Origin of the sequence: Streptomyces sp. NPDC056987 (assembly GCF_042673865.1) — a bacterium.
Lineage (GTDB): Bacteria > Actinomycetota > Actinomycetes > Streptomycetales > Streptomycetaceae > Streptomyces.
Genome location: NZ_JBHURV010000009.1, coordinates 97,673 through 210,702 on the forward strand (window position 1 = coordinate 97,673; position 113,030 = coordinate 210,702).

At 71.2% G+C, this 113,030-nt stretch carries 103 protein-coding genes and 1 tRNA gene (1 of these 104 cut by a window edge); 58 read left to right on the forward strand and 46 right to left on the reverse strand.

All coding sequences use genetic code 11. The features are described from left to right. Positions 1-223: 223 nt before the first annotated feature. The 4 genes from ACFTZC_RS13155 to ACFTZC_RS13170 form a co-directional block, all read right to left on the reverse strand. Positions 224-991, reverse strand: coding sequence for a TetR/AcrR family transcriptional regulator (locus ACFTZC_RS13155; RefSeq protein WP_382888930.1), 768 nt, complete (start codon positions 989-991; stop codon positions 224-226). Positions 992-1,132: 141 nt separating this feature from the next. Continuing rightward, the gene (locus tag ACFTZC_RS13160) at positions 1,133-1,786 is read right to left on the reverse strand and encodes a TetR/AcrR family transcriptional regulator (protein ID WP_382888932.1); all 654 of its coding nucleotides are present in this window, start codon (positions 1,784-1,786) and stop codon (positions 1,133-1,135) included. 138 nt (positions 1,787-1,924) lie between these two features. Next, positions 1,925-3,142, reverse strand: a complete 1,218-nt coding sequence (locus ACFTZC_RS13165) for a peptide synthetase (RefSeq protein ID WP_382888934.1) — start codon at positions 3,140-3,142, stop codon at positions 1,925-1,927. Between the two features lie 148 nt (positions 3,143-3,290). Continuing rightward, entirely contained in the window at positions 3,291-3,968 is a 678-nt protein-coding gene (locus tag ACFTZC_RS13170; protein ID WP_382888936.1) for a DUF3159 domain-containing protein, read from the reverse strand. A gap of 340 nt (positions 3,969-4,308) precedes the next feature. Between ACFTZC_RS13170 and ACFTZC_RS13175 the strand changes: the two genes are divergently transcribed. Then, a complete protein-coding gene (locus ACFTZC_RS13175; RefSeq protein WP_382888939.1) occupies positions 4,309-5,811 on the forward strand; it encodes a phosphoesterase in 1,503 nt (500 codons plus the stop codon). A gap of 199 nt (positions 5,812-6,010) precedes the next feature. On the opposite strand, the gene ACFTZC_RS13180 is transcribed toward ACFTZC_RS13175, so the two are convergent. Then, the gene (locus ACFTZC_RS13180) at positions 6,011-6,577 is read right to left on the reverse strand and encodes a TetR/AcrR family transcriptional regulator (RefSeq protein WP_382888942.1); all 567 of its coding nucleotides are present in this window, start codon (positions 6,575-6,577) and stop codon (positions 6,011-6,013) included. Positions 6,578-6,672: 95 nt separating this feature from the next. Here ACFTZC_RS13180 and ACFTZC_RS13185 point away from each other — a divergent pair, with 95 nt between their 5' ends. The 3 genes from ACFTZC_RS13185 (at position 6,673) to ACFTZC_RS13195 (ending at position 8,426) form a co-directional block, all read left to right on the forward strand. Next, complete coding sequence (locus ACFTZC_RS13185; RefSeq protein WP_382888944.1) at positions 6,673-7,632, forward strand: NADP-dependent oxidoreductase; 960 nt, start codon at positions 6,673-6,675, stop codon at positions 7,630-7,632. A gap of 90 nt (positions 7,633-7,722) precedes the next feature. After that, entirely contained in the window at positions 7,723-8,043 is a 321-nt protein-coding gene (locus tag ACFTZC_RS13190) for a hypothetical protein (protein ID WP_382888946.1), read from the forward strand. Positions 8,044-8,132: 89 nt separating this feature from the next. Continuing rightward, complete coding sequence (locus tag ACFTZC_RS13195; RefSeq protein ID WP_382888948.1) at positions 8,133-8,426, forward strand: hypothetical protein; 294 nt, start codon at positions 8,133-8,135, stop codon at positions 8,424-8,426. Between the two features lie 67 nt (positions 8,427-8,493). Here the strand turns inward: ACFTZC_RS13195 and ACFTZC_RS13200 are convergent, their stop codons facing one another. The 4 genes from ACFTZC_RS13200 to ACFTZC_RS13215 form a co-directional block, all read right to left on the reverse strand. Beyond that, positions 8,494-9,372: a class I SAM-dependent methyltransferase gene (locus ACFTZC_RS13200; RefSeq protein WP_382888950.1), complete on the reverse strand. Its 879-nt coding sequence runs from the start codon at positions 9,370-9,372 to the stop codon at positions 8,494-8,496. Between the two features lie 127 nt (positions 9,373-9,499). Beyond that, positions 9,500-10,093, reverse strand: coding sequence for a helix-turn-helix domain-containing protein (locus tag ACFTZC_RS13205; RefSeq protein WP_382888952.1), 594 nt, complete (start codon positions 10,091-10,093; stop codon positions 9,500-9,502). 59 nt (positions 10,094-10,152) lie between these two features. After that, positions 10,153-12,264 carry an acyltransferase family protein gene (locus tag ACFTZC_RS13210; RefSeq protein WP_382888954.1) on the reverse strand — a complete coding sequence of 704 codons (2,112 nt, stop codon included), beginning with the start codon at positions 12,262-12,264 and terminating at the stop codon, positions 10,153-10,155. Between the two features lie 342 nt (positions 12,265-12,606). Next, positions 12,607-12,984, reverse strand: coding sequence for a DUF4267 domain-containing protein (locus ACFTZC_RS13215; protein WP_382888956.1), 378 nt, complete (start codon positions 12,982-12,984; stop codon positions 12,607-12,609). Positions 12,985-13,093: 109 nt separating this feature from the next. On the opposite strand from ACFTZC_RS13215, the gene ACFTZC_RS13220 reads away from it, so the two are divergent. Continuing rightward, complete coding sequence (locus tag ACFTZC_RS13220) at positions 13,094-13,675, forward strand: TetR/AcrR family transcriptional regulator (protein ID WP_382888958.1); 582 nt, start codon at positions 13,094-13,096, stop codon at positions 13,673-13,675. Positions 13,676-13,789: 114 nt separating this feature from the next. Here ACFTZC_RS13220 and ACFTZC_RS13225 read toward each other — a convergent pair whose 3' ends face one another. Further along, positions 13,790-15,496 (reverse strand): bifunctional metallophosphatase/5'-nucleotidase, encoded by a 1,707-nt coding sequence (locus ACFTZC_RS13225; protein WP_382888960.1) that lies wholly within the window; start codon positions 15,494-15,496, stop codon positions 13,790-13,792. 297 nt (positions 15,497-15,793) lie between these two features. Between ACFTZC_RS13225 and ACFTZC_RS13230 the strand changes: the two genes are divergently transcribed. The 4 genes from ACFTZC_RS13230 to ACFTZC_RS13245 all read left to right on the forward strand — a co-directional run bounded on the left by ACFTZC_RS13230 (position 15,794) and on the right by ACFTZC_RS13245 (position 22,640). Next, a complete protein-coding gene (locus tag ACFTZC_RS13230; RefSeq protein ID WP_382888962.1) occupies positions 15,794-16,135 on the forward strand; it encodes an SCO4225 family membrane protein in 342 nt (113 codons plus the stop codon). A gap of 281 nt (positions 16,136-16,416) precedes the next feature. Continuing rightward, positions 16,417-19,614 carry a S8 family peptidase gene (locus ACFTZC_RS13235; RefSeq protein WP_382888964.1) on the forward strand — a complete coding sequence of 1,066 codons (3,198 nt, stop codon included), beginning with the start codon at positions 16,417-16,419 and terminating at the stop codon, positions 19,612-19,614. Positions 19,615-19,757: 143 nt separating this feature from the next. Then, positions 19,758-21,689, forward strand: a complete 1,932-nt coding sequence (locus ACFTZC_RS13240) for a right-handed parallel beta-helix repeat-containing protein (RefSeq protein ID WP_382888965.1) — start codon at positions 19,758-19,760, stop codon at positions 21,687-21,689. A gap of 135 nt (positions 21,690-21,824) precedes the next feature. Then, positions 21,825-22,640: an SAM-dependent methyltransferase gene (locus tag ACFTZC_RS13245; protein ID WP_382888967.1), complete on the forward strand. Its 816-nt coding sequence runs from the start codon at positions 21,825-21,827 to the stop codon at positions 22,638-22,640. A 23-nt stretch (positions 22,641-22,663) separates the two neighbouring features. Here the strand turns inward: ACFTZC_RS13245 and ACFTZC_RS13250 are convergent, their stop codons facing one another. The 3 genes from ACFTZC_RS13250 to ACFTZC_RS13260 form a co-directional block, all read right to left on the reverse strand. After that, the gene (locus tag ACFTZC_RS13250) at positions 22,664-24,214 is read right to left on the reverse strand and encodes a GAF domain-containing protein (protein WP_382889166.1); all 1,551 of its coding nucleotides are present in this window, start codon (positions 24,212-24,214) and stop codon (positions 22,664-22,666) included. Further along, a complete protein-coding gene (locus ACFTZC_RS13255; RefSeq protein WP_365812727.1) occupies positions 24,211-25,254 on the reverse strand; it encodes a rod shape-determining protein in 1,044 nt (347 codons plus the stop codon). Before ACFTZC_RS13255 ends, ACFTZC_RS13250 begins: the two co-directional genes overlap by 4 nt. A 241-nt stretch (positions 25,255-25,495) precedes the next feature. After that, positions 25,496-26,056: a hypothetical protein gene (locus ACFTZC_RS13260; protein WP_382888969.1), complete on the reverse strand. Its 561-nt coding sequence runs from the start codon at positions 26,054-26,056 to the stop codon at positions 25,496-25,498. Between the two features lie 101 nt (positions 26,057-26,157). Here ACFTZC_RS13260 and ACFTZC_RS13265 point away from each other — a divergent pair, with 101 nt between their 5' ends. Then, positions 26,158-27,069 carry a hypothetical protein gene (locus ACFTZC_RS13265; protein WP_382888971.1) on the forward strand — a complete coding sequence of 304 codons (912 nt, stop codon included), beginning with the start codon at positions 26,158-26,160 and terminating at the stop codon, positions 27,067-27,069. 76 nt (positions 27,070-27,145) lie between these two features. Here ACFTZC_RS13265 and ACFTZC_RS13270 read toward each other — a convergent pair whose 3' ends face one another. Then, positions 27,146-27,583, reverse strand: a complete 438-nt coding sequence (locus ACFTZC_RS13270) for a MarR family winged helix-turn-helix transcriptional regulator (protein WP_382888973.1) — start codon at positions 27,581-27,583, stop codon at positions 27,146-27,148. A 142-nt stretch (positions 27,584-27,725) separates the two neighbouring features. Here ACFTZC_RS13270 and ACFTZC_RS13275 point away from each other — a divergent pair, with 142 nt between their 5' ends. From ACFTZC_RS13275 to ACFTZC_RS13305, 7 genes are all read left to right on the forward strand, one after another. Continuing rightward, positions 27,726-28,745 (forward strand): NADP-dependent oxidoreductase, encoded by a 1,020-nt coding sequence (locus ACFTZC_RS13275; protein ID WP_382888975.1) that lies wholly within the window; start codon positions 27,726-27,728, stop codon positions 28,743-28,745. A 200-nt stretch (positions 28,746-28,945) separates the two neighbouring features. Next, the gene (locus ACFTZC_RS13280; protein WP_382888977.1) at positions 28,946-30,304 is read left to right on the forward strand and encodes an extracellular solute-binding protein; all 1,359 of its coding nucleotides are present in this window, start codon (positions 28,946-28,948) and stop codon (positions 30,302-30,304) included. Next, positions 30,301-31,242: a carbohydrate ABC transporter permease gene (locus ACFTZC_RS13285; RefSeq protein ID WP_382888978.1), complete on the forward strand. Its 942-nt coding sequence runs from the start codon at positions 30,301-30,303 to the stop codon at positions 31,240-31,242. The genes ACFTZC_RS13280 and ACFTZC_RS13285 overlap by 4 nt, the downstream gene beginning before the upstream one ends. Next, entirely contained in the window at positions 31,239-32,105 is an 867-nt protein-coding gene (locus ACFTZC_RS13290) for a carbohydrate ABC transporter permease (RefSeq protein ID WP_382888980.1), read from the forward strand. Before ACFTZC_RS13285 ends, ACFTZC_RS13290 begins: the two co-directional genes overlap by 4 nt. 183 nt (positions 32,106-32,288) lie before the next feature. Next, on the forward strand, positions 32,289-33,794 hold the full coding sequence (locus tag ACFTZC_RS13295; protein WP_382888982.1) for an alpha-N-arabinofuranosidase: 1,506 nt from the start codon (positions 32,289-32,291) through the stop codon (positions 33,792-33,794). 313 nt (positions 33,795-34,107) lie between these two features. Further along, the gene (locus ACFTZC_RS13300) at positions 34,108-35,100 is read left to right on the forward strand and encodes an arabinan endo-1,5-alpha-L-arabinosidase (RefSeq protein ID WP_382889168.1); all 993 of its coding nucleotides are present in this window, start codon (positions 34,108-34,110) and stop codon (positions 35,098-35,100) included. A 14-nt stretch (positions 35,101-35,114) separates the two neighbouring features. Next, positions 35,115-36,602, forward strand: coding sequence for a family 43 glycosylhydrolase (locus ACFTZC_RS13305; RefSeq protein ID WP_382888984.1), 1,488 nt, complete (start codon positions 35,115-35,117; stop codon positions 36,600-36,602). Between the two features lie 115 nt (positions 36,603-36,717). Here the strand turns inward: ACFTZC_RS13305 and ACFTZC_RS13310 are convergent, their stop codons facing one another. Next, positions 36,718-37,212: a hypothetical protein gene (locus ACFTZC_RS13310; protein WP_382888986.1), complete on the reverse strand. Its 495-nt coding sequence runs from the start codon at positions 37,210-37,212 to the stop codon at positions 36,718-36,720. 153 nt (positions 37,213-37,365) lie between these two features. On the opposite strand from ACFTZC_RS13310, the gene ACFTZC_RS13315 reads away from it, so the two are divergent. After that, the gene (locus ACFTZC_RS13315; protein ID WP_382888988.1) at positions 37,366-39,018 is read left to right on the forward strand and encodes an IS200/IS605 family accessory protein TnpB-related protein; all 1,653 of its coding nucleotides are present in this window, start codon (positions 37,366-37,368) and stop codon (positions 39,016-39,018) included. Between the two features lie 9 nt (positions 39,019-39,027). Beyond that, positions 39,028-39,867, forward strand: coding sequence for an EI24 domain-containing protein (locus tag ACFTZC_RS13320; RefSeq protein WP_382888989.1), 840 nt, complete (start codon positions 39,028-39,030; stop codon positions 39,865-39,867). Positions 39,868-39,894: 27 nt separating this feature from the next. On the opposite strand, the gene ACFTZC_RS13325 is transcribed toward ACFTZC_RS13320, so the two are convergent. Next, complete coding sequence (locus ACFTZC_RS13325; RefSeq protein ID WP_382888991.1) at positions 39,895-41,178, reverse strand: pyroglutamyl peptidase; 1,284 nt, start codon at positions 41,176-41,178, stop codon at positions 39,895-39,897. Positions 41,179-41,370: 192 nt separating this feature from the next. Continuing rightward, a complete protein-coding gene (locus ACFTZC_RS13330) occupies positions 41,371-41,958 on the reverse strand; it encodes a TetR/AcrR family transcriptional regulator (RefSeq protein ID WP_382888992.1) in 588 nt (195 codons plus the stop codon). Between the two features lie 119 nt (positions 41,959-42,077). Between ACFTZC_RS13330 and ACFTZC_RS13335 the strand changes: the two genes are divergently transcribed. Next, complete coding sequence (locus tag ACFTZC_RS13335; RefSeq protein ID WP_382888994.1) at positions 42,078-44,558, forward strand: glycoside hydrolase family 3 protein; 2,481 nt, start codon at positions 42,078-42,080, stop codon at positions 44,556-44,558. Positions 44,559-44,655: 97 nt separating this feature from the next. On the opposite strand, the gene ACFTZC_RS13340 is transcribed toward ACFTZC_RS13335, so the two are convergent. Together ACFTZC_RS13340 and ACFTZC_RS13345 are read right to left on the reverse strand one after the other, a co-directional pair. Then, the gene (locus ACFTZC_RS13340; protein WP_382889170.1) at positions 44,656-45,657 is read right to left on the reverse strand and encodes an aldose epimerase family protein; all 1,002 of its coding nucleotides are present in this window, start codon (positions 45,655-45,657) and stop codon (positions 44,656-44,658) included. A 19-nt stretch (positions 45,658-45,676) separates the two neighbouring features. Continuing rightward, a complete protein-coding gene (locus ACFTZC_RS13345; protein WP_382888996.1) occupies positions 45,677-46,642 on the reverse strand; it encodes an SGNH/GDSL hydrolase family protein in 966 nt (321 codons plus the stop codon). 257 nt (positions 46,643-46,899) lie between these two features. Here ACFTZC_RS13345 and ACFTZC_RS13350 point away from each other — a divergent pair, with 257 nt between their 5' ends. Beyond that, positions 46,900-47,394: a DUF3145 domain-containing protein gene (locus ACFTZC_RS13350; protein WP_365812752.1), complete on the forward strand. Its 495-nt coding sequence runs from the start codon at positions 46,900-46,902 to the stop codon at positions 47,392-47,394. A gap of 45 nt (positions 47,395-47,439) precedes the next feature. Further along, the gene (locus tag ACFTZC_RS13355) at positions 47,440-48,324 is read left to right on the forward strand and encodes an NAD(P)-dependent oxidoreductase (RefSeq protein ID WP_382888998.1); all 885 of its coding nucleotides are present in this window, start codon (positions 47,440-47,442) and stop codon (positions 48,322-48,324) included. 87 nt (positions 48,325-48,411) lie between these two features. Here the strand turns inward: ACFTZC_RS13355 and fabF are convergent, their stop codons facing one another. The 5 genes from fabF to ACFTZC_RS13380 all read right to left on the reverse strand — a co-directional run bounded on the left by fabF (position 48,412) and on the right by ACFTZC_RS13380 (position 53,404). Continuing rightward, positions 48,412-49,674, reverse strand: coding sequence for a beta-ketoacyl-ACP synthase II (gene fabF / locus ACFTZC_RS13360; protein WP_382889000.1), 1,263 nt, complete (start codon positions 49,672-49,674; stop codon positions 48,412-48,414). A 119-nt stretch (positions 49,675-49,793) separates the two neighbouring features. Then, the gene (locus ACFTZC_RS13365; RefSeq protein ID WP_365812758.1) at positions 49,794-50,045 is read right to left on the reverse strand and encodes an acyl carrier protein; all 252 of its coding nucleotides are present in this window, start codon (positions 50,043-50,045) and stop codon (positions 49,794-49,796) included. A gap of 87 nt (positions 50,046-50,132) precedes the next feature. Beyond that, entirely contained in the window at positions 50,133-51,164 is a 1,032-nt protein-coding gene (locus ACFTZC_RS13370) for a ketoacyl-ACP synthase III (RefSeq protein WP_382889002.1), read from the reverse strand. Between the two features lie 12 nt (positions 51,165-51,176). After that, positions 51,177-52,133 carry an ACP S-malonyltransferase gene (locus tag ACFTZC_RS13375; RefSeq protein WP_382889172.1) on the reverse strand — a complete coding sequence of 319 codons (957 nt, stop codon included), beginning with the start codon at positions 52,131-52,133 and terminating at the stop codon, positions 51,177-51,179. An 89-nt stretch (positions 52,134-52,222) separates the two neighbouring features. After that, complete coding sequence (locus ACFTZC_RS13380; protein ID WP_365812762.1) at positions 52,223-53,404, reverse strand: helix-turn-helix domain-containing protein; 1,182 nt, start codon at positions 53,402-53,404, stop codon at positions 52,223-52,225. 57 nt (positions 53,405-53,461) lie between these two features. On the opposite strand from ACFTZC_RS13380, the gene ACFTZC_RS13385 reads away from it, so the two are divergent. Next, positions 53,462-54,169, forward strand: a complete 708-nt coding sequence (locus tag ACFTZC_RS13385) for a pirin family protein (protein WP_382889005.1) — start codon at positions 53,462-53,464, stop codon at positions 54,167-54,169. A 69-nt stretch (positions 54,170-54,238) separates the two neighbouring features. Here ACFTZC_RS13385 and ACFTZC_RS13390 read toward each other — a convergent pair whose 3' ends face one another. Together ACFTZC_RS13390 and ACFTZC_RS13395 are read right to left on the reverse strand one after the other, a co-directional pair. After that, on the reverse strand, positions 54,239-55,057 hold the full coding sequence (locus tag ACFTZC_RS13390) for a serine hydrolase domain-containing protein (RefSeq protein WP_382889007.1): 819 nt from the start codon (positions 55,055-55,057) through the stop codon (positions 54,239-54,241). A 10-nt stretch (positions 55,058-55,067) separates the two neighbouring features. Next, positions 55,068-55,664, reverse strand: coding sequence for a GNAT family N-acetyltransferase (locus ACFTZC_RS13395; protein WP_382889009.1), 597 nt, complete (start codon positions 55,662-55,664; stop codon positions 55,068-55,070). A gap of 86 nt (positions 55,665-55,750) precedes the next feature. On the opposite strand from ACFTZC_RS13395, the gene ACFTZC_RS13400 reads away from it, so the two are divergent. Both ACFTZC_RS13400 and ACFTZC_RS13405 read left to right on the forward strand, forming a co-directional pair. After that, positions 55,751-56,224, forward strand: coding sequence for a MerR family transcriptional regulator (locus ACFTZC_RS13400; RefSeq protein ID WP_365812770.1), 474 nt, complete (start codon positions 55,751-55,753; stop codon positions 56,222-56,224). Continuing rightward, on the forward strand, positions 56,221-57,261 hold the full coding sequence (locus tag ACFTZC_RS13405) for an aldo/keto reductase (protein ID WP_382889011.1): 1,041 nt from the start codon (positions 56,221-56,223) through the stop codon (positions 57,259-57,261). The genes ACFTZC_RS13400 and ACFTZC_RS13405 overlap by 4 nt, the downstream gene beginning before the upstream one ends. A gap of 24 nt (positions 57,262-57,285) precedes the next feature. Here ACFTZC_RS13405 and ACFTZC_RS13410 read toward each other — a convergent pair whose 3' ends face one another. From ACFTZC_RS13410 to ACFTZC_RS13440, 7 genes are all read right to left on the reverse strand, one after another. Next, positions 57,286-58,491 carry an acyltransferase gene (locus ACFTZC_RS13410; protein WP_382889013.1) on the reverse strand — a complete coding sequence of 402 codons (1,206 nt, stop codon included), beginning with the start codon at positions 58,489-58,491 and terminating at the stop codon, positions 57,286-57,288. Beyond that, positions 58,488-59,558 carry an alpha/beta hydrolase gene (locus ACFTZC_RS13415; protein WP_382889015.1) on the reverse strand — a complete coding sequence of 357 codons (1,071 nt, stop codon included), beginning with the start codon at positions 59,556-59,558 and terminating at the stop codon, positions 58,488-58,490. The genes ACFTZC_RS13410 and ACFTZC_RS13415 overlap by 4 nt, the downstream gene beginning before the upstream one ends. Before the next feature lie 215 nt (positions 59,559-59,773). After that, a complete protein-coding gene (locus ACFTZC_RS13420; RefSeq protein ID WP_382889017.1) occupies positions 59,774-60,457 on the reverse strand; it encodes a response regulator in 684 nt (227 codons plus the stop codon). Further along, complete coding sequence (locus tag ACFTZC_RS13425; RefSeq protein ID WP_382889019.1) at positions 60,454-61,920, reverse strand: sensor histidine kinase; 1,467 nt, start codon at positions 61,918-61,920, stop codon at positions 60,454-60,456. The genes ACFTZC_RS13420 and ACFTZC_RS13425 overlap by 4 nt, the downstream gene beginning before the upstream one ends. A 134-nt stretch (positions 61,921-62,054) precedes the next feature. Beyond that, positions 62,055-62,966 (reverse strand): DUF4429 domain-containing protein, encoded by a 912-nt coding sequence (locus tag ACFTZC_RS13430; protein WP_382889022.1) that lies wholly within the window; start codon positions 62,964-62,966, stop codon positions 62,055-62,057. Positions 62,967-63,084: 118 nt separating this feature from the next. Further along, positions 63,085-64,305, reverse strand: coding sequence for an alpha/beta hydrolase (locus tag ACFTZC_RS13435; protein ID WP_382889024.1), 1,221 nt, complete (start codon positions 64,303-64,305; stop codon positions 63,085-63,087). Between the two features lie 354 nt (positions 64,306-64,659). Beyond that, positions 64,660-65,283 carry a TetR/AcrR family transcriptional regulator gene (locus ACFTZC_RS13440; RefSeq protein WP_382889026.1) on the reverse strand — a complete coding sequence of 208 codons (624 nt, stop codon included), beginning with the start codon at positions 65,281-65,283 and terminating at the stop codon, positions 64,660-64,662. Positions 65,284-65,404: 121 nt separating this feature from the next. Between ACFTZC_RS13440 and ACFTZC_RS13445 the strand changes: the two genes are divergently transcribed. Together ACFTZC_RS13445 and ACFTZC_RS13450 are read left to right on the forward strand one after the other, a co-directional pair. Beyond that, on the forward strand, positions 65,405-67,012 hold the full coding sequence (locus ACFTZC_RS13445) for an MFS transporter (protein WP_382889028.1): 1,608 nt from the start codon (positions 65,405-65,407) through the stop codon (positions 67,010-67,012). 206 nt (positions 67,013-67,218) lie between these two features. Next, positions 67,219-67,689, forward strand: coding sequence for a peptidase inhibitor family I36 protein (locus ACFTZC_RS13450; protein WP_382889030.1), 471 nt, complete (start codon positions 67,219-67,221; stop codon positions 67,687-67,689). A 122-nt stretch (positions 67,690-67,811) separates the two neighbouring features. On the opposite strand, the gene aceE is transcribed toward ACFTZC_RS13450, so the two are convergent. Continuing rightward, entirely contained in the window at positions 67,812-70,544 is a 2,733-nt protein-coding gene (gene aceE, locus ACFTZC_RS13455) for a pyruvate dehydrogenase (acetyl-transferring), homodimeric type (protein WP_382889032.1), read from the reverse strand. Positions 70,545-71,043: 499 nt separating this feature from the next. On the opposite strand from aceE, the gene ACFTZC_RS13460 reads away from it, so the two are divergent. The 6 genes from ACFTZC_RS13460 to ACFTZC_RS13485 all read left to right on the forward strand — a co-directional run bounded on the left by ACFTZC_RS13460 (position 71,044) and on the right by ACFTZC_RS13485 (position 75,770). After that, positions 71,044-71,481, forward strand: a complete 438-nt coding sequence (locus ACFTZC_RS13460; RefSeq protein WP_382889034.1) for a DUF3052 domain-containing protein — start codon at positions 71,044-71,046, stop codon at positions 71,479-71,481. Between the two features lie 211 nt (positions 71,482-71,692). Beyond that, positions 71,693-72,169, forward strand: a complete 477-nt coding sequence (locus tag ACFTZC_RS13465) for a peroxiredoxin (RefSeq protein WP_382889036.1) — start codon at positions 71,693-71,695, stop codon at positions 72,167-72,169. 104 nt (positions 72,170-72,273) lie between these two features. Next, positions 72,274-72,849: a TerD family protein gene (locus tag ACFTZC_RS13470; protein ID WP_365812794.1), complete on the forward strand. Its 576-nt coding sequence runs from the start codon at positions 72,274-72,276 to the stop codon at positions 72,847-72,849. Positions 72,850-73,080: 231 nt separating this feature from the next. After that, the gene (locus tag ACFTZC_RS13475) at positions 73,081-73,656 is read left to right on the forward strand and encodes a TerD family protein (RefSeq protein WP_365812795.1); all 576 of its coding nucleotides are present in this window, start codon (positions 73,081-73,083) and stop codon (positions 73,654-73,656) included. Between the two features lie 51 nt (positions 73,657-73,707). Further along, positions 73,708-74,847 carry a DUF475 domain-containing protein gene (locus tag ACFTZC_RS13480; protein ID WP_382889038.1) on the forward strand — a complete coding sequence of 380 codons (1,140 nt, stop codon included), beginning with the start codon at positions 73,708-73,710 and terminating at the stop codon, positions 74,845-74,847. Between the two features lie 185 nt (positions 74,848-75,032). Continuing rightward, positions 75,033-75,770, forward strand: coding sequence for a Tellurium resistance (locus tag ACFTZC_RS13485; RefSeq protein ID WP_365812799.1), 738 nt, complete (start codon positions 75,033-75,035; stop codon positions 75,768-75,770). A 69-nt stretch (positions 75,771-75,839) separates the two neighbouring features. Here ACFTZC_RS13485 and ACFTZC_RS13490 read toward each other — a convergent pair whose 3' ends face one another. Beyond that, entirely contained in the window at positions 75,840-76,739 is a 900-nt protein-coding gene (locus tag ACFTZC_RS13490) for a TerD family protein (protein WP_382889041.1), read from the reverse strand. Between the two features lie 218 nt (positions 76,740-76,957). Here ACFTZC_RS13490 and ACFTZC_RS13495 point away from each other — a divergent pair, with 218 nt between their 5' ends. From ACFTZC_RS13495 to ACFTZC_RS13505, 3 genes are all read left to right on the forward strand, one after another. After that, entirely contained in the window at positions 76,958-78,121 is a 1,164-nt protein-coding gene (locus ACFTZC_RS13495; protein WP_382889042.1) for an HpcH/HpaI aldolase/citrate lyase family protein, read from the forward strand. 119 nt (positions 78,122-78,240) lie between these two features. Then, on the forward strand, positions 78,241-80,757 hold the full coding sequence (locus ACFTZC_RS13500) for a phosphoribosyltransferase (RefSeq protein WP_382889174.1): 2,517 nt from the start codon (positions 78,241-78,243) through the stop codon (positions 80,755-80,757). After that, complete coding sequence (locus ACFTZC_RS13505; protein ID WP_382889044.1) at positions 80,754-81,608, forward strand: HAD family hydrolase; 855 nt, start codon at positions 80,754-80,756, stop codon at positions 81,606-81,608. Before ACFTZC_RS13500 ends, ACFTZC_RS13505 begins: the two co-directional genes overlap by 4 nt. 158 nt (positions 81,609-81,766) lie before the next feature. Here ACFTZC_RS13505 and ACFTZC_RS13510 read toward each other — a convergent pair whose 3' ends face one another. The 4 genes from ACFTZC_RS13510 to ACFTZC_RS13525 form a co-directional block, all read right to left on the reverse strand. Continuing rightward, a complete protein-coding gene (locus ACFTZC_RS13510) occupies positions 81,767-81,991 on the reverse strand; it encodes a zinc ribbon domain-containing protein (RefSeq protein ID WP_382889046.1) in 225 nt (74 codons plus the stop codon). Positions 81,992-82,001: 10 nt separating this feature from the next. Beyond that, entirely contained in the window at positions 82,002-82,655 is a 654-nt protein-coding gene (locus ACFTZC_RS13515; protein ID WP_382889048.1) for a DUF4383 domain-containing protein, read from the reverse strand. A gap of 146 nt (positions 82,656-82,801) precedes the next feature. Then, positions 82,802-84,208 carry a hypothetical protein gene (locus ACFTZC_RS13520; RefSeq protein ID WP_382889049.1) on the reverse strand — a complete coding sequence of 469 codons (1,407 nt, stop codon included), beginning with the start codon at positions 84,206-84,208 and terminating at the stop codon, positions 82,802-82,804. A 73-nt stretch (positions 84,209-84,281) separates the two neighbouring features. Continuing rightward, a complete protein-coding gene (locus ACFTZC_RS13525) occupies positions 84,282-85,052 on the reverse strand; it encodes a DUF4097 family beta strand repeat-containing protein (protein WP_382889176.1) in 771 nt (256 codons plus the stop codon). A 250-nt stretch (positions 85,053-85,302) separates the two neighbouring features. Between ACFTZC_RS13525 and ACFTZC_RS13530 the strand changes: the two genes are divergently transcribed. The 3 genes from ACFTZC_RS13530 (at position 85,303) to ACFTZC_RS13540 (ending at position 86,665) form a co-directional block, all read left to right on the forward strand. Then, a tRNA-Val gene (locus ACFTZC_RS13530) sits at positions 85,303-85,374 on the forward strand. A 112-nt stretch (positions 85,375-85,486) separates the two neighbouring features. Next, positions 85,487-85,921 carry a VOC family protein gene (locus tag ACFTZC_RS13535; RefSeq protein WP_382889051.1) on the forward strand — a complete coding sequence of 145 codons (435 nt, stop codon included), beginning with the start codon at positions 85,487-85,489 and terminating at the stop codon, positions 85,919-85,921. Positions 85,922-85,975: 54 nt separating this feature from the next. Continuing rightward, complete coding sequence (locus tag ACFTZC_RS13540; RefSeq protein ID WP_382889053.1) at positions 85,976-86,665, forward strand: hypothetical protein; 690 nt, start codon at positions 85,976-85,978, stop codon at positions 86,663-86,665. 56 nt (positions 86,666-86,721) lie between these two features. On the opposite strand, the gene ACFTZC_RS13545 is transcribed toward ACFTZC_RS13540, so the two are convergent. Beyond that, the gene (locus ACFTZC_RS13545; RefSeq protein ID WP_382889055.1) at positions 86,722-87,918 is read right to left on the reverse strand and encodes an XdhC family protein; all 1,197 of its coding nucleotides are present in this window, start codon (positions 87,916-87,918) and stop codon (positions 86,722-86,724) included. A 264-nt stretch (positions 87,919-88,182) separates the two neighbouring features. On the opposite strand from ACFTZC_RS13545, the gene ACFTZC_RS13550 reads away from it, so the two are divergent. From ACFTZC_RS13550 to ACFTZC_RS13580, 7 genes are all read left to right on the forward strand, one after another. After that, entirely contained in the window at positions 88,183-89,121 is a 939-nt protein-coding gene (locus tag ACFTZC_RS13550; RefSeq protein ID WP_382889057.1) for an FAD binding domain-containing protein, read from the forward strand. A gap of 2 nt (positions 89,122-89,123) precedes the next feature. Beyond that, positions 89,124-89,621 (forward strand): (2Fe-2S)-binding protein, encoded by a 498-nt coding sequence (locus ACFTZC_RS13555; protein ID WP_365812813.1) that lies wholly within the window; start codon positions 89,124-89,126, stop codon positions 89,619-89,621. After that, positions 89,618-92,032: an aerobic carbon-monoxide dehydrogenase large subunit gene (locus tag ACFTZC_RS13560; protein WP_382889059.1), complete on the forward strand. Its 2,415-nt coding sequence runs from the start codon at positions 89,618-89,620 to the stop codon at positions 92,030-92,032. Before ACFTZC_RS13555 ends, ACFTZC_RS13560 begins: the two co-directional genes overlap by 4 nt. A gap of 164 nt (positions 92,033-92,196) precedes the next feature. Then, positions 92,197-93,126, forward strand: coding sequence for an XdhC family protein (locus ACFTZC_RS13565; RefSeq protein ID WP_382889178.1), 930 nt, complete (start codon positions 92,197-92,199; stop codon positions 93,124-93,126). 6 nt (positions 93,127-93,132) lie between these two features. After that, complete coding sequence (locus ACFTZC_RS13570; protein ID WP_382889061.1) at positions 93,133-94,062, forward strand: AAA family ATPase; 930 nt, start codon at positions 93,133-93,135, stop codon at positions 94,060-94,062. Between the two features lie 15 nt (positions 94,063-94,077). Next, positions 94,078-94,845 (forward strand): SRPBCC family protein, encoded by a 768-nt coding sequence (locus ACFTZC_RS13575; protein WP_382889063.1) that lies wholly within the window; start codon positions 94,078-94,080, stop codon positions 94,843-94,845. Continuing rightward, positions 94,835-96,133, forward strand: a complete 1,299-nt coding sequence (locus tag ACFTZC_RS13580; protein WP_382889065.1) for a VWA domain-containing protein — start codon at positions 94,835-94,837, stop codon at positions 96,131-96,133. Before ACFTZC_RS13575 ends, ACFTZC_RS13580 begins: the two co-directional genes overlap by 11 nt. Before the next feature lie 191 nt (positions 96,134-96,324). Here ACFTZC_RS13580 and ACFTZC_RS13585 read toward each other — a convergent pair whose 3' ends face one another. The 4 genes from ACFTZC_RS13585 to ACFTZC_RS13600 form a co-directional block, all read right to left on the reverse strand. After that, complete coding sequence (locus ACFTZC_RS13585) at positions 96,325-96,546, reverse strand: helix-turn-helix transcriptional regulator (RefSeq protein ID WP_133024831.1); 222 nt, start codon at positions 96,544-96,546, stop codon at positions 96,325-96,327. After that, entirely contained in the window at positions 96,546-97,037 is a 492-nt protein-coding gene (locus ACFTZC_RS13590) for a DUF2975 domain-containing protein (RefSeq protein WP_382889067.1), read from the reverse strand. The genes ACFTZC_RS13585 and ACFTZC_RS13590 overlap by 1 nt, the downstream gene beginning before the upstream one ends. A 187-nt stretch (positions 97,038-97,224) precedes the next feature. Next, entirely contained in the window at positions 97,225-97,641 is a 417-nt protein-coding gene (locus ACFTZC_RS13595) for a hypothetical protein (protein WP_382889069.1), read from the reverse strand. 687 nt (positions 97,642-98,328) lie between these two features. Further along, positions 98,329-98,769: an ATP-binding protein gene (locus tag ACFTZC_RS13600; RefSeq protein WP_382889071.1), complete on the reverse strand. Its 441-nt coding sequence runs from the start codon at positions 98,767-98,769 to the stop codon at positions 98,329-98,331. A gap of 240 nt (positions 98,770-99,009) precedes the next feature. Here ACFTZC_RS13600 and ACFTZC_RS13605 point away from each other — a divergent pair, with 240 nt between their 5' ends. The 5 genes from ACFTZC_RS13605 to ACFTZC_RS13625 all read left to right on the forward strand — a co-directional run bounded on the left by ACFTZC_RS13605 (position 99,010) and on the right by ACFTZC_RS13625 (position 102,344). Beyond that, positions 99,010-99,867, forward strand: coding sequence for a helix-turn-helix domain-containing protein (locus ACFTZC_RS13605; protein ID WP_382889073.1), 858 nt, complete (start codon positions 99,010-99,012; stop codon positions 99,865-99,867). Beyond that, positions 99,864-100,079 (forward strand): DUF397 domain-containing protein, encoded by a 216-nt coding sequence (locus ACFTZC_RS13610; protein WP_382889075.1) that lies wholly within the window; start codon positions 99,864-99,866, stop codon positions 100,077-100,079. The genes ACFTZC_RS13605 and ACFTZC_RS13610 overlap by 4 nt, the downstream gene beginning before the upstream one ends. Before the next feature lie 127 nt (positions 100,080-100,206). Next, on the forward strand, positions 100,207-100,797 hold the full coding sequence (locus tag ACFTZC_RS13615; RefSeq protein ID WP_382889077.1) for a GNAT family N-acetyltransferase: 591 nt from the start codon (positions 100,207-100,209) through the stop codon (positions 100,795-100,797). After that, on the forward strand, positions 100,794-101,444 hold the full coding sequence (locus ACFTZC_RS13620) for a YdcF family protein (protein WP_382889079.1): 651 nt from the start codon (positions 100,794-100,796) through the stop codon (positions 101,442-101,444). Before ACFTZC_RS13615 ends, ACFTZC_RS13620 begins: the two co-directional genes overlap by 4 nt. 189 nt (positions 101,445-101,633) lie before the next feature. Beyond that, positions 101,634-102,344, forward strand: coding sequence for a hypothetical protein (locus tag ACFTZC_RS13625; RefSeq protein WP_382889080.1), 711 nt, complete (start codon positions 101,634-101,636; stop codon positions 102,342-102,344). A gap of 226 nt (positions 102,345-102,570) precedes the next feature. Here the strand turns inward: ACFTZC_RS13625 and ACFTZC_RS13630 are convergent, their stop codons facing one another. Then, complete coding sequence (locus ACFTZC_RS13630; RefSeq protein WP_382889082.1) at positions 102,571-103,302, reverse strand: TetR/AcrR family transcriptional regulator; 732 nt, start codon at positions 103,300-103,302, stop codon at positions 102,571-102,573. A gap of 227 nt (positions 103,303-103,529) precedes the next feature. Between ACFTZC_RS13630 and ACFTZC_RS13635 the strand changes: the two genes are divergently transcribed. Next, entirely contained in the window at positions 103,530-104,492 is a 963-nt protein-coding gene (locus ACFTZC_RS13635) for a helix-turn-helix domain-containing protein (RefSeq protein WP_382889084.1), read from the forward strand. Positions 104,493-104,575: 83 nt separating this feature from the next. Here the strand turns inward: ACFTZC_RS13635 and ACFTZC_RS13640 are convergent, their stop codons facing one another. Further along, complete coding sequence (locus ACFTZC_RS13640) at positions 104,576-105,175, reverse strand: hypothetical protein (RefSeq protein WP_382889086.1); 600 nt, start codon at positions 105,173-105,175, stop codon at positions 104,576-104,578. A gap of 261 nt (positions 105,176-105,436) precedes the next feature. On the opposite strand from ACFTZC_RS13640, the gene ACFTZC_RS13645 reads away from it, so the two are divergent. The 6 genes from ACFTZC_RS13645 to ACFTZC_RS13670 form a co-directional block, all read left to right on the forward strand. Further along, on the forward strand, positions 105,437-107,155 hold the full coding sequence (locus ACFTZC_RS13645) for a sensor histidine kinase (RefSeq protein WP_382889088.1): 1,719 nt from the start codon (positions 105,437-105,439) through the stop codon (positions 107,153-107,155). A 205-nt stretch (positions 107,156-107,360) separates the two neighbouring features. After that, complete coding sequence (locus ACFTZC_RS13650; RefSeq protein ID WP_382889090.1) at positions 107,361-108,023, forward strand: response regulator; 663 nt, start codon at positions 107,361-107,363, stop codon at positions 108,021-108,023. Positions 108,024-109,045: 1,022 nt separating this feature from the next. Next, positions 109,046-110,863, forward strand: coding sequence for an asparagine synthase (glutamine-hydrolyzing) (asnB, locus tag ACFTZC_RS13655; RefSeq protein WP_382889092.1), 1,818 nt, complete (start codon positions 109,046-109,048; stop codon positions 110,861-110,863). Positions 110,864-110,961: 98 nt separating this feature from the next. After that, positions 110,962-111,423, forward strand: coding sequence for a PPC domain-containing DNA-binding protein (locus ACFTZC_RS13660; protein ID WP_365812853.1), 462 nt, complete (start codon positions 110,962-110,964; stop codon positions 111,421-111,423). Between the two features lie 5 nt (positions 111,424-111,428). Next, positions 111,429-112,622, forward strand: coding sequence for a cytochrome P450 (locus tag ACFTZC_RS13665; RefSeq protein ID WP_382889094.1), 1,194 nt, complete (start codon positions 111,429-111,431; stop codon positions 112,620-112,622). A gap of 18 nt (positions 112,623-112,640) precedes the next feature. After that, positions 112,641-113,030 carry the 5' portion of a DUF6875 domain-containing protein gene (locus ACFTZC_RS13670; protein WP_382889096.1) on the forward strand. Its footprint extends 312 nt past the window's final position, so 390 of the gene's 702 nt are visible here — the first part of the coding sequence; it begins with the start codon at positions 112,641-112,643; its stop codon lies beyond the right edge, outside the window.

Genomic DNA, 113,030 nt, shown 5'->3' on the forward strand with positions numbered 1-113,030 from the left:
CGGCTCACGCCCCTCGCGCTGATGCGGGGCTGACCGCGGGCATCGCGGTGACCGCCGGCTTCGAGCCCGATGCCGCGGACCGGATCCGGGCGGATGTCCGGGAAGCCGGGATCAAGAACTACTGCGCTCCTGACAAGGGCGGCGTCCCCGCGGACCTGCCGGCTGGCGCTCCGTCAGCCTGACGACCCGGCCCGGCCCACCGGCTCGCTCCGCCCGGGGTGAGCTAACCGGCCCCCACATCGTTCAGGGTGCCGGGGAAGTTGGTGCCGACAGGGGCAATGCTGTTCACCGGGACCTGCTGCGTACGGAGTGCTGCGTCGGCAGGGGCGATCGCATCACCGATCGCATCACCGATCGCGCCGCCGGTGGCATCGCGTACGGCACGCGCCAGGCGTCGGATCACGTCGTCCTCGAAGCCTTCGGGAACCACACCGCGCAGCGCGGCGGCGCCGAGTTCCTCGTTGACGACCCGGAAGGCGGCCGAGGCCGCTGCCCCGTACAGCCGCACCGCGAAGTCGTCGGCCGGGAGGCCCAGGCGTTTCGCGATGACCGTGGTCATTTCGGACTCCACGTGGTCGCAGGCCATGAGCCACGCCGTCCGGATCAACGGCTCGTGGTCCGCCAGCCGGATCATCTTGATCGCAAGCAAGGTGTCGGCGTGCTCAAGGTCGTCGGCGGCGCTCTCGTACCTGACGGCCTCCGCGGCGAGGTGATCATCGAGGGACAGGTGGCGCGGCCAGCTCCGCAACGCGCTCGTCCCCCATGCCACGCCTTTGATCACGATGGGTTCGGCGCAGCTTTCCTTGCTGCGGAAGTGGCGCCAGATGGTGCGGGTGGACAGGCCCACCGCCTCGGCGATCCGGTCGCCGCTGGTCGCGGCCACGCCGTGTTCCCAGAACAGGCGGGACGCTTCCCGGGAGATCTCCAGGCGCAGCCGGTGGCGCCGCCGCTCACTCATTCCTCCGGCGGCAGGATTCGTGAGCAGTTCCATCTGGGATCACCCCCGTCGAGGACACATACTTAATGTCGTCAAGTGTCACGATGACATTAAGTGGCGAAGCTGGCAAGTGTGTGCTTCGTCATGGCGCAGGCCGGCTCCGGGTCGCGGGGACGGACCTTCGGGGTGGGCGGCTCAGGTGCCGACCGGGTCCCCCACCGCCCCTCCCGTGGCCCTGCGGACAGCGCGTGCCACGCGTTCCGGGGCGTCGGCGTGCTGCGCGGGGTCGGCGCCGTCGAGAAGAGCCGCGCCGATGTTCTCGTTGAGGACCCGGATGGTGGCGGCGGCCGCCGCGGCGTGCAGGCGCACCTGGAGGTCGGTGGCCGGCTGTCCCAGCCGCTTCGCGATGATCTGGGCCATCTCGCGCTCCATCTGGTCGCAGGCCATCAGCCAGGCGGTACGCAGGGCCGGTTCCGTTTCGCTCAGCCGGATCATCCGAATCGCGAGCCCGGCGTCGGTCAGCGCGACGGCGTCGGCCTCACGACCGAACCGGCTCGCCTCGGTGCTGAATTGTTCTTCGAGCGAGAGGTGCTCGGGCCAGCTCCGCAGCGTGCGCATCTCCCATTCCACGCCACGGGCCACGATGGGTTCGGCGCAGCTTTCCTTGCTGCGGAAGTGGCGCCAGATGGTGCGGGTGGACAGGCCCACCGCCTCGGCGATCTCGTCTCCACTGGTGGCGGCCACGCCCTGTTTCCAGAACAGGCGGGAGGCCTCCCGGGAGATCTCCAGGCGCAGCCGCTGGCGCCGCTGCTCGCTCATTCCGCTTCCACCACGCTTGGCCGTTGCCATGCCGGTCACCTCCGCCTGCGTCCCTGCCGACACACGAGTGTCATAATGACATTTAGTGACGTCCGGTGCCAACGCGGCGAGGCTGTCGGGCGGCCGAGCCGCGCCCGCGCGTTCAGGCTCGGTTCGCGCCGTCAGCTCTTAGGCGCAGGCTTCCGCAAGTGCGGCGGCGATGTCCGGAACCAGCCCGGCGACGGGGTCGTGGGTGAGTTCCGTCATGCGCAGCCGCCCGTCGAGGGTGACGACGCCGAGCACGTGCTCCCCGCGCAACTGGGTGATCTGCGCCGGGCCCCACAGGGCGGTGAGCGTGCCCGCGCCCCGCTGCCGCGGTGTCACCACACCGAGGTTGGTGATCTGGATGTCGGCCGCGGTGACGGCGGCCATCATCGCTTCGGCCTGCTCCCCGCTCGTGGGGGCGTGCTCCGTGAGCAGCGCACCAGCGGACTTGAGGACGTGCGGAGCGCGCTGGCGCGTGAGCGACTCGCGGGTGCCGCGGGCGAGCTTCCAGAAGTCGTCCGCCTGGTGCGCCTCGCTCGCGGTCCGGGCCCCGACGAAGCGGTTCACCACCTCGTCGGGCAGGCCGCAGGCCCGGCGCAGGTCCATGGGGCTCAGTATCCGTACGAACTCCCGTCCACGCCGGTGGAACACCACCGCGGCGGCGGCGCAGAGCGCGGCATGCACCGTCGTGCTCTCCAGGCGGCAGCGCCGGACGAGCCGGGTGGTCAGTTCCTGGTCCAGCGCCAGGGCCTGTACGTGCGGCGCGTGCCCGGAGAACGGCGCGAATTCGCCGCCGGCGCTCATGCGCGGATCGTCCGGTGGCGGGACGGCGGCCAGGGTGACCGGCGGCGGGACGACGCGGGCGAGCAGGTCCTCCTGTGTCTCGGGGACACCGCCGGGCGCCTGCTCCTCGCCGTCCAGGGCCGCCGCCAGGTCCAGCAGTGCCCGCATCCCGCCCACCCCGTCGGCGATCCGGTGGGCGAACGTGAGCACGATGTCGCACCGCCCGCCCCGCGGCAGAAGGGTGCACCGTGCCGACGGGCCCGGGGCCGGAGGGATCGGCCGGGTCTGCTCGGCGGCCACGACGGCTTGCCAGGGTGTGCCCTCGGGCAGTGTCGTCACCGGGATCGGGCCATCGGCCTGCCGGTAGACGGCCTTGGGTGCGGTGTGGTCCACCGTCGCCGCGAGCAGTGGGTGCCGGAGGCACAGTTTCGCCAGCGCCCCGGCCAGTTCGGCTTCCGGTACGGGCCGGTCGATTTCGGCGACCAGGGAGAACTGGAGGGGGTTCTTGCGCATGGAGAAGTCGATGGTCCGCTCGGCCGCGCCCAGCGGGCGAATGACTTCTCCTCGGCTCGTGGTCACTGCGGCTTCCATTCTTTCCGTGGGGGTGGTGGGCGTCGTCGGCGGTTCCCGGACGCCGGGGCCGGGGGCGGTCCGCCGCCGGGTGGCACGTACGTGTCCGGGCCATGCGCCCCGGCTGCCATCGAGCAGCCGGTGTTCACCGGGGAGGTCAGCCGCGCTTGGCGGGCAGCAGGCCGATGGCCTTCAGTCGCTTGTTCGAGCTCCGGGCGGCCCAGGCGACCACCAGGAAGGCCAGGCCGAGCAGCGGGAAGCCCATGGCGATCTTGGCGAAGCCCAGCGAACTGACCTGGTCGGTCGCGTAGAAGTACTGCTGGACGGCGAACCGGGCGCCGAAGACGGTGGCCAGCACCAGGGTGGCGATGTCGAAGTAGCGCCGCGAGCGCTTGTCCGCGCGCCAGAGGTTGCCCTTGCCGGTGGCCGTGTTCCAGAGCACGCCGGCCAGCGGCCACCGCACCAGGACGGAGAGGAGGAAGGCGATGGCGCCGGCCAGGCTCGCCCAGATGCCGATGAGGAAGTAGTCCTTGGCGGAGCCGGTGAACCAGACGACGCCGGCGGTGACCGCGACGCCGAACACGCCGCCGACCGCGGGCTGCACCGACTCCTTGCGCACGAGCCGCACCACGCCGATGGCGACCGCGACGGCGAAGGCGGCGATGATCGCCGCCTTGAACCCGCGGAGGTTGTTGGCGACGACGAATGCCACCACGGGCACCGTCGAGTAGATGATTCCCTTGGTGCCTCCCGCCTGGTCGAGGACCGAAGGCCGCTGCCGGGGCGCAGCCTGCTCCGCCTGCGTGTCGGACTCTGTCTCCAGGAAGCTCTTCATGGTGGTCGTTCTCCCGAGTTCGTCTGGGGGCGAGGTGCGGTTTCCGTGTGTCGCTTAATGCCATCGTGTCATTAAGTGACAGTCATGGCTACCTCCGCTGGTGTGGCGTGAGTCACACGAAGGGTCCCTGTTGTGTCGGTTGCCCTCGGGCGGGACTCGCACTCCTCGCGTCCGAGCACTTATCGACGTCCCATGAGGCGAGCCTGGAGGAAGCCGCGAGCGGCGTTACGAAGAGCCGGAGCGTGTTGTTATCTGCTGCCGTGACCTCTGTTCATGCTGCGTTCGGCTTGTTCTTCCACACTCGGCGCTCGCCCCCCACGAGTGCGACGAGAGGCTTACCGTGAAGGACAGGAACAGCGAAGACCCCGAGCGTTCGACCATCTCGCGGCGTCGGCTGGTCAAGTACGCCGGTGTCGGGGCAACGTTGGCGGCCGCGAGCCCGCTGGCGGGCGGCGCCACCGCGTGGGCGCGTGACGAGGGCGACCAGAAGCAGGGCAAGCCCGGTGACTCCCGGGGCCGGGTGTGGCGTGCCGGTGACCACCATGTGCACTCCGAGTACAGCGGCGAGTTCGACACGAAGACGAACCCGCCGACGTTCCACAAGGGTGCCGACGCCGTCTACCCGATCGTGACCAACGCGATCATGGCCAAGAGCTTCGGTCTCACCTGGGTGATGTGCACCGACCACGGTGGGCCGACCCACTCCAAGGTGAACCTTGAGCAGGCATACCCCGACCTCCTGCGCTCCCGCGTACTGGTGCCCGAGGTGCTCCAGTTCTGGGGGATGGAGTTCGACGCCCCGGCGCTGGACCACCACACCCTGATGATTCCTCACCACAGTGACGAGGCGCAGCAGCTCTTCGAGCTGGAGAGCCGGTTCGCCAAGAACGACGCCTTCCCCGCCGATCGTGGCCGTGACACCGAGGCCAAGATGATCGAGTTCCTGAAGGCCGCGAAGGACATGCGGCGCAAGCCGCTGGTGATCGCCCACCACGCCTCGCGGTCGGCGACCGGTCTCGGTGTCTACGGGCAGGACACCCCGCGCGAGTTCCGCAACGGCAACAACGCCGCGCCGGAGATCTATGTCGGCTTCGAGGGGGCTCCCGGTCACCAGGCCGGACCGTTGAACGGGGGCGCGCGCGGCGGCTACGGGAGCTACCCGACCCACGGCGGGTTCGACCAGATGACGGCTCGCGTCGGCGGACTCTGGGACTCGCTGCTCGGTGAGGGCCGTCGCTGGTGGATCACCGCGACCTCGGACTCGCATGTGCACTGGACGCGCGGCGGCTCCGACTTCTGGCCGGGCGAGTACAGCAAGACGCATGTCCTGGCGAGGCAGGACTACGCGGACATCATGGACGGGCTCCGCAACGGCCGGGTCTGGGTCGGGACCGGTGATCTGGTCACCAGCCTCGATCTCACGGCGAGCAACAGCGGCAGCGAGGCGGCCATGGGGGAGACGCTCACCGTAAGCCGCCGCAGCCGTAAGGATGTCGAGATCGAGATCAGGTTCCGTCCGCTGGAGGGCAAGAACGGCAACGGCGACCGTCCGGAGGTCCAGCGAGTGGACCTGATCGTCGGTCAGGTCACCGGACCGAGCGCCAGCCTCGACACCGACACCAATCCGACCACCAAGGTGGTGGGGCGGTTCGGCCCGAGCGACTGGCGCAGGCAGGGCAAGGAGTACGTCATCAAGCACACCCTGCGCGATGTGGAGAGCGACCTCTACGCCCGGGTCCGCGGCACGAGCACCGATGAGGCCGAACCGCTCGCGGACGGTCTGGAGAGCCCGTGGGACGACCTGTGGTTCTACTCGAACCCCGTCTTCGTCGAGGTCCGCTAGCTCCCTGAGCGCCAAGGCTCACCACCGGATGTTTCATCATCCGAGCACGTGAGACGGAGCGGTTCGGCCGGGGGACCCTGCCGGCTGAACCGCTCCGGGACTGCGACGGAGCAGGTGACGATCACCTACGAAGACATCACCGTCGAGCAGCGATCGTCTTCTGCCGGGCGGATCACGTCCAGGCGCGGTGGACGGCGGATCAGTTGGCGGCGGTCAGGGCTCGCAGCTGGGCGAACGACCGGTGAATGGCCTCGCGCAGGTCGAGGTCGTCGGTGGCGTCGACCCAGCGTTGGAAGGCGACCCGGTACACCGCGGAGCCGGCCTCGGTGGCCAGACTGGCCTCGGTGTCGCCGACGCCGCGCCGTCGAAGCCCGTCGGCGAGTGCGGCCGACATGTCTGCGAGCTTGATCAGTTCACGTTCCCGGAGATCGGCGTTGGCCATGATCACCGTGTGCCGCTTCCGCGCGAGCTCGCGGTCCTGTCCGATGACGTCGGCCACGGAGTCGAGCGCGGCCGCGACGAGTTCCAGCGTCGACGCGGTGGCGGGAGCCGCCTCCAGCGCGGCCAGCGACTTCTCCTCCAGTTCGGGCGACCGGTCGAAGAGGACCTCGCGCTTGTCGGCGAAGTGGCGGAAGAAGGTGCGGGCGGTCACGCCGGCCCGTTCGGCGATGTCGGCCACCATGGTCTGTTCGAAGCCATGCTCCAGATACAGGGTGAGTGCGGCCTCGCGCAGTCGGCCACCGGCTCCAGGCTCCCATCGTCCCATGCCGCGAGTTTACTGCTGTCGCCTGTCGGCTCACGCACTGATGTCGCTCGATGACATCAGTCTGGTAAGGTGATGTCATCTGATGACATCAGCGCGTGGAGGTGTTCACCATGACGGCGATCAAGCGCATCCAGTACCACCGGTACGGCGGTCCCGAGGTGATGCGGTTCGAGGATTTCGAGCCGACTCGGCCTGGCCCCGGTGAGGTCCTGGTCCGTGTGAAGGCGGCGGCCGCGAACCCGATGGACTGGAAGATCCGCAACGGCGAGATGAAGATCATGACCGGCCGGCGGTTCCCGCGCGGCTTGGGCCACGACTTCGCGGGCGTCGTGGCGGCGGTCGGCGCCCACGTCACTCGGCTCGGCGTCGGCGACGAAGTGCTCGGCGGGGCAGGCATCAAGGCGGCCGGGGCGTTCGCCGAGATGGCCGTCGCCGAGGAGAAGGCGGTCGTGGCAAAGCCGGCGAGTCTCTCCTGGGAGGAGGCCGCCGCGATCCCCGTTGTCGGGCTCACCGCCTTTCAGGCGTTGGTCAGCACCGGAAAGTTGCGCGCCGGGCAGGCCGTCTTCATCCACGGCTGCCTCGGTGGAGTCGGCCGATCTGCCGCACAGATCGCCGTGGCGCACGGCGCCACGGTGGGAGGCAGCTGCCGCGCTGGCGTCGCCGTGCACGAGGCGCACGATCTCGGTATTTTCCCGATCGTCGATTTCGACTTCGACGCGACGAAGCTCGCCGGGCGATTCGACATCGTCCTCGACACGGCCGGCACGCTGCCGGTCAAAGCGGCACAGGCGTTGCTCAAGCCTGGCGGCCGCATCATCGACATCAACCCCACGCCGGCGAAGTTCGTGCGGAGCGCCCTGCCGGGACCGTATCGGGTGCTGATCGGGAAACCTGTCGTGGAGGACCTCGACGCGGTCGCGCAGGCTGCCGGGAAGGGGATACTGCGGCTGCCGGTTGCCCGCGCCGTGCCGCTGGGCAAGGCGATTGCGGCGCTCACGGAGCTCGAACGCAACCGCACCCCCAAGGGGGGCAAGCTCATCATCACCACCGAGTGACCATCGGCGTCGTTCGAGACCCGACAAGTGTGGGCTTCCTGCCCTGAGTTCGTAGATGACACCACCGGCCGCACATCGATAGGACTGACCATGTCGACGACCCCGAATCCCGCCGTAGCACAGACGTTCATGGTGTTCGCAACTCTCCGCGACGACACGGACCTCGCGGAATTCGCCGCCCTGAGGGATGACGAGCAGAAGCAGCTGGAGGTGCTGCGCCTGGAGGGGAGGATCGGCGCCCACCATGTTTCCCCCGCCCGGCGGGCAACGTTCATCGAGGTCGTCGCCGCCGACGAGAAGCATGTCGCGGAGACGCTGGCAACGCTGCCCTTCGCCCGGTTCTTCGACGCCGATGTCTACCCGACCACGCCCCCGGACGCGGCGGAGGCTGCCCACCGGGCGCGGTCGTGAGCCGCGAGTCCGCTCTCCCCGCGGCCGGGCGTGTGACTGACCGCGCGTGGCTGCCGAGAACTCGCCTTTTACACCTGATGGACAATCACATGAAAGATCTCAGCCTCAAGAAGTTTCCGTTCGGCAAGGTGTTCATCTCGCTCGGGTGGCACTACGACGCCGGCCTGACCACGCCGGGTGGCATCTCCAGCCACACGTATCTCCGGCGGGCCCTGGAGACCGTGGGGGCCGAGCGGAACATGTACGCCTCCGACCACCCGTTCAACACCGAGCGCGCCGGATCCGCGCGCCGCTTTCTGGACACGGCGCCGATCAGCGCCACCGACCGCGAGCGCATTGTCTTCCGGAACTGGGAAGAACTGGTCGCGGGCATCCTGCGCTGACCGGTCGCCGGCGCGCCCGGGGCCTGTTCCGGCCGAGCCGCCCTCGTACGTGACCAGGGTGGGGAGATCAGGGGCGGCGCGCGGCCCAGACGGTGCGTTCGGTGCGTACGGAGAGGTCGCCGCGACGCAGGAGGCTGTGCGGGCGGTCGGTGTCGAGGAGTTCGTCGAGCGCGGCGAGGTCCTCGGGGTCGAGTTCCGCCGCGGCGGCGCTGCCGCGGAAGCGCTGGAGACTGCCGTGGGCGTAGCGGCCGATCGCGTCGTCGCCGCCGCCCTCGATGTGCACGGTGAGGGTGCGTTCGCCCTCGACGGCGAATCCGGCGGTGGTCAGCATCGGTCCCCAGTCGGCTCCGCGGTGGGGCAGGTGTGCCGCGTGGAGCCTGTCGGCCGCGGTGTGGCAGCGCTCTTCGAGGCCGGGCCTGTTCTCGGGGGCGTTCTCGGGCAGGAAGCGGGGCAGGCCCGACAGCTCGACGACGGCGAACAGGCCGCCGGGTGCGAGCAGTTCGTGGAGGGTGCGCAGGACGCGGCCGGGGTCGGCCATGTGGTGCATCGAGGCCGAGGCCCACACCAGGTCCGGTGTGCCGAGGTCGGGCCATGCGGCGGTGTCGAGGTCGGCCCGCACGGTGTGCACGTGTTCCTCTACGCCGCGCGCGCCGGCCTTCTCGCGCAGGAGCTGGAGGTGTCCGGCCGAGGTGTCGACGGCGGTGACATGCGCCTGGGGGAAGCGGTCGAGGAGGGCGAAGGTCCCCGCCCCGGTGCCGCAGCCCAGGTCCACGATCCGGCGGGGGGCGGTCCGCAGCGGGAGCCATGCGGTGATGGAGGCCGTGTGCTCGGCGAGGATCTCGGCGTCCAGGTCGAGTATCTCCGCCTGAATGCCGTCGTCGTACCCGTGCCCGTGGTGGTGCTGGTGCGTGTGGTCGTGAGGAGTGTGCTGATGCGTTTGGGTCATACCGGCACCGTAGGACGGTCATGCGTGTGCGGCACGATGTCTTTCCGTAAACGCAAGAAAATGGGCCGATGTGCTGCCTGGCATGCAAGACCGCGCGGTGTCCGGCCTCGCCGGGCGAGCCCGTCGGTCAGTCGCTGTCGCCTCCCGCGTCGCGGTCGGGGTCGTCCTTCCGGTGGCCGCGGCGGGCGTCGCGGTCGAAGATGCCCAGGATCTCGCACGGGCCGCCCTCGGCGCCGATGGCGTGCGGCATCATCGTGGGGAACTCGGCGGCCTGGTTGGTCTCGACGCGGAAGCGCCGGTGGCCGAGCATGAGAACGGCGGTGCCGGACAGGACGACGAGCCATTCGCGGCCGGGGTGGGCGCGCATACGGGCGGGGTTGTCCGGGGGCGGTTCGGTCATCCGCTGGCGTACGACGGTCATGCCGGGATCGCCCTTGACGGGCCAGCGCATCCGGCCGCGGGCGCCGTCGATCATCGGGCTGATGACCACGTCGTCGGCGGCCGTCTCGACGAGTTGGTCGAGGGTGGTGTCCAGGGCGCGGGCGAGGATGACGAGCTGGTCCAGGGCCAGGCGGCGCTGACCGTTCTCGATCCGGCTCAGCGAGGACTGGCTGAGGTTCGCGCGCGTGGCCAGCTCCTCCAGGGACCAGCTCTGCGCCACCCGCAGAGCGCGGATCCGCTTGCGTACGAGGCTGTCCAGCTCTCCGTCTTCTTGCTTCATGGGCATTACTGTATGCCTGTGACGCACGTTGCGCCGGTGTGTTCCGGGTGTGCCCGCGATCAGGGCGCAGCCACGAGACGGTCCAGCGAGGGTGCCAGAACCGGGGCGAGCGCGGCGGCGTACGCCTCCGAGAGGTGGCTGTCGTCGCGGTAGACGGCGGTGTCGGCGACCACCACCGGGCAGATGCCGGTGCGGGGCGCGCAGAGCCAGGGGGTGGGGTCGATGACGGTGGTGGCGGTGGTGGACGCGGCGGCTCGGAGGGCGGTACTGCGGGTCGCGTCGGGGGTCGTGTCCGGCACGTGGTTCGCGCAGGCGCGCAGTTGCAGGGAGTTCCCGGCGGCGCAGTCGATCGGGTCGCCCTTGGGCCACGGGGTGTCGAGCAGGGCGGCGACGCGGACGCCGGAACTCCCCAGGTCCCGGAAGGTGTTCGCGAAGCCGGTGGTCCACTGGCGGAGCGGGTCGGCGGCGGGGCGGGCCGGGTCTCCCGCGTCCGAGGAGGAGACGACGACCAGGTCGGGGCGGAGCGTGCTGATCCTCGCGATGGCGTCGGCGCGCCAGGTGTCGCAGGCGGTGTACGGCGCGTGTCTGCTGACGATGGTGACGTCGGCGACCTTGCAGGAGGCCTTCGTCAGCGAGACCAGCTTCCAGCCGCGTGCGGTCGCGAGCCGTTGCAGGGCCGGGAACCACTGGGCCGCGTGGGAGTCGCCGAAGAGGACGACCGTACGGGAGGACGTCCGGTCGCCGTAGACGCAGGGCCGGGTGGTGGTGGCGGCGTAGTCGGCGTGGCAGCCGTCCCGGTAGACCGCGGAGCGGGCGGACCGTACCTCCGGCAGGGGCGGGGTGAGGTTGCTCGGCAGGGCGGTGGGGGACGACGCGAGGAGTTCGGTGAGACGCGCCTGCGGGGCCGGTGCGTCGGAGAGGGCGCGCGCCAGCGCGGGTGCCGGGGCGCCCACCTCGATCGTCGGCGGGACCGCGGTCGCCGTCAGGGACAGTGCCGAGGCGCCGGCCGTCAGCGCGGTACCGAGGACCAGGGCGCGGCGCGGGCGCCTGCGGAAGGCCCGGTGGAAGCGGACCGGGTTCTCGACGAGGCGCAGGGTCAGCCACGCCAGGCCCAGCGCCGCCGCGGACAGCCCGAGCGCGAGCGGCACGCCGGCCGTGCCGTCGGCGCGGCCCAGCGCCACCGGGGCGATGACCAGCAGCGGCCAGTGCCACAGGTACCAGCCGTACGAGAGTCCGCCGAGCCACACCAGCGGTCGCCGCCCCAGCAACCATCCCGCGCCGTACGGGGCGGGCGCGCAGCCGCCGGCCAGGACGAGCGCGGTACCGGCGACCGGCAGCAGGGCGTGGTAGCCGGGGAAGGGCGTCGCGTCGTCGTACCGGAGCGCCGCCAGGGTGACGCAGGCCAGGCCGAGCCAGGTCAGCGGGGCCGCGACGGCGGCGGGCAGCCGTTCCAGCCGGCCGCTGCCCAGCGCCAGGAGCGCGCCGGCGCCCAGCTCCCAGGCCCGGGTGAGGGAGCCGAAGTACGCCCACGGCGCCGAGGAGTCCGTCACGAGGAGGCTCGCCGCGAAGGAGCCCAGGCACAGGACCCCGAGCGGCACCGCGACCAGCCGGCGCCGGCCGCGGGCGAATCGCCAGGTGAGCAGCAGGAGCAGCGGCCACACCAGGTAGAACTGCTCCTCCACGGCGAGCGACCAGAAGTGCTGGAACGGCGACGGCGGGCTGTTCTGGGCGAGATAGTCCGTACCGGCCGCCGCCAGCCGGAAGTTGACCACGTACAGCGCGCCGGCGAGGGCGTCGCCCGCGTACTCGGCGAGCCGCGCCGTCGACAGGAACAGCCAGGCACCGACCAGTGTGACGGCGATGACCAGGGACGACACGGGAAGCAGCCGCAGTGCCCGGCGCGCGTAGAAGGAACGCACCGAGATCCGGCCGGTGGCGGCGAGTTCGCGCAGCAGCAGCGACGTGATGAGAAACCCGGAGATCACGAAGAAGACGTCGACACCGACGTAACCGCCGCTGACCTGGGACACACCGGCGTGGGAGAGCACCACCAGCCCGACGGCCACCGCGCGCAGCCCCTGGATGTCGAGCCGCGGGGCGTGCCCCTTGGGCGGTGCGGATCTGCCGCTCGCGGGAACGGTACGCAGAGCGGCGGACGTGATGCTCGACACCGGGCGACTCCTCGGGTGACTGACTGTTTCGGCCAAGGAGATCAGCCCGGCCACCGCACGCGTTCCGCCGCAGGCGCCCAACTGTGCTTCGGCCACGAAGGTTCAACCGCGCGAAACCATCGGTTCACCCCCATGCGGCCTGGAGTACCGGACTCGCGTGCGGCGGTCTGCCGGGCATGCGCGGTCATGACCGGAATGGACACTCGTTTCGTCGGTATCCCCGATCCGACCGAAGCCCCGTCCGCCCCGTCGCTCATGGTCCTGCGTCCCCGAGCGGTGCCCGCGCCGGCCGGCGAGGACCCGGTCTGATCCGCCGGGCTGCCCCGACGGCGGGACACGCGGTCACGCGAGGAGCAGGAGCACGCTGACGGCCAGCATCACCACGGCGGTGGCCCCGTGGATGCCGTAGACAGCCGCCTTGGGCCCGTTGCTGCGCAGCACGATCAGTGCGTCGCCGACGGGGATGCCGGTGGCGGCCAGCATGAACCAGCCCAGCAAGTGGGGTGTCGCTCCGGCCAGCAGGATGAAGACGAAGAGGCCCGAGGCTATGTCGCGCACGGCCTTGACGGTCAGCCAGGCCTGGAAGGTCCGGTCCTCGGTCGGCGTGTCGGGGATGCCGAAGTCCACCGCGGCCCGGGGTGTCCGGAAGGCGCGCACGCCGATGAGGATGATGCCCGCGCCGATCAGTCCGGCGAGCACGGTGGCGACGTTGGTGAGCATGGGTTGCTTCCCCTCTCGGTGGCAGCGCCACGATTACTAGCGGCGCTAGCTGCAGTAGCGACGATAGCCATACCTTCGGCAGGATGTCTAGCGTTGCTAGGATGTGGCCATGTCCGCCATCAACGAACGCCGTGAACGTGAACGCGCCCACCGTCATCAGCTGATCGTCACAGCCGCGCGCGAACTCGCGGAGGCCGAAGGCTGGGAGGCGGTGACGACGCGGCGGCTGGCCGAACGCGTCGAGTACAGCCAGCCGGTGCTGTACAGCCACTTCGACGGCAAGGACGCCATCGTGAGCGCCGTCGCCGTCGACGGCTTCGGTGAACTCGCGGCCCACCTGCGCCGTGCGCGGCAGGCCGCCCCCGAGCCGGGGCGGGCCCTGCGCGCCGTCTGCCGCGCCTATCTGGATTTCGCGACCGCGCGGACTGCCCTGTATCAGGCCATGTTCGTCCTGCCCACCGACGTGAAGTTCGCGAGCGCCCGGACACCACCGCCGCTACGGGCCGCTTTCGGCGAGTTCGTCAGCTGCTTCCGCCCGGACGACGAGCGCCGCGAACTGTTCGCCGAGGTCACCTGGAGCGCGGTGCACGGCATGGCTGTCCTGTCCGACAGCGGCCGTATCCCCCTGGACGGCCAGGAGGAACGGCTCGACCTCCTCGTCACTCGGATCGGCGGCATCGCGGCGGACTGACGGGCTGACGCGGCTGCCGCGTAAAGCTCGCCGCGATCCCGTGAAAGGGCGGCGGAGACTCTCCGCCGCCCCTTGTCCGCCGGTCGCCGTGTCCGAGTCGCCGGCGAGACGGTCCTACTGGGTGACGAAGGTGATCCTGCCCGGCGCCGGTACCGGGGCCGGGTTGTCGGCGGAGGTGGTGTCCGTCAGGTAGGAGGCGAGCGCGTCGAGGTCGGTGATGTCGCCGCCCTCGCGGGTGGGGATCTCGGCGAAGACGCCGAAGTTGTTCCCGCCGTTGGCGAGGAAGTCGTTGAGTACGACCTTGTACGTCGCCGCGCGGTCCAGGGGCTGTCCGTTCAGCCGGATCGTGTCGGTGAGCACCCGGTCGGCTCCGGTCCTGCTCATGTCGACGGAGTAGCTGAGTTCCTTCGACAGTTGCAGGAAGACCGTCTTGACTTCGTTGCCGCCGCTGAGCTGCTGCTTGAGCGCGGTGACCAACTGCTCTCCAGTGATGGGCAGTACCCACAGCGCGTTGGCGAAGGGCTGCACCCGGTAGGCGTCGGCGTAGGTGACCGCCCCGCCGTCCTTGTGGATGAGGTCGGCCCGCATGCTGCCCGGGTTGGTGAGCGCGAAGTCCGCGCCGTACCCGCGGGCCGCCGCGACCTGGGCGTCGGTGATGAGGCTGCCGAGCGGGGTCTCGGGAACGGTGGCGCCACGGCCGGGCATGTCCCCGGCGATGTATCCGATGACCCGGTTGGCCTGCTCCTCGGAACGGCCGCGCCAGGTGTCGACGAGCTTCGCCATCGCCGGCTGCTGAGCGGTGGTGACGGGGACGGGCCGGTGCTGGGCCGTCACCGTACTGCGCAGGATGTCGCCCTGGCCGTTCAGCTCGAAACGCAGGTCGGTGAAGGACCGGCCGAAGGAGTCCGCCTGGGTGACCGACCGGCGCTTGTTCGCCGGGTCGAGGACGACGCACTCGTACGAGTCGTGCGAGTGGCCGCTGATCACCAGATCGACGGCGGTCGGGGCCTTCTGGGAGATCTCCTTGATCCGGCCTTCGAGCCGCGCGCCGGGACCGCCCTCGTCGCACTTCGCGCCCGCCACGCCGTTGACGGTCTCACCCTCGTGGATCAGCAGTACCTGCGCCTTGACGCCCTGCTTGGTGAGTTCCTTCGAGTACTTCTCGATGACCGGGAGTTCGTCGTGGAACTCCACGTCGCGGATCATCGACGCGTTGATGACGCTCGGCGCGTTCTTGGTCACCACACCGATGAAACCGATCTTCTGCCCGGTGGGCAGGGTCCTGACCGTATAGGGAGGGAACAGCGGGGTGTCGGCGCCCCGCGCGGTCACATTGCCACCGAGATAGGTGAAACCGGCCCCCGCGTACGGGGCGTCCGGCGCGCACCCGTCCTGCGGATGACAGCCGCCGTCGATGATGCGCCGCAGCTCCTGCGGGCCCTCGTCGAACTCGTGGTTCCCCACCGAGGAGGCGGTGAGCGTGAGTTCGTCGAGCGCGTCGACCGTCGGCTCGTCGTGGAAGATCGCCGACAGCAGCGGGCTGCCGCCGATCATGTCGCCCGCCGCGACGGTCAGGCTGTTCGTACGGCCCGCGCGGGCCTCGTCCATCAGCGTGGCCATCTGTGCCAGGCCGCCCGCCTGAACGGGCGTGCCCCGGTGGGTGATACGGCCGGCGGCGCCGTCGACGGGTTCGAGATTGCCGTGCAGGTCGTTGAGGGCGAGCAGTTGGACAGGGACACGGGCGGGGGCGCCCGCGTGGGTGGGGGGTGCCGCCTGGAATCCGAGGAGCGCGGTGGCGGCGGCGAGGGCGGCGAGCACCACGGCACGATGCGACCGAAGGCGTAAGAAAAGGGGATTTGTCACGTGCGGATCCTAGGGACGCCCCGCACCCGGTACGGGCACGCCGCGCCGTGCCGGTCCGTACCGCACCGGTGCGTGTCAGTCGCGCGATGCCGTGTTCGAGCGGGCCGCCGCATGGGCGGTGAACGCTGCCCGTGGACGCGGACGGAACGCACACGTCGGATCGCGCAGGCGAAGGTGAGTAGGAGTACTCAGGTGGCCGCCGCTCCGCACCGCGATTGTTGAACCCAACACCACTACGGTTCACAGGAGTTCGAGATGACCCCCGCGCAGCGTTCCCTCCCCGAGATGTTCCGCCACTACCTGCTGAACCCGGCGGCTCTCGCCTATCTGGCGCTGGTCGGCGCCGTCGGGCTCTGGGTCGCCGTGGACACCCTGTTCATCGAGCACGCGGACGCCAGCCTCGCCGGGGTGTGGCTGTTCTTCGTCACGGCTCCGACCTCGCTGCTCTTCACGACGATCTCCGGCCCGATGGCCTGGTTCGGTGTCGTCTTCGGGGCCGTCGTCCAAGCGGTCGCGCTCGGGACGCTGTACCGCTGGTTCGCCGGCAGGCAGCGTGGCAACGCGGGTGCCGGCAGTGCCGGTACGAGCGGCGCCTGACCGCGGTACGGCGCCCGGTCGTCCGGTTCGCGCCGGGTACGGCGACCGGTCGTGCCGCGTGTGCCCGACCGGTCCGGAAGTGATGTTCGATCTCATGTCTCAGGGGTGGGGAAGAGTTGCGCAGGAACAACAGACGACGAGCCGGAGCCGCCGTCGTGGCCGCGGTGCTGACGGCAGGGCTCACGTCCGGGGCCGCTTCGGGTACGGCGTCCGCCGTCGGCGCGGGGGAGACGGACACGGTCCAGGGGCCGGGGACGCCGCCGGTGCGAGGTGAAAGGCCCGTGGTCACCCTCATCACCGGGGACCGGGTGCACGTGGACGTGAAGGGCCGGGTGTCGCGCGTCGAGCCCGCGGCGGGCCGTGAGGGCGTCCGGATATCCGTGCGGCGGGTCGGTGACGCCACGTACGTCGTACCGTCCGACGCGGCGAAGCTGGTGGCCGAGGGCAGGCTGGACCGGCGGCTGTTCAATGTGACGGGGCTGATCAGGGACAAGTACGACGACGCGCACCGCTCGACGCTGCCGCTGATCGTCTCGTACGCGACGGACACGCGGGACAGGGCGCGGGCGAAGTCGGCGATCTCGGCCGCGGAGGTCTCGGTCCGGCGGAGCCTCCCGTCCGTCAAGGGCGAGGCGCTGACCGCGCCCAAGGACGGCTCCGCCGAGGTCTGGAGCGCCTTCACGGCACCCACCGCGGGGCGTGGCGAGGACCGTACGGTGGCGACCGGCATCGCCCGCGTCTGGCTCGACGGCAAGCGCAAGGCCGGCCTGGACAAGAGCGTCGCGCAGATCGGCGCGCCGACCGCGTGGGGGGCCGGGTTCGACGGCAAGGGTGTGAAGATCGCGGTGCTGGACACCGGGGTCGACCAGACGCATCCGGACCTGAAGGGTGTCGAGGTCGCGCAGAAGGACTTCTCCGGGTCGGGCAACACCGTCGACCACGTCGGGCACGGCACGCATGTCGCGTCGACCGCCGCGGGCTCCGGCGCCAAGTCCGGCGGGAAGTACAAGGGCGTCGCGCCCGGCGCGAAGATCCTCGATGCCAAGGTGCTCGACGACGAGGGGTCCGGTCAGGACTCCGGGATCATCGCCGGTATGGAGTGGGCGGCCGGCCAGGGCGCGAGGATCGCCAACCTCAGCCTCGGCGGTCAGGACACCGTGGAGCACGATCCGCTGGAGGCGGCGGTCGACCGGCTCTCCGCGGAGAAGAACATCCTCTTCGTCGTCGCCGCGGGCAACGAGGGCCCGCTGGAGGAGACCATCGGTTCCCCGGGCAGCGCGGCGTCCGCGCTCACGGTCGGGGCGGTCGACCGCAAGAACAGGATCGCCGACTTCTCCAGTGTGGGGCCGACGGCGGACGGGTCGCTCAAGCCCGACATCACGGCGCCCGGTGTGGACATCGTCGCCGCGAAGGCCGCCCAGGGCCAGCTCGGCGATCCGGCCGCCGACGGCTATGTCTCCATGTCGGGTACGTCGATGGCGACGCCGCATGTGGCGGGGGCGGCCGCGATCCTCGCCCAGCAGCACCCGGACTGGAGCGGGCAGCGGATCAAGCAGGCGCTGACCGCCTCCGCGAAGCCGGGCACCGGTCTGACGCCGTTCCAGCAGGGGACCGGGCGCGCGGATCTCACCAAGGCGATCACCCAGAGCGTGGTGAGCGAGCAGACCTCGGTGAACTTCGGGCTCCAGCAGTGGCCGCACACCGACGACAAGCCGGTGACCAAGCAGATCACCTACCGCAACACCGGCACCAAGGCGGTCACCCTCGACCTGTCGCTGGAGACCACCGGCCCCCAGGGCAAGCCCGCCCCCGCCGGCTTCTTCACGGCCAGAGCCGACCGGGTCACCGTCCCCGCGGGCGGCACCGCGCGCGTCGGCCTCACCGCGGACACCCGGATCGGCGGGAGCCTCAACGGCACGTACACCGGGACGCTGGTCGCCAGGGCGACCGCGGGCGGCCAGCGCGTCCGTACCTCCTTCGCCGTTCTGCGCGAGGCGGAGGCGTACGACCTCACCCTGCGGTACCTCGACACCAAGGGCAGGCCCTCGCAGTCGGGTTCCACGGTCTACGGCCACGACATCGACCTCTGGGAGGAGGTGTACGACACCGACGGCGACGGTGTCGTCAGGGTCCGGGTGCCGAAGGGCACGTATCTGATCGAGGCCCCCGTCGAGACGCGCAAGGGGGCGAAGACCGACCCGGACCTCGCGCTGATGGTGCGGCCGAGGATCTCGGTGACCAAGAACTCCACCGTCACGTTCGACGCCCGCCGGGCGAAGCCGGTGAAGATCACCGTGCCGGAGTCCGCCAGGAGCGCCGAGGTGTACGCGCGCTACCACCTGGACGTGCCGGAACACTCCTACGCCAACGCCCTGGTGCTCCGCTCCTTCGACGGCTTCCGCATGGGCCAGGTCGGCCCGGCGCTGCCGGCGGCGCGGTTCGGCTCGCAGGTGGGCGGCACCTGGCAGAAGGGCAGCACCAGCTACAACCTCCTCTACGCACGCTCGGGTTCGCTCCACACCGGCTTCACCCACCGGGTGGTCAGGGGTGAACTGGCCCAGGTGAACCAGAAGATCGGTGCCTCCGCCAAGAACCGCAAGGGCGTGATCAGCCCGACCTGGGAGATGGCGTCGGGGGACGGGTACCAGACGGTCACGAGGCCCTTCGCCCTGCCCGCCACGGCGAAGACGTATCTCTCCGCGCCCAAGGGGGTCGCGTGGTGGTTCAACGTCGGCCAGAGCAGCGGCGACGGACCGGACCTGGACGTCGTCCTTGAGGAGAGCGCTCCTCGGGTCTACCTGCCGAAGAAGTCGTACGAACGGACCTTCAACGTCGGTGTGTTCGGCCCCAAGGTCGACGCACTCAACACCGCCCGGCGGGAGGGTGACGAACTGAGCTTCTGCGTACCGGAGTTCACTGACGGAGCCGGGCACTCCGGCAGCTCGGTGACGACACGGCAGCGGACGGTGATCTCCGCCGGCGGCAAGAAGCTCGTCGACACCGAGGAGCCGCTCTGCGGGGACGTCGACGGGCTGCCCGCCGCGTCCGCCGCCTACCGGATCAGCACGGAGGCGACCCGCTCCACCAAGGTCGCGGGCGTCACCACCCGCCTCGCCGCCGCCTGGACCTTCACTTCCAAGCGGCCCTCCGGCGACGGCGTCTCGACGCTTCCGCTCTCCACGGTCCGCTTCGCGCCGAAGCTCAGCCTGGCGAGCACCGCCGCGGCGGGCAGGAAGTTCACGGTTCCGCTGACCGTCCAGGGCACGGCGGCGAAGGGCTTCAAGTCCCTCTCCGTACAGGTCTCCTACGACGGCGGCAAGAAGTGGTCCAAGGCGCCGGTCACCGTCAGGAAGGGGGAGCGGAGGCTCTCCCTGAGCCACCCGGGGAACGCCGCCTCCGTCTCGTTCAAGGCGAAGCTCACGGACAAGAACGGCAACACGTACGACGTCACCATCGTGAAGGCGTATCTGCTCGCCTAGTCGTCTGGTCGCCGCCGGACATGGGACTGACTCTCCGTCATATCATCATGACAACAAGGGAATCGGAACCGTGGAGCCGTCCGCCGTATCTGGGTAAACAGCAGAAGGAGTTACTGGATCCGCGGCGAAGAAGGGCCGATCCGATGACGCTCTACACCTACGGCGGGACGCCCTCCGACGTCCTCACCACAGCGGGCGGCGAGGCCCTCCCCGACTGCCCGGTCACCCTGCGCGTCGCCGGGGGCGGCGGTGAGGTGACCGGCGGCGTCTTCGAGGCGGACGGCACGACACCGATCGACGTGCTCCTCAGCAACGGCGCGGGCACCGCGTCCCCCGGAGCCCTGCGGACGTTCCTGGTGGCGGACGTCCCGGCCATCGAGTACGAGTACCCCGACGCCGCCGGCCGTGTCGTACGGCGGTACCGCGCCGCCAGGGAGCGCGTGGCCGGGGAGCGCGTGGCCGGCGGCGGTGCGGCCCGGGACCGTGTCGCCGCCGGCCACGGGACCGAGCAGGCCGGTGTCGGGCCGCTGACCACGCCGGTCGACCTGTCCGGGCAGCGGGTCTTCAACCCGATGCTCTTCGGCGCCCTCGGGGACGGCGTCGCCGATGACACCGCGGCCGTCCAGGCGGCCCTGGACGCCGCCTACGAGGCCGGCGGCGGCATCGTCCTCTTCCCGCCCGGCGGCACGTACAACGTGTTCACGTTCGTCGTCTGCCGGGCGAACACCACGGTCGTCGCCCACGGCGCGACCATCCGCTCCATCCACGCCACGACCGGCTGCTTCCGCAACTTCTACGGGGACGACTCCTTCCCCGCGTACGCCGGGCACTCGCACATCCGCGTGTACGGCGGCACCTGGGACGGCAACGCCTACCGGGCCGCCGACGGCAGTGGTGTCGTCACCGGCACGACCAACATCATGACGTTCATCCACTGCTCGGACATCCTCGTCAAGGACGCCGTCTTCCGCGACTGTTCGGGCGCGCACGGCATCGAGGTCAACGCCGTCAGCGGGTGCCGGATCGTGGACTGCCGCTTCGAGGGGTTCGTCGACAACACCCCGGACGGGAGCAGACGGACCTCCGAGGCCGTCCAGCTCGACATCGCCAAGAGCGGCTCCAGCGCCATCGGCGAGTTCGACGGCACGGCCTGCCGGGACATCCAGATCACCGGCTGCTGGTTCGGCCCGTCCGCCCGGCTCGGCGACTGGGGGCGCGCCGTCGGTACGCACGCCGCCGTGGCCGGCTCGTACTTCGACCGGATCACCGTCCGGGACTGCGAGATCACCGGCGCCTACGACACGGGGATCCTCGCCCTCTACTGGCGGGACTCCGTCATCTCCGGCAACCGGATCTCCGGCACCGGCGGGGCGGGCATCCGCGCGGCCACCGCCGCCGCGCCGCCGCAGCGCTGCGGCGCCCTCACCATCAGCGACAACATCGTCGAGGGGCCGGGCACCGATGCCGGGATCCGGGTCGCGGGCCTGGCCAACGCCCTCTGGAGCGATGTGATCGTCCGGGGCAACACGGTGCGCGGGGGCGGCGGTTACGGCGTACGGACCGACTACGCCACCGGCACCGTCATCGAGGGCAACCGCACCACCGGCACCGGCGGGGGCGGCATCCTCGCCCAGCGCAGCGACCGTGTCACCGTCACCGGCAACTCGGTCACGGCGGCCGGGTCGAACGGGATCAACATCGCGGGGTGCGCGGGCGCCGTCGTGGCGAACAACCTGGTCGACGGCACCGCCGCCAACCACGGGATCATGGTCGGCGCCGCCACCGCGCCCGGCGGGAACGCCACCGTGTCCGGCAACACGATCCGCGCCGCCTCGTCGGCCGGTATCCGGCTGACCTCCCCGGGCTGCCTCGTCACCGCCAACCAGGTCAGGAGGGACGGCGGCACCACCGTCAACGGGGTCTCGGCCGCCGCGTCCGCCACCGGGTGCGTCATCGCGGGCAACGACCTGACAGGCAACGGGTGGACGGCCGCCGCCGCCCTCGCCGTGACCGACGCCGCCCCGGCGCTCGACTGGAGCGGCTCCACGGTCAGCCCCGGACACAACCTCGTCTGACGCGCCCCCCGCGTGGGCCAAGTAGGCCGCAGTCATGGGGAGTTGGGGCGATCGAAAGGTGCGGCTCAGGTGCGCGTTCGTCTAGGTTGGTGCTCCCTGACCCGCTGCCGTGTCCGCCGAGGAGGCGCTTCTCCCGTGTCCGACCGTGATCCCCGCTTCGAGTCCACCGCCGCCGTCCGGGCGCGGATCGACACCGGCAAGCCGCACTCCGCGCGCTTCTGGAACTACTTCGTGGGCGGCAAGGACAACTACGAGGTCGACCGCGCGGTGGGCGACCACATCAAGGAGATCTTCCCCGGCCTGGTCGACGTGGCCCGGACGAGCCGTCACTTCCTCGGCCGCGCCGTCCGGCACCTCGCGGTGGAGCAGGGCGTACGCCAGTTCCTCGACATCGGGACCGGCCTGCCGACCGCCGACAACACCCACCAGGTCGCCCAGCGCGTCGCCCCGGACGCCCGGATCGTCTACGTCGACAACGACCCGCTGGTGCTGGCCCACGCGCGCGCCCTGCTGACCAGCACGCCCGAGGGGAGGACCGACTACCTCGACGCCGACCTCTACGAGCCCGCGGAGATACTCAAGGCGGCCGGGGGCACACTGGACCTCTCGCAGCCGGTCGCGCTGATGATCCTCAACACGCTCGGCCATGTCGCCGAGTACGAGGAGGCCCGCTCGCTCGTCGCGCGGCTGATGGCGGGCCTGCCCTCGGGCAGCTACCTGGTCATCAGCGACTCGACCTCCACCAGCGAGGGCATGATCGCCGCGTCGGACGCGTACAACAAGAGCGGGGCCGTCCCCTACTACGTGCGCGGTGTCGAGGAGATCGGCGGCTTCTTCGACGGCCTCGACCTGGTGGAGCCCGGTGTCGAGCAGGTCACGCGGTGGCGCCCGGAGGCGGACACCGTGCCGGTGGAGGTCGACGCGTACGGAGCCGTGGGCCGCAAGCCGTAGCCCGTGACGCACCGGGACGGCGGTCACCTTGGTGCCTCCCAGGTCACTGTCGTGCCCCCGGTACCGCAGTCCTCGCGCCGCCCGTTGTCCGTCACCACCAGCCGGACCGCGCCCGTGCCGTCCGCCGACCGGGCCGTCGCGTCGACCTCCACCTCGACCGCCGTCGCCCCGCCGCGCCGGTGCGCGGCGGCCAGCGCGTCGCGCAGCGCGGCCAGCAGCTCCCGGGCGACCCGCGGGCTCACCAGCGTGTCCACGGCGCCGCTGAACCGTACGGACGGCCGGAAGCCCAGCAGGACCGCCGCGCCGCCCGTTTCGCGCAGGACCGTGCCGCGTACGCCCGTCGGGCCGTCGGCGGGCGGCTGCTGGAGGGCGAAGATCGTGGTCCGTACCTCCTGGATGGTCGAGTCCAGCTCGTCCACCGCGCGCCCCAGCAGCCCGTCCAGGGACGGTTCGGCCACCCGCCGCCGGGTCGACTCCAGCATCATCTCCGTGGCGAACAGCCGCTGCACGACCAGATCGTGCAGATCGCGGGCGATCCGGTCGCGGTCCTCGTACACCGCCAGCCGCTCCCGGTCGTGCTGGGAGTCCGCCAGTACCAGCGCCAGCGCCGCCTGCGAGGCGAACTGCGTGGCCAGCAGCCGGTCGACCGCGCGGTACGGCAGGCCACCGCGCCGGCGCGGCAGGGCCAGCGTCCCGATCAGCTTGCCGCCGCTCTGGAGCGGCAGCATCATGCTCGGCCCGAAGCGCGACCGTACGTGTGTGGTCATCCGGGGATCGGTCGACGAGTCCTCGATGAACACCGGCTCCCCGCCCAGCAGTTGGACCAGCACGGGGGAGCCGGGGGCGATGGTGGTGCCGACGATGTCCCCCGGGTCGTCGGACGTGGACGCGGCGACGATCTCCATCCCGCCCTCCTCGGTCGGCTGGAGCACCACCCCCGCGAAGGCGTCGGCGAGGGCGCGGGCCGACTCGGCCACCGTCATCAGCGCGTCCATCGCGTTCACACCGGTCAGCAGCGCGTTGGTCACGGCGGCCGCCCCGGTGATCCACCGCTCGCGCTGGCGTGCCGTGCCGTACAGCCGGGCGTTGCCGATCGCGATCGCCGCCTGCGAGGCGAGCACCCGCAGCAGGTTCTGGTCCTGCTCGGTGAAGGAGCCCGCCCGCTTCTCCGTCAGATAGAGGTTGCCGAGGATCTCCCGGTCGAGCTGGAGCGGCACGCCGACGAAGGAGCGCATCGGGGGATGGCCCGGCGGCACCCCCACCGACCGGGGGTCGGCCGTCAGATCGTCCAGCCGCACCGGCCGCGGGTCCCTCAGGAGCAGTCCGAGCACGCCGCCGCGGCCGTCGGGAAGCCGGCCGACGCGCTGCCGGTCCGCGTCGCTCATCCCGGCGGTGAACAGCTCGGTCAGCCCGCCCCGTTCGGGATCGACCACCCCGAGGGCGCCGTACCGCGCGCCCGCGAGTTCGGTGGCGCTGTCCACGATGTGCTGGAGCGTGGCGCGCAGTTCGAGGTCGTCGCCGATGCCGAGGACGTCCTCCAGCGGTGTGGGCGGCCCGGACCGCGGGGCACTCAGCGGGCGCCGGCCAGCGGGTTCAGGACCATCGGCTGGATCTTGCCCTCCAGCATCGCCCCGAGGCCGAGCACGGCGCAGACGTCCGGGCGCTCCGCGATGGCCACCGGCATCCCCGTCGCCTTGCGCAGCATCTCGTCGAGCCCCGGCAGCAGCGCGCTCCCGCCGACCATCATGATCCCGCGGTCCGCGAGATCGGCCACCAGGTCCGGCGGACAGTCGCGCAGCACCTTGCCGATGCCGTCGAGGACCCCGGTCAGCGGTGTGTAGATCGCCTCGCGTACGGCGGCGGTGTCGACCAGCACGGAACGGGCGACGCCGGTGGCCACGTCCCGGCCGTGGATCTCGGTCTTGGTCGGCCCGTCCGGGGTCAGGCCGTTGCCGCTGAGCGCCAGTTGCAGCGGGCGTACGGACTGGCTCGGCAGCATCAGCGCGTGCTGGTGGCGCAGGTGCTGGATCACCGCGTGGTCGATCGCGTTGCCGCCGACCGGGATCCGCTGCGCGGTCACGATCGAGCCGAGCGAGAGCACCGCGACCTGGGTGGTCGCCGCCCCGCACACCATGATCATGGTGGCGGTCGGCTGCTCCACGGGGAGCCCGCAACCCACGGCCGCCGCGATCAGCGTGTCGACCAGCTCGACGCGGCGGGCGCCGAGGCCGACCAGGGTCTCCACGGCGGCGCGCTGGGCCAGCGGGTCGGCGTCGTGCGGGGTGGACGCGGCGGCGCGCAGCCGGGGCTTGCGCCGCAACTGCCTGCGGAGCTTGTCGCCGATGAGGTGGCGCAGCATCCGCTGGGCCATCTCGATGTCGACGACCGTGCCGCCGGTGACGGGCCGGGCGACCCGGATGTAGTCGGGGGTGCGGCCCGTCATCCGCTCGGCGAGCGTTCCGACGGCGATGAGCGCGCCCGTACGGGTGTTCACGGCGGCGACGCTCGGCTCGTCGACGACGAGCCCGGCCCCCTTCACGAACACCCTCGTTCTCGCGGCCCCCAGGTCGACGGCGATGTGGCAACGGCGCAACTGCTCAAGGCTGACGGTCACGGCAGGTTCTCCCGGGAGCGCGGGGGTGGAGCACCGGCGGCGCCGGCCCTTGTTGGCATCGTGCTGCCCCCGGGCGCGCCGCGCCCGCCGGGCTGCTCCGGTCGGGCGTCACCCGGGCGGCGTACGGGCGTCGGCGGGTCGCGGGCGGGCGGCGGTCCGGTGCCTGTGGGCGCGTGGGCGCGTGGCCGAAGGGCGCCGGTGATGTGCCTGTCGGTGCGCCGGTCACGTGCCTGTCGGCGCGTCAGTCCGTCCAGCGCTGCAACAGGCCCCAGGTGAACTCCGCGACCCGGACGCCGCCGCCGGGGAGCGTGAAGCGCAGCCCCGTCCTGGTCGGCGCCGTCCCCGGCAGCGGCCGGGCCGGCGGGAACGCCCGCGCCACCTCGTCCACCGTGCACGACCAGGGCCGCAGATCCTCCGCCGTACGCAGCTCCGGCCCGGTCTCGCCCGGCGCGCGGACCAGCCACTCGTTCCACACCGCGCCGCCCGGCGCGGTCATCACCTCGAAGCGCAGACCGGGCCAGAGCGGCACCGGCCAGAGCAGCGCGTCGCACTCCAGATCGCCGACCCGGCGCCGGACGACGCTCTCCGGCTCGCCGAGCACGGAGCGGTAGCGGACCACCGCCGAGCGGGAGCGCGGCGAGCGCACCATGGCCTGCCAGCGGCGGTTGGCCTCGCGCATCCCGGCCAGGGAGACGCCCAGCTCGCGGCGGGCGTCGTCGACCAGTTCGGGCTGGTGGTCGGCCATCCTGCGCAGCAGTACGAGCTGGAAGTCGAGCGGCCCGAACGGCCCGTTGGACGTCATGGAGCCCGATCCTGGCACACCAGCGGAACCGCCGTTCCACACAGGACCCTCACAGACCCGACATCAGCGCTGTCCCGGCGCCGCATAATCTTCGGGTCGCCATGGACTACTGCCACCAGTGCCGACGGCACCTCAACGGCGCACTGACCTGCGCCGGATGCGGCACCCCCGCCGAGGAGCTGCGGCACGGACACCCGGAGCGGGACGGCGGAGGCGGCCAGGGCGCGGAGGGTCACGGAGAGTTCGAACCCGTGATCGACGGTGATATCGGTCTGATCGGCCACGATCCCCGTCCTGCCCCGCGTTCCGCCTCCCGCGCGGCTTCCCGCCGTAAAGCGCCGAGCCGTAAGACATCGAGCGGCAAGACATCGAGCCGTAGGACGCCGAGCCCCCGCCGGGGCCCGCGCAAGGCGCCTTCGCAGGGCCGGCGCGGCCGTGACCGGCGCGGGCGCCGGGTGCTGATCGGCATGCTCGGCGTGGTGCTCGCGGCCGGCCTGCTCAGCCTGGCGCAGCTCGCGTTCGAGACGCCCGGCCGGGACCACGCGTCCTCGGTCGAGGAGGACGCGTCCGTCGTCCCGGACGGCGGCTCCCTCGACACCGACCGCCCGGCCGCGCCCGACGACCCGGGGCCGCCCGCGTCCCCGGGCTCCGCGTCCGCCACCGGAGCGGGTACGGGGAAGACCGTCGACGGATCGGCCGCCCCGCGCGGCAGCGGCGAACCGGTGACGGACCGGTCCCCGGGCGAGGCGCCCGCCGCGTCGTCCGACGCGTCCGGCCCGGCCTCCGGCGCGCCGGGCGACGACGGTACGGACCCGGAGGCGCCGGGCTCCGGCGACCCGGAGCCGGGCCCGTCCGGCGCGACGGGCCCGACGGGTCCCGGTGACCCGTCGGGTGACCCCACGGGCAGGCCCAGCGGGGGCGCGCCCACCTCGTCGGCCCCGCCGCCGCCCGCGCCCGAACCGGAGCCCGAGCCGTCCGAGACCTGCACGTGGTTCCTGTGGTGGTGCTCCTGAGCGGATGGGCGAGCCGGGGCGGGCCGGCGCTTCCGGGCTGTCCGGGGCCTTCCGGGGCCTTCCGGGACGGACGGTGTCAGGCCGGGTCCTGGCCCAGCATCCGCTTCAGCAGGTCGCGCAGCGTCGTCCGCTCCTCCTCGGAGAGCCCGGCGAGCGGCTCGCGGGCGAAGCCCAGCGAGTCCCGCAGCCGCGCGGCCGTCGCCCTTCCCTTCTCCGTCGGCGCGGCGAGCTTCACCCGCCGGTCGTCCGGGTCCGGGCGGCGCTCCACCAGGTCCCGGGCTTCCAGCCGGTCCACGATGCCGGTGACGTTGGACGGCTCGCACTTCAACTTCTGCGCGATCCGGCGCATGGGCATAGGTTCCGAGGAGAGGAGTCCCAGGACGCGTGCCTGCGCCCCCGTGAGGGAGTGCTCGGCGGCGGCCTGGTCGTACTCCTCGTAGTAGCGCGCCACGACGCTGCCGATGAGTTCGACGACTTCGACGGTCAGCGGGTCTCTGCGCGCGGTGGTGGCCATGCGCACCAGGGTACCCATTTGTTTGACAGCATGAAATATTGAGGAGCATGGTTGTTTCAGGTGGTGAAGCTTTTCCGTGGCGTCCGGCTCATCCGGGCCGCCCGGCTCACCGCCGCAGAATTCCCCGAGGAGGACCCGCATCATGACCGCACTTCCCGCGTCCGGCCGCGCCTGGCATCTCGTCGCCCGCCCCCACGGCTGGCCCGAGCCCGGCGACGTCGCCCTGCGCGACGTCCCGGTGACCGAGCCGGGCGAGGGCCGGATCCTCGTCCGTAACCGGTACTTCTCGGTCGACCCCTACATGCGGGGCCGGATGAACGACGTGAAGTCGTACGTGGCCCCGTTCGAGCTCGACCGTCCGATGGACGGCGGCGCGGTCGGCGAGGTCATCGCCTCGCGCGCCGAGGGGTTCGCGGTCGGCGACCATGTGCTGCACGGTCTGGGCTGGCGGGAGTACGCCGAGTTCCCGGCGGACAAGGCCACCAGGATCGACGCCTCGGCCGCCCCGCTCTCCGCCTATCTGAGCGTGCTCGGTCTGACGGGGCTGACCGCGTACGCGGGCCTGTTCGAGAGCGCGTCCTTCAAGGAGGGCGACACGGTCTTCGTCTCCGGCGCGGCCGGCGCCGTCGGCAGCCAGGTCGGCCAGTTCGCCCGGCTCGAGGGCGCCTCGCGGGTCATCGGTTCCGCGGGCTCCGACGAGAAGGTCAAGCTCCTCGTGGAGGAGTACGGCTTCGACGCGGCCTTCAACTACAAGAGCGGGCCGGTCAAGGAGCTGCTCAAGGAGGCGGCGCCCGACGGGATCGACGTCTACTTCGACAACGTCGGCGGCGAGCACCTCGAAGCCGCCATCAGCTCGCTCAACCTGCACGGCCGCATCACCGTCTGCGGCATGATCGCGCAGTACAACAGCACCGAGCCGACGCCCGCGCCGCGCAACCTCTCCCTCGTGATCGGCAAGCGGCTGCGGATCCAGGGCATGCTCGTCGCCGACCACCTCGGGCTCCGGCCGCAGTTCGTGAAGGATGTCGCGGGCTGGCTCGCCGCCGGTGAGCTCAAGTACAACGAGACCTTCGTGGAGGGCATCGAGAACGGCTTCGACGCCTTCCTCGGCGTGCTGCGCGGCGACAACACCGGCAAGATGATCGTCTCGCTCGGCGACTGACCGGCCGGCCCTCCCGCTCCACAGCGCCCCGTCCCACCGAGGGCCGCACCCCCGCCAGGGTGCGGCCCTCGGTCTTTTCCTGCGCAAGGGATTGACTCGTTCGCTCTTCGACCATAGTTTCCGGGTTCGAAGTTACGGCTGCTGTTCGGTATTTCGGACGATACGGGGCGGAGCCGTGGGGACGACAGAATCGAGCCGTCATGCCACCCTCGCTCCCGAGCCGCCGCGGCGTGCTCGGCGGACTGGGCGCACTCGCCGTCGCCGGCAGCTTCGGTCTGGCCGCCGCCGGGACGGGCGCCTCCGCGCTCACCTCGACCACGGACGCCCGCGTCCGCTACTGGAACCTCTTCAGCGGCGGCGACGGCGCCAACATGATCGCCATGCTCGACGCCTTCCGCCGCGCCAACCCCGCCATCGGCGTCAAGGACTCCACCTTCCAGTGGGGCAACCCCTTCTACACCAAGCTGGCCATGGCGGCGGCCGGCAACCGCGCGCCGGACCTGGGCGTGATGCACCTGGGCCGGGTCACCGGCTTCTCGCCCGGCCGCCTCCTGGACCCCTGGGACACCGCCCTGCTCGCCGAGTACGGCGTGCGGGAGGCGGACTTCAACCCCGCGCTGTGGAAGCGCTCCGTCATCGACGGCAAGCTCTACGCCCTGCCGCTCGACATCCACGTACAGCTCTGTTACTACCGCAAGGACGTCCTGCGGAAGGCGGGCCTGCTCGGGGACGACGGCCGGATGGTGCCGGTGACATCGCCCGACGAGTGGTTCGACGTGCTCAAGGAGGCCAAGAAGGCCACCGGGAAGGGGCTCCAGACCATCGGTCTGTGGCACAGCGACCAGAACTTCCAGTGGTGGTTCTTCGTCGCCTTCTACACCCAGCTCGGCGGCACCTGGTTCGACGCCGGCAACACCGCGACCACCTTCGACACCGACAAGGCCACCGAGGTCCTGGAGTTCCTGCGCCGCCACATCACCGACGGGTACGCCAACCCGGGGTACGGCGGCACAGCTGGAGCCGAACAGTTCGTCAACGGCTCCCCGTTCGCCTGGGAGGGCAACTGGTCCGTGCCGGTCTTCTCCGGCGCGAAGGTGGAGTACGGTGCGACGCCGCTGCCGCCCGTGTTCGGGAAGCAGGCCACCCACGCCGAGTCGCACGCCTTCGTCCTGCCGCACCAGGCCGAGCGCGGCGGCGCCGCCGACGCGGGCGCGCACCGGCTCGCCGCGTACGTGGTCAAGCACGCCCTGCAGTGGGCGGCCGGCGGCCACATCCCCGCCTACACACCGACGTTGTCCACGTCCGCGTACCGGAAGCTCGAACCGCAGCACGAGTACGCGAGCGCCATGGACCACCAGGCCACCGAGCCGAAGGTGTGGTTCGCGGGCTCCACCGGCATCCTCGCCCAGGAGATCGGCCCTCTGGTCGTCTCCTCGACGACGGGCTCCGCCAAGCCGGACGTGGTCGCCGGGCGGATGAGGAAACAGCTCGCCCGGCTCCTCACCCGGAAGAACCCGATGGACGGCAGGACCGCCGCGCAGGGAGGTGCGGTCGCATGACGACGACCAGTGCCGGCACCGTCATCGCCCCGGCGCGCACGAGAACCGCCGCCGACAGCGCCACGGTCCGCCGCAAGCAGGGCTTCCAGCACGGCGGCTGGTTCGTCGCCCCGTTCCTGTCGCTCTTCGTCCTGTTCGTGATCTGGCCGCTGCTGCGCGGCATCTTCCTCAGCTTCACGGACGCCAACATCTCCGGCGACAACACGAGCTTCATCGGCCTCGACAACTACCGCGAGGCCCTGCACGACTCGATGATGTGGGACTCGCTCGGCCGCAGCGCGTACTTCACGCTGCTCGTCGTCCCGTGCATCACCGTCCTCGCCTTTCTGCTCGCGATGCTCGCCCACCACATCGAGCGCGGAAAGTGGCTGTGGCGGCTCTGCTTCTTCATGCCGTTCCTGCTGCCGTCGACCGTCGCGGGCAACCTGTGGCAGTGGCTGTTCAACCCCGGCACGGGCATGATCAACCACGTCTTCGGGATCGACACGCCCTGGCTGACCGACAAGGCGTACGCCATGCTCGCCGTCGTCATCGCCACCCTCTGGTGGACGGTCGGCTTCAGCTTCCTGCTCTACCTCGCCGCGCTCCAGGGCATCCCCGCCCACCTGTACGAGGCCGCGAAGCTGGACGGCGCGAACGGCTGGCACCGGATGGTCCACATCACCCTGCCGCTGCTGCGCAACATCACGGGTCTGGTCATCGCGCTCCAGATCCTCGCCTCGCTCCAGCTCTTCGACCAGGCGGTCGTGATGCAGGACTTCGGCCCGGGACCCGAGAACAGCACCAGGTCGTTCGTGCAGTACACCCTCGAACAGGGCTTCACCAGCTATCGCGTGGGCTACGCCTCCACGATGTCCGTCATCTTCTTCGTGATCATCGCGGCCGTCGCCCTGGGGCGGATGTGGCTGCTGCGCAACCGTGAGGAGGGTGCCCGATGAGCGCCACCGCTGTCCCCGAGAAGCGCGTCTCCGGCCCGCGGAAGTGGACCTTCAGCCAGATCGTGCTCACCGCGCTGGGCGCCGCCGTCTCCGTGCTCTGCACGGCGCCGCTGCTGTGGGCGCTGTTCACCTCGCTCAAGTCGGAGACCGAGGCCGTCGCGCTCCCCGTGGGGTGGCTGCCGAAGGAGTGGACGGTCCAGGCGTGGACGGCCATCTTCGAGACCGGCAACCTGCCCAACTGGTTCGTCAACTCGTTCGTCGTCTCGGTCTGCGTCACCTTCGTCGTGGTGCTGGTCTCCGCCCTCGCCGGGTACGGCTTCGCCCGTACCGAGTTCCGCGGCAGGAACGCCCTGCTGGGACTGGTCATGACCGGTCTGATGGTGTCGCCCGCGGTGCTGGGTGTGCCGCTCTTCACGACCGTCCAGTCGATGGGCATGGTCGACACCTACTGGGGCATGATCCTGCCGCAGTGCGCGCCCGCGGCGATGGTCTACATCCTCTACAAGTTCTTCCAGTCCGTCCCGAGGGAGCTGGAGGAGGCGGCGTTCATCGACGGCGCGGGCCGGTGGCGGGTCTTCTTCACCGTCGTCCTGCCGCTGTCGCGGCCCTCGCTCTCCGCCGTCGCCATCTTCACCTTCATCGCCTCGTGGAACAACTTCCTGTGGCCCTACATGGTGACCAACAACCCCGATCTGATGACCATGCCGAACGGCATCGCCACCGTCATGAACTCCTACGGCATCCAGTGGGCGCAGCTGATGGCCGGCGGACTGATGGCGGGCCTGCCCCTCGTGATCGTCTTCGTCTTCTTCCAGCGGCAGATCGTCAGCGGCGTGGCGCACACCGGACTGGCGGGCCAGTGAGGCCACGTTCCGGTCGAAGCACCAGTCGAAGCGCTTCCGCGCCGCCCCGCGTCCCGCCGCCCCCGCTGTTACTTCCGTTACCCCCTGTTGCTCCGACGCCCCGCTCTCCCGTACTCACGTAGTCACGCAGTCACGTTTCTCAGGCACGCAGATCTCCGAGTTCCATCGTCAGTTGAGGAAGTCATGACCCGTTCCGCACGCTTCACCCTGCACCCCGACTTCACCGTCGGTGAGGTGAACCCCCGTCTCTTCGGCTCCTTCGTCGAGCACCTGGGCCGCTGCGTCTACACCGGTCTCCACGAGCCGGGCCACCCGACCGCCGACGAGGCGGGGCTCCGCACGGACGTCCTCGACCTGGTCAGGGAGCTGGGCCCGACGGCGATCCGCTACCCCGGCGGCAACTTCGTCTCCGGCTTCCGCTGGGAGGACAGCGTCGGCCCCGTGGACGAGCGGCCCCGCCGCCTCGACCTGGCCTGGAAGAGCACCGAGTCCAACCGCTTCGGGCTCTCCGAGTTCATCGACTTCGTCCGCAAGGCCGGCCCCGAGGCCGAGCCGATGATGGCCGTCAACCTCGGCACGCGCGGCGTGACCGAGGCCATCGAGCTCCAGGAGTACGCCAACCACCCGGCCGGCACCGAGCTGTCCGAGCGGCGCCGGGCGCACGGCGACAAGGACCCGTACGGCATCAAGCTCTGGTGCCTCGGCAACGAGATGGACGGCCCCTGGCAGACCGGCCACAAGACGGCCGAGGAGTACGGGCGGCTCGCCGCCGAGACGGCGCGGGCCATGCGCCAGATCGACCCGGACGTCGAACTGGTCGCCTGCGGCTCCTCCGGCTCAGGGATGGATACCTTCGCGGAGTGGGAGGCCACCGTACTCGCCGAGACGTACGACCTCGTCGACCACGTCTCCCTGCACGCCTACTACTGGGAGAAGGACGGCGACCGCGACTCCTTCCTGGCCTCCGCGGTCGACATGGAGACCTTCATCGAGAAGGTCGTCGCGACCTGCGACCACGTCGGTGCCAAGCTCAAGTCGGAGAAGAAGATCAACCTCTCCTTCGACGAGTGGAACGTCTGGTACATGGACACGCCCAACCCGCACGAGGTCGCGGAGTGGGAGGAGGCCCCCCGCCTCCTGGAGGACGTCTACTCGGTGACGGACGCCGTCGTCTTCGGCTCCCTGCTGATCGCGCTGCTCCGGCACGCGGACCGGGTCGCCGTGGCCTGCCTCGCCCAGCTGGTCAACGTGATCGCGCCGATCATGACCGAGCCGGGCGGGCCCGCCTGGCGGCAGACCACCTTCTTCCCGTTCGCGCAGGCGGCGAAGTACGGCAGGGGCACGGTCCTCGACGTACGGGTCGACTCGCCCTCGCACGAGACGAAGAAGTACGGCGAGACGGATCTGCTGCACGCCACCGCCGTACGGGCCGACGACGGCTCCGTCACCGTCTTCGCGGTGAACCGGGGCCAGACGGAGCCGCTGCCGCTGGAGGTCGCACTGGCCGGCCTCGGCCTCACCGAGGTGGTGGAGCACTCCGTGCTCGCCGACGCCAACCCCGAGGCCAGGAACACACTGGTGGACCAGGAGCGGGTCACCCCGCACGCCGGGGAGGGCACCGCGCTCGCCGACGGCGCGCTGACCGCGACGCTGGAGCCGCTGTCCTGGAACGTGATCCGGCTGCGCTGACCGCCACCGTACGATCCCCGGCCCCCGGTGGAGCCGCCGACCCCTGGCGCTCCACCGGGGGCCGCGTGCTGTGCGGGTGGCGCCCGCGCACCGTGAGGGGCGCGTGACGAAGTCTGCGCGAACCGTTGACGCGGAAGCGCTTCGACTCTAGCTTCCCGTCCGAAGTTCCGAGCGAAGTTCGAGATGCCGAACGGTCCGAACGGTTTCCCCGCACGCCGTAAGGAGAATTCGCGTGAGCCGCACCTTCCGTATCCCCGGTACCTCCAGGGACCCCCGCGCCCCCCACACCCCGCACGCCCCGCGCAGGTCCCGTATGTTCCGTACGACCCGCACATCGCGTACGTTCCGCAGGGCCACGCTCCTCGCCCTGCCCGCCGCCGTCCTCCTCGCCCTCGTCCCGGGCAGCGCCGCCGCCTACCCCAACCCCGGCCGGGTCACCGGCGACATCGTCGTCCACGACCCGACCATGCTGCGCACCTCGTCCGGCCAGTACCTGCTCTACTCCACCGGCGACGGCCTCCAGGCCCGTACCTCCACCGACCGGATCGCCTTCAGCCGCAACCGCTCCGCCTTCACCACCCTGCCGAGCTGGTGGTCCGCGTACTCCCCGGCCAAGGACCCCTGGGCGCCCGACATCTCGTACCACGGCGGGAAGTACCTGATGTACTACGCCGTCTCGTCCTTCGGCTCCAGCACCTCCGCCATCGGACTGGCCGGTTCCACCACCGGGCAGCCCGGGAGCTGGAGCGACTACGGCATCGTCTACACCTCCAACGCCACCAGCGACTACAACGCCATCGACCCCAACCTCTTCGTCGACGACGACGGCAAATGGTGGCTCACCTTCGGCTCCTGGTGGACCGGCATCAAGATGATCAGGATCGACCCCGCCACCGGCAAGCAGTACGCGGGCGACACCGCGCGCCGCTCGCTGGCCTCGCGGCCGACCGGCACCAAGGCGGTCGAGGCGCCCGTCGTGGTCAAACGGAACGGCTACTACTACCTGTTCGCCTCGTACGACACGTGCTGCGCCGGGACCAGCTCCACGTACAAGATCAAGGTCGGCCGGGCCACCAGCGTCACCGGGCCCTACGTCGACAAGAACGGCGTGAACATGATGAACAACGGCGGCTCGCTCGTGCTGGAGAGCCACGGCCGCTACATCGGCCCCGGCGGGCAGTCGATCATGCCGGACAGCGACGGCGACCTGCTCGTCTACCACTACTACGACGGCCAGGACAACGGCACACCCAAGCTCGGCGTCAACCTGCTGAGCTGGTCCGGTGGCTGGCCGACAGCCTACTGACGGGGGCCGGTCACATGACACACGCCGCCCGTTCCACGGGCACCAGAAGAGCCCACCGCGCCCTGGTCCTGCTGCTGGCCCTGCTCCTCGCCGCGCTCGCCGCCCAGCTCTCCGGGGCCGCCGGCGCCGCCGAGGGCCGCCCGTACACCAACCCGGTCAAGTCGCAGAAGGGCGCCGACCCCTGGATCCAGTACTACGACGGCAACTACTACCTCGTCACGACGTCGTGGACGTCCGAGCTGACCATGCGCAGGTCGCCCACCCTGGCCGGGCTCTCCACCGCGCCCAGCGTCCAGGTGTGGTCGGACTCCACCTCCTCGCGCTGCTGCAACATGTGGGCGCCCGAGATGCACTACTGGAACGGCCGCTGGTACCTGTACTACGTGGCCGGCCAGGGCATCGCCGACTACAACCCCACCCAGCGCGTCCACGTCCTGCAGAGCGCGGGCGCCGACCCCATGGGCCCGTACACCTACCGCAACCAGCTCGGTTCCGGCTGGATGCTCGACGCCAGCCTGCTCACCCTGGGCGGCTCGCTGTACCTGCTGGGCAGCGCGCAGGGCGGCGGCACGCAGAACCTCGTCATCGCCCCGATGAGCAACCCGTACACGCTGAGCGGCCCCTTCTCGACCATCTCCACGCCGACCCTCGCCTGGGAGCGGTCCGGCGGTACGGTCAACGAGGGGCCCGAGGTGCTCCAGCGCGACGGGAAGACCTTCATCGTCTACTCGGCGAGCGGCTGCTGGACCGCCGACTACAAGCTCGGCCAACTCGCCTACACCGGGACCGATCCGCTCAGCGCCTCGTCCTGGACGAAGAAGCCGACGCCGGTCTTCAGCCGCAACGACCAGGCCGGGGTGTACGGTCCCGGCCACAACGGGTTCTTCAACTCGCCCGACGGCACCGAGAGCTGGATCGTCTACCACGCCAACGACGCGGCGGGCGACGGCTGCGACAACGGCCGCACCACCCGCGCCCAGAAGTTCACCTGGAACGCCGACGGCACCCCGAACCTCGGCACCCCCGTCGCGCTCGGCACCACCCTCGCCGGACCTTCCGGGGAGAGCGCGGCCACCCCGGGGGCGTACACCGTCGTCAACCGCAACAGCGGCAAGTGCCTTGAGGTGGAGGGGGGTTCGACGGCCGACGGCGCCGATGTCCGGCAGTGGACCTGCAACGGCGGCGCCCAGCAGCGCTGGCGGTTCGAGGACCTCGGCAACGACACCAGCAGACTCGTCAACGCCGCCACCGGCAAGGTCCTGGACACGGCGGACTGCTCCGTCGCGGACGGCGCCGATCTGCGCCAGTGGTCCTGGCTGAACAACCTCTGCCAGGCGTACCGGCTCGTCGTCACCGAACAGGGCGGCTGGGTACGGATCGTGAACGCGCGCAGCGGCAAGGTCGCGGACGTCGCCGACTGTTCCACGGCCGACGGGGCGGACGTACGCCAGTGGTCCTGGCTGAGCAACACCTGCCAGCAGTGGCAGATCAGACCGGCCTGACATACCTATACGGCAGGGGCTGTTCCTCCGCGCAAGCCGGAGAGGAACAGCCCCTGGTCCGGTCGGGTCCATCGGGCCCGTCAGGTCCGTCAGGTCCGTCAGGATCCCGGCCGGGTCACCCCGCCGCCGCCAGCAGCGCGCGGCCCACCTGGGAGAACAGGCCCTTCGGGTGGTCGCGGAAGAGCGGCTCCGTACCGAACAGCGTCACCCGCGCTCCCGCCGCCGACGTCCCGCTGACGACCGACGCCCGGCCCGCCGCGTCGCGCGGGGCGCCCATGCCGTCCTCACCGCCGCCGCGACCCGCGTCCGGTGCAGCGCCCCCGTGCCCTTCTCCTTCGTCGCCGTGAAGGCCACCCCGTGACGGTCCGCGAGAACGGCCGCCCGCTGCCGGGCCGACGACGGCACGATCGCCGCGCCGTCCGCCGTCCGCCGTCCGCCGGACCCGCACGCCCTGCGCGAGCAGCGAGTTGACCGCGGCCAGCTCCCGCGGGTCGTCCAGCGGCAGCCGCAGATCGCCCCGCGGGCTCACCGACCCGGCGGGCGAGGCGGCCTCGACCGTACGCCCCCGGACGTGGGCCAGGGCGGCCGAACCGCCCCCGAGCCGCTGCACCTTGTCGACGCTCTGTGTGGTGGATTTGGTTGGTGTGGGTGGCTGTTGGGCTGGTTGGGTGACTTCTGGGTCGGTGGTTCGTTGTCCTGTTCGAGGCGGGATGCCGGTGCTGTACCGGAGACCCGGTCGGGGTTGCGGAGAGAGGCGGGGTGGATGGCGGAGCTTCGGGCGCTGGCCGCGCCGTTCGTCGTGCCCGGCCCGGCGGGTGTTGCAGTGCGTACCCGGCTGCGTGTGTCGGCGGTCGAGGAGCGGGTGCTGGCTGAGGTGGGCGGCTGTCTGGGCTCGTTGGCTTCGGGGGACCTGGCGGTCCGCTGCCGTGACGGATTGGACCATAATGCGGAGCGCTGGGCGGTACGCAAACGTGCGTTGACGGGCCGGTCGTCGTCGCGGTGGGCGGGGAGTATCACCAAAGCCACCCATGATCAGTGGTCGTTGGCGCGCCGGGGCCTGGCGGCGCATGTCCGTGGTTTGGAGGCGGGGATCGCGACGGTCCGCCACCGCCTCGCGCTGCCGGTCGGTGAGCGGGGTACGAAGGGTGCGCCGGGTGGTTACCGTTCGCGGCGGGAGTGGCATGCCAAGTCCCGGCGCCTGACCGTCCTGGAGGCACGTCGGGACCGGGCGGTAGCGGACTGGCAGGCAGGGCGGGTGCGGGTGGTGCGGGGTGGTAAGCGTCTGGCGAACACCCGCCACCACCTCACCGAGGCGCGGCTGACCGAAGAGCGGTGGCGGCGTCGCTGGGAGGCGGCGCGCCTGTTTCTGTCGGCGGACGGGGAGTCGGGCAAGCGGTACGGCAACGAGACCATCCGCATCACTCCCGACGGGCAGCTCTCCCTCAAGCTTCCCGCCCCGCTGGCGCATCTGGCGAACGCGCCGCACGGCCGGTTCGTCCTTGAACGGCCGGTCGTCTTCCCGTACCGGGGCGAAGAATGGGCCGACCGGATCGCCGGGAACCGGGCCGTCGCCTACACCGTGCACCACGACACCGACCGCGACCGCTGGTACGTGACGGCCGCCTGGCAGCGCAAGAATGTGCCGGTTCTGCGGCTGAGTGCGGCCCTGGCGGCGGGGTGTGTCGGGGTGGACATGAACGACGACCACCTCGCCGCCTGGCACCTCGATGTCCACGGCAACCCGGTCGGTGACCCGCACCGGTTCTTCTACGACCTGACCGGCACCGCCGCCCACCGGGACGCGCAGATCCGCCACGCCCTCACCCGCCTCCTCCACTGGACCCGCCAGTGCGGGGTGAAGGCGATCGCGGTGGAGGACCTGGACTTCGACCGTGAGAAGACCCGCGAGAAGCACGGCCGCCGCACATGCTTCAGGAACCTGATCTCCCGCTTCCCCACCGCGAAGCTCCGGGCCCGCCTGGTCTCGATGGCAGCCGAACACGCGATCACGATCGTCGCGGTCGATCCGGCCTACACCTCCCGCTGGGGCGCCCAGCACTGGCAGAAGCCACTGGCCACCCCACGACGTAAACCCACCCGGCACGATGCAGCGAGCATCGCGGTCGGAAGGCGCGCTCAGGGACATCCGGTCCGGCGACGGACGGCACCGCCCCGGCACCACCAGAGTGATGGTGCCGGGCATCGGACCGTCCAGGCCCCACCGGGTGTCTCTGGGCGTGAGGGACCCCGCCCCCGTATTCCCGGACCACGGACACGATCCGTGCCGCCCGGACACGGAGCGAACGCGGGCAACCAGAACGCCCACCACCGTTCGGGACGTTCGGCTGAGCACGAGTCCTGGCAACAGGACTCACTGCCACTCAGTCATGAGGAACGGTCCTGGCCCCGCCGGTAGGCTGGCCCCATGCGTGATCTGGGGTCGGGTTTCGGCTATGTGATGAAAGGCCAGCGCTGGGTCGCCGGTCATGGCCGGTGGCTGGGGTTCGGGCTGCTGCCCGGCCTGGTCACCCTGGTGTTGTACGCGGGCGCGCTCGTCGGACTCGCCTACGGGGCCGATGACGTGATCGCCTGGGCGACGCCGTTCGCCGACGACTGGTCCTCGTCCTGGGCCGGGCTCTTCCGCGGTTTCCTGACCGCGCTCCTCTTCGTCTTCGGGCTCTTCCTCGCGGTGATCACCTTCACCGCGGTGACGCTCCTGGTCGGACAGCCCTTCTACGAGTCGCTGTCCGAGGAGGTCGACCGCACGGAGGGCGGCGAGGTCCCGCAGTCGGGGCTGCCGTTCTGGCGCGACCTGTGGATCTCCGCCCGGGACAGCGTGCGCATCCTGGTCCGGGTGACGCTCTACGGGATCCTGCTCTTCGCGCTCGGCTTCATCCCCGTCGTCGGGCAGACCGTCGTGCCCGTGCTCGGCTTCTGCGTCACCGGCTACTTCCTGGCGGAGGAGCTGACGGCGGTGGCGCTCCAGCGCCGGGGCGTCGAGCTGAAGGAGCGCCTCGCGCTGCTGCGCGGCCGGCGGATGCTCACGCTCGGCTTCGGCGTCCCGATCGGGCTCGCCTTCCTCGTCCCGGTGGTGGCGGTCTTTCTGATGCCGGGGGCGGTGGCCGGGGCGACGCTGCTGGTCCGCGACCTGACGGCCGAGCGCGAACCGGAGCCGGACGACGCCACGGCGGCCGGCCCGGCGACCGCCCCCGGGGACGGCGCGGGGGCCGGGCGGCCCGGCGTACCGCTCACCCTGGAGAAGTAGCCGGGCGCGCCGCGGGGCTGAGGTTCCTCAGGAGGCGTCGGCGGCCACGGTGATGATCGACCGGAGCTGCGCGATGATGTCCAGCCGGTTCCGCACGAACTCCGGGTCGGTCACGGTCCCCGTCGCCGGGTTCGTGTTGCCCGCCCCGAACTGGAGCACCGGCGTGTGCACATGGCCGCCGGGCACGTCCAGGCCGAGCCGGTCGCGCAGCAGGGTCGCCCGGTAGGCGATCTCGTTGGAGAGATAGTCCCCGCCGCCCCCGGCGCGGGCCGCCGAGCCGGGCGTCGGCCCGTCGGGACGGACCACCGCGGTGGTGGAGCCCGCCGGTATCTCGGTCACGGACGTGTTGTCGTAGACCGGGAAGCGGCCGGTGTCCGCCGTGACGATCGCGGGGTACGGCAGGCTGGTCGCCGTCCACTGCGGCTGCGAGGCCGGGTCGCGCACCGGGACGAGGCCGGTCTCGGAGACGTTCTGGTTGTCCCCGAACCCGCCCCGCCAGGCGCCGTTGAAGCGCTCGACGTCGATCCGGCCGACCCGGCCCTGGCTGACCGTGGTGAAGAGATCGGCCTGGGCCAGCGGCTTGCGCAGCGCCCGCTCCACCGTGCCGTCGGCGAAGTCCTGCCAGCGGACGGGGAAGACGGCGGCCTCGATCCTGGCCGGCCCCCGGGCGGTCTCGACGACCGTGCCGTCGAGGGCGAGCGCGGTCGCCCCCGAGGGGTTGCTGATCCGGATGTCACGGTCGAGGGTGAACGGGTCGAACCCGGTCACGACGATCCGCTTGACACCCTTGCCCGCCGCGGCGCCCTTACCTGTCCTGGCGTCCTTGCCCGCCTTGGTGCCCTTGCCGTCCTTGCCGGGGAACGTCATGGAGTCCTGCCCCCGCGAGGTGCGCTCCAGCGCCCCGAGCAGCCGGGCGCGCGCCGCCTCCGAGAGCCCGAACTCCGGCTGCCACTGCCGCAGTTCACGGCTCATCGCCAGCCGGGCCCAGTACAGCGGCCGGTCGTCGTCCCGGCTCAGGTCGCCGCGCGCGGGACCTCGCCCCTGCGCCCGGTCCACGGCCCGCTGCCACAGCCGCGCCCCCTGCCGTTCGACGGTCCGCTCGGCCGCCCGGTAGGACCCCGCCCCGTTCAGCGCCCGTACGAACCCGGGCGCCACCTGGTCGAACCCGCTGCGCCGCAGGATCTCCCGAGGCACGTCCCGGTCGAGCCGCTGCTCCTCGACGGTGGGCGCGGCGGTCGTCGGAGCGGGGGCCGCGGCGCCGGCGGCCGGAGGCGGTACGGCGAGGGCGAGCGCCGCGGTGGTGAGCAGCACGAGCCCGAGCCGATCGGGCCGTACGCGCGGGCGAACGCGTGGCGGACGTACAGGCGTGAGTCTCACGGGAGTCCTTCCGTCGGGTGGCGGAAGTATCGCCTCCGGACCGCCTTGTTGACCATGGGCACCCGTAGGCGCCCAGGGGCCGGCCCGGTCCGAACGGAGGTGTACGGAGAGAAAGGCAGGCAGACCCTAGGCCTCCGCGCCCCCCGCCCCGCCCGCCCGCAGCAGGGTCAGGAAGTCGCGGAACGCCGCCGTCATGTCCACCGCCTCCGGGTCCAGCAGCCACTGGTACTGGAGCCCGTCCAGCACCGCCGTCAGCAGCGGCGCCGCCTGTTCCGGTGTCAGCCCGCCCGGGAGGCGGTCGCCGAACTCGGTGCGCAGGACCTCGGCCATCTCGCCCCGTACCTGCGTGTAGCGGTGGGTGAAGAACTCCCTGGCCGGATGGGACTCCGTGACACTCTCGCCGAGCAGCGCCGAGAAGGTCTGGACGATCCCGGGGCGCATCGCGTTGTACTCCACCAGGGAGTCCAGCAGGTCGAGCCGCCAGCCGCGGCGGCCGTCGCTGCGCCCGCCGGTGTCCCACTGGTCCCGCTCCTCCAGGACGGCGACGAGCAGCGCCTCCTTGGAGGGGAAGTAGTGCAGCAGTCCCTGCTGGGTCAGACCGGCGCGCTCGGCCACCGCGCCCAGGGTCGCGCCCCGGTAGCCGCGCTCCGCGATCACTTCGAGGGCGGCGCGGAGGATGTCCGCGCGCCGCTCCTCGGTCCTGGCCCTCGTCATCGACCGCTCCCTCCCTCAAGCTCAAGGTAACGAAAGAATAACCAAACTTACCGCTCTACAGATTTGGCCGTCACCATGTAACCATTCGACCGTCAGTACGTCGACGAGGAGGTACGGCCGTGGCCGACGCACCCACCACCCGGGCCGATCAGGCACGTGACGCCGCGGTCGCCGCGGCGCTCGGCAAGCTCGACCTGGACGCCAAGGCCCGGCTCCTGGCCGGCCAGGACATGTGGTCCCTGCCCGAACTGCCCGGGATCGGGCTCGCGTCGCTCGTCATGTCCGACGGGCCCATCGGCGTCCGCGGCGTCCGCTGGACCGCCGACGACCCGTCCGTGGCCCTCCCGTCCCCGACCGCCCTCGCCGCCTCCTGGGACCCGGAGCTGGCCCGCCGGGCGGGGCGGCTGCTCGCCCAGGAGGCCCGCCGCAAGGGCGTGCACGTCCTGCTCGCGCCGACCGTCAACCTGCACCGCTCGCCCCTCGGCGGCCGGCACTTCGAGGCGTACAGCGAGGACCCGTATCTCACCGGCGAGATCGGCACCGGCTATGTGCTCGGCGTCCAGGACGGCGGCGTCGGCACGACGGTCAAGCACTTCGTCGCCAACGACGCCGAGACCGACCGCTTCACCGTCGACAACCTCGTCGCCCCCCGCCCCCTGCGCGAGCTGTATCTCGCGCCCTTCGAGGCCATCGTGGCGGGCGCCCACCCGTGGGGCATCATGGCCGCGTACAACCAGGTCAACGGCTCCACGATGACCGAGCACCGCTACCTCCAGAACGACGTGCTGCGCGGTGAATGGGGCTTCGACGGCTACATCGTCTCCGACTGGCTGGCCGCGCGCTCCACCGCCGGCGCGCTCCTCGGCGGCCTGGACGTCGCGATGCCGGGGCCCCGCACGGTCTACGGCGAGGCGCTGGCCGCCGCCGTACGGGCCGGGGAGGTGCCCGAGTCCGCCGTCGACGACGCCGTGCGCCGGGTCCTGCTGCTCGCCGCCAGGACCGGCGCCCTCGACGGCGCGCCCGCCGCCGTCACCACCCCGCCCGCGCCGCTCGACGGCGAGGCGCTGGCCCGCGAGATCGCCCGCCGCTCCTTCGTTCTGGTACGGAACGAGGAGCGGGCCGGCCGTCCCGCGCTGCCGCTCGACCCCGCGGACGGGACGATCGCGCTCAGCGGCGCCGCCGCCCGCGACGCCCGGGTCCTCGGCGGCGGCTCCGCCACCGTCTTCCCCGACCATGTCGTCTCCCCGCTGGACGGCCTCACCGCCGCGCTCCCGCCGGGCCGCCTCAGCTACGCGATCGGCGCCGACCCCAGCGACGAACTCACCGACGCCGACCAGGGGTTCGAGCTGACCGCCGTCTGCCGGGACGACTCCGGGCGGATCCTCGGCACCGGCTCCGTCCCCGGCGGCCGGATCCAGTGGGCCGGCGCCGACCTGCCCGACGGGGTCACCCACGAGACGCTCCACTCCGTCGAGCTGACCGGCACCTTCACACCCCGGGAGAGCGGCGAGCACACCTTCGGCACCCGCGGCCTCGGCGGCTTCACCCTGACCGTCGGCGGCGAGGTCCTCTTCGACGGCGTCCAGGAACCCGGCTCCGCGGCCGACCCGTTCGAGGCGTTCTTCGGCGAGCCCGTGGAGCGCGCCCGCGCCACCCTCGCCGAGGGAGTGCCGGTCGAACTCTCCCTCCGGCACACCGTGTTCAAGCTCGCGGACGCCCCGATCAGCGCCGTCGCCGTCTCCCTGCTCCACCTCGGCCCGCGCCACGACCCCGACGAGCTGATCGCGGAGGCCGTCGAGGCCGCCCGTACCGCCGCCACCGCCGTCGTCGTGGTCGCCACCACCGAGCGCGTCGAGTCCGAGGGCTTCGACCGCACGGACCTGCGGCTCCCCGGCCGCCAGGACGACCTCGTGCGCGCGGTCGCCGCCGTCAACCCCCGTACGGTCGTGGTCGTCAACACCGGCTCCCCGGTGGAGCTGCCCTGGCGCGAGGACGTCGCGGCGGTGCTGCTGACCTGGTTCCCCGGCCAGGAGGGCGGCGCCGCGCTCGCCGACGTCCTGCTCGGCGACGCGGAGCCGGGCGGCCGGCTCCCCACCACCTGGCCCGCCGCCCTCGCGGACGCGCCGGTCTCGAAGACCACCCCGGACAACGGCGAACTCCCGTACACCGAAGGAGTGTTCATCGGCTACCGGGCCTGGGAACGGGCCGGCACGACCCCCGCGTACCCCTTCGGCCACGGCCTCGGCTACACCGACTGGGAGTACGAGACGATCGAGGCCACCCCGGCCGGGGCGCGGGTGCGGGTGCGCAACTCCGGTACCCGTACGGGCCGCGAGGTCGTCCAGATCTACCTCGCCCCGGTCCCCGGCGCGGACGCCGGCGCGGTGGAGCGCCCCGCGCGCTGGCTGGCCGGCTTCGCCTCCGTCGAGGCGGCCCCCGGCGAGAGCGTCGAGGTGACGGTCCCGCTGCGCCGCCGGGCGTTCGAGATCTGGGACGAGGCGGCCAACTCCTGGTCGTACGTGGCCGGTTCCTACGAGATCCAGGCGGGCCGCTCGGTCAGCGACCGCCGGCTGTCCGCCCAGGTCGAGGCGACGGGATAGGGTCTGAAGACGTGCGGCCCCGGGGCGGAACCTGACACCGCCCCGGGGCCGCACCCGTGAGGGCGAATGGCCGTCAACGCGTCGCGAACCGGTGGCGTCAGCGCGTCGTGAACCGGTAGACCGTGGCCGACTCGTACACCTCACCCGGCCGCAGCACCGTGCTCGGGAAGGCCGGCCGGTTCGGCGAGTCCGGGAAGTGCTGCGTCTCCAGCGCGATGCCGGCGCCGGGACCGAAGGGCTTCCCGTCGAAGTGGTCACCGGTGTAGAGCTGGAGCCCCGGCTCCGTGGTGGTGATCGTGACCGCCCGGCCGGACGCCGGGTCGTACAGTTCGGCGGCGGCGCCCTCCGGCCCGCCGTCCAGGACGTAGTTGTGGTCGTAGCCGGGGCCCACCGGGCGGGACGCGCGGAAGTCGAAGCGCGTGCCGTCCACCGGCGCCAGCTCCCCGGTCGGCAGCATCGAGCCGTCCACCGGGGTGATCCGGCCGCCCGCGATCCGCAGCTCGTGCCCGGAGGTCGCCGGGACGCCGTTCGCACCGCCCAGGTTCCAGTACGTGTGATTGGTCAGCGTGACATGCGTCGGCGCGTCCGTCACCGCGCGGTACGCGATCCGCAGCGCCCCGTCCCCGTCCAGCGTGTACGACGCCGAGACCTCCAGCCGGCCGGGGAACCCCTCCTCGCCGTCCGGGCTGACCCGCGACAGCCGGACACCCGACGGTCCCGTCCCGTCCTCGCCCGCGCCGACGGGCTCCGCGTCCCACACCCGCCGGTCGAAGCCGTACGCCCCGCCGTGCAGACAGTTCGGCCCCTCGTTGGGCGTGACCCGGTGCGCCACCCCGTCCAGGGTGAAGGCGGCGCCCGCGATGCGGTTCGCGTACCGGCCGACGAGCGCCCCGAAGTACGGCCCCCGGTGCTCCAGATAGCCGGGCAGGCCGGGGAAGCCGAGGACGACATCGGCGACGGTCCCGTTCCGGTCGGGGACCTCCACCGACTGCAGGATGCCGCCGTACGTCAGCAGCCGTATCCGGGTACCGGCCCGCTCCAGGGTCCAGCGGTCGACCGGCGTACCCTCGGGCGTGGCGCCGACGCGCTCCGTGTTCATGACAGTCACGATCACGACCCTACGCGGGTGGCTCCGCCGCCGTGACATTGCGGTACGCGATCTCCGCCAGCCTGCTCTGCCCGTTCTTGCTGGGGTGGAACCAGTCCCAGTGGCTGAGCTGCTTGCCGGTGAACCGGAAGTCGAAGACCTCGCCGCCGTCGTACCGGCAGCGCACGTCCTTCGCGCACACGCCCTTCAGCGTGTCGTTGTACGCCACGACCCGGTCGTACACCATGTTCCGCCGCTTCTGGGCGCCCTTGCTGTCGTCCTGCGCGTCGCCCAGCATCGTGGCGCAGATGCCCAGCTTCCAGACCTGCCGGCCCAGCGGATTGCCGCGTCCGGTCGACCAGAGGCGCTTGAGGTCGGGCACGCTCGACACGTACACCTGCGCCTTGGGCGCGTCCGCGCGGAGCAGGCGCATCGACTCCTCGAAGGACGCCTTGAAGGCGGCGACCGGGGTCATCTGCCTGGCCGAGCGCCGGCAGGCGTCGTTGGCGCCGACCATGACCGTGACCAGCTCGGGGCCGTACCGCGCCGCCCGCGCCATCTGGTCCGGCAGATCGGCCATCCGGGCGCCGGTCTCGGCGAGGTTCCAGGAGTTCTCCGCCAGCCGCGCGGCCGGTGGTCCCTCGGCCGCCGGTCCGCCGAGCAGCCGGTAGGCGAGGCTCCGCACGCCGCTGTCCGTGCCGGTCGACCAGGACACCTCGGGGCAGTCCACGAGTACCCCGCAGGCGTCGAAGCCACGCGTTATCGAGTCCCCGACCGCGGCGATGGAGCCCGGGCTGCGGTCCCAGACCGGGGTGGGGCGGGGGGAGGGCCTGACCGCCCCGGTGGTGGAGTCGGAGGAGGCGGAGCCGGAGGAGGTGCACCCGGCGAGCGCCCCGGTCCCGGCGAGGACGACGGCGGCCACGGTACGGACCCGGACGGCGTACGCGGTACGGACCCGGCCGGGCCCGCGGCGGTTCCGCGGGCTCTCTCCTCGCATCAGTCCTCCCGATCGGCGTCCGCTGCGGGCGTCCGCCGGTGAAAGCTTCGCGTATATCCGTCCCGGGACCGACGGTACGTCACCCCGGGCCCCTCACCGCACGATAGCTTTTCCCACGTCGAAACAGAGGCGCCTGATCGCTTGGCTCCGGTAAATTACATCACGTCACAAGCTGTCCCTTTTGCGGAGTTTCACTCCCGATGCTGTTTACTGAGGCCGCTGGGAAAGGCGAACCTCGTCCCACACTGGAGGTCCCGGTGACGACACGTGGAGTTCTGTACGTTCACTCCGCACCCCGCGCGATGTGCCCGCATGTCGAATGGGCGGTGGCCGGGGTGCTGGGGGTACGGGTCCAGCTCGACTGGATCAGGCAGCCGGCCTCGCCCGGCACCTGGCGGGCCGAGGTCTCCTGGAAGGGCCGCGCGGGCACCGCGTCCAAACTCGCCTCCGCGCTGCGCGGCTGGCAGATGCTCCGCTTCGAGGTCACCGCGGAACCCTGTCCCACGGCGGAGGGCGAGCGCTACAGCGCCACCCCCGACCTGGGCATCTTCCACGCGGTCACCGGTCTGCACGGCGACATCCTGGTCCCCGAGGACCGGCTGCGGGCCGCCCTCGCCCGCGCGCAGCGGGGCGAGACCCAGTTGGCGGTGGAGCTCGCCACCCTGCTGGGCAAGCCGTGGGACGACGAGCTGGAGCCGTTCCGCCACGCGGGCGAGGGCGCCCCGGTGCGCTGGCTGCACCAGGTGGTCTGAGCGGCGCTCCGGCGTGATCCGAACGGGAGGACCTACGGTGGCCGCATGGCTGACACACTCGCAGTAGCTGTCCTCGGCACCGGCATCATGGGCGCCGGGATGGCCCGTAACCTCTGCCGCGCCGGACTCGACGTCCGGGTCTGGAACCGCACCCCCGCCAAGGCCGAGGCCCTGGTCGCGGACGGTGCGCGCGTCGCCGCGACCCCCGCCGAGGCGGTGGGCGGCGCGGATGTCGTCCTCACCATGCTGTACGACGGGCCGGCGGTGGTGGCGGCGATGGAGGCCGCGGCGCCGGGCCTGCGCCCCGGCACCGTCTGGCTCCAGTCGACGACGGTGGGCGTCGAGGCCGTCACCCCGCTGGCCGAATTCGCGGCGGAGCGGGGGCTGGTCTTCGTCGACGGCCCGGTCCTCGGTACCCGGGCCCCCGCGGAGAGCGGACAGCTGCTGGTGCTGGCCGCGGGTCCGCCCGGGGCCAGGGAGCCGCTCGCGCCGGTCCTGGACGCGGTGGGCAGCCGTACGGTCTGGCTGGGCGACGAGGGCGGCACGGCCGCCGCCACCCGCCTCAAGCTCGTCTGCAACAGCTGGGTCCTGGCCCTCACCCACGCCACGGCCGAGGCGCTCTCCCTGGCCAAGGGGCTCGGCGTGGACCCGGCCGGGTTCCTGGAGGCCGTCGGCGGCGGTCCGCTGGACTGCGGCTACCTCCGGGCCAAGTCCCAGGCGATCCTGGCCGACGACTACACCCCGAGCTTCTCCGTCACCACCGCGGCCAAGGACGCCCGCCTCATCGTCGCGGCGGGCGCGGCGGAAGGCGTACGGCTGGACCTCGCCGCGGCGGGAGCGGAACGTTTCCGCCGGGCCACGGAGCAGGGCCACGGCGGCGACGACATGGCGGCGACGTACTTCGCCAGCTTCGGCGGATCGGGCGGCTGAGCCCCGGAGACGGCCGGGACCCGGACCCGGGCACGCCGGAACCGTACCGGGTGACGGACCGCGCCAGGTGACGGGCCGTGCCGGGCGTCAGACCGTACGGAGCGCCAGCACCACGTTGTGGCCGCCGAAGCCGAACGAGTTGTTGATCGCCGCGATCGTGCCGCTCGGCAGGGGGCGGGGCTCCCCGCGCACCACGTCCGCGTCGACCTCCTCGTCGAGGCTGTCGATGTTGATCGTCGGCGGGGCCGTGCGGTGGTACAGCGCCAGGGCCGTGGCCACCGTCTCGATACCGCCCGCGCCGCCCAGCAGATGGCCGGTCATCGACTTCGTCGCGGAGATCGCGACATGGTCCAGGTCGTCGCCGAGGACCTGGCGCAGCGCCTTGATCTCGGCGATGTCACCCTGCGGGGTGGACGTGGCGTGTGCGTTGAGGTGCGCGATCTCGGACGGCTTGAGGTCCGAGTTGTCGAGCAGGTTGTGCATGGCCTTCGCGATGCCCCGGCCGGTCGGCTCGGGCTGCGCGATGTGGTGGGCGTCCGAGGAGAGGCCCTGGCCCAGCACCTCGCAGTAGACGCGCGCGCCACGCCGGGCCGCGTGCTCGGCCGACTCCAGGACGACGACGCCCGCGCCCTCGCCGAGGACGAAGCCGTCCCGGGCCGTGTCGTACGGGCGGGAGGCCCTGGTGGGCTCGTCGTTGTTCTTGGACATCGCCATCATGTTGGCGAACGCCGCGATGGGCAGCGGGTGGATGGCCGCTTCCGTACCGCCGGCCACGACCACGTCGGCCCGGCCCGTGCGGATCATCTCCACCGCGTAGCCGACGGCCTCGGCGCCCGAGGCGCACGCGGAGACCGGGGTGTGCACGCCCGCGCGGGCGCCCACCTCCAGGCTGACGTTGGCGGACGGGCTGTTGGGCATCAGCATCGGCACGGTGTGCGGGGAGACCCGGCGCACGCCGCGGTCCTTGAGCACGTCGTACTGGTCGAGCAGGGTGGTGACGCCGCCGATGCCGGAGGCGATCACGGTGCCGAGCCGGTCGGGGTCGACCTGGGGGTCGTCCCCCGCCTTGTCGGTGTAACCGGCGTCCGCCCACGCCTCCCTGGCCGCGATCAGCGCGAACTGCGCCGAGCGGTCCAGCTTGCGGGCGAGCGGCCGGGGCAGGACGTCGCCCGGGTCGACGGCGGCGGACGCGGCGATCCGGACCGGCAGGTCGGCGAAGCGCTCGCCCTCCAGGGGTCGTACTCCCGAGCGGCCGGCGAGCAGACCGTCCCAGGTCGATGCGCTGTCGCCACCCAGTGGTGTGGTTGCGCCGATACCGGTGACGACCACGGTGCGATTGGTCTGGCTCACTGGAATTCTTCTCCACGTGTAGAGGGTGCTGAATTGTTACGGCGCCACCACCGGGTGGCGTTTGCCGCGCGATGTTACGGGTCAGGCGGTCGGGCTCCGAGCGGTCAGGCTCCGAGTGGTCAGGCGGCCTGGTGCTTCGTGATGTAGTCGGCGGCGTCGCCGACCGTCTTCAGGTTCTTGACGTCGTCGTCCGGGATCTTCACGTCGAAGCGCTCTTCGGCGGCGACGACGACCTCGACCATGGACAGCGAGTCGACGTCCAGGTCGTCGGTGAAGGACTTGTCCAGCTGGACGTCCTCCTCGGGGATCCCGGCGATCTCGTTCACGATCTCGGCGAGACCCTTGACGATCTCTTCCTGGGTGAAGGCCATGGTGGGCGATCTCCTTCGATGTTGAGCATGTATGAGCGGATTTGAGCTGAGGATTTACGGAAGACGCTCCGGAAAGATCCGGAGTGCCTAGGGGAGGGTAACGACCGTCGCCGCGTACACGAGACCCGCCCCGAATCCGATGACGAGCGCGGTGTCGCCGCTCTTCGCCTGACCGGTCGCCAGGATCCGCTCCATCGCGAGCGGGATCGAGGCGGCCGAGGTGTTGCCGGTGGTTTCGACGTCACGCGCGACCGTGACGCTCTCCGGCAGCTTCAGAGTCTTCACCATCGAGTCGATGATCCGCATGTTGGCCTGATGCGGAATGAAGACGTCCAAATCTTCCGGGGTGATGCCCGCGGCGTCCAGCGCCTGCTGGGCGACCTTCGCCATCTCGAAGACGGCCCAGCGGAAGACCGCCTGACCCTCCTGGGTGATGGCCGGGAACTTCTCCCTGGAACCGGCTTCCGTGGCACCGGCCTTCGTGGCACCGGCGTGGAAATCGTCCCACGGCACGGTCTGCCGGATGGTGTCGGACTTGTCGCCCTCGGAGCCCCACACCGTCGCGCCGATCATCGGCTCCTGCGCGGGGCCGACGACGACGGCGCCCGCGCCGTCACCGAAGAGGAAGGCCGTCGCGCGGTCCTCCAGGTCGGTCAGGTCCGAGAGCCGCTCCACGCCGATGACCAGGACATGTCCGGCCGAGCCCTCGACGACCATGCCCTTGGCCAGGGTCAGTCCGTACACGAAGCCGGCGCACGCCGCCGAGATGTCGAAGGCGGCGGGCCGGCCCGCGCCGATCCGGTCCGCGATCTCCGTCGCGATGGCCGGGGTCTGCTTGAAGTGCGACACGGTGGAGACGACCACGGCGTCGATCTGCTCGGGGGTGATCCCGGCGTCCGCGATGGCCTTGCCCGCCGCCTCGACGGACATCGCGGCGACGGTCTCCTCGGGCGAGGCCCAGTGGCGGGTGGCGATACCGGAGCGGGAGCGGATCCACTCGTCGGACGAGTCGATCGTTTCGAGGATCACCTCGTTCGGCACGACCCGGACCGGGCGGTAACCGCCCACGCCCATGATCCGCGCGTACGGGGCGCCCTTGCTGGGCTTGATCTTCGACATGCTCTCTGCTCCTTATTCAGCCACGGAGGAGTGCGAGGACGGCGCGGACCCGGCGATGAGCTCGCGGGCCGCGTCCAGGTCGGCGGGGGTCTTCAGCGGCAGGGTCCGCACCCCGGGCAGGGCGCGCTTCGCGATCCCGGTGAGGGTGCCGCCGGGGCACAGCTCGATCAGCGCGGTCACGCCCCGCTCCTGGAACGTCTCCATGCACAGGTCCCAGCGCACCGGGTTGGCGACCTGGCCGATCAGCCGCGCCACCACCTCGGAACCGGTGGCGACGGCGCCGCCGTCGCGGTTCGAGACGTACGGAACGGCCGGGTCGGCGGCGTCGACGGAGGCGGCGGCGACCGACAGCTTCTCGACGGCGGGCGCCATGTGGTGCGTGTGGAACGCCCCGGCGACCTTCAGCGGCACCACGCGGCGCACGCCCTCGGGCTTGTCCTCCGCCAGCGCGGCGAGCTGCTCGGCCGTGCCCGCGGCCACGATCTGGCCGGCGCCGTTCACGTTCGCCGGTGTCAGGCCGAGCCTGTCGAGGTGGGCGAGCGTGGTCTCCGGGTCGCCGCCGAGCAGCGCGGACATGCCGGTCTCGGTGACGGCGGCGGCCTCGGCCATCGCCAGTCCACGGGCCCGTACGAGGCTCATGGCGACGTCGTCCGCGAACACCCCGGCGAGCGCCGAGGCGGCCAGCTCACCGACGCTGTGGCCCGCGACCGCGCCGACGCGCGGCACCAGGTCGGCGGTGGTGGGGAAGAGCTGCCGGGCCGAGAGCAGCGCCGCGGCCACCAGCAGCGGCTGCGCGACGGCGGTGTCGCGGATCTCGTCCGCGTCGGCCTTCGTGCCGTAGTGGACCAGATCCAGGTCGATGGCGGCCGACCAGGCCCGCAGCCGGTCTTCGGCGCCGGGGAGATCGAGCCAGGGAGTCAGGAAGCCGGGCGTCTGAGCGCCTTGGCCGGGAGCGACGAGTACGAGCACACTCACACTCTCTCTTGTGTACGGTCCTCACCGCCCGTGAGGACAGGAACGAAGAACCGTGAGGGGAATTGTTGGAGTACGACAAAAGCCTAGGACTGGGGATCCCCGTCGGCCAGACGCCCGAGGATCAGCGCAATCCGCAGCGTAAACGCTGACCTGACATCGGAGGGTGACCATCCGGTGACATCAGTCACACGTCGCAGCCGGTAGCGCACGGTGTTGGGGTGGACGAAGAGCATCCGCGCGGCGCCCTCCAGGCTGCTCGCCTGCTCCAGATAGACACTCAGAGTCTCCAGCAGCGCCGAGCCCGCCTCTTCGAGCGGTCTGTAGATCTCCTCCACCAACTGCTCGCGGGCCGCCGGATCGGAGGCGATCGCGCGCTCCGGCAGCAGATCGTCCGCCAGCACCGGGCGCGGGGCGTCCTGCCAGGCGAAACACGCCTTGAGCCCCGCCGCGGCCGCCTGCGCGGACTTCGTGGCGGCCAGCAGATCGGGCACCACGGGGCCCGCGACGACCGCGCCCGCCGCGTACGGGCCGATCAGCGCCTTCGCCACCTTCAGCGGGTCGTCGCTGCCGCCCGCGATCACCACGAGCCGGTCGCCGAGCACCCCGGTCAGCACCTGGAGCTTGGCGTGGCGCGCGGCCCGCCGGATCGCCTCCACGGTCAGCTCGCTGTCCTCGTCCGGGGCGGTGCCGAGGAGCACGCAGACATGCTCGGGGGAGTTCCAGCCCAGCGCCGCCGCCCGCGAGATGGCGCCCTCGTCGGCCTCCCCCGAGAGCACCGCGTTGACGACGAGCGACTCCAGCCGCGCGTCCCACGCGCCGCGCGCCTCGGCGGCCTGGGCGTACACCTGCGCGGTGGCGAAGGCGATCTCCCGCGCGTAGACGAGCAGCGCCTCGCGCAGCGCGGACTCGTCGCCGGGAGCGGCGACCTCGCCGATCGCCGCCTCCATGACCTCGATCGTGGTCCGCACCATCTCGACGGTCTGGCGCAGGGTGATCGCCCGGGTCAGCTCCCGCGGCGCCGTGCCGAAGACATCGGTGGAGATGGCCTGCGGGGTCTCCGGGTGCCGGAACCACTCGGTGAACGCCGCGATGCCCGCCTGCGCCACCAGCCCGATCCACGAACGGTTCTCCGGCGGCATCGCGCGGTACCACGGCAGCGTCTCGTCCATGCGGGCGATGGCGTTCGCGGCGAGCCGTCCTGAGGACTGCTCCAGCCGCCGCAGCGTGGCGGGATGCGGATGGGGTTCGTTCGATGGTTCAGGCACGGGACAAGACTGCCTTATCGGCTGGGGTGCTCGTGGGGCCGGGGCTACGGTGGTGACGTGATTCTCGTACGGTACGCAGCGGAGCGTTACGCGGGCGGCGACGCCACGGCGGGCATCGAGTCGCTGCACGCCTTCTCCTTCGGCCCCTTCTACGACCCGGACAACCTCCGCTTCGGCGCGCTCCTCGCCTGCAACGAGGAGCGGCTGGCGCCCGGCGCGGGCTTCGACGAACACCCCCACCGGCACACGGAGATCGTCACCTGGGTCGTCGAGGGCGAGCTGACCCACCGCGACTCGGCCGGGCACGCCACGGTCGTCCGCCCCGGCGACCTCCAGCGGCTCAGCTCCGCGGGCGGGGTGCGCCATGTGGAGCGCAACGACGGACCGGACCCGCTGGTCTTCGTCCAGATGTGGCTGACCCCGCTGGAGCCGGGCGGCGAGCCCGCGTACGAGGTCGTACGGGGCATCGCCGACGCCACTCCGTACGCCCTGCCCCGGGCGGGCGCGCTGCTGCACGTACGCCGCCTGCGGGCCGGCGAGCGTTCCGCCGTGCCGGACGCGCCCGCGGTCTACGCGCACGTGGTGCGGGGCGCGGTACGGCTGGAGGGGCCCGAACGCACCGCGGGCGCCGGCGGTACGGGGGAACTCGCCCCCGGCGACTCGGCGCGGATCACCGACGCGCGGGGGCTGGAACTGGTCGCCGGGCCCGGGACCGCGGGCGGGGGAGCGGCGGCGGAAGTGCTCCTCTGGGAGATGCAGGGCTGATTCGGCCGAGAGGCCTGAGCCGGGCGAAGGGCCCTGGCCGCGCGAAGGGCCCTGGCCGGGCGAAGGGCCCTACCTCAGCTCCGCCAGCACCGCGTCCGTGAACGGCGGCCACGCCGATATCGCCCACGGCCCGAAGTCCCGGTCCGCCAGGGCCGCACAGGCCGCCCCCGCGTCCGGGTCGACCCACAGGAACGTACCGGACTGCCCGAAGTGGCCGAAGGTGCGCGGCGACGACGAACTCCCCGTCCAGTGCGGGGACTTGCCGTCGCGGATCTCGAAGCCGAGCCCCCAGTCGTTGTTCTTCTGGTTGCCGTAGCCGGGCAGCACCCCGGAGAGCCCCGGGTGGACGACGCCCGTCGCCTCCAGCACCGTACGCGGGTCGAGCAGCCGGGGCGCCTGCACCTCGGCGGCGAAGCGCGCCAGGTCGTCGGCGGTCGACACACCGTCCCGCGCCGGTGAGCCGCCGGCCGGCAGGGAGGTGTCGGCCATGCCGAGCGGTTCGAGCACGGCCTCGCGGAGGTAGTCGGCGAAGGGGATGTCGGTGGCCTTGGCGACATGGTCGCCCAGCACCTCGAAGCCCGCGTTGGAGTAGAGCCGGCGGGTGCCGGGCGCGGCGGCCGTCCGGTGCTCGTCGAAGGCGAGCCCGCTGGTGTGAGCGAGCAGATGGCGCACGGTGGACCCGTCGGGCCCGGCCGGCTCGTCCAGCTCGACGGCGCCCTCCTCGTACGCCACGAGCACCGCGTACGCGGTGAGCGGCTTGGTCACGGAGGCGAGCGGGAACCGCCGCCCGGTGGGTCCGTACGACCCGGCGACACTCCCGTCGGCGCGCACGACGACAGCCGCGGCGTGCGGCACGGGCCAGTTCTCGATCATCGCCAGGCTCTGCATGCGCCCGAGCCTACTGGGCAGGCGCGACGGCCCGGCCGCCGCCCTGGGCGCCGTCGGGACCGCCGCCCTGCGAGCCGTCGGGACCGCCGCCCGGGGCCCGCAGCCGCATGGAGGGGCACGGGTTGCGGACGAAACCCAGCGAGGCGTAGAGCGGTTCGCCCTCCCCCGACGCGTGCAGGTCGATCTTCCGGACGCCGCGGCTCCGGTACCAGTCGAGCAGCGCTTCCAGGCAGGCCCGGGAGTAGCCGCGCCGCCGCAGGTCCGGATCGGTGGCGACGCTGAAGACCTGGCCGACGAGGCCCAGCGGGTTGCCGGGACTGCCGAGCCGCTGCTCGATGACACCGACCGCGCAGGCCGCCAGGCCCGTACCGCCGAGGTGCCCGGCCCCGTCCCCTTCGACCGCGCGCCCCGGTCCGTCACCCGGCCGGTCCACGACGAAGGCGGCGAGGCCGCCGCCCGGATCCGCGAGCCGGGTGCGCAGCCTCTCGGCCGCGGGGGACTGCCAGGCGGTGTCCTGGTCCGGCCCGTGCACCGAGTCGAGCATGATCGTGCGGAGCCGGACCAGCTCTCCGGCGTCCGCCGGGGTCGCGCGGCGTGCGAGGCTCATGGAGTGCGATTCTGCCACTCCGTTCGGCAGAGTCATCTCCTTTTCCACTTGCTTCGAGTGCACTCGAAGGTTCTAGCGTGGAAGGTATGACGCTGATCCAGAGCAGCCCCGTACGGACGGCCCCCGTCGACATCTGCGCCACCGCGCCGTCGGCCCATCCACGGCCCCACGGCGAGGACCGCTACACGATCAGCGAGGTCGCCGCCTTCACCGGGCTCACCGCGCACACCCTGCGCTGGTACGAGCGGATCGGCCTCATGCCGCACATCGACCGGTCGCACACCGGGCAGCGCCGCTTCCGCAACAAGGACCTGGACTGGCTCGTCTTCGTCACCAAGCTGCGGCTGACCGGGATGCCCGTCGCGGACATGGTCCGGTACGCCGAGCTGATCCGGGTAGGAGACGAGACGTTCGAGGAGCGGCAGGAGCTGCTGGAACGGACCCGCCGCGACGTGCTCCGCAGGATCACGGAGCTGCAGGACACGGTGTCCGTGCTCGACCACAAGATCAGCTTCTACGCGGACGCCCGCACGGCGTCGGAGAGGTTCGACCCCCGATGAGCGACAGCAAGAGCCGCGGCGCGCACGACGGCAGAATCGAGAAGGTACGCCTGGGCACCGGCGGCCCCGAGGTGGGCTCCCAGGGGCTCGGCTGCATGGGCATGAGCTTCGCGTACGGCCCCACGGACGCCGACGAGGCGCGCGCCACGCTGGAGCGGGCCCTGGAGCTGGGGGTGACGCTGTACGACACGGCGGACGTGTACGGCGACGGCGAGAACGAGAAGTTCCTCGCGCCGTTCGTCCGGGCGCACCGCGACGAGATCGTCCTGGCCACCAAGTTCGCCCTCGGGATCGACCCCGCCGACCCGGGCAGGCGGACCATCCGCAACGACCGGGCCTATCTGCGGCACTGCGTGGAGGGCAGCCTGCGGCGGCTCGGCGTGGAGCGGATCGACCTCTACTACATGCACCGGCGCGATGTGAACGTCCCCATCGAGGAGACGGTCGGTGCCATGGCCGAGCTGATCGACGAGGGCAAGGTCAGCTACCTCGGGCTGAGCGAGGTCACCGGTGCGGAGCTGCGTGCCGCCCACGCCGTGCATCCGATCACCGCGCTCCAGTCGGAGTGGTCGCTCTTCAGCCGCGACATCGAGAAGACCGCTGTGCCGGCCGCCGCCGAACTGGGGGTCGGGCTCGTGCCGTACTCCCCGCTCGGCCGCGGCTTCCTGACCGGCTCGTTCGTCCACGCCGAGCGCGAGCTGAGCGCCGACGACTTCCGCCGGCAGCAGCCGCGCTTCACCGGGGACAACGCCGCCGCGAACGCCGCGCTGCTGGAGCCGGTCCGCAAGATCGCCGAGGGGCGGGGCGCCACCCCGGGCCAGGTCGCCCTCGCCTGGGTGCAGCAGCGGGCGCCGCTGCACGGCCTGGCCGTCGTGCCGATCCCCGGCACCCGCAGGCGCGGCCGGGTCGAGGAGAACACCGCCGCGACCCATCTCATCCTCACCGAGAGCGAGCTGAGCCTGCTGGAGCCGATCGCGGCGCGGGTGGCGGGCGGCCGGTACGCCGACATGACCTTCACCTCGGCCGCCCGGGAGTGACCCCCGCCCCCGTGCCCCCGTGGCTCACGCCAGCCCCAGCGCGAACACCGCGAAGCCCGCCGCGAGCAGCCCCGCCGCCGCGCGGCGGGCCCTCGCGCCCCGCGTCCCCGCCTCCCACGGCGCGTCGAAGCCGCGCGCGTACCGGCCGATGACCACCAGCAGCGTCGCGAAGAGCGGCAGCCAGGTCAGCCGGGCCACGATCCACCCGAGCGTGTCCGGCGAGGTCGTCAGACCGGTCAGCGGACCGGCGAAGGAACCGGGTACGGCGACCGCGAGCATCGCCGTCTGGTGCCAGCACAGGATCGTCATCGCGGAGAGGTTCACGACCACCACCGGGGCCCACAGCGCGGGGCGCGCCAGCAGCCGCCCCAGCCGGTCCCTGACCAGGATCGCGGCGCCGCTCTGCGCGGCGGCGAGGGCGAGCACCAGCAGCGACGGCGGATGCGAGTTGGTGCGGACCTCGCCGGGGACCCCGACCATCGACGCCGGGTAGTCGAAGACCACCAGCAGCGCGGCGAAGAGCAGGACACCGCCGGCGAGCAGGACCCGCGCCCCGCGCCGCCCGATCCGTCCCTCGCCCCACGCCACCCCGAGCTGGTACGCGAAGAGCCAGCCGGGCAGGATGTTGAGCACGCTCAGCCAGGACGGCACGGCGTCCGCGTACGGCCCGTACCGCAGCAGGTCGACGGCGGCGACGGAGACCAGCAGCGGGGCGGCGGCCCAGCCGCCGAGCCGGCGCGCGGCGGCGACGCAGTACGGGGTCAGCGCGGTGACGATCACGTAGATCCCCACGAACCAGAGTGGCTGGATCACCAGCGTCGACGCGGTCCGCAGCGTCGTGCCGGGCACGCCGAGCCCGTACAGCACCGGCAGCAGCACCGCCCAGACGGCCGTCACCCCGAGGACCGGCCGGCCCAGGCGCACCACCCGGCCGCGCAGCCAGGCGGCCGTCGTGCCGGGCCGCCTGCGGTACGAGAGGACCGACGCGTACCCGCCGACCAGGAAGAAGACGCCCAGCATCTGGAGCACCCAGCTCACCGGCGCGAAACCGCCGAAGGTGGTGAGCGGGCTCGCGTTGTGCAGCGCGCCGCCGGAGTCGAGCGTGAAGCCGCCGAGCAGCCAGTGCCCGGTCGGCACGGCGAGCAGCGCGAGAGCGCGGAGCCCGTCGATCGCGCGGTCGCGGGAGGCGGGGGTGCGCGCCTCGATCTTCGCCACGGTCCCGGCGATCATCGGCCCTCTCCCGTCGTACGAGCCTGCGCGGCGCCGCCCTGCGCGATGGCGGCGAAGGCGCGGAGCGAGTCCGTGCCGGGGACGAAGTAGCCGGTGTGGCCCTCGGCCGTGGCGGCGGGCACCCGGCGGGCGCCGAACTCCGCGGCGGCCGGGTCGGGGCCGTGGCCGAGCCCGGCGAACTCGACGTTCGGGACCTTGGAGATCCAGTCGGACGGATCCTTCGCCGCCCAGACCCGCGCCTCCGTACGGAGGTCCGCGACGTCGTCGGCGCGCATCCCCGGCGAGCCGAGCACCACGATGTCGGTGGCGTTCACCTCATGGGCGGCGAGCCCGCACACCACCGAGCCGTAGCTGTGGCAGAAGAGCGCGGGCTTCGCCGCCCCGGCCGCCGCCAGCCCCTGGGTGAACCGCGCCAGCCGCCGGGCCCCCGCCTCGGCGAGGTCGCCGGTGGCCGCGTCGAGCCCGACCCCCATGGGGGTGGTGTAGCCCGCCCACGCGACGACGGCGGTACGGTCCCCCGTCGCCCTCCGCAGGGACGCCGCCATCCCGGCGGGCGTGCCGTACGGGTCCTTCGCCCGGTCGAAGCTCCCCGCGTCGATGTCCGAGCCCGGCACCACGACGGCGACATGGCGGGCCGCCGTCAGATCCCCGTACACCTCGGCCACCTGGCCCCGGCCCCGCGGGTCGAAGGCGAGGATCCGCCGGCCGGGCGCCGCGAGACGCCCGAAGCGGGGGTCGTGCGCGGCCCGGATCGTGAGCGCGTTGGCCTCATAGCGCAGCGCCACGGGCACCCCGTCGAGATTGCCGACGACCGAAGGGTGGCGGCGGGTGAGGTCCGCGCGCTGTCCGGGCGTCAGCGTCCGGAAGAACGAGGCGACTTCGTACGGGCTCGCCGACCCCGGATCGGGCAGCGCCCGCCCCAGCGAACCGTCGGCCCGCCAGGCCGCGCTCCCGGGCGGCGGCCCGGTCACGGCCTGCTGCGCACTGCCGGATGCCCAGCCCGCCGTGCCCCCGACCACGGTCGTCGCCAGCGCGGCGGCGACCAGAGTCCTCTTGTAGCGGCGCATGTACGTCTCCCTCTTCCCGCTCTCGTCCATCGAGGTGGCGAGGAGGAAAGTAGGAAGAAGGTGTACGGGCGGACGTCACACCCGGGGGCCAACTACCGGGTCATACCCGGGTAGTGGGGGTACTGCGGGCCGGCCCCCGTAAGGGTCCGGCGCGGCGGCGCGGTGTACCGGATCGGCGGCGCGGCGCTTACGGGACGCGCCCGGCGGCGTCCGGCTCAGGCGGGGGTGTCGCCCGGGGTGACCAGGCCCGACTCGTACGCGAAGATCACGGCCTGCGCGCGGTCCCGCAGCCCGAGCTTGGAGAGCACCCGGCCGATATGGGTCTTCACCGTCTGCTCGGCCACCACCAGCCGTTCGGCGATCTCCAGGTTGGAGAGCCCGCGCGCGATCAGTTCGAGCACCTCCGTCTCCCGGGGCGTCAGCCCCCGCAGCCGCTGGGCGCGGTCCCGGCGCGGGGCGGGCCGCTGCTGGGCGAAGTCCGCGATCAGCCGGCGGGTCACGGAGGGCGCGAGCAGCGCCTCGCCGGACGCGACGATCCGTACGGCCGCGATCAGATCGGCCGGGGGCGCGTCCTTGAGGAGGAAGCCGGAGGCGCCGGCGCGCAGCGCCTCGTACACGTAGTCGTCCACGTCGAAGGTGGTCAGCATCAGCACCTTCGGGAGGTGGATCACGCCCGTCGGCGGGTTCAACAGCTCGCGGGCGGCGGCCAGTCCGTCCATCTCCGGCATCCGGACGTCCATCAGCACCACGTCCGGGTGGACGGTGCGGCTGACCTCCACGCCCTTGCGGCCGTCCGGCGCCTCGCCGACCACGTCGATGTCGGACTGCGCGGAGAGCAGGGCGGCGAACCCCGCGCGCACCATGGCCTGGTCGTCGACGATGATCACGCGGATGGTCAAGGGGTGTCCTCGGGGGCCGGGTTCTTGGGGACGTGCGTCAGACGGTCGGTCGGCTCGGCGGTCGGTGCGGTGGTCGGGCGGGCACCCGCGTCATCGGCCGGGTCGCCGCTCGGGGCGGCGGCCAGCGGGAGACGGGCCGCGACCCGGAAGCCGCCGTCCGGCAGCGGCCCGGTGTCCAGCGTGCCGCCGGTCAACCGTACGCGTTCGCGCATGCCGACCAGCCCATGACCCGTACCGGTGGTCTCCAGCGGCGAAGTCCGCCCGGCCGCAGGGCCGTTGACCACCAGGACGGTCAGCCGGTCCCCGTGGGCGACCACCGACACCTGCGTCCGGGCGCCGGGCGCGTGGCGCACGACGTTGGCCAGCGCCTCCTGCACGATGCGGTACGCGGAGAGGTCCACGGCGGGCGGTACGGTCCCGAGCCCCGCGGGCAGCGACAGCTCGGCGGGGACCCCCGCCCGTACGGTCGCCTCCACCAGCTGCTGTACCCGGTCGAGCCCCGGCTGCGGCGTCCGCTCGCCCTCCGTGCCGTCGCTGCGGAGCACCGAGAGCAGCCGCCGCATCTCCGCCAGGGACTCCCGCGCCCCGGCGGCGATCGTGGAGAACTCCTCGCGCGCGGCGTCCGGCAGCCCCTCGATCCGGTACGGCGCCGAGTCCGCCTGCACGGTGATCACCGACATGTGGTGGGCCACCACGTCGTGCAGCTCACGGGCGATCCGGGCGCGCTCCTCCAGCAGGGTCCTGCGGGCCCGTTCCGCCTCGCTGATCGTCTCCTGCTCGACCAGCCGGCGCTGCGCGTCGCCGCGTTCCCGCAGCGCGGCGCTGAGGACCAGGAAGAGCCCGCTGAGGACGAACAGCAGCAGATGGGTGCCGTCGCTGCTGCTCTGCGAGATCAGCTCGAAGAAGAGCCCGGCGAGGCCGGTGGCCAGCCAGACGGCGAGCAGGGTACGGCGCGATTCGCGCAGCCCCAGACAGATCATCAGCACCAGGTAGCCCACGATCACCATGGGCGTCCAGGGCCATGGCCGCCCGCCGGCGCCGTCGGCGCTCAGGAGCAGGATCCCGCCGACGACATCGGCGGCGAAGATGATCCACCACGCCTGGAGCGGCCGGGTCACGGCGAGCAGCAGCGGCGCGGTCTGCGCGGTGGCCAGCGCCCCCGACCAGCCGCCGCCGAGCCGGTAGTCCTGGCTGAGGACGGTGGTGGTGACGGGCAGCAGGGTGACGGTGAAGCCGAGGACGAGCACGTACGGGGCGCGCCGCTGCCACTGCCTGGGCGCGGTGGAGAGGAGCGGTTCGGTGGAGTCCGAGGGGGTCCGCAGGGCGTCGGCGAGCGACCGCGCGGTCGCCCGCAGGCTCCCGCGCGGCGCGGCGGGGCGCGCGGGGGACGACGGGGGCGAGGAAGGCGGCGGGGGTGAGGACGGCGGCGGCGCGCCCGGAGGCGGCGGGGGAACGGTGCTCATGACCTGGTCAGCCTAGGCAGCGGCCGGACGGCCCGCGTCATACCGGAGAGCCGGTCCGCGCCTCATACCCAGGTATGACCCGGGGCGCGGAGAAACCCCACGGCACACGCAGGCCACCGCCCCTCCCCGTCCGCTCACAGCTCCGCCAGCAGCTCCGTCTTCTTCGCAGTGAACTCCTCGTCCGTCACCAGGCCCGCCTGGTGCAGCTCGCCGAGGTGCCTGATCCGGTCCGCGACGTCCGCCGGGTCGCGCCGGCCCGCCGGGGCCATCGCGAGGGCCGGGGCCGGCACCCGCTTCGCCGCCGCGCCGCGGACCGCGGCGAGGACGGCCGCCGCGAACGGCAGCGACTCGTGGACGGGGCCGTAGCCGAGGCCGAAGACGACCGCGGCCGGGTCGTGGTCGGCCTCGCCCGATCCGGAGCCCGCCGTGCCGCGTCCGTCGCGCGGGAGCAGGCGCAGGTATCCGTCGAAGAGTTCGGGGGAGCGCCACTCGACGCCCTCCAGCTCCGTGACGGCCAGACGCTGGTCACCCGCCTTCCACTTCGTGGAGGAGGCGCCCGTCCAGAACCACCGGAACGAGACCGTCGTACCGTCGAAGGACGCCTTGCCGTCGTACGCCTTGAAGTGCAGCGGCGCCGCGGGCGGCGCCACCAGATAGCGTTCCGCGGGGTCGTCGGGCGCCTCTCCCCGGTCCCCGCGCCGCCGCCGCGCGGCGGTGAGCGCGGCGCGCAGCTCGTCGGCGTAGTACTCGGCGAGGGTCTCGGACTCGGCGGGCAGCACCAGCCGGTACGGATCGCCGCTCTCCCTGAGCTGGCCGGCCGCGGCCTCCGTGAGCGGGTCGGCGCCCGGTCTCGGCACGGCACGCAGGACGACCGTCCCCCGTTTGCCCGGAGTGAGCGTCACCGATGACAACGCCTCGTGAGGGATACGGCGTTCGGCCAGCGCCGAGAGGAGCTTCGGCGTCCGTATCCCCCGTTCGAAGCGGATGAGCACGCTGTCGCTGTCGAACTCCCAGGTGGCATGAATCCCCGCAAGCACATCACCCATGTGCCTCATCGTAGGCGTCGCGCGCTCCGGCGTCGCCTGCCGAAGAGGGGGAATTCTACGCGCGTCGGGCCGCGCCGGGCCCTCGTGCCTCCGGGAGCGGGCGGTCTACGGCCGCTGCCTATCCGGCCATCGTCTCGCCGTCGTAGACGATGCCGCTCCGGCACGACCCGGCGCCGTCCGCGCACGTCACGGCGCGGTACGAGCCGACTCCGATGTCCGCGAAGTTGTGCAGGCTCTCCGTGCCCGGCTCGAAGTAACCGGCGTGCCCGACCGCGCCGGCGGCCGAGAGCACCCGGGCGCCGAACGCCCGCGTCACCGGGTCGGCGCCGTGGCCGAGCCCGCCGACGGCGAGGTACGGCACGTCCTGGATCCAGTCGTCGCGGTCCCGCATGGCCCACACCCGCGCGCCGGTGCTGAGCTGCGCCGCGTTCTCCACGCGCATGCCGGGGCTGCCCGCGACGGCGACGTCCGTGACCCGGTCGGGCAGGGTGCGCGCGGCGACCCCGCACACCACGGAGCCGTAGCTGTGGCAGAAGAGCGAGACCTTCGACCGGCCGGGCAGCGCGGCGGTGAGCGCGCTGAGCCGTACGGCGCCGTCCTCCGCGAGCTTCCCGATGGCCGCGTCCACGCCGAGACCGGCGGGGGAGGTGTAGTCGGCCCAGGCGATGACGGCGGTACGGGTGCCGGGGGCGGCCCGGCGTTCGGCGGAGTAGAGGGACTCGGCCATGCCCACGGGCGCCGCGTACCTGCGGTTCTCGCGCTCGAAGGTCAGGAGGTTGGTGTCGACTCCGGGCACCACGACCGAGACGCGCTGGGCCTGGTCGAGATCGCCCAGGACCTCGGCCACCCGGCCCGGGCCCGACGGGTCGAACGCGAGGATCTGCCGGTCGCCGCCGAGGAGTGACTCGTACCGGTGCATGCGGCGGCCCGCGAGTTGACGGCCGTCGCCGGAGAGCCTGCTGTCGTGCATCCGGTGTTCCTCGACCGTCCGCGCCTGCGCCAGCGCGATCCGGTTGGCCCGGTAGCGCAGGGCGGCCGGGGCACCGTTGAGATTGCCGACGGCGAGCGGATATCTGTCCGCGAGCCGGGACTGCTCAGAGGTGTCGAGGGACGCGAAGAACGCGGACAGGGTCTTGGCGGGCCCGGTCGGATCAGGCAGGTGACGGGCGCCGATCCGGCCCCGCTCCCAGGCGTTGAAGGCGGCGGTCAGAGGCTCGCCGGGGCCGCGCTGATGCTGCACGGCGGTCCATCCGGTGGTCGCCAGCATCATGAAGACGACGGCGAGGGCGAGCAGCGCGCGCCACACGCTCAGGGTGGGGGTGGAGTCGAAGGAAGTCACTGCTTCTCACCCTAGAGCGCGCGCGGGGGGCCTCGCGACGAGCGTGAGAGACATCACCGGTGGCGGAGGATTGAACCAACGGTAACCTCACCGAACGTGCAGCGGGAGTGCACGCTCCGGCGCGTGGGAGCGCGTAGGGGAGTGCGCGGGGAGTGAGTTCCGTACGACGGTGAGCGGCGGGCGCCGTTCCTGCGGGGGATCTCCACCCTTCCTGCACGGTTTCTCCGCTGTTCCTCCGCGTTTTCGCCCGAACGGCCCTTGCGTGACGCGCGGTGATGTGTGCGCGGCGGGACGGCCGGGGCGGCGGGTCGTCATGTCCGGGACGGCGGGGGGCGTCGTCCGAGGCGTCGGCGGTCAGTCCCAGTCGTCCACGAGGAGCCGTGGGGTGAGCTGGTCGAGATACGCCTCGGTCAGCCGGCCGAGACCCGCCACGCCGGAATCCTCGCCGCGGCCCCACATCCGCCCGGACGCCCGCATCACACCCGTGAACGCGGCGACCGCCACCCGGGGTCTCGGGTCGGTGTCGACGTCGAGGCTCTCGCGGTCCGCGATGAGCCGGGCGACCCCTTCCTCCAGTTCGGAGGAGCGGCGCAGATGGGCGGCGAGCAGGACCGGGGTCGACTCGATCATCCGGTACGAGTCCATGTACAGCTCCACCGTCACGACGGACTCGATCGTGTCGCCCACGCCGTCCCAGACGGAGGACACGGCGTTGCGCATCGCCTCGAACGGGCCCTCCGCGGCGGGCCGGGCGCGCAGCGCCTCGACGAACTTCGACTCCACCAGATCGACCATGGCGAAGGCGGCCTCCTCCTTGCTGGCGAAGTAGCGGAAGAACGTCCGCTGGGAGACCTCCACCGCGTCCGCGATCTCGTCGACGGTGGTCCGCTCGTACCCCTGGGTGGTGAACAGTTCGAGTGCCACCCGGAGCAGGCACTCCCGGGTGCGCTGCTTCTTGCGGGCACGCAGTCCGGTCACCGCGGAAACCTCACCTTCGGAATCTCGCTCTCACCGCTTTCCTTACCGGGTAGCAAAATGACAGTTACTGGCGTGTGAATTGGTTTGTCAACTGTCAGTGGCTGACACTACCGTTCCCGGTATGACTAGTCAGACCACTGTCGACAAGGCGCCTCCGACCCCGGAACCCCCGGAAAAGACGCCGTCCAGGGGGCGGCGCGGCCACCCTTGGCTGACTCTCTTCTCCGTGGCGATAGGCGTCATGATGGTGGCGCTCGACGGCACCATTGTCGCCATCGCCAATCCGGCCATCAAAACCGACCTCGGCGCGTCGTTCGCCGACGTCCAGTGGATCACCAACGGCTACTTCCTGGCGCTCGCCGTGGCGCTGATCACCGCGGGCAAGCTGGGCGACCGCTTCGGTCACCGGCAGACCTTCCTCATCGGCGTCACCGGTTTCGCCGCCGCCTCCGGGGCCATCGGGCTCTCCCACAGCATCTCCCTCGTGATCACCTTCCGGGTGCTCCAGGGGCTCTTCGGGGCGCTGCTGATGCCGGCCGCGCTCGGTCTGCTGCGGGCCACTTTCCCGGCCGAGAAGCTCAACATGGCCATCGGCATCTGGGGCATGGTCATCGGTGCCTCGACCGCCGGAGGGCCGATCCTCGGCGGCGTGCTGGTCGAGCATGTGAACTGGCAGTCCGTCTTCTTCATCAACGTCCCGGTGGGCGTGGCCGCCCTCGTCCTCGGCACGCTGATCCTGCTCGACCACCGCGCGCAGAACGCCCCGAGGTCCTTCGACATCCTCGGCATCGTGCTGCTCTCCGCCGCCATGTTCGCCCTGGTGTGGGCGATCATCAAGGCCCCCGAGTGGGGCTGGGGGTCCGGGACGACCTGGCTGTACATCGCCGGGGCGCTGATCTGCTTCGGCGGCTTCGCCTACTGGGAGACGAGGGTCGCGGAGCCGCTGGTCCCGCTGGCGCTCTTCCGCTCCGTGCCGCTCTCCGCCGGTGTGGTGCTGATGGTGCTGATGGCCGTCGCCTTCCTGGGCGGGCTCTTCTTCGTCACCTTCTACCTCCAGAACGTGCACGGCATGAGCCCGGTCGACGCCGGTCTCCATCTCCTGCCGCTCACCGGGATGATGATCGTGGGATCGCCGCTCGCCGGAGTGCTCATCACCAAGGTGGGGCCGCGGATCCCGCTGGCCGGCGGTATGGCGTTCACCGCCGCGGCCATGTTCGGCATGTCCACCCTGGGCACGGAGACCAGCGGCCTCACCATGTCCGTCTGGTTCGCGATGCTCGGCTTCGGACTCGCCCCCGTGATGGTCGGCGCGACCGAGGTCATCGTCGGCAACGCGCCGCTGGAGCTCTCCGGGGTGGCCGGCGGCATCCAGCAGTCCGCCATGCAGATCGGTGGCAGCCTCGGTACGGCCGTGCTCGGCGCCGTGATGGCCTCGAAGGTCTCCAACGACCTGCCGGGCAACTGGACGGAGGCCGGGCTGCCCCCGCTCACCGCCGCCCAGTCCGGCCAGGCGACCGAGGCCGTCCAGGTCGGGATGGCGCCGGTGACCCCCGACATGCCGCCCGCGGTCGCCCAGCAGATCACGGCCGTCGCCCACGAGACCTTCATGTCCGGCATGGGGCTGGCCTGCCTCGTCGCGGCCGCTGTCGCCGTCGTGGCGGTCTTCGTCGCGCTGCTGACGAAGCGTGGCGACAACGCGGACGCCGCGGGCGGAGGAGTTCATATCTGACGTCAGCCACCGGGTGACCCGGCGTCAACATCACGCCCATGACAGCCCCGCCGGAAGGTTCCGGCGGGGCTGTCGCCTATCCGGGTGGAGGGTGGCCCCGCTCCCTTCCGGCGGGGCTCAGTCGCAGGTCAGAGTGGTGGCGGTCGAGATCGCGGCACGCGGTCCCGGCAGCACACGACACACGACATCCGCACGACATACGACACATGACACGGGGGCCGAACGAGATGACCGAGCAGCGCACCACCACCTTCCGCAGGACCGCTCCCCGTACGGCGGCCTTCCGCCGTACGGCCGGGACCGTCGGCGCCGCCGTCGGGGCGCTCACCCTCGCCGCCCTGCTCCCCGGGACCGGCACCGCCGCGCCGGCGGCGGCGCGGGCCGTGCCGCCGCGCCTCGGGACATGCGCGGCGGGCGAGCTGTGCCTCTGGGAGAAGGACGACTTCAAGGGCGCCCGGCAGACCTACGAGCTCTCCGGGACCGACATCGACAGCTGTGTGCCCCTCCCCGCCGGCACCACCGCCCACTCCCTCGCCAACCGCACCGGCCGCCCCGTGACCACGTACCAGTCCGCCACCTGCGGGGAGACCGGCGAGTTCGAGACGTACCCCGGCACCGGCACCTGGCTGCCCAGCTCCCCGTACCGGGTGAGGGCCTTCAAGATCTGGGAGCGATGACCGGCCGGCACCGTACGCCGGAGGGCGGCGGCACCGTTCCGGCCCCGCCGCCCTCACGACGTACTGCTGATCTTCCGCGGCCCGCTGATCTTAGGCGGCAGCGCCCGCGGCCCGCCCCGCGGTCAGGCGTCGCCGCCCGCCGTTCCCGGGTCCGCCGCCGACGCGTCCAGGAGCTGGTAGCGGTCCACCGCCTGCTTCAGCGCGGACCGGTCGACCTTGCCCTCCCTGGCCAGCTCGGTCAGCACCCCGAGCACGATCGACTCCGCGTCGATGTGGAAGAAACGACGGGCCGCGCCGCGCGTGTCCGCGAAGCCGAAACCGTCCGCGCCCAGCGACTGGTACGTACCGGGCACCCAGCGCGCGATCTGGTCCGGCACGGAGCGCATCCAGTCCGAGACCGCCACGAACGGGCCCTGCGCGCCGGAGAGCTTCCGCGTCACGTACGGGACGCGCTGCTCCTCCTCCGGGTGCAGCAGGTTGTGCCGCTCCACCTCGACGGCCTCACGGCGCAGCTCGTTCCAGGACGTCGCCGACCAGACGTCGGCCCTGACGTTCCACTCCTCGGCGAGGATCCGCTGCGCCTCGACCGCCCACGGCACGGCCACGCCGGACGCCATGATCTGCGCCGGGATCTCGCCCGCCTCGGCCGGCCGGTAGCGGTGGATGCCCTTGAGGATGCCGTCGACATCCACGTCGGCGGGCTCGGCGGGGTGCCGGACCGGCTCGTTGTAGACCGTGAGGTAGTAGAAGATGTCCTCGCTCTCGGGCCCGTACATCCTGCGCAGACCGTCCCGCACGATGTGCGCGATCTCGAAGCCGAACGCCGGGTCGTAGGCGACACAGCCCGGGTTGGTCGAGGCCAGCAGATGCGAGTGGCCGTCGGCGTGCTGGAGACCCTCGCCGGTCAGCGTCGTACGGCCGGCGGTCGCGCCCAGCACGAAACCGCGTGCGAGCTGGTCGGCCATCTGCCAGAACTGGTCGCCGGTGCGCTGGAAACCGAACATCGAGTAGAAGACGTACACCGGGATCAGCGGCTCGCCGTGCGTGGCGTAGGCGGAGCCCGCCGCGATCAGCGACGCCGTGCATCCCGCCTCGGAGATGCCGTCGTGCAGCAGCTGCCCGGTCGGCGACTCCTTGTACGCGAGCAGCAGCTCACGGTCGACGGACTCGTACTGCTGGCCCAGCGGGTTGTAGATCTTGGCGCTCGGGAAGAACGAGTCCATCCCGAACGTGCGGTACTCGTCGGGCGCGATCAGCACGAAGCGCCTGCCGATCTCCTTGTCCCGCATCAGGTCCTTGAGCAGCCGGACGAACGCCATGGTGGTGGCGATCGACTGCTGCCCGGAGCCCTTCCGCACCGCCGCGTAGGTCTTGTCGCCGGGGAGCGTCAGCGGCTTCGCCCGGACGACCCGGGTCGGTACGTACCCGCCCAGCGCCCTGCGCCGGTCGTGCATGTACTGGATCTCCTCCGAGTCCCTGCCCGGGTGGTAGTAGGGCGGCAGCCCGTCCTCCAGCTGCCGGTCCGTGATCGGCAGGTGCAGCCGGTCCCGGAAGCCCTTGAGGTCGGCGACGGTGAGCTTCTTCATCTGGTGGGTCGCGTTGCGGCCCTCGAAGTTCGGCCCGAGCGTCCAGCCCTTCACGGTCTGCGCGAGGATCACCGTCGGCTGGCCCTGGTGCGCCTTGGCCGCCGCGTACGCCGCGTACACCTTCCGGTGGTCGTGGCCGCCGCGTCCGAGGTGCAGGATCTGGTCGTCGGACATGTTCTCGACCATGGCGCGCAGCCGCTGGTCGTCGCCGAAGAAGTGGTCGCGGATGTACGCGCCGGTCTCCGTGGCGTACGTCTGGAACTGCCCGTCCGGCGTGGTGTTCAGCCGGTTGACCAGCACCCCGTCGCGGTCCTGCGCCAGCAGCGGGTCCCACGAGCGGTCCCAGACCAGCTTGATGACGTTCCAGCCGGCCCCGCGGAACTGCGACTCCAGCTCCTGGATGATCTTGCCGTTGCCGCGTACCGGCCCGTCCAGGCGCTGGAGGTTGCAGTTCACGACGAAGGTCAGATTGTCCAGGCCCTCACGGGCGGCGATGGAGAGCTGCCCCAGCGATTCGGGCTCGTCCATCTCGCCGTCGCCGAGATAGGCCCACACATGGGAGGCGGAGGTGTCGGCGATCCCGCGCGCCGCCATATAGCGGTTCATCCGAGCCTGGTAGATCGCGCCGAGCGGGCCGAGCCCCATCGAGACGGTGGGGAACTCCCAGAAGTCCGGCATCAGACGCGGGTGCGGGTAGCTGGACAGCCCGTACGGCGCCTTCGACTTCTCCTGGCGGAACGCGTCGAGCTGGCTCTCGCTGAGGCGGTCCAGCAGGAAGGCGCGGGCGTAGATGCCGGGGGAGGCGTGGCCCTGGAAGAAGATCTGGTCGCCGCCGTCGCCGCCGTCCTTGCCGCGGAAGAAGTGGTTGAAGCCCACGTCGTACAGGGAGGCGGAGGAGGCGAAGGTGGCGATGTGGCCGCCGACCCCGATCCCCGGGCGCTGGGCGCGCGAGACCATGACCGCGGCGTTCCACCGGGTCGCGTTGAGGATCTTGCGCTCGATCTCCTCGTTGCCCGGGAAGAACGGCTCGTCCTTGGTGGCGATGGTGTTGACGTAGTCCGTACTGCGCATCTCGGGTACGGCCACGCGCTTCTCGCGCGCCCGCTCGATCAGCCGGAGCATCAGATACCGGGCACGCTCACGGCCTCGCTCGTCGACGGCGGCGTCGAGTGAGTCGAGCCACTCCTGGGTCTCTTCGGGATCGAAGTCCGGGACCTGGCTGGGAAGGCCGCCAATGATGATCGGATTGCGATCGGATCCGGAAGCCACGCTTGTCCTTCGCTTGGTCGGTCGTGTCGTGCCCTGCACACGGACGATGCGGTGCACGCGGTCGGGATACTGCTGCGCGGGGGTACGTACGCCGCATCCATCGTGCTACCGCGACGACGGAAACGTCATCTCTACCGATCGGTAACCCCAGTTCTCCAGGAAATTCCTGGCTGCGGGGCCGCTCGGGGCCGGTTCCCGCGACGATCAAATCGCAACCTTACGCCCATCCCGGCCAAGCGTTCCGTTCGGTCGTTCGGGCCGGATTGGCGCACCGAAACGGCATACCATGGCAAAGAAGGAGGAAACGTGTGGACCGGGTCACGCGCGGTGGGGTCGAAGTGACGGGAGTTGCGACGAAGGCGCCCGGAACGTCACCGTTTCGGCGGTCTCGGCGGCCGGGTACTTGCGCGATCCGCCCCGCCCGTGTGGACTACGGCCAATGCCCCGCGTACGCGCGCGGCCCGAAGCGTTTAATCGAAACATGATCAGGAGGCAATCCGTGAGCGCGACCGCGGACCACGCGGAGGAGCGGACCAACCTTGCCGTAAGGCTTGGGTTCGAGCCCGGACAGGTGGTCCAGGAGATCGGCTACGACGACGACGTCGACCAGGATCTCCGCGAGTCCATCGAGGCCATCACCGGCCAGGACCTTGTCGACGAGGACTACGACGACGTGGCCGACGCCGTCGTCCTGTGGTTCCGGGACGAGGATGGCGACCTTACGGACGCGCTGGTGGACGCCATCGGTCTGATCGAGGACGGCGGAGTGATCTGGCTGCTGACGCCGAAGACCGGCCGTGACGGCTACGTCGAACCGAGCGACGTCAACGAGGCGGCCCAGACCGCGGGCCTGTCCCAGACCAAGAGCATCAACGCGGGCAAGGACTGGACCGGCAGCCGGCTTGTCACGCCCAAGGCGGCCAAGAGCAAGCGCTGACGAGCCGGCGCTCGTCACCCCTGGCGCCGCCCGGGCGCGTACGCGGCCCTCGGAGGAGCCGCCCGCCCCGGCGGAGCAGCGTGGAAGGCCCCCCGCCGATCTCGTCGGCGGGGGGCCCTTGCGTAGGCTCGGGGGCACACAGGCGCGTGATCCTGACGCCGCCCCTGGCGTCAGGACCGATCCGCCGAGCCCTTCGAAAGGACGTGCATCCATGGCGATCGAGGTCGGCACCCCTGCCCCGGACTTCGAGCTGAAGGACAACCACGGGCGGACCGTGCGGCTGTCCGACTACCGCAAGGCCGACGCGGCCGGCGGCGCCAAGAACGTGGTGCTGCTCTTCTACCCCTTCGCCTTCACCGGCGTGTGCACGGGCGAGCTCTGCGCCCTGCGCGACGAGCTGCCCTCGTTCGTCAACGACGACACCCAGCTGCTCGCCGTCTCCAACGACTCCGCCCACACCCTGCGCGTCTTCGCCGAGCAGGAGGGCCTGGAGTACCCGCTGCTGTCGGACTTCTGGCCGCACGGCGAGGTCTCGCGCGCCTACGGCGTCTTCGACGAGGAGAAGGGGTGCGCCGTACGCGGCACCTTCATCATCGACAAGGAGGGCGTCGTGCGCTGGACCGTCGTCAACGCGCTGCCCGACGCCCGGGACCTCGGCGAGTACGTCAAGGCGCTCGCGTCGCTCTGACGCGACATCCGATACCGGCCGTCGAAATCGCACGATGGCCGGGAACCGGTCACTAGGATCCAGTCGTTGATCGGATGCCAACGCTTCAAACATAGGGAGGACTCGTGGGAGTCAGCCTCAGCAAGGGCGGAAACGTCTCGCTGACCAAGGCCGCGCCCAACCTGACCGCGGTCACCGTGGGTCTGGGCTGGGACGCACGTTCCACCACCGGAGCCGACTTCGACCTCGACGCCAGCGCCCTGCTGACGAACGCCGAGGGCAAGGTCGCCGTCGACGGCAACTTCATCTTCTTCAACAACCTGAAGAGCCCCGACGGCTCCGTCGAGCACACCGGGGACAACCTCACCGGCGAGGGCGAGGGCGACGACGAGGCGATCAAGGTCAATCTGGCCACGGTCCCCGCCGACGTCGAGAAGATCGTCTTCCCTGTCTCGATCTACGAGGCGGAGAGCCGCCAGCAGTCCTTCGGCCAGGTGCGCAACGCGTTCATCCGCGTGGTCAACCAGGCCGACAACAACGAGCTGGCGCGGTACGACCTGAGCGAGGACGCCTCGACGGAGACCGCGATGGTCTTCGGCGAGCTGTACCGCAACGGCGCGGAGTGGAAGTTCCGCGCCATCGGCCAGGGGTACGCCTCGGGTCTGCGCGGCATCGCCCAGGACTTCGGCGTCAACGTCTGAGCCGTCCGCCGTTCACCAAGCCCCGCCTCCGGCGCCGCACATTTCTGTGCGGCGCCGGACGCGTCCCGGGTTCGTACCGGTCCCGCGGAGTAGGTGCGCGAGCAGGGGCGGGAACGGCATGATCTCGGTACGGGTACGAATCGCATGTATCGGGAACGGAGCGGGCAGGACGTCAGGCGCGTCCCGCCTGTCAGCACGGCACGCACACCACCTCGGGGAGGACTCACCATCATGGGCGTCACACTCGCCAAGGGAGGCAATGTCTCCCTCTCCAAAGCCGCACCCAACCTCACCCAGGTGTTGGTCGGGCTCGGCTGGGACGCACGTTCCACCACCGGAGCCGACTTCGACCTCGACGCCAGCGCGCTGCTCTGCCAGTCAGGACGGGTGCTCGGCGACGAGTTCTTCATCTTCTACAACAACCTGACGAGCCCCGAAGGCTCCGTCCAGCACACCGGCGACAACCTGACGGGTGAGGGCGAGGGCGACGACGAATCGCTGATCGTCGACCTCTCCCAGGTCCCGGCCCATTGCGACAAGATCGTTTTCCCGGTCTCGATCCATGACGCCGACAACCGGGGCCAGACCTTCGGCCAGGTCGCCAATGCCTTCATCCGGGTCGTCAACCAGGCCGACGGCCAGGAACTCGCCCGCTACGACCTCAGCGAGGACGCCTCCACGGAGACCGCGATGATCTTCGGCGAGCTGTACCGCTATGGCGGTGAGTGGAAGTTCCGTGCAGTTGGTCAGGGGTACGCGTCGGGCCTCAGGGGCATCGCCCTAGACTTTGGGGTCAACGTTTCGTAAAGCAGTACGCTGCGCGGGGGAAAACCCGTTAATCACCAGATGGGGTAGGCAGTGATCCTGAAAACCTTCGGCTGGTCGTTCGCCATCACGGCGATCGGCCTGGCCTTCGCGGCCTGGCAGTGGGGGTGGGAGGCGTTCGGGATCGTACTGATCCTCTCCATCCTTGAGATCTCGCTCTCCTTCGACAACGCGGTCGTCAACGCCGGGATCCTGAAGAAGATGAATGCCTTCTGGCAGAAGATCTTCCTCACCATCGGCATCCTCATCGCCGTGTTCGGTATGCGACTGGTCTTCCCCGTCGTCATCGTCGCCATCAGTGCCAAGGTCGGGCCGATCGAGGCCGTCCAGCTGGCGATGGACAACCCGGGCCGTTACGAGGACCTGGTCACCGACGCCCACCCGGCGATCGCCGCCTTCGGTGGCATGTTCCTGCTGATGATCTTCCTGGACTTCATCTTCGAGGACCGGGACATCAAGTGGCTCGGCTGGCTGGAGCGCCCGCTGGCCAAGCTCGGCAAGGTCGACATGCTGTCGGTCTGCGTCGCGCTGATCGTCCTGCTGGTCGCGGCGATGACCTTCGCGACCAACGCGCACACCAGCACCGGGTACGCGGACAAGTCGGCCACCGTACTGCTGGCGGGGATCGCCGGTCTGATCACGTACCTCGTCGTGGGCGGTCTCTCGGGCTACTTCGAGGACAAGCTCGAAGAGGAGGAGGAGCGCGAGCAGGAAGAGGAGGAGAAGGCCAAGGCCGAGGGCAAGCAGATCTCCGCGGTCGGCCTGGCCGGCAAGGCGGCGTTCTTCCTCTTCCTCTACCTGGAGGTCCTGGACGCGTCCTTCTCCTTCGACGGCGTGATCGGTGCCTTCGCCATCACGAACCACATCTTCTGGATGGCGCTGGGTCTCGGCATCGGCGCGATGTACGTCCGCTCGCTGACGGTGTACCTGGTCCGCCAGGGAACGCTGGACGACTATGTCTACCTGGAGCACGGCGCACACTATGCGATCGGTGCGCTGGCCGCGATCCTGCTCATCACCATCGAGCACTCCATCAACGAGATCGTCACGGGTCTGGTCGGCGTGATTCTCATCGCCGCCTCCTTCTGGTCCTCCGTGCGCCGTAACAAGGCGCTGGAAGCGGAAGGCGGCGACAAGGACCCCGACGGGGACAAGACGGCGCTCCAGGTCTGAGCGCATGCTCCGGTGAGCCCTCTCGTGAGCCGGTGCTCAGGGGTGTGACACGGAGCGGATCCAGGGAACCCTGTGAACGGGGCGGCCAGAAGGCGGGAGCCTACCGGCCGCCCCGTTGTTCCGTGCCGATATGACCATTCGTTGGCAAGCAGACGACGAGCAGATGACAGGAGTGGGGTGGGGGCATGGCCTTCTGGGACAACCTGTGGCAAGGGCAAAGGGCATCGCAATTCGATTCGGGCAGCGCGTCCAACTCCATCGAACTGACCAAGCGGCGCCCGACGATCTCGCTCTCCAAGCAGGGCGCGGCGACCGGGAACCTCCGGGTCAACCTCTCCTGGCAGATGCGCACCTCCGACATCGGAGGGCGCTCACGCCAGAGCGGCAAGATCCTGGGCAACCCGCTCAAGCTCTTCAAGCCCGAGGTCGTCCAGGCCCACACGCAGGGCGTGGTCAACGTCGACCTGGACCTGGGCTGCATGTACGAGCTGAAGGACGGCAGCAAAGGCGTCGTACAGCCCCTCGGCAACTTCCTCGGGGACCTGAACGACCCGCCGTACGTGAAGCTCAGCGGCGACGACCGGTTCGGCGCGGGCTCGGGGGAGACCGTGTACGTCAACCTCGACAACCGCGACGAGATCAAGCGCCTGCTGTTCTTCGTCTACATCTACGACCAGACGCCCGCGTTCAACCGCACGCACGCGCATGTGACGCTTTACCCGAGCAACGGCCCGCGGATCGAGATCGACCTCGACGACGACGAGCCGCAGGCGAGGTCCTGCGCGGTGTTCTCGCTGCAGAACGTCAAGGGCGACCTGGTCGTCCGCCGCGAGGTGAAGTACGTGTACGGCTTCCAGGCCGAGCTGGACCGGCTGTACGGCTGGGGCCTCCAGTGGGGCCGCGGCTACAAGGCGAAGACCTGAGAGCCGGCCTTGAGGGGTCGCAACGGCCGGTGCGGCCCCGTACGCCGGGGCGCACCACCGGCGCGCGGGCTACTGGCGGGCGAACTGCGGGCCCATCGGGGGCAGCCGGAAGTGCGGATCCGGGGCGGGCGCCGCGGCGGGGGCCGGCTGCGGATAGCCGTACGCGGGCTGGGGCCCCGCCGCCGCGACGGGCTGCGGATAGCCGTACGGCGGCTGCGCCGTGGGCAGGGCGGGCTGCGGGTAGCCGTACCCGGGAGGCCCCGCCGGGGGCGGCGGGAGCTGGGCCGCGGGCTGCGTGACCGCGGTGTCGCCCACCGGACGGCCCTCGGGGTGGTACGTGGCGTCCGGACCGCCGTGGAACACCGTGGCGTCGTCGTCGGGGGCGGCCGCGCCCTCCTCGGGGCCGTCCGCCCCGGCGGCCTCCTCCGTGTCGTCGACCGAGATGCCGAACGCGGTGGCGAGCCCGATCAGCCCGGTCGGATACCCCTGCCCCACGGCGCGGAACTTCCAGCCGTCCCCGCGCCGGTACAGCTCGCCGCAGATGATCGCGGTCTCCTCGCCGGTCTCCGGCTGCACGGCGAAGACGGCCAGCGGCTCCCCGTCGGCCGCGCCCGCGTCGTACAGCATGATCCGCAGATCGCTCACGTGCCGGAAGCTCGCGCCGTCCGAGGAGGCGGAGAGCATGACCTGCTCGACCGAAGGGTCGAGCGCGGCGAGATCCGCCTCGACGGAGTCGGTCAGCCACTCACCGACCTGCTTCTTGGGCAGCCGGCGCACCACCCCGGACGGATGCCTCGGCTGGTTGTAGAAGACGAAGTCCTCGTCGGACCTGACCCGGCCGCCGGTGCCCAGCAGCAGCGCCGAGGCGTCCACATCAGGGACCCCGGCGCCGGGCGACCAGCGCAGCACGGCTCGTACGGCCATGGCGTCGAGGGGGACGTTCGAGCCCTTGAGCATCGCGTGCGTCATACCGGCCATCCTGCCTTCCCAGCGCCCGCCGGGACAACGTGGAGGCCGCTCCTCCACGGTCCGCGCCGCCGGCCGTACGGCCGGTACGCCGGTGGAACCACCGAGAAGCAGACGAGTTACCAGGATTTCATGCGCCCGGGGAACTCTTGACACCCGGCCATACGTACTATTACCGGCCATCAGGCCAACAGGCCAAAGCGGCAGTACGGGGGATTCACATGCGTCATTTCGGGCATATCCCGCCCGCTGCCCGGCAGGGCCTGTTCCACCGGGAACCATGCGAGTTCACCGACGGATCCCCCGCCGGGCTGCTCTCCGTCGCCCTCGGGGCCACCCTCTACAGCCCCGCGACCCGGCCCCGGCTCGCCGACGACGTACTGAAGCAGGTCGGACGCGGCGTCGTCTCGATGGTGCTCTGCCTGGAGGATTCCATCCACGACGCCGAGGTCGAGGGCGCCGAGGCCAACCTGGTACGCCAGTTCGCCGACCTCGCCGCGCGGGGCGCCGAGACACCGCTGCTCTTCATCCGCGTCCGCGAACCGGACCAGATCCCCGACCTCGTCCGGCGCATGGGCGCCTCCGTCCGCCTGCTGTCCGGATTCGTACTCCCCAAGTTCACCGAGGAACGCGGCACCCCCTTCCTGGAGGCCCTCGCCGAGGCGGAGGCCGCCTGCGGACGCACCCTGTACGCGATGCCCGTCCTCGAATCGCCCGAGCTCCTCCACCTGGAGACCAGGACCGAGACGCTCACCGGCATCGCCAACGCCGTCGACAAGTACCGCGAACGGGTGCTCGCGCTGCGCCTCGGCGTCACCGACTTCTGCTCGGCGTACGGGCTGCGCCGCTCGCCCGACATGACGGCGTACGACGTACGGATCGTCGCCGGGATCATCGCGGACGTCGTCAACGTCCTGGGCCGCGCCGACGGCACGGGCTTCACGATCACGGGCCCCGTCTGGGAGTACTTCCGGCTCCAGGAGCGCATGTTCAAGCCGCAGCTCCGCCGCAGCCCCTTCCTCGAAGGGCGCGCCGAGGAACTGCGTACGGCCCTGATCGAGCACGACCTCGACGGCTTGCTGCGCGAGATCGAACTCGACCGCGCCAACGGGCTCCTGGGCAAGACCTGCATCCACCCGTCGCATGTGCCGCCCGTGCACGCGCTGTCGGTCGTCAGCCACGAGGAGTTCAGCGACGCCCAGGACATCCTGCGCCCCGAGCGCGGCGGCGGCGGGGTGCTGCGGTCCGCGTACACGAACAAGATGAACGAGGTGAAGCCGCACCGCGCCTGGGCCGAGCGCACGCTCCGGCGGGCCGAGGTCTTCGGCGTCGCCCGTGAGGAGGTCGGCTTCGTGGAGCTGCTGACGGCCGGACTCGCGGAATGAGCGGCCGGGGACGGAACGCCACGAGGCCCGCTGACAGGGACACGGAGACGGTCACGGACACGGCGACGGTCACGGACGCGGACACGGACACGATCACCGACGCGGAGGAGAACACCGGCATGGTCTGGTCCGGCACATGGGTCGCCGAGCGGCTGGGCGTCGAGCTGACCGGCGACGACGGGCTGCGCGAACTGCTCGGCCTCGCCCTGCGCCGCAACCCCCGGCGCGCGCATCTCCTCGTCTCGAACGTGCTGGGCAAGCATGTGCCGCAGAGCCCGGCCGTCGTCCACGGCACGGGCGTCCGGCTCGGCGAGCGCGTACGGGAGCTGCTGGGCGCGGAGGCCGGACGGACCGTGGTGCTCGGTTACGCGGAGACCGCGACCGGCCTCGGCCACGCGGTCGCCGACGGGGTGCGGGACGCGACGTATCTGCACTCCACGCGCCGGGCGGTCGCGGGCGTGGCGACCGCGGGCGGCTTCGAGGAGTCGCACTCGCACGCCACCTCCCACCTGCTGCTGCCGGAGGACCCCGGGCTGCTGGCCTCGGAAGGACCGCTGGTCCTCGTCGACGACGAGTTCTCCACCGGCAACACCGTCCTGAACACGATCCGGGCCCTGCACGACCGCTACCCCCGGCGGTGGTACGTGATCGTCGCCCTGGTCGACATGCGGTCGGCGGCCGACCAGGGGCGGCTCGCCGAGTTCGCCGCCGAGATCGGGGCGCGCGTCGACCTGGTGACCCTGGCCTCCGGTACGGTCCGGCTCCCGGACGGCGTGCTGGAGAAGGGGCAGGCGCTGGTGGCCCGGCATGAGGCGCCGGAGCCGGTCTCCGCCCCGCTGCCGGCGCCGGTCCCGGTCCCCGTCCCGGGGCAGCGCCCGGCGGCGGACGCCCCGGAGCGCGCCTCCCGGACGTCCCGGGTCGCCCTGGAATGGCCGGCCGGGGTCCCGGACGGCGGCCGGCACGGCTTCACCCCGGCCCACCGGGCCGGCCTGGAGGCGGCGCTGCCCGCGATGGCGCGCACTGTCGCCGCCGAACTGGGCGACGTCCGGCGCGTACTCGTCCTCGGCTTCGAGGAGCTGATGTACGCGCCGCTCCGGCTGGCCGGGGAGCTGGAGCGTACGTACGAGACCGAGAGCGAGAGCGGGGCCGCGGCCCCGGAGGTGCGCTACTCGACCACGACGCGCTCGCCCGTGCTGGCCGTGGACGACCCCGGTTACGCGATACGCAGCCGCCTCGTCTTCCCCGCCCACGACACCGTCACGGCGGAGGACGGCGGCGACCGGTACGCGTACAACGTCGCGGGCGGCGGTTTCGACGCCGTCGTCGCGGTGGTCGACTCCGTCGCCGACACCGCCGCGCTGCACGCCCCCGGCGGCCTCCTCGCCCGCCTCGCCGAGCACACGCCCCGCGTGATCCTCGCCGTGATCCCCTCGTACACCCCCACCGCCCTCCTCTCCGCCCCTTCGTACGGCCCAGAACGGCAGGAACCCGCCATGCTCCCCGACCCCCTCCGGGGCCCCGCCTTCTCCTCCTACGCCCCGCAGGACGTCGGCTGGCTCCTCCGGGACCTCTCGGACGTCGAGCTGGAGGCCCCGACGGAGGAGCGTGAGGAGGCCATCCAGAGCGGTGGCGCGCACTACGCGGAGTCCCTGCCCGTCGAGTACCAGCCGAGCGAGCGGTACCAGAAGCTGTTCGCCGCCGCCCTGGAGACCTCGGCGGCCCGGGTCGCCCGAGCCGTCGGCACGGTCACCGAGACGGTGCTCGCCGAGCGCTCACCCCGCCCCGTGCTGGTCTCGCTGGCCCGCGCCGGTACGCCCGTCGGTGTGCTGATGCGCCGCTGGGCCCAGCACCGCCACGGCCTGGACCTGCCGCACTACGCCGTCTCCATCGTGCGCGGCCGGGGCATCGACGCCAACGCCCTGCGCTGGCTCGCCGCCCACCACGACCCGGCCGACGTGGTCTTCGTCGACGGCTGGACCGGCAAGGGCGCCATCACCCGCGAACTGGCCGAGGCGCTGGCCGGGTTCGACGGCTTCGACCCGGAGATCGCGGTCCTCGCCGACCCGGGCGGCTGTGTACGGACGTACGGCACCCGCGAGGACTTCCTCATCCCCTCCGCCTGCCTCAACTCCACGGTCTCCGGGCTGATCTCCCGTACGGTCCTCCGCGCCGACCTGGTCGGCCCGGACGACTTCCACGGCGCGAAGCACTACCGGGAGCTGGCCGGGGCCGACGTCTCGCAGCACTTCCTCGACACCGTCGCGGCCCGCTTCGACGAGGTCGCCGACGCGGTGTCCAAGGAGGTCGGGGAACTCCTCGCGGCCGACCGCGCCCCCACCTGGGAAGGGTGGGCGGCCGTCGAGCGGATCAGCGAGGAGTACGGCATCCATGACGTGAACCTCGTCAAGCCGGGCGTCGGCGAGACCACCCGCGTCCTGCTGCGCCGCGTCCCCTGGAAGATCCTCGCCCAACGCGGCGCGGGGGCCGATCTCGACCATGTGCGGCTGCTGGCCGAGCAGCGCGGGGTGCCCGTGGAGGAGGTCGACGGCCTGCCGTACACCTGCGTCGGGCTGATCCACCCCCGGTACACCCGGGGCGCGACCGGCGCCGACGGCAAGGCGGTGGCCACCGCGTGAGCACGGACCCCACCGCGTCCCCGGCGGCTTCCCCGACCGCGCCGCCGACTCTGGTCGCGAGCGACCTGGACCGCACCCTCATCTACTCCGCCGCCGCCCTCCAGCTGCCGATGCCGGACGCCGAGGCGCCCCGGCTGCTCTGCGTCGAGGTGTACGAGAGCCGGCCGCTGTCCTATCTGACGGAGACGGCGGCGGCGCTCCTCGACCGGCTCGCCCGCACGACCGTCTTCGTACCGACGACGACCCGCACCCGCGAGCAGTACGGCCGGATCCGTCTGCCGGGCCCCGCACCGCAGTTCGCGATCTGCGCCAACGGCGGCCACCTGCTGGTCGACGGCGTGTCGGACCCCGGCTGGCAGGCCCGGGTGGCCGCGCGGCTGGCCGCCGAGTGCGCGCCGCTCGCCGAGGTCCGCGCGCATCTGAGCGCGACCGCCGATCCGGCGTGGCTCCTCAAGGAGCGGGTCGCCGAGGACCTGTTCGCCTATCTGGTGGTCGACCGCGCGCTGCTGCCCGACGGCTGGGTCAAGGAACTGGCCGGCTGGGCGGGGGAGCGCGGCTGGACCGTCTCGCTCCAGGGACGCAAGATCTACGCCGTACCGCGGCCGCTCACCAAGAGCGCGGCCATGCGGGAGGTGGCCCGCAGGACCGGCGCCGCACTCACCCTGGCCGCCGGTGACTCGCTGCTCGACGCGGACCTGCTGCTCGCCGCCGACCGGGCGTTCCGGCCCGGCCACGGCGAACTGGCCGACGAGGGGTGGCGCGCCCCGCACGTCGACGTACTCCCGCACACGGGTGTCGCGGCGGGCGAGGAGATCCTGCGCCGCCTGCTGGACGCCGCTACGGGCCGCTAGGGCCTGTCGTTTGGATCAGGCTGGGCTCGCGTGCCCTGGCACCGCGCCTCGCCGCGTTGTCGTCGGTCGGCGACGCTCCGCGTCGCCTCCCTCCTCCGCCTTGCGATCCACGGCACCAGACCCCGCTCCCTGATCCAGCCTGATCCAAACGACAGGCCCTAGCCGCAGCAGCCGCCTCCACAGCAGCCGCCGCCCCCGCCACCCCCGGCGGCGGGGGCCGGGGCGCCGCCCTTGGCGCCGGAGCCGACCGCGACGGTGGAGAGCAGCTTCACCGTGTCGTCGTGCCCCTCGGGGCAGGACGCCGGGGCGCCGGACTCCGCCATCGGGCGGCTGAGTTCGAAGGTGTCACCACAGGAGCGGCAGCGGTACTCGTAGCGAGGCATACGCCTCAGATTATCCGACGCCCTCCTGCCCCTGGGCGCTCTCGCTCCCGGGGCCGGCCTCGGCCCTCCGGCGCAGCTCACGCTCCGCCTCCTCGGGGTGGCGGGCCCGCCAGTACGGGTTGTCGTGCGGCAGATGGCTGCTGACCCTGCCGTACATCCCGAAGAACATCAGCAGCAGCCCGACGACGAAGCTGAAGAGCACGTTCTGGATGTGGAAGGCGAGGAAGTTGTAACTGGTGTTGAGCAGCGCCAGATTGACGAAACCGCTGAGGAGGAAGAGGACCCCGAGGACCATGTTGATGGTCGACGCGGTGTTTTTGCCGATCACCATCCCGACCAGCAGGAGCACCCCGACGCAGATGGAGAGCACGCTCAGCGTGCCGTTGGCGTTGAGCCCCGCGACCTGCTGGCCGCCCGTGTCGAAGAAGCCGATCCGGTCCATCAGGCCGAGGATCCCGAAGGCGATGAGGGCCAGGCCCATCAGCCCGGCGCCGACGCGGTAGACCTGGTTGAGCCGGTGGTCCAGGGGGAGGTGTTCGTCGAGCCTGACGTGCCGGAGGGCGGGGCCGCGGCCCCGCCGGTCGGCTCCCCCGCGCCCCTTCCACAGGCCGGGGCCGGGCGCCGGCCGGGAGCCGGGGGAGCGGCGGATCGCTGGGCTGGCCATGGGCGGCCTCCTTCTGACGGTGGCCTGCACTACGGGTGCGTACACCTACGTACGGGCACGCACCCGTACGTACCCGTACGCATCCCCAGGATCCGCCCACCGGGACGGGCCGACAACTCGACCGGCCCCCGTCCTGATGAGATGCCCTACTGCCCGGCGCCGCGCTCCTCGCGGATCTCCGCGACCACCTGGGCCACCCGCCGCCGTACCGCCTCGGTCTCGGTCAGGAAGTGCCAGTAGTCGGGGTGGCGGCCCTCCAGCGAGGACACCGCCCGGTCCAGCCGCGCCACCGAGTCGTCCAGCGGGCGGGCGTGCCGGGGCTCGGGGGTGGTCCGGCCGGACATGGCCAGGCGCTGCGCGTCCCGTATCGCGAACCGCGTGCGGTCGATCTCCTGCTGCGGGTCCTTCGCCACCGCGTTGAGCCGCTGGAGGCGGTCACCGGCGGCGGACACCGCCTCGTCCGTGCCGTTGAGCAGCGCCCGCGCCGTGCTCAGCAGTGAGGTCGCGTCCGGCCATCGCTGCTCCTCGCGGGCCTTCGCCGCCTCCGCGAGCTTCTCCTCCGCCTGCCGTACGCTGCTCGCCGCATGGTCGGGGACCTGCTGGAGGTCCTGCCAGCACGCCGCCGTGAAGCGTCTGCGCAACTCGCTGAGCACGGGCTCCACCGTCCCGGCGCGGGTGGTGAGGGCCTGCGCGCGGGTACGCAGCGAGACCAGCCGCCGGTCGATCTCCCGGGCCCGCTCGGGCAGTCGCTCGGCCTCCGCCCGTACGGACTCGGCGTCCCGCTTGACGCGGTCCGCGCGCTGGAGGGTCTCCGCGACGCCGTGCCGGCCCGCGCCCTGGTTGAGCTTGGTGAGCTCGGGGGCGAGCGCGGCGAGGCGGGCCGCCAGGTCGTCGGCGCGCAGCCCGGCGGCGCGTACCGCGTCGAGCGCGTCGCTCGCGGCCAGCAGCGCCTGCCGGGCCCGCTCCACGGCGGGCGCCAGCCGTGCGAGCTGCGTCTCGGCCTTGTCGAGCAGCGGCCCGAGCCCCTGCTCGAACCGGTCGAGATCACCCTTGACCCGGTCCAGCTCCTGCTTGGCCTTGGCGAGGTCGGCGCGCGCCTTCGAGGCGGCCGATGGCTCCAGATCGTCCTTGTCCAGGTCGTGGGCGTCCACGGCGCTGATGTAGCCGTGGCTCACCTCGTCGATCCGCTGCCCCAGCGCGGCGAAGTCCGCGACGGCTTTGCGGGCGCCCGGCGAGCTGTCCACCGCCGTGATCGTCTCTATGGAGATCCGCAGGTCGCGCTGGGCCGTGTCCAGCTCGTAGAAGGAGGCCGCGGCGGCGTCCTTGGCGGCCTGCGCGTCCGCCCGCAGGCTCTCGCCGCGCCCGCCGAACCAGCGCCGCGTCCCCCCGCCCGCGAAGGCGCCGGGCACGGCGGCCACCAGCAACGGCACCGGCAGCAGGACCAGCGCCAGCGCGTCCCTGAGGCCCGCGAGCCCGCGGCCCGCACCCGCCGGGGCACCACCGACGGCACGTGCGCCGGCTCCTGCGTACGGCCGCGCGTGTGTCGCCGTCACATCACTCTCCCGTGCCGAGTTCGCCCTGCCCTGGTTCATTCTCCCACCAGGTAATGACGAACACGGGGGCCGGTTAGTTCGCGCTTCGTACCGTGATCTTCCCGTTGTCGGTACGCGCCTTCACCACATGGGCGCTGTTCTCGCTGGTCGGCACGGACACGTCGATCTTTCCGTTGTCGCTCTTCGCCGTCACCGCGTACGGCGCCGACGCGGCGGGCAGGTCGATCTGGATCTTCCCGTTGTCGGTGACGGCCTCCACCGTGCCGGGCGCCGTGCGGAGCGCGAGCCGGATGGCACCGTTGCTGGTCCGCGCGGCCACGGACGGGCCGGAGGTGTTCTGCGAGGTGATCTTCCCGTTGTCGGTCCTCAGGTCGAGCGGCCCGGAGGAGTCCCGTACGGAGATCGCGCCGTTGTCGCTGGTGAGCTTGAGCGCGGTGTCGAACCCGGCGGCGGTCACCTTCCCGTTGTCCGCGTCCACCGTCACGGCCACCCCACGCGGCACCGTCACCCGGTGCCGGGCCTCGCAGTCGCTCACGAGCGCCCGGCACTTCACCTGGAGGGTCAGCGTGTCGCCCGACATCTTCCAGACGGGGCGGGGCCCGCTCCCCAGGAACGCCCAGCCGTCGACCTGCCGTGTCACCTCGACATCCCGTACCTCACCGGTGGTCAGCTCGACCGAGGCGTTCCCCGCGTCGATCTTCAGCGTCTTCCCGCTGAACGGGAACGCCTTCTTCTCAGCGGGCGCCCCCGACGCGTCCGTGCCGCACCCGGCGACCGTGAGGGCGAGCAGCGCGGCCCCGCCCGCGGCGATGAGCGTACGGGTGTGGTTACGGCGTACGGCCACGATGATCGTCCCCCAGAGAGTCCTGCCGCCGGCCGGCTGCCCGGGTCCCCGATGCCCGGCCCGCTCCGGCGGCCCGAAGTGGTGTGCCTCCACGGTACGAACGATCCTCCACCCGTCCGATCCGGCCGCCCACCGTCCCGGGGTGGGGTTACCCCCCGTACCCGCCCCGGACGAGAGCCGCGTGTCCCGGCGCCATGACCCGGGTTTGCGGCCGGGCCCCGTGTGCCATGTACGCTGTTGCCTCATCCACGGGTGCGTAGCTCAGGGGTAGAGCGCTGCTCTTACAAAGCAGATGTCGGCGGTTCGAAACCGTCCGCGCCCACAGGCGTAACCAGTAGGTGGGAGGGCCCCCGAACGAGACCGGTCGGGGGCCCTCCCACCGAGGCGGCGAAAACCCTGTCGGACTTGTCGGACCCCGCCTCTACGATGGGCCGATGACGTCGATCAAGCAGGTCCAGATCACCTTCGACTGCGCGGAACCCGAGCGCGTCGCCCGTTTCTGGTGCGAGGTGCTGGGGTACGTCGTACCGCCGCCGCCGGAGGGGTTTGCCACCTGGGACGACTACGACCGGACGCTGCCGCCCGAGCGCCGGGGCGCGTCGTTCGCCTGCGGTGATCCCTCAGGTGTGGGCCCGCGGCTGTACTTCCAGCGCGTTCCCGAAGGGAAGGTCGTCAAGAACCGGGTCCATCTCGACGTGCGGGTCGGCACCGGGCTGGTGGGTGAGGAGCGCGTGGCCGTGCTGGAGGCCGAATGCGCGCGGCTGGTCGCGCTCGGCGCGGTGCGGGTGCGGCTGCTGCTCGCGGATGACGAGAACGAGTCGTGCCTCTGGATGGAGGACATCGAGGGCAACGAGTTCTGTCTCGACTGACTCGGATGAGCGTCCGCGGGGGAGTTGTCAGACCCCGCTGCCACACTGCCGGTCATGAGTGACGGATTCGCGTGGTTGCACGATGAGCTTCATGACCCGGGTTTCATTCTGCAGATGGTCAGAGGCGTCGGTGTGGGGGAGCTGGCCGAGATGCTGGGAGCCGACCCCGGCATCGATGTCATGGAGCCGGAGGCGTTCAACAGGACGCTCCGGCAGTCCGGTTACAGCGTGCCGGACTGGGCCCGGCTGGGAGTGCACGGTGGGTGGGCGTTCGCTTTTCACGGGGGTTCGGACGGGTTCCACACCCAGCGTCCCGACCATGTGAAGCACCTGTGGGAAGGCCGCACCTGTCTGGGCGTTCAGGACAACGGCGGGGACCCGCCGGTGGTCTGGGCCGTCGTGGACGGGACGTTGGACTGGCAGTACTTCTGGGGCGAGGTCCACGAGACGATCAGGGCGGACCACCCCCTGACGCGGCGCATGGTGGCGGAGATCGGGCTCGGCACGCTTGACCCGGACGAGGATCCCGAGGAGGAAGTCCTGTACATCCCGCCCATGGAGGACGTCTACCGGCTGGTGGGCGAGCACTACGGGGTGAGTCTGCCCCGGCGGCGGATCCTCGACGAGGGACTGGCCGGGGTGTTCACCTCGCCGCGTGTGTACGCGAGCGGGGAGCCGAACGGTAGGTACGGCAATCTTGTCTTCGATGACGGAGCCCAGGAGGGGCGTACGCCCGGTGGGTGAGGAGGGGCGGCCGAAGCGGCTTCCCCGACCGGCACCGACGTGGACGTCTCGGGCGGCTATCTCACCGGCTGACCGTGGTGGATGGAGAGTTCCGTACGCGTCAGCCGTTCGCCCGTGCCGCCCCAGCGCAGCGCGATGATCTCCGCCATGATCGCCACCGCCGTCTCCTCGGGCGTACGAGCGCCCAGGTCGAGCCCTATGGGGGAGGAGAGACGGGCCAGTTCGCCCTCGCTCAGACCGGCCTCGCGCAGCCGGGCGAGGCGGTCCTCGTGGGTGCGGCGGCTGCCCATGGCGCCGATGTAGCGGGCGGGGGTGCGCAGGGCGCGTTCCAGCAGGGGGACGTCGAACTTCGGGTCGTGCGTCAGTACGCAGATCACCGTGGACGCGTCCACCGGATGCTCCTCCAGGAAGCGGTGAGGCCACTGGACGACCAGTTCGTCCGCGTCGGGGAAGCGCCGCCGGGTGGCGAAGACCGGGCGGGCGTCGCAGACCGTGACGTGGTAGCCGAGGAACTTCCCCATCCGCGCGACCGCGCCCGCGAAGTCGATCGCGCCGAACACCAGCATCCGGGGCGGCGGCGCGAAGGACTGGACGAAGACCGTCAGGTCGTCCATGCGCTGCTCGCCGTGGCGCCCGATGCGGACGACGCCGGTGTGGCCCTGCGCGAGCATGCCGCGCGCCTGCTCGGTGACCGCCGCGTCCAGCCGGGCGCCGCCGAGGGTGCCCTGTAGCGGGGAGGGACAGGGATCCGGGGCGGTCTCCGCGAAGTCCTCCGTGGAGGCCTCCGCCGGGCGCACGAGCAGGTTCCCGCCCGGCACGGTGTCCTCACGCGTCCCGTTCCCCTCGTACGCGCCCGGATCGGCGGAGAGCACCGACGCCACCGCCACCGGGAGTCCCGCCGCGATGCGCTCCAGGACCTCCGGCAGCCCGGGGAAGTGCGTCGCGTCGGCCGGCCTGACCAGGATGTCCACGATCCCGCCGCAGGTCAGCCCCGCCTCCAGCGCGTCGCCGTCGCTGATCCCGTACGTCTTGAGCTGGGCCTCGCCGGTGGCCAGCACCTCCCGCGCGACCTCGTACACCGCGCCCTCGACACAGCCGCCCGAGACGCTGCCGACCACCTCGCCGTCCTCCGCGACGGCCATCGACGCGCCGGGCCCGCGCGGCGCCGACTTCCAGGTCTCTACGACGGTGGCCAGGGCGAAGCGCACCCCTGCGGCCTGCCACGCTGCGATGGATCCGGCGATGTCCCGCACCTGTGCTCCCTCCGAGCTTTCCGGCGCAGCCTGGGTCCCGGGGCCGGCGCTGTCAAAGGGGACTTCAGCGTTCGCTTAAGCCGTGCACGGCGCGCTCGCGCTTGTTCCGGAGGCCCTTCCGAAGACCTTCCAAGGACCTTCCCGGGACCTAAGCGACACCTTAATTCGCTGTTGACTTTCCGCACCTCGTGCAGCCAAATGACGGCGTCGACGGGGGCCGGCAAGCGGAGCTGTGGCGAGGGCGCCACAAGAGAGGGATCGCTGATGCAGGTTCCCGCCCCTTTCGAGTACGAACGCGCCACCAGCGTCGATCACGCCATCGGGCTCCTCGACCGGCTGGGTGACACGGCCCGGCTGGTGGCCGGCGGTCACAGTCTGCTCCCGATGATGAAGCTGCGGCTGGCCAACTTCGAGTACCTGATCGACATCAACGATCTCTACGACGAGTTGGGCTACATCCGGGTCGAGCCGGACCGCATACGCATCGGCGCCATGACCCGCCACCGCGAGCTGCTGGAGTCCGCCGCGCTCGCCGGGACCTTTCCGATCTTCGCCGACGCGGAGCGGGTGATCGCCGACCCCGTGGTCCGCAACCGCGGCACGCTCGGCGGGTCGCTCTGCCAGGCCGACCCCTCCGAGGACCTCTCCGCCGTGTGCACGACGCTCGGCGCGAGCTGTGTGATCCAGGGCAGCGGAGGCCGGCGCACCGTGAGCATGGAGGAGTTCCACCGCGGTCCTTACGAGACGGCGGTGGGCGACGCCGAGATGCTGATCGAGGTGATCCTCCCGCTCCGGCCCCACGGCGCGAGCGCGTACGAGAAGGTCGAGCGGCGCGCGGGCGACTGGGCGGTGGTCTCGGCGGGCGCGGCCGTCTGGCTGGACGCGGAGCACGGTGTCATCGAGGACGCGCGGGTGGGTCTCGCCGCGGTCGGGCCGAACACGACCGGGCTGCCGGAGATCTCCCGGGAACTGCGCGGCAGGGAGCCCTCGGAGGCGCTGTACGCGCGGGCGGGGGAGATCGCCGCGGCTTCCTGCGACCCGGTCACGGACCGGCGCGGCAGCGCCGAGTACAAGCGCCACCTCGCCAAGGAGCTGACCGTACGCACACTGCGCCGCTCGGTGGCGCGCATCGCGGACGCGCGGGCGGGTGCGGGGAGTTCCACCGCCCCTGCCCCCGGCCCGAACTACCCCCAGGGAGGCTGACCATGCAGGTCACCATGACCGTCAACGGTGACGAGGTCACCCGTGAGATCGAGGGCCGGCTGCTGCTCGTCCACTTCCTCCGCGACCACCTCGCGCTCACCGGCACCCACTGGGGCTGCGACACGAGCAACTGCGGTACGTGCGTGGTGTGGATGGACGGCGAGCCCGTCAAGTCCTGTACGGTGCTGGCCGCGATGGCCGGCGGCCACGACATCCGGACCGTCGAGGACCTGGAGCAGGGCGGCCGGCTCGACCCCGTCCAGCAGGGGTTCATGGAGTGCCACGGCCTCCAGTGCGGCTTCTGCACCCCCGGCATGCTGATGACCGCGCGGGCGCTGCTCGACCGTAACAAGAACCCCTCCGAGCACGAGATACGGGAAGCCGTCTCGGGCCAGATCTGCCGCTGCACCGGCTACTCCTCCATCGTCCGCTCCGTCCAGTGGGCCGCCGCCGAAGAGGCCGGGACCCGCAGCGCCGTCACCGCCGGGGAGGAGTCATGAGCACCGTCGCCGACCACTCGGCCGCCCCGGCGCCCGCGCCCGTCACCGAGTTCACCGACAACGACCGCAAGCCCTGCGGCCACGGCCGGATGCTCCGCAAGGAGGACCCGCGCTTCATCCGGGGCCGGGGCCGTTACGTGGACGACGTCCAGCTCCCCGGGATGCTCCATCTCGCCGTGCTGCGCTCGCCGATGGCCCACGCCCGGATCGTCTCCGTCGACACGACACTGGCCGAGGCGCACCCCAAGGTGAAGCTCGTCGTCACCGGCGCGATGCTCGCGGAGAAGGGCCTCGCGTGGATGCCCACGCTCTCCAACGACGTCCAGGCTGTGCTCGCCACCGACAAGGTGCGGTTCCAGGGCCAGGAGGTCGCCTTCGTCGTCGCCGAGGACCGCTACGCGGCGCGCGACGCACTGGAGTTGATCGACGTCGAGTACGACCAGCTCGACCCGGTGGTCGATGTGCGCCGGGCGCTGGAGGTCGGCGCGCCCGTCATCCGGGACGACATCGAGGGCAAGACCGACAACCACTGCTTCGACTGGGAGACCGGCGACGAGGCGGCGACCGCCGCCGTCTTCGACCGCGCCGATGTCGTCGTCAGCCAGGACATCGTCTACCCGCGCGTCCACCCGGCGCCGATGGAGACCTGCGGCGCGGTCGCCGACTACGACGCGATCGACGGCAGGCTCACCCTCTGGTCCACCACCCAGGCCCCGCACGCCCACCGCACGCTGTACGCGATCGTCGCCGGGCTGCCCGAGCACAAGATCCGGGTGATCGCGCCCGACATCGGCGGCGGCTTCGGCAACAAGGTCCCGATCTACCCGGGTTACGTCTGCGCGATCGTCGGCTCGCTGCTCACCGGGAAGCCGGTGAAGTGGATGGAGGACCGCTCCGAGAACCTCATCTCCACCGGTTTCGCCCGCGACTACATCATGCGCGGCGAGATCGCGGCGACCCGTGACGGGAAGATCCTCGCGATCCGCACCGACGTCCTCGCGGACCACGGCGCGTTCAACGGGGTGGCGGCGCCGGTGAAGTACCCGGCCGGGTTCTTCGGTGTGTTCACCGGCAGTTACGACATCGAGGCCGCGTACGCGAGGATGACCGCCGTCCACACCAACAAGGCGCCGGGCGGGGTGGCGTACGCCTGCTCGTTCCGGATCACCGAGGCGGTCTATCTGGTCGAGCGGATCGTGGACTGCCTCGCCTTCGAACTCGACATGGATCCGGTCGAGTTGAGGCGGCGCAACTTCATCAGGCCCGAGCAGTTCCCGTACACCACCAAGACGGGCTGGGTGTACGACTCCGGGAACTACGAGCCGACCATGCGGCTGGCGACGGAGCTGGCCGGCTACGACGAACTGCGGCGCGAGCAGGCGGAGAAGCGGGCCCGCGGCGAACTCATGGGCATCGGCGTCTCGTTCTTCACCGAGGCCGTCGGCGCCGGCCCGCGCAAGGACATGGACATCCTCGGCCTCGGCATGGCCGACGGCTGCGAGCTGCGGATCCACCCGACCGGCAAGGCGGTCGTACGGCTCTCGGTGCAGACCCAGGGCCAGGGCCACGAGACGACGTTCGCGCAGATCGTCGCCGAGGAGATCGGCATCCCGCCCGCCGACATCGACGTGGTGCACGGCGACACCGACCAGACGCCCTTCGGCCTGGGCACGTACGGCAGCCGCTCCACCCCGGTCTCGGGCGCGGCGGCGGCCCTGGTCGCCCGGAAGGTGCGGGACAAGGCGCGGATCATCGCCTCGGGGATGCTGGAGGTGTCGGTCGCCGATCTGGAGTGGGACAAGGGCTCGTTCACAGTCGTGGGCGACCCGTCGAAGTCCGTGACCATCCAGGACATCGCGATGGCGGCGCACGGCGCGGGCGATCTGCCGGAGGGGATCGAGGGCGGTCTGGAGGCGCAGATCTGCTACAACCCGGAGAACCTGACCTACCCGCACGGCGCGTACATCTGCGTCGTGGACATCGACCCCGGCACGGCGCAGGTCAAGGTCCGCCGCTTCATCGCGGTGGACGACTGCGGCACCCGGATCAACCCGATGATCATCGAGGGCCAGGTGCATGGCGGCCTCACCGACGGCGTCGGGATGGCGTTGATGGAGATGATCTCCTTCGACGAGGACGGCAACTGCCTCGGCGGCTCACTGATGGACTACCTGATCCCGACGGCGCTCGAAGTGCCGGACTGGGAAACGGGGTTCACGGTCACGCCCTCGCCCCACCACCCCATCGGCGCGAAGGGCGTCGGTGAGTCCGCGACGGTCGGCTCCCCGCCGGCCGTGGTGAACGCGGTGGTGGACGCGCTGCGGCCGTACGGCATCCGGCACGCGGACATGCCGCTGACGCCCTCCCGGGTGTGGGAGGCGATGCGGGGGCGGCCGATGCCGCCGATCTGAGGCGGATCGCGGTCGAAGTGAGGGTTACGAGGGTGGCGAACGTACGGATGACCATGACGACAGCGTCAGTGACTACGACGGCAGCGCCGGTGAACGCGACGGGGGCGCCGGTGACCACGACGGCAGCGCCGGCGACGGACCGGGCGGCCCGGACGGCGGCCAGAATGGCGGAACTCGCCGCCGGACGCGTGCCGTTCGTGCACGCGACGGTGGTACGGGCCCAGGTGCCCAGCTCCGCCCGCCCCGGCGACGAGGCGATCGTCACGGGCGACGGCACGATCGACGGCTTCGTCGGCGGGGTGTGCGCCGAGGGTTCCGTCCGTACGGCCGCACTCGGCGCCCTGAACGGCGGCGGCCCGCTGCTGCTGCGGGTCCTGCCCGAGGGCGAGGCGGACTTCCCCGAGTCGCCGGGGGCGCGGGTGGTCGTCAACCCCTGCCTGTCGGGCGGGGCGTTGGAGATCTTCCTGGAGCCGAGACTGCCTCCGCCGCTGGTCGAGATCGTCGGCGGGACCCCGGTCGCGGACGCCCTCGTCGCCCTCGCGGACGTGCTCGGTTACGCCACGGCTCGCTCCCTGCCGGACGGCGCGCCGGAGGCGTGCGCGGACGCGGTGGTCGTCGCGAGCCACGGCCGCGACGAGACGGCGTCCCTGCGCGCCGCGCTGGACGCGGGCATCGGCTACATCGCGCTGGTCGCGAGCCCCCGGCGGGGCCGGGCCCTGCTCGACGAACTGGGCCTGACCGACGCGGAGCGGGCCCGGATCTCCACCCCGGCGGGCCTGGACATCGGCGCGCGCACGGCACCGGAGGTCGCGCTGTCGATCCTGGCGGAGGTCATCACGGCGGTACGCGGGGGCGCCGGGGCCGCCGGGGCCGCCGAGGGCGGGGTCCTTCCGGGCGGAGCCGCCGGGCCCTCCGCCGCCGGGGACCCGCCCTCGCCTCCTTCCCCGTCCCCGCCGACCGTGACCGACCCCGTCTGCGGCATGACGGTCACGGTCATGCCCGACACCCCGCACCTCTCCGTCGACGGAACGGACGTCTGGTTCTGCGCCCCCGGGTGCCGCGACCGGTACGCGGCGGAAAAGGAGCGGCGGTAGCACGACATGAACGACACCGACACCGATCCCGACCCCATCCCCACGCCCATCCCCATCTTCACGGACGCCGACGACATACGGCGCCGCCTCGACGCGGTCGGCCACCTCGTCGACGACGGAACGGCGACCGCCCTCTACCTCGCCCTCGCGCTGGAGCGCCCGCTCCTCGTCGAGGGGGAGCCGGGCGTGGGCAAGACGGCGGCGGCGAAGGCCCTGGCCCAGGCGATGGGAACGCCACTGGTGCGATTGCAGTGTTACGAGGGCCTGACGGCCAACGAGGCGCTGTACGAGTGGAATTACCAGCGCCAGCTCCTCGCCGTACGGCTCGCGGAAGCACGCGACGAGCGGCTGGGCGACGCCGACCTCTTCACCGAGGAGTTCCTCCAGGACCGGCCGATCCTGCGGGCGATCCGGCACGAAGGCCCCGTACCGCCGGTGCTGTTGATCGACGAGATCGACCGCGCGGACGACGAGTTCGAGGCGCTGCTCTTCGAGTTCCTCGGCGAGGCGTCGCTCACCATCCCGGAGCTGGGCACGTTCACGGCCGCCCGCCGCCCGGTGGTGATCCTGACGTCCAACCGCAGCCGCGAGCTGCACGACGCGCTGCGCCGCCGCTGCCTCTACCACTGGATCGACTTCCCGGCGCCCGAGCGCGCCGCGGAGATCCTGCGCCGTACCGTACCCGCCGCGAACGAACCGCTGATCGCCTCGGCGGCAGAGTTCATCGGCCGGGTCAGAGGGCTCGACCTCGACAAGGCGCCGGGCATGGCGGAGACGATCGACTGGGTCTCGGCGCTGTCGGCGCTGCGGGCCTCGGAGCTGGTGCGCGCGGACATCGTCCGCACGCTCAGCACGATCGCCAAGAGCCCGGACGACCACACCACGATCACCGAAGCGCTGGACGGCCTGGGCTTTCCCGAGCCCGCCTCGGCGTAGCCAACGGAGGAACCCATGAAGATCGACAACGAGTTCACCGTCGGGGTGCCCGTCGACCGTGCCTGGGAGGTGCTCACCGACCTGGAGGGCATCGCCCCCTGCATGCCGGGCGCGCAGCTCACGGGCGTGGACGGGGACGTCTACACCGGAAAGATCAAGATCAAGGTCGGTCCGGTGATCAGCCAGTACGCGGGTACGGCGGAGATCGTCGAGAAGGACGCGGCCGCCCGCCGGGCGGTGATCCGCGCGAAGGGGAAGGACTCCCGGGGCGCGGGCAACGCGTCGGCGCTGATCAACGCGACGCTGCGGGCGGAGGGGGACACGACGGTCGTCACGGTCATGACGGACCTCAACATCACCGGGAAGATAGCCCAGTTCGGCAGCGGAATGATCAAGGAGGTGTCGGTGAAGCTGCTGGACCAGTTCGTACAGAACCTGGAGGCGCAGCTGCACGCGGCGGCGCCGGAACCGGTCCCTGCCCCCGCACCGGCCCCTGCCCCCGCACCGGCACCGGAGCCGACTCCGGCACCCGAGCCCGAGCCGGTGGCGGCATCGGTCCCCGCCGCGGTACGGGAGACGCCGGCCCCGCCCCCGGCGTCCACGGCACCGGCTCCTCCGGCACAGACTCAGGTTCCGGCCGCAGCGGCTGAGGAGAAGGACGACGACGTCGCACCGCTCGATCTGATGGGGATCGCCGGGGCGTCGGTCTACAAGCGGTTCCTCCCCGTCGTGGCCGGGAGCCTCGTCGTGATAGCGGTCGTGGTCTACTTCCTTGTCCGCTGACGCGGCGCCCACCCCGCCCCTGCTGCTGCGCGGCACGGACCGGGCCGCCTTCGCCGTGGCGTTCGCCGAGCGGCTGCGGGCGCGCGGGCTGACGGTCGGGTTCACGGCGGTCGAGGACTTCGTACGCGCGCTGGACGGCGCCCGGCCGCGTACCAGGACGCCGCTGTACTGGACCGCCCGGATCACTCTCGTACGGCGCCACTCCGACCTGGCCGTGTTCGACGCGGTCTTCGACGCCGTGTTCGGCGACACCGTCCTCGGCGTGGACCCCCACGCGCGCCGGCGCGGCCCCGCCGGGCCCTCCGGTGCGGCCGAACGCCCCGCCTCCGCACCCTCCGTACGGCGGGACGGGGTGCCGGAGGGCGACGGAGGGCTGCCCTGGGCGACGCGGCCCCAGGTGGTGGCGCAGACCGAGCATGTCGGCGGCGAGGAGAGCGAGTTGACCGTCCCGCAGCGCCTGCCGAGCGCGCTGGACGGGCTCGCGGACCTACCGTTCGAAGCGCTGGGCCCAGAGGAGAGCGCGCTGCTCGGACGGTGGCTGGAGGCGGCCGTACGGGAGTGGCCCACCCGGCGCTCGCGGCGCGTCGCGCCGGGCCGGGGGCGGCGGGGCCGGATCGCGCCGCGGCACACGCTCGCCCGGTCACGCCGTACCGGCTGGGAGCCGATGGAACTGGTGCGGGTGGCACCGGTCGCCGCGCCGCGCAGGGTCGTCATGCTGTGCGACGTCAGCCGGTCCATGCAGGCCCAGGCCGTCGCGTACCTCCACCTCATGAGGGCGCTCGCGCTCACGGCGGACGCGGAGGCCTTCGCGTTCGCCACCTCACTGACCCGGCTGACCGCGGTGCTGCGCCACCGGTCCGCCGAACTCGCGATAGAGGGAGCGACGGCGCAGGTCACGGACCGGTTCGGCGGCACCAGGATCGCGAGCTGTCTGCGCACACTGCTCGCCTCGCACCACGGCGGCGCGCTGCGCGGGGCGATCGTGATCATCGGCTCGGACGGCTGGGACGGCGACTCCGCGGACGAACTGGCCGCGGCCATGGCCCGGTTGCGCCGCCGCGCCCACCGGGTGGTGTGGCTGAACCCGCGCGCCTCGGCCCCGGATTTCGAGCCCCGCGTATCGACGATGGCCGCGGCACTCCCGCACTGCGACGCACTGCTGCCGGCGGACACCTTCCGCTCCCTGGCCCGTGCCCTCGAACAGATCCCGCACGTACGGGCGCGGGGAGACACGGCGGCGGTGTCACGACAGCCTGGGGCATTCACGAGCGGGTCCGTACGGTCTTGATCGAGGTCGTGCGGCCCGGCGGGCTGTGGACCTGATGCGCATGCGGGCCCGCCGGGTGCGGCTCACCACTCGTCGTACTTGCCGTCGATGAACTCGTGGAGGCGGCCGCCGATCTCGTACACCGGTGCCTCGCCCCGCTCCTCCGCCCTGCGCAGCCTTTCGGCCATCGCTGCCACGCGTGCTTCGCTTGTTCATTCGCCCGCGGTGTCCTCGGCCTCCCAGCGGAGCAGGTCACCTGGCTGGCATTCGAGCACCTCGCAGAGCGCGGCGAGCGTCGCGAAGCGCACCGCCTTGGCGCGACCGTTCTTGAGTACCGCCAGGTTGGCGGGCGTGATCCCTACGCGGTCTGCGAGCTCACCCACGGACATCTTCCGCCTGGCCAGCATCACGTCGATGTCGACGGCGATCGGCATCAGATCACCTCGTCCAACTCGGCCTGCATCTGCGCCGCTTCGACGTCGCGGGCGACGGCCTGGGCGAGCAGCATCCGCAGCACGAGCACGATGAGCGCGACTCCCAGGATGGCCACGCCGATCCCGCCCATGATGAGGGTGACGCCCGGGTCGTCCCGCTGGCCGGGCGCGTTCAGGGCCGTGACCGTGAACCACAGGAGAGCAGCCGCAACGATCGCGCCGATGATGATGTCCACGTACCGGAAGGCGGCGTGCGAGAACACGGTTCCGCGTCGCACCATCGTCACCAGTCGCCATACACAGACCAGGGCGACCTGGGCCGTCCCGATGCCCAGGATCGTGATCAAGCGCAGCGGGGTCAGCGGGAGCGAACCGTCCTCCGGGTCACTCCCGCTGACCAACGCCCACACCATCAATGCCTGTACGAACACGGTGCCGGTGAGCACCACCACGAACACGGCGCGCAGCGCGCGCACTATCAGCTTTCCCATGACCCGTTCCTCTATCGATCAACGATCGTAATCTATCGAATATCGATAAGTGAAGCAAGGGTTGGGTCGAGGGAGACGGGCGTGGCCGACGCAAGGACGACTGCGAGGGAAGGTGGCCCTCAGGGCGCCCGGCCGACACCGACATGACCCACCCGACCACGTCCGAGGACTGAGCGCGGCCCTCTGTTCAGCGTCTGGTGGTGGGGCAGAGGTGGTGGGGGTGTCGGGGGTGGGGGTCGCAGGCGATGAGGTTGAGGGAGAGGAAGCGTCCGCCGGTGGTCCACCACCCGCCGGTGATGTCGTTGCGTGCGGTGAGTTGGCGGGTGAGCGCGGCGATGTCGGGTGTGGGGGCGTAGGTCCCGGTGAGGATGTCGGTGTGCCGCTCGTACTGGCGGGTGTACCAGTGGGCGGCGTCTTCGGTTTCGGTTTGGTTGAAGGTGCCATGGATGTGTGCGGGTGTCTTGAGGAGCCAGTGCGCGGGTTCGAGGGGCATGAGGGGGGTGGTGGGGAATTCGGGGTGGCCGGGTCGGCGGTGGGCGTCGCCGGGTCTGATGAGCAGGGTGCCGTGGCCGTGCCAGAGGTAGGCGTGGTGGTGAGGTGACATGGGGGGCTCCTGGGGCTGCTGGGGTCTCCTTGAGGGCGGCCCCGCCCGGGGGAGGTTCGGGCGGAGCCGCGTGGTGTTGCCGGTGTGGGTGTTATCGGCGTCCGCAGCCGTCGCCGTCCCCGCAGCCGCCGGACGGGTTGCCGTCTCCGCCGTCGCCGCTGCCGTTGTCGTCCTCTCCGCCGAGGTTGACGGGGTCGGTGGGGTGTCGCATGGTGGCCTCCTGTGCCGTTGGGTGCAGTTGCCGAGCCCGGATCGTGTTGGCCGGGCCCTGGTCCCGTTCCGGCCGGTTGTTCCTTCGCCGGGAGTGCCGGCCGGAGCGGGAGTCTGAGAGGTGTGCGGTACGGGTCGCCCCTGGGCCGGTGCCGCGCGTGTCGGGGCACCGGCGGACGACGTCACCGCCATGAGAGGCGAGCGGCCGGGACGGCTCGCTGAACTGGGGGCCTGACGGCCTATCGGTCGAAGTGCTCGCTGACAAGGGTCAGGACAAACACGACCAGCGCGGCCGAAGCGAGGACGAGGACCAGCGGGGGACGGCGGTGTCCACGCCCCACTACGCGCCTCGTATGCCGGTGGCGCCCGTGCGCGTCTTTCCGGCGACGGCACGCAGCCGTATGCACGTGGCGATGACGCCCAGCTCTGCGACGAACCGCGCCCCGGGCGAAAAGGGTTGAACGCCAGGCGTCCCGTTCACCGGGCAACCTGGGCCCAGACGGCTTTCCCGAGGGGCCGGTCGGCCACGCCCCAGCACTCCGCGAGCGCCTCCACGATGAACAGCCCGCGCCCCCGGTCGCGTTCCTGGGACACGGCCCGGAACCGGGGCCGCCGCCGCACCGGGTCCCGTACCTCGATCCGTACGCAGGTGTCGGTGACCGCGAGCAGGACCAGCACGGAGTCCCCGGGCTCGGTGCCGTACCGCACCGCGTTCGTCACCAACTCCGAGACCACGAGCTGGAGATCGTCCACGTACGCTCCGCTGATGCCCGGCAGGTGGTACGCGACGAACTCATGTGCGTACGCGCGGGCCGTGCGCACGGACTCCGGGGCGGCGTCGAGCATCAGTTGCGGTGGCGGTGCCGCCGCTAACTGACAGCTCTCCATTTCGTAGCGCTTCGGGAGCCTGGGCGTCATGCGTATCTCCTTGTAGGCATGGGCGTGCCGACACGAAACTTCACCGAGCTGGCACGGAAGTAACCGGCTTTCGCTCTCTCAGAGTGCATGTTGGATGACGTAGAGTGCAATGCACCTCACGAACGAGTGAGAATTTGCATCTACCTAGAGCGGCTTCGACAGCAGAGGGGAAGCTCGGGTGACACCAGGTGAGACCAAGCGGCAAACTGTCCGGCAGGACGCCGATTGGAGAGGAACGCGGTGAGCGCACCTACGGTGCGCCGACGGAGACTCGGCGCGAAACTGCGCGTACTGCGCGGCAACCTGACGCTGGAAGATGTGGCGGCCAAGTCGTCCGGCTTCATCACGACGGCGAAGCTGTCGCGGTTGGAGACGGCCCGCAGTGCCGCGAAACCCCGTGACATCGAGAAGTTGCTCGACGTGTACAGCGTGGACGACACCGATCTGCGGTCGGCCCTGCTGTCCCTCACCCGGGAAGGGGCACGCCGTGGGTGGTGGCAGTCGTACCGCGCGGTTCTGTCGCCGGTCTACGAGGACTTGATCTCTCTCGAAGCCGATGCGGCTTCGGTCCGCACATGGCAGATGGGGGTGATCCCCGGTCTCCTGCAAACTGCCGAGTACGCACGGGAGTTCATGACCAGCATCAGCATGTCGGCGGCGATCGAGGAGAAGATCGACGCGCTTGTCGAAGTGCGTCTCGCGCGGCAGGCGGTGCTCACGTCGCGGGAGAAGCCTCTCACCCTGTGGGCCGTCATCGGCGAGAGCGCCCTCCGTACCCGGTGCACGGGCGAAGGCGTGATGCACGACCAGCTGACACGTCTGCACATACTCAGCCGGCGCCCCAACATCAACATTCAGATTCTGCCGGCCGATGCCGCACCGCATGTCGGACAGACAGGCTCGTTCTCGCTACTCGGTTTCGGAGATCACGTCGATCTCGACGTCGTCCACATCGAGGGCCTTACGTCGGCTCTGTATGTGGAGGACGGTGAACAGGTGACCGCCTATCGCGATGCTTTCGAGCGGTTGACCGCAGCGGCTCTGTCCGTCGAGGCGTCCGCGAGGCGCATCGCAGAGATTAAGGAAGAACACGCATGAGTCACGTTGAGGATGCCACCACTCTGACCGTGAACTGGTGGAAGTCGTCGGCATCGGGCATTCAGTCCGACTGCGTCGAGTTCGGCATAGTCGACGGGCCGCGCCAGATGGTCGCGGTTCGTGACAGCAAGAATCCTGCGGGAGCGGCGCTGGTCCTGAGGTACGGGCACGTCGATGCCCTGATCACCGCGATCCGCAAGGGCGATCTGTAACGCCCCGCGCGCGACGGTCCAACGCGGCGATGCGGTCACCTCGCAAGCACCGCGTGAGGAGATCGCAGCATTCATCCGCAACCGTGCACGCCCCCGTCCGTACTGACGACAGTGAGGGTTCCCGAGCATGTATCCGGTTGCATGTCATGACTCCCGTCTGGCGCTTCGTGAACTGACCATTGAAGACACCGATTCCGTGACCGCGATCTATAGCAGCGTCGAGGTCACTCGGCATCTCAGCTTCACTCCCCGCTCGCGTGACGAAGTCGACGGTATGGTCGCTCGCTCCATGGCATCCGCGACCGTGTCACCGCGCGACGAGTACGTCCTCGCCCTCGCTGAGAGGACCGGCGGCGAACTGATCGGGGTCGTGCGCCTGGCCCTCGACCCTCACCAGCAGCGCGCAGCCACCATCGGGGGTGCTCTGCGCACTGATGTCTGGGGACGCGGCTACGGCCGGGAGGCCGTACGGCTGCTGCTCGCCCTGGCTTTCGACGACCTTGACCTCCACCGCGTGTGGGCGGCACGCTCCCCGCTCAACAGGGCGGCGGCCAAGACCCTCCTGGCCGCAGGCATGACGGAAGAAGGCCGAATCCGCGGACACGTACACGTACGCGGTGCCTGGCGGGACTCCATCACCTACGGGATCCTCCGGGAGGAATGGCCGGCCGGTGCGGAGGATCCCGACGCTGCGTCGGCCGGAGAGGAGGCGCGGTGATCTCGGCACAGGCACGGGCGGACGCCGAGCGGTTGTGGGACTTCCACCGGATGCGCCACGAGCCACGCCCCTGCTCCGTCGCCGTCGGCCTCGGCAGTCATGACCTGGGCGTGGCCGATACGACCGTGGAGCTCTACCGGCGCGGCATGGCACCGCTGATCGTGTTCACCGGGGCCACCAGCCGTACGACACAGGACCGCACGCCGCGTGGTGAGGCCGTCCACTACCGGGAGCGTGCCCTTGAACTCGGCGTCCCCGAAGGGGTCGTGCTCGTGGAGGCGCGTGCGCGCAACACCGGGGAGAACATCCGCTTCTCGCGAGCGCTGCTCGAAGACGCCGGGGCCGATGTCACCTCCGTACTGCTGGTCAGCAAGCCCTACGAGGAACGACGCGCGTACGCCACCGCACGTAGGCTCTGGCCCGGCGTCGAGATCGTCAGTGCGTCCACGCCGATGACCTTCGAGGCGTACGTCGAGTCCATCGGGGACCCGCGCCTCGTGCTCGACATGCTCGTCGGCGCGCTGCAACGGCTGCTGATCTACCCGGGGCAAGGATTCATGGCCGCCCAGTCGGTGCCCGACGACGTGACCGCCGCGTACGACCGGCTGTGCCGGGCGGGCTACACCAGTCGCCTCGTCCCCGGGTGAGAAACGTGCTCGGGGGCGGCGTCGAGCACGTCGAGTACCGCGTCGCCGACGCGCACCGGCTGCTCGACGGCGGTCACCTCCAGGGCAACGGATCAGCCTCAAGGCGCACGCTCGCCGTGACCGTACGACCTTCGCCGCACAGTCGGTTGCCTCTTCAGGGTGATTCGCTCGGCAGGCGGGAACCGGAGGATGGGTGCGGGCGAGGAGGATGTCCGCCGCCCGACCGCATCAGAACCTGGAGGCTCCATGAGTTCTGTCAGTTCCCTGCTTCGCACCCGCAAGGCGGTTCACTTGGCCATGGTTGTCGCGATCGCGGCTTCCACCACCGCGGTCACCGGCGCCACCGCAGCGTTCGGCAGCCCGGGAGAGCGGCCGGCGCAGGCGAGCGTCACCGGTACCGCCGAGTTCCGTCTGCCCTATTGGGAGGATGCCGACATCCGCTCGCTGACGTTCGACGCGCACGCCGCCCCCTTCAGCAGACCAATCCCTGGCGTGCCTGGTGACGGACTGCCGACCGATGCGCGCGGCACGGTCAAGGTCTTCCATTACTCGGCGGATCGGGACATCACCTACACGGCCGACGGCACGGTCGACTGCCTGGTGACCGCGCCCGGCAGCGCCACCCTGACCGCCGTCATCACCGCGGTGAGCGCCGGAGGCCCGAAATGGGTGGGGATGCGGCTCGGGTTCAGCGTCTACGACGGCGGCGTGGACAAGCCCGGGAAGGTATCGCGGGACCGGGTGGGATTCTCCTGGGACGACGGGGTCAATTGGCCTGTCGGCGCCGACGAGCACATGGAGGCCGCGGGTTCCTGCATGGCACCTGCCGCCTTCTCACCCGTCACGGAGGGTGGGTACCGGGTCCGGCACGCAGATCTGCCGCTCTGGCCGACGGGCTGAACCTCACGCCGACTACCCAGTCAGCATGCTCATCTCCATGACCTCGGTCTCGTCAGGTGTGTCCTTGGCTGGAGCACATGATCAGGCCGAGGCCACCCACACTTCCGATGAATGCCCAGGTGGGCGACCCAGTTCGAGGAACGATGCGACCTCGTCGGACAAACGGCGAGGTAAGCCCCTGTTGGTGAACGGCCGCCGCCTTCTCCGCCGGGCGGCGGCGAGTTGCTCACGCGCGGGGAATCCGGCCGTGGATTCCCTCGGCCATGTTCCGCATCGACATACGGAAGATCTCGGCCTGATGGTCGCCGAGGAACGAGGTGTGCCCGAACACCTCCAGGACGACGAGGCCGTGCAGGTGCCCCCACGCGCTCAGCAGGAGAGAGGTCGCGGCGGGCGGCAGATTCTCCTGGCCCTGCGGTGACAGCTGCTCCAGGTGGGCCCGGAGCGGTGGGGAGAGCGCGGGGGTGTCCGCCGCGGTGAGTTGCGCCTCGGTGTACCCGCCGAACAGTTCGCGCTCGAAGACCGCGCTCATCCGGAGGACCGCCTGGGTGGACGGGCCTCCGGCGGGGGCCTCGTAGGACCGCAGCGGCGTTCCGTAGATGAGCTTGAAGTGCTCGGGACGGGCGACGGCCCATCGGCGGTACGCCTCGGCCGCGACCACCAGCCGGGGCACGGCCGCGACCTCCGTCGTGGTGTCGACGGCGGCCTGTACGGCGTCGGCCAGGTCGTTGTGCGCCTTGGCGACGAGCTCGGTGACGAGGGCGTCCCGGCTGGGGAAGTAGTGGTAGAGCGCCTGCACGGTCATGCCGAGGCTGCGTGCGACCGCGCGCAGGGACAGGGCCACCGGCCCGTGTTCGGCGATGTGGGACTCGGCGGTGTCCAGGATCTCCCGGGTCGCGGCGGCCCGGCGCCGCAGGCGCAGGGCGGACGGGGCCGGCGTGGGTTCGTCTACGGGCATGGGGCGACCGTACGACGCCAACTCCCCGCGGTGCACGGTGAAGTCGGCTACTGCGAGGAAGATCTGACACTGCCTGGCGGTGCACCGCCTGAGGTCCGGGGCCTGTCCGCGCGGTGGACTTCACCTCGTTTACTTCCTCTTCGGCGTTGGCATAGTGTCCCCTCGGTGCGGTCGTGCCGTGCGGGTGGAGGCGCGGCCGCCGGGGACGGGCGACGGGAACGGTGCCGATGATCGAGACGGTGTTCAGGAGCGAGGACGTTCCGGTGGCGGACCGGTTCGACCGCTGGCGTGAGCTGATGCGGCAGTGCACCGCGCCTCTTGAGCTGGACAGCGAGTACCGGAAGGAATTCAGGGCGTCGCAGCGGCTGCTGGAGCTCGACGGGATCTCGGTATGGCCCACACGCTTCCAGCCGGTTTCCTTCCGGCGGACTCCACGGCTGATCCGGCAGTCCGACCCGGAGCAGGTCAACATCTCGATTCCGCTGCGGGGCACGCTGTATGTCACCCGGGACGGCCACGAGGTGGCGTACGGCCCCGATGCCCTGTGTGTCGTGGACAGTTCGCGGACCATCGAGGTCCGGACGCTCGCCCCTCAGACCGGCATCGGGCTGGACGTTCCGAAGGCCCTGCTGCCGCTGTCCGGGAACGGGCTGGAGAAGCTGAGCCGTTACCGGCTGTCCGGGCGAGAGGGGTTCGGGGGCCTGCTCGTGGCCTTCCTGACCCAGATCGCCCGGGACACCGCCGCCTACCGGCCGGCCGACGGGCCGCGACTGGCCGCGATCGTGGTCGATCTGCTCTCGGCGCTGTTCACCCACCATCTCGCGACCGACGACCAACTCGGCCCTGAGACGCGCCGACGGGCCCTGACGCTGGAGATCCAGACATTCATCCGCCGCCATGTGAACGACCCGGACCTGACCCCCCGCGCGGTCGCCGCGGCTCATCACATCTCGACCAGTTACCTGCACCAGCTCTTCCGGGACCAGGACACCACGGTCGCGGCCATGATCCGCGGCCTGCGACTGCGAGGTGCCCGGAAAGACCTCGCCGATCCGGCGCAGCGCGGCACCACCGTTCAGGATGTCGCCGCGCGATGGGGGTTCCCCAGTCACACCACCTTCACGCGCGCCTTCCACAGCGCGTACGGCCTCTCGCCCCGCGACTTCCGCCATGTGTCCTCGCACGGGTAGTTGATGTGCCAGGTGTGACAGCCTTACCGAGCGCTCGGTCCGCGGGGAGCGGGTCCCGGTCCCGGGTCGGGCGGTGGGAGCCGTCAGCGCTCCTCCAGCGCGTCCAGCGCCACCGCCTGTGCGATGGCGAGGCGGCGGTCGAGGTCCGGGGCGAGGATGTCGAGGACGTACCGGTCCCGCAGCCCGAACTTCTTGTCGACCGCCATCAGCCGCTTGTCGCCCTCGGTGAAGTCGAAGTGGTACGGCCAGAGGAAGGGAACGAAATCCGTGAACGGCAGCCACTCCCAGATCCGGCGCACCCCGGCCACCACCCGGTTGCGCTCCCGCCCGGTGAGACTGATCGTGCCCGGCTGACGCATGGTCCAGGTGGAGCGGAGGAGGGAGGCGAGGGCCTCGTTGCCGAAGGACCCGATGGGCTGGCCCACCGCGTCCCGTACGTCGTACCCGGCTTCGGGGTCGAGGGTCTCGCGGGCCTCGAAGGTGCACAGGACGTGCTTCTTCGACTCGTCGGTGTAGAAGGTCATCTGTTCGCTGAGCGTCAGCCGCTTCTGGTGGGCGAAGGCGACCACCTCGCCCTCGGAGCCGTCCGGCCGGACCGCGGTCACCACGTACTCCTTGGTCCTGAGGGTCATCTTCTGCCGGATGGCGAACCGCTCGTGTGCCTGTACGTGTGTGCTGTTCATGTGTGACGTCTCCCGTTGTCTTCTTCTCGTACGGACGGCTCGGCCGCGTACCGCCTGCCGGATCTCCGGCGCGACCGGTCCATCGTCACCGTGGCGGCCGGCCCGGCGCAGTTCCCGGAAGTCGCGGTCCGGAACGACCGAAGGCGACGGCATCGGGGCCTCGAACAGCCGCCGCCCTGGGAAGAGTTGTCAACTTTCGTCGTTCGCCCGTACGACGGGGGGATGATGCGGGCGCTCCCGCCCGTTGCCTATCGTCGGTCCGTGGAAGAAGCAGACACCCCTCGCACCGCCCGGCCGCTCCTGACCCGGCTCGCCGCCGCGTCGCCCTGGGGCCGTTACCGGATCGCCGGGGAGGCCGTGCTCACCGTCGCCCTCGCCGGGATCGCGGGATTGTTCGACGCCGTGGGCTCCGGGTTCGGTGCCCGGACCTTCGCCGTCGTCGCGGGCGTCGCCCTGCTGTCGCTGGCCCGGCGCGCCCTGCCGTCGACGGTGCTGGTCCTCTCCGCCGCGGCGGCGGGGGCGCTGTTCGCGGCGATTCCGCTGCTGGTCTACGCGAGCTGGTCGGCGGGCAGCCGCATCGTGAAACCCTGGCGGGTGGCCGCCGCGTACACCGCCGCGCTCGTGGCCCATACGGTGCTGACCGCCCGCGACGAGATCAGCGCCGGCTCTTTCGTGTCGCCGGTCACCACGGGCGCGCTGGGCGCGGCGGTGTTTCTGGCGCTGGCGATCGTGCCGGGGCTGGCCGCCCGCTACCGCGCCCAGCGCCGCGCGCTGCTCGGTGCGCTGCGGAGCAACAACGCCCAGCTCGTACGGGAGCAGGCGATGGTGGCACGGGAGGCGCGCCTGTTGGAGCGCCACCGGATAGCCAGGGACATGCACGACAGCCTCGGCCACCAACTCGCCCTGATATCAGTGCACTCGGGCGCCCTGCAAGTCGATCCGGAGCTGACCGACCGCCAGCGGGACGGAGTACGGATCCTGCGGGAGGCCTCCGTCACCGCGATGGGGGAGCTGCGCGAGGCCGTCGGGATCCTCCGCGACGACCGCGAGGGGACGGACGGCCGGGACGGTCCCCACCCGGCCGCCTCCGTCGACGGTCTGGTCGAGTCCTCCCGGGCCGCGGGCGCGGCCGTGGAACTGCACCGGTCCGGTGTCCGCCGGCCGCTGATGCCCGCCGTCGAGCACGCGGCGTACCGCATCGCCCAGGAAGGCCTGACCAACGCCCACAAGCACGCGCCGGGCGCCCCGATCAGCCTGGCCCTGCGCTACGAGCCGGACAGCCTGGTGGTGGAGGTCGCCAACGGGCCCGTACCGGCCGGGGCGGCGCCGGGGCCGGCCGTGGTCAGCGGCGGCCAGGGACTGAAGGGCCTGCGGGAACGGGCCGGGCTCGTCGGCGGCATGGTGCACACCGGTCCCACCGCGGACGGTGGGTTCCGTATCGCCGGCATGCTGCCGTACGGCACCGGGGGCGGCGAGCCGGGGCCCGGCCCGGACGGCGCGACTTCCGTCGGCCCCGGGAGCGACTTTGGGGGGCAGCTGAGGAGGGGCGCGGCGGGCGACGGTGGAGCGGTCATCAACCGCATCGATCCGCCAACGGAGTTCACCACCACCATGACCAACAAGAAGAATGTGGCCATCGGCTGCGCCGCTGTCGCCGTCGTCCTGGTCGGGGGCATCGTCGCCATAGGGATATGGGGGACGAACGAGGTGATGAAGGAGATGAAGCGGGCCGAGATATCACCGAGTGTGTACGAGTCGGTGAAGGTGGGCGACGCCGAGACGGACGTACAGAAGAAACTGCCCGACGGGGACTCGTGGTTGACCTCGGATCTCGACGAACAGGGGCCTGCCGCGCCCGAGGGCGCGACCTGCCGCCACTTCGCCTCCGACGAGGACGAGAGCCTCGACAGCCTGACCGTCTTCCGGTTCTGCTTCCGTGACGGGAAGCTGATCGCGAAGGACACCTACCAGGCGACGTGACCCGGCGCGCGGCGGCGCCCGGGCTCCGCGTGACGTACGGGGGTGTCGCCGGATCTTCGTATGACGTACGGCCGGTGCCGCTCAACCTCCGTGCGTCGTACGGCGGGTGAGTCGCCGGACCTCGGTGCGGCGTACTCGATCGGGTCAGGGCATGATGGCGGGGCCACGCCATTCGCTCCATGACCGACACCGCGCAGGAGGCTGTGTGATCCGGGTCCTCGTCGCCGACGACGAGCCGCTCATCCGGGCCGGCATCAGGATGATCCTCACCTCGGCCGACGACATCGACGTCGTCGCCGAGGCGGGGGACGGCCGGGAGGCGGTGGAGACCGCCCGGGGCACCGCCGTGGACGTGGCCCTGCTGGACATCCAGATGCCGGTGATGGACGGGCTGGCGGCCCTCACCGAGCTGCGCCGCGCCGCGCCGGACGTGCGGGTGCTGATCCTCACCACCTTCGGCGAGCGGGACAACGTGCTGCGCGCGCTCGGCCACGGCGGCGCCGGCTTCCTGCTCAAGGACTCCGCGCCGGACGAGCTGATCCACGCGGTGCGGGCGGCGGCGGCCGGGAACGCCTATCTCTCGCCTGCGGCAACCCGGCACGTGGTGGACGCCCTCGTCTCCCCGGGCGCCACCACCCGCGCGGACGCGGCCAGACAGCGCGTCGACCGGCTGTCGGCCCGGGAGCGCGACGTGCTCGCGCTGCTCGGCGAGGGCCTCTCCAACGCCGACGCGGGCAGGCGGCTGCACATGAGCGAAGCCACCGTGAAGACCTACGTCAGCCGCATCCTGACCAAGCTCGGCTGCGAAAACCGGGTACAGGCGGCGCTGCTCGCCCGGGACGCCGGAATGCACCCGGACGGGGTGTGACCTTCAGGCGCTGATACCGCGCCGGCGCCGTCCGGTCGCGGTGGCTGCTTCCTGCCCTCCGCGGACGGAATTCCTGGCGCGTTCCCGGCTGTTGTGTCCATCAAGACATCCGGGGGCACACCGGCTGTCCTCAAGGGCAAACAAACTGGTCAAAGGTGCAGTTCGCGTGAAAGACGCCGAATCGCCACCGAGTGTTTCCGGAGCACTTTTTCCGTCGCGTGGAAAGCCTCTCGGAGTATTAACGGCGTATGAAATGAGCTCTATTCAGCCATCCGGGACGAGCCCGGATGGCCGCGAGGGCCGACCGATCCTCACACCGCGCCCGGCCTCGGCGCGAAGCCGTGTGCCAGGGCTCCGGAGCGGTGCGGGCCGGTAGCAGGAACGTTTCTGCGGGTGGTCGCCGACGCAGCCGGCGCTCCGTGTCCAATGGACCGTCGGTGGCCCGGACAAGGCTTCGGAATGGCCTGACCGTGGCCGAACGGGCAGTGGCTCATGGCCGGTTCGTCATGCGGTGAGGCTGGAATGTACAGGCGCTAAGAAGCCGGTCTGGACCGCGAGAAGGGGCCATGGCAGGATCTGGCCCCGACGCAGTGCTTGACCGTATTCATGTGATGGACCGTCACCAAGCACCTCGGCCGGTGTTTGCTCTCGCCGGCCGCTTGCACAGAGCGAATATCCGCATCCACCCCAGGGATGCGCGACCACATACCTCTGAAAGACATCGGATCTGCAGGCCCACTGTCATCGAGCACCCCTTCCGTCGAATTCAACCCGCCGCCCTTTCCGGCGCGTCATCGGGTAATTGTTTCAATCTGGCCCTTACTGCTGACCTCTGCTGACCCCGGCACAGACCACTCCGTAGAGACCCTGAATCCGTAGTCCCGCGTTGTCCCGCGTTCCGATCCTACCGACGTGCGCCCCTTTCTCACAGACGGCCTTGGCATGCCGATTTGCCGGGACCGGGGCCTGGCGTACCGGTGGGGTCGGGGTCGAAGCGATCGAACCGAGAATGGGAAGCCATTATGTGCGGTATCGCAGGCTGGGTAGATTTCAACCGCGACCTGACCAGAGAGCGGTCCACAGTGCTGGCCATGACGGACACCATGGCGTTACGAGGGCCGGACGACACCGGTATCTGGCTTTCTCCCCATGCGGCGCTCGGCCACCGCCGGCTGGCGGTCATCGATGTCGAGGGCGGCCGCCAGCCGATGGCCGCGGACGACGTGGCTGTCCTCACCTACAGCGGCGAAGTCTACAACTTCCGTGAATTAAGGGCTCAGTTGGAGGCGAGAGGACACCGCTTCCGCACCCACAGCGACACCGAGGTCGTCCTGCGCGGCTACCTGGAGTGGGGCGAGGACCTCGCCGACAAGCTCAACGGGATCTACGCCTTCGCGCTGTGGGACGTCCGGCGCGAGGAACTCCTGCTCATCCGCGACAGGATGGGCGTCAAGCCGCTCTTCTACTACCCGCTCCCCGGCGGCGGTGTGCTCTTCGGATCCGAGCCGAAGGCCATCCTCGCCCATCCGCAGGCCGACCGGGCCGTGGACGCCGACGGACTGCGGGAGATCTTCACCATCACGCAGACGCCCGGGCTCTCCCTCTACAAGGGCATGCACGAAGTGCGCGCGGGACAAGTGGTGAAGGTACGGCGCCAGGGCTTGACCAAGCGGCAGTACTGGCGGCTCACCGCCCAGGAACACACCGACGACCTGGACACGACGGTCCGTACGGTGCGCGAGCTCCTGGAGGACATCGTCGAGCGGCAGCTCGTCTCGGACGTCCCGCTGTGCAGCCTGCTGTCGGGCGGCCTCGATTCGAGCGCGCTCACCGCCCTGGCCCTGAAACACGGGGACACCCGGTCGTTCGCCGTCGACTTCGCCGGCTACGCCGACCACTTCCAGCCCGACGAGATGCGCGGCAGCGCCGACGGGCCCTTCGTACGCGACGCGGTGGCACACCTGCGTCCCGATCACACCGACATCACACTCGACACCACCGAGCTCACCGATCCACGGCTGCGCGCCAGTGTGATGGACGCCTGGGAATACCCCCAGTTCAGCGGGGACATGAACACCTCGCTGTACATGCTGTTCCGCGCGATCCAGGGACGCTCGACCGTCGCGCTGTCCGGGGAGTCCGCGGACGAGGTGTTCGGCGGGTACGCCTGGTTCCACCTGCCGAAGGCGGTGGATTCCGGCACCTTCCCCTGGCTCGTCTTCATGATGCAGAAGCAGCGGCCCGAGGACCTCTTCGACCCCGAGCTGCGCAAACAGCTCGACGTCCTCGCGTACGAGCGCGACCGGTACAGCGACGCGCTGGCCGAGGTGCCGTACCTGCCGATGGTCAGCGCCCGCGAACGCCGGATGAGGGAGGTCTCCTACCTCCACCTCACCCGCTTCGTGAACATGCTGCTCGACCGCAAGGACCGGCTGAGCATGGCGCACGGCCTGGAGGTCCGGGTGCCGTTCTGCGACCACCGGCTGGTGGAGTACGTCTTCAACACGCCCTGGGCCTTCAAGACCTTCGACGGGCGCGAGAAGAGCCTGCTGCGTGCCGCGGTCTCCGACCTCGTACCGGCGTCGATCCTGGAGCGGCGCAAGAGCCCGTATCCCGCCACCCAGGACCCCGCGTACGGGAAGGCGCTGCGCGGCACGCTCAGCGACCTGATCGCGGACGGGACCGCCCCCGTACTGCCACTGCTGGACGGCGAGGCCGTACGGACCCTGCTCAAGTCGCCGGCCGAGGACACCGCGTCCACGGTGACGCGCATCAGCCTGGAGATGGTGCTCGACCTGAACTCCTGGCTGGAGTCGCAGGCGCTGCGCGTCGACGTCTGACGCCACGCGCACACCGGACTCTTCTTCCCGCCCCGCTTCTCTCTCTGCCTTTCCTCCGCATTTTCCCTGCCCACACGTACGACGGGAGTGGTTTCAGCATGCGCAGCAGCGAGCTCACGATCGGAAGGTCCTTCGGACTCAATTTCGACCACAAGGAGGACTTCTTCCAGACGCTGGCCGACTTCTGCAAGGAAAACGATGTCCGGCAGGGTTACATCCCGATGTTCCTCGCGGCTTTCGCCGAGACCGAGATCGCGGGAACGTGCGACCGGGTCGAGGACCCGGAAGCCCCCGTCCGCCTCCCCGTATACCTGGAGAAGGTCGAGGCCGTCGGCAGCGGCACCTTCTCCTACGACCCCGACCGGGACATCGTCGTGCCCCACGTGCATGTCACGGTCGGACTGAAGCAGCAGTCGGCCCTCGCCTACTCCAGTCATCTGATATCGGCCACGGTCCAGTACCTGACCGAGATGCTGATCGTCGAGGTCGCCTCCCCGCACATGCGTCGTCCGGTGAAGACCGAGCTGTACGACGTGCCCCTGCTCACCTTCGAAAGCTGAGAGCCATGTCCGCTGAATTCTTTCCCTTTCCCGAAGAGCCGCTCGGCGCGGTCCCGCAGAGCTGCACCTGGCGGCGTGAGTCCGATCCCCTCGGGCAGGTCACCCTGCCCAGCGGTGACGCCGTACGGCTCGCGGTGCGCTTCGAGGACGTCGAGGCCGTCCTGACCGACCCGCGGTTCAGCCGCGACCTGAGCAAGCCCGGATGTCCCCGGCTGCAGTCCGGCGCGGACATGTCCGACGACCGCGACACGCTCATCAACATGGACCCGCCGCGGCACACCCGGGTCCGCCGCCTCCTCAGCCGCGCGTTCACCGTGCGGAACATCGAGAAGCTGCGGCCGCGCATCCGGGAGATCGTCCAGGAACTCGTCGACGACATGGTGGCCGCCGCCCCGGGCCCCGTCGACCTGATGGCCGGCCTCGCCGAACCGCTGCCCATGCGGGTGATCGCGGGGGTGCTCGGGGTCGCCGACAGCGATCTCGCCCAGTTCCGCCACTGGTCGTACGTGGCCATGAGCATCACGCCCGACATGGCGGACGAGCGTGTCACGGGGCGCGAGGAGTTCTTCGCGTACCTGGTCGATCTCATCGAGCAGCACCGCAGGGAACCGGGAACGGATCTCCTCGACGCCATGATCCAGGCGACGGAGGACGGCGACCGGCTGAGCGAGGCGGAGCTGTGCGACACCGCCCGCTCCCTGCTGCTCGCCGGGCACGAGACGACCATGACCTCGATCGGGCGCGGGATCTTCACGCTGCTGCGCCACCCCGATCAGTACGCGCAGCTCGTGGCGGACCCCTCGCTGGTGCCCGCCGCGGTCGAGGAGGTGCTCCGGCACGACTTCCCCGCCGATGTGGGCTTCCTCCGGGTCGCGACGCAGGACGTCGATCTGCCGTCCGGTCAGATCCGGCGGGGCGAGGGGGTCATGCCGCTCATCTCCTCGGCGCACCGCGACACGAAGAAGTTCGCGGACCCCGACCGGTTCGACATCCACCGGGTGGACAACGCGCACATGGCTTTCGGCAAGGGCGCGCATTACTGCATCGGCGCGTATCTCGCGCGGGTGCAGCTCCAGGAGGCGTACGACGTGATCGTGCGCACCTTCCCGGATCTGCGGCTGGCGGTGCCCGCCGAGGAGATCGTCTGGAAGCCGGACATGATGACGCATGCCATCGCGGAGCTCCCGATTACCTGGTGAACAGGAGGTGAGGTCGATATGAGTACCGCAGAGAAGAGTTCGACGCCGGGTGGGAGTCCCGTGCTCTACCGCCCGGAGGACCTGGCCCGTATGGCGGAGGATCTGCCGTTCATCCGGACCATCGCCGACTGGTGTACGGAGTTCCTTTCGAACCCGCATCCCGATCTCGGGCGGGGCGGTTCGGTCTGTCCCTTCATCCCGCGTGCCCTGGCCATGAACCGGGTCTCGTTCGTCGTCCTGCGCACGGCGAACCGCACCGAGGCCGAGATCGACGGGATCATCGCCTCGTACCGGCAGACCATCCTCGACATGGAACCCCGGTCGGGCCAGGAGGCCATCGACAAGGCGATCATGGTGATCCTCCCCGATGTGAGCGAGGAGGACGCGGCCGAGGTGGTGGACGAAACA

Excerpts from the sequence above, each read along its gene's own strand:
- ACFTZC_RS13330 (WP_382888992.1), bottom strand. The coding sequence starts at position 41,958 with ATGACGAGGGCCAGGACCGAGGAGCGGCGCGCGGACATCCTCCGCGCC.
- ACFTZC_RS13475 (WP_365812795.1), top strand. The coding sequence starts at position 73,081 with ATGGGCGTCACACTCGCCAAGGGAGGCAATGTCTCCCTCTCCAAAGCC.
- ACFTZC_RS13400 (WP_365812770.1), top strand. The coding sequence starts at position 55,751 with ATGACGCTGATCCAGAGCAGCCCCGTACGGACGGCCCCCGTCGACATC.
- ACFTZC_RS13625 (WP_382889080.1), top strand. The coding sequence starts at position 101,634 with ATGGGTGCGGGCGAGGAGGATGTCCGCCGCCCGACCGCATCAGAACCT.
- ACFTZC_RS13300 (WP_382889168.1), top strand. The coding sequence starts at position 34,108 with ATGTTCCGTACGACCCGCACATCGCGTACGTTCCGCAGGGCCACGCTC.
- asnB (WP_382889092.1), top strand. The coding sequence starts at position 109,046 with ATGTGCGGTATCGCAGGCTGGGTAGATTTCAACCGCGACCTGACCAGA.
- ACFTZC_RS13345 (WP_382888996.1), bottom strand. The coding sequence starts at position 46,642 with ATGCGAGGAGAGAGCCCGCGGAACCGCCGCGGGCCCGGCCGGGTCCGT.
- ACFTZC_RS13180 (WP_382888942.1), bottom strand. The coding sequence starts at position 6,577 with ATGGGACGATGGGAGCCTGGAGCCGGTGGCCGACTGCGCGAGGCCGCA.
- ACFTZC_RS13445 (WP_382889028.1), top strand. The coding sequence starts at position 65,405 with ATGACTAGTCAGACCACTGTCGACAAGGCGCCTCCGACCCCGGAACCC.
- ACFTZC_RS13200 (WP_382888950.1), bottom strand. The coding sequence starts at position 9,372 with ATGACCCAAACGCATCAGCACACTCCTCACGACCACACGCACCAGCAC.
- ACFTZC_RS13610 (WP_382889075.1), top strand. The coding sequence starts at position 99,864 with ATGAGTCACGTTGAGGATGCCACCACTCTGACCGTGAACTGGTGGAAG.
- ACFTZC_RS13390 (WP_382889007.1), bottom strand. The coding sequence starts at position 55,057 with ATGCAGAGCCTGGCGATGATCGAGAACTGGCCCGTGCCGCACGCCGCG.
- ACFTZC_RS13170 (WP_382888936.1), bottom strand. The coding sequence starts at position 3,968 with ATGAAGAGCTTCCTGGAGACAGAGTCCGACACGCAGGCGGAGCAGGCT.
- ACFTZC_RS13155 (WP_382888930.1), bottom strand. The coding sequence starts at position 991 with ATGGAACTGCTCACGAATCCTGCCGCCGGAGGAATGAGTGAGCGGCGG.
- ACFTZC_RS13305 (WP_382888984.1), top strand. The coding sequence starts at position 35,115 with ATGACACACGCCGCCCGTTCCACGGGCACCAGAAGAGCCCACCGCGCC.
- ACFTZC_RS13415 (WP_382889015.1), bottom strand. The coding sequence starts at position 59,558 with ATGCGCCGCTACAAGAGGACTCTGGTCGCCGCCGCGCTGGCGACGACC.
- ACFTZC_RS13425 (WP_382889019.1), bottom strand. The coding sequence starts at position 61,920 with ATGAGCACCGTTCCCCCGCCGCCTCCGGGCGCGCCGCCGCCGTCCTCA.
- ACFTZC_RS13315 (WP_382888988.1), top strand. The coding sequence starts at position 37,366 with ATGGCGGAGCTTCGGGCGCTGGCCGCGCCGTTCGTCGTGCCCGGCCCG.
- ACFTZC_RS13220 (WP_382888958.1), top strand. The coding sequence starts at position 13,094 with ATGTCCGCCATCAACGAACGCCGTGAACGTGAACGCGCCCACCGTCAT.
- ACFTZC_RS13320 (WP_382888989.1), top strand. The coding sequence starts at position 39,028 with ATGCGTGATCTGGGGTCGGGTTTCGGCTATGTGATGAAAGGCCAGCGC.
- ACFTZC_RS13230 (WP_382888962.1), top strand. The coding sequence starts at position 15,794 with ATGACCCCCGCGCAGCGTTCCCTCCCCGAGATGTTCCGCCACTACCTG.
- ACFTZC_RS13395 (WP_382889009.1), bottom strand. The coding sequence starts at position 55,664 with ATGAGCCTCGCACGCCGCGCGACCCCGGCGGACGCCGGAGAGCTGGTC.
- ACFTZC_RS13195 (WP_382888948.1), top strand. The coding sequence starts at position 8,133 with ATGAAAGATCTCAGCCTCAAGAAGTTTCCGTTCGGCAAGGTGTTCATC.
- ACFTZC_RS13535 (WP_382889051.1), top strand. The coding sequence starts at position 85,487 with ATGACGTCGATCAAGCAGGTCCAGATCACCTTCGACTGCGCGGAACCC.
- ACFTZC_RS13555 (WP_365812813.1), top strand. The coding sequence starts at position 89,124 with ATGCAGGTCACCATGACCGTCAACGGTGACGAGGTCACCCGTGAGATC.
- ACFTZC_RS13570 (WP_382889061.1), top strand. The coding sequence starts at position 93,133 with ATGAACGACACCGACACCGATCCCGACCCCATCCCCACGCCCATCCCC.
- ACFTZC_RS13340 (WP_382889170.1), bottom strand. The coding sequence starts at position 45,657 with ATGAACACGGAGCGCGTCGGCGCCACGCCCGAGGGTACGCCGGTCGAC.
- ACFTZC_RS13485 (WP_365812799.1), top strand. The coding sequence starts at position 75,033 with ATGGCCTTCTGGGACAACCTGTGGCAAGGGCAAAGGGCATCGCAATTC.
- ACFTZC_RS13635 (WP_382889084.1), top strand. The coding sequence starts at position 103,530 with ATGATCGAGACGGTGTTCAGGAGCGAGGACGTTCCGGTGGCGGACCGG.
- ACFTZC_RS13495 (WP_382889042.1), top strand. The coding sequence starts at position 76,958 with ATGCGTCATTTCGGGCATATCCCGCCCGCTGCCCGGCAGGGCCTGTTC.
- ACFTZC_RS13540 (WP_382889053.1), top strand. The coding sequence starts at position 85,976 with ATGAGTGACGGATTCGCGTGGTTGCACGATGAGCTTCATGACCCGGGT.
- ACFTZC_RS13270 (WP_382888973.1), bottom strand. The coding sequence starts at position 27,583 with ATGGCCACCACCGCGCGCAGAGACCCGCTGACCGTCGAAGTCGTCGAA.
- ACFTZC_RS13280 (WP_382888977.1), top strand. The coding sequence starts at position 28,946 with ATGCCACCCTCGCTCCCGAGCCGCCGCGGCGTGCTCGGCGGACTGGGC.
- ACFTZC_RS13665 (WP_382889094.1), top strand. The coding sequence starts at position 111,429 with ATGTCCGCTGAATTCTTTCCCTTTCCCGAAGAGCCGCTCGGCGCGGTC.
- ACFTZC_RS13500 (WP_382889174.1), top strand. The coding sequence starts at position 78,241 with ATGGTCTGGTCCGGCACATGGGTCGCCGAGCGGCTGGGCGTCGAGCTG.
- ACFTZC_RS13660 (WP_365812853.1), top strand. The coding sequence starts at position 110,962 with ATGCGCAGCAGCGAGCTCACGATCGGAAGGTCCTTCGGACTCAATTTC.
- ACFTZC_RS13515 (WP_382889048.1), bottom strand. The coding sequence starts at position 82,655 with ATGGCCAGCCCAGCGATCCGCCGCTCCCCCGGCTCCCGGCCGGCGCCC.
- ACFTZC_RS13215 (WP_382888956.1), bottom strand. The coding sequence starts at position 12,984 with ATGCTCACCAACGTCGCCACCGTGCTCGCCGGACTGATCGGCGCGGGC.
- ACFTZC_RS13405 (WP_382889011.1), top strand. The coding sequence starts at position 56,221 with ATGAGCGACAGCAAGAGCCGCGGCGCGCACGACGGCAGAATCGAGAAG.
- ACFTZC_RS13550 (WP_382889057.1), top strand. The coding sequence starts at position 88,183 with ATGCAGGTTCCCGCCCCTTTCGAGTACGAACGCGCCACCAGCGTCGAT.
- ACFTZC_RS13275 (WP_382888975.1), top strand. The coding sequence starts at position 27,726 with ATGACCGCACTTCCCGCGTCCGGCCGCGCCTGGCATCTCGTCGCCCGC.
- ACFTZC_RS13590 (WP_382889067.1), bottom strand. The coding sequence starts at position 97,037 with ATGGGAAAGCTGATAGTGCGCGCGCTGCGCGCCGTGTTCGTGGTGGTG.
- ACFTZC_RS13565 (WP_382889178.1), top strand. The coding sequence starts at position 92,197 with ATGGCGGAACTCGCCGCCGGACGCGTGCCGTTCGTGCACGCGACGGTG.
- ACFTZC_RS13260 (WP_382888969.1), bottom strand. The coding sequence starts at position 26,056 with ATGACGTCCAACGGGCCGTTCGGGCCGCTCGACTTCCAGCTCGTACTG.
- ACFTZC_RS13490 (WP_382889041.1), bottom strand. The coding sequence starts at position 76,739 with ATGACGCACGCGATGCTCAAGGGCTCGAACGTCCCCCTCGACGCCATG.
- ACFTZC_RS13160 (WP_382888932.1), bottom strand. The coding sequence starts at position 1,786 with ATGGCAACGGCCAAGCGTGGTGGAAGCGGAATGAGCGAGCAGCGGCGC.
- ACFTZC_RS13430 (WP_382889022.1), bottom strand. The coding sequence starts at position 62,966 with ATGGGTGATGTGCTTGCGGGGATTCATGCCACCTGGGAGTTCGACAGC.
- ACFTZC_RS13450 (WP_382889030.1), top strand. The coding sequence starts at position 67,219 with ATGACACGGGGGCCGAACGAGATGACCGAGCAGCGCACCACCACCTTC.
- ACFTZC_RS13465 (WP_382889036.1), top strand. The coding sequence starts at position 71,693 with ATGGCGATCGAGGTCGGCACCCCTGCCCCGGACTTCGAGCTGAAGGAC.
- ACFTZC_RS13370 (WP_382889002.1), bottom strand. The coding sequence starts at position 51,164 with ATGTCGAAGATCAAGCCCAGCAAGGGCGCCCCGTACGCGCGGATCATG.
- ACFTZC_RS13295 (WP_382888982.1), top strand. The coding sequence starts at position 32,289 with ATGACCCGTTCCGCACGCTTCACCCTGCACCCCGACTTCACCGTCGGT.
- ACFTZC_RS13355 (WP_382888998.1), top strand. The coding sequence starts at position 47,440 with ATGGCTGACACACTCGCAGTAGCTGTCCTCGGCACCGGCATCATGGGC.
- ACFTZC_RS13240 (WP_382888965.1), top strand. The coding sequence starts at position 19,758 with ATGACGCTCTACACCTACGGCGGGACGCCCTCCGACGTCCTCACCACA.
- ACFTZC_RS13630 (WP_382889082.1), bottom strand. The coding sequence starts at position 103,302 with ATGCCCGTAGACGAACCCACGCCGGCCCCGTCCGCCCTGCGCCTGCGG.
- ACFTZC_RS13290 (WP_382888980.1), top strand. The coding sequence starts at position 31,239 with ATGAGCGCCACCGCTGTCCCCGAGAAGCGCGTCTCCGGCCCGCGGAAG.
- ACFTZC_RS13560 (WP_382889059.1), top strand. The coding sequence starts at position 89,618 with ATGAGCACCGTCGCCGACCACTCGGCCGCCCCGGCGCCCGCGCCCGTC.
- ACFTZC_RS13510 (WP_382889046.1), bottom strand. The coding sequence starts at position 81,991 with ATGCCTCGCTACGAGTACCGCTGCCGCTCCTGTGGTGACACCTTCGAA.
- ACFTZC_RS13595 (WP_382889069.1), bottom strand. The coding sequence starts at position 97,641 with ATGTCACCTCACCACCACGCCTACCTCTGGCACGGCCACGGCACCCTG.
- ACFTZC_RS13615 (WP_382889077.1), top strand. The coding sequence starts at position 100,207 with ATGTATCCGGTTGCATGTCATGACTCCCGTCTGGCGCTTCGTGAACTG.
- ACFTZC_RS13265 (WP_382888971.1), top strand. The coding sequence starts at position 26,158 with ATGGACTACTGCCACCAGTGCCGACGGCACCTCAACGGCGCACTGACC.
- ACFTZC_RS13285 (WP_382888978.1), top strand. The coding sequence starts at position 30,301 with ATGACGACGACCAGTGCCGGCACCGTCATCGCCCCGGCGCGCACGAGA.
- ACFTZC_RS13600 (WP_382889071.1), bottom strand. The coding sequence starts at position 98,769 with ATGACGCCCAGGCTCCCGAAGCGCTACGAAATGGAGAGCTGTCAGTTA.
- ACFTZC_RS13190 (WP_382888946.1), top strand. The coding sequence starts at position 7,723 with ATGTCGACGACCCCGAATCCCGCCGTAGCACAGACGTTCATGGTGTTC.
- ACFTZC_RS13205 (WP_382888952.1), bottom strand. The coding sequence starts at position 10,093 with ATGAAGCAAGAAGACGGAGAGCTGGACAGCCTCGTACGCAAGCGGATC.
- ACFTZC_RS13410 (WP_382889013.1), bottom strand. The coding sequence starts at position 58,491 with ATGATCGCCGGGACCGTGGCGAAGATCGAGGCGCGCACCCCCGCCTCC.
- ACFTZC_RS13640 (WP_382889086.1), bottom strand. The coding sequence starts at position 105,175 with ATGAACAGCACACACGTACAGGCACACGAGCGGTTCGCCATCCGGCAG.
- ACFTZC_RS13365 (WP_365812758.1), bottom strand. The coding sequence starts at position 50,045 with ATGGCCTTCACCCAGGAAGAGATCGTCAAGGGTCTCGCCGAGATCGTG.
- ACFTZC_RS13575 (WP_382889063.1), top strand. The coding sequence starts at position 94,078 with ATGAAGATCGACAACGAGTTCACCGTCGGGGTGCCCGTCGACCGTGCC.
- ACFTZC_RS13585 (WP_133024831.1), bottom strand. The coding sequence starts at position 96,546 with ATGCCGATCGCCGTCGACATCGACGTGATGCTGGCCAGGCGGAAGATG.